113 protein-coding genes, 1 tRNA gene, 1 other RNA gene, 1 pseudogene and 2 riboswitches (1 of these 118 running past the window's edge) are annotated in these 115,343 nt (G+C 44.0%); of the genes and pseudogenes, 87 read left to right on the top strand and 29 right to left on the bottom strand.

The genetic code is table 11. The features are described 5' to 3' along the window. The 4 genes and pseudogenes from FKZ59_RS02010 to FKZ59_RS02025 form a co-directional block, all read right to left on the bottom strand. A pseudogene (locus FKZ59_RS02010) lies at positions 1 to 176 on the bottom strand (hypothetical protein); the annotation flags it as partial. A 34-nt stretch (positions 177 to 210) separates the two neighbouring features. Continuing rightward, positions 211 to 681, bottom strand: coding sequence for a transposase family protein (locus FKZ59_RS02015; protein ID WP_081162459.1), 471 nt, complete (start codon positions 679 to 681; stop codon positions 211 to 213). 24 nt (positions 682 to 705) lie between these two features. Next, the gene (locus tag FKZ59_RS02020) at positions 706 to 975 is read right to left on the bottom strand and encodes a hypothetical protein (protein WP_141601073.1); all 270 of its coding nucleotides are present in this window, start codon (positions 973 to 975) and stop codon (positions 706 to 708) included. Between the two features lie 3 nt (positions 976 to 978). Further along, the gene (locus tag FKZ59_RS02025; RefSeq protein ID WP_141601074.1) at positions 979 to 1,158 is read right to left on the bottom strand and encodes a hypothetical protein; all 180 of its coding nucleotides are present in this window, start codon (positions 1,156 to 1,158) and stop codon (positions 979 to 981) included. 287 nt (positions 1,159 to 1,445) lie between these two features. On the opposite strand from FKZ59_RS02025, the gene FKZ59_RS14605 reads away from it, so the two are divergent. The 4 genes from FKZ59_RS14605 (at position 1,446) to FKZ59_RS02045 (ending at position 5,074) form a co-directional block, all read left to right on the top strand. Then, positions 1,446 to 1,943, top strand: a complete 498-nt coding sequence (locus FKZ59_RS14605; RefSeq protein ID WP_181733138.1) for a hypothetical protein — start codon at positions 1,446 to 1,448, stop codon at positions 1,941 to 1,943. A gap of 168 nt (positions 1,944 to 2,111) precedes the next feature. Next, positions 2,112 to 2,609, top strand: coding sequence for a DinB family protein (locus FKZ59_RS02035; RefSeq protein WP_141601075.1), 498 nt, complete (start codon positions 2,112 to 2,114; stop codon positions 2,607 to 2,609). Between the two features lie 211 nt (positions 2,610 to 2,820). Continuing rightward, entirely contained in the window at positions 2,821 to 3,570 is a 750-nt protein-coding gene (locus FKZ59_RS02040) for a hypothetical protein (RefSeq protein ID WP_141601076.1), read from the top strand. A 148-nt stretch (positions 3,571 to 3,718) separates the two neighbouring features. After that, positions 3,719 to 5,074: an IS1096 element passenger TnpR family protein gene (locus FKZ59_RS02045; RefSeq protein ID WP_141601077.1), complete on the top strand. Its 1,356-nt coding sequence runs from the start codon at positions 3,719 to 3,721 to the stop codon at positions 5,072 to 5,074. A 64-nt stretch (positions 5,075 to 5,138) separates the two neighbouring features. Here FKZ59_RS02045 and FKZ59_RS02050 read toward each other — a convergent pair whose 3' ends face one another. Beyond that, complete coding sequence (locus FKZ59_RS02050) at positions 5,139 to 5,918, bottom strand: DUF4097 family beta strand repeat-containing protein (RefSeq protein WP_141601078.1); 780 nt, start codon at positions 5,916 to 5,918, stop codon at positions 5,139 to 5,141. Positions 5,919 to 6,151: 233 nt separating this feature from the next. Next, positions 6,152 to 7,768 (bottom strand): multicopper oxidase family protein, encoded by a 1,617-nt coding sequence (locus FKZ59_RS02055; RefSeq protein WP_141601079.1) that lies wholly within the window; start codon positions 7,766 to 7,768, stop codon positions 6,152 to 6,154. Between the two features lie 105 nt (positions 7,769 to 7,873). Between FKZ59_RS02055 and FKZ59_RS14610 the strand changes: the two genes are divergently transcribed. The 9 genes from FKZ59_RS14610 to FKZ59_RS02095 all read left to right on the top strand — a co-directional run bounded on the left by FKZ59_RS14610 (position 7,874) and on the right by FKZ59_RS02095 (position 16,719). Then, entirely contained in the window at positions 7,874 to 8,035 is a 162-nt protein-coding gene (locus tag FKZ59_RS14610) for a hypothetical protein (protein WP_181733139.1), read from the top strand. A 229-nt stretch (positions 8,036 to 8,264) separates the two neighbouring features. After that, entirely contained in the window at positions 8,265 to 9,605 is a 1,341-nt protein-coding gene (locus FKZ59_RS02060; RefSeq protein ID WP_141601080.1) for an LLM class flavin-dependent oxidoreductase, read from the top strand. 28 nt (positions 9,606 to 9,633) lie between these two features. Continuing rightward, the gene (locus FKZ59_RS02065; RefSeq protein WP_141601081.1) at positions 9,634 to 10,983 is read left to right on the top strand and encodes an LLM class flavin-dependent oxidoreductase; all 1,350 of its coding nucleotides are present in this window, start codon (positions 9,634 to 9,636) and stop codon (positions 10,981 to 10,983) included. A gap of 299 nt (positions 10,984 to 11,282) precedes the next feature. After that, positions 11,283 to 12,083 carry an ABC transporter ATP-binding protein gene (locus tag FKZ59_RS02070; RefSeq protein WP_141601082.1) on the top strand — a complete coding sequence of 267 codons (801 nt, stop codon included), beginning with the start codon at positions 11,283 to 11,285 and terminating at the stop codon, positions 12,081 to 12,083. Positions 12,084 to 12,098: 15 nt separating this feature from the next. Then, the gene (locus FKZ59_RS02075) at positions 12,099 to 12,917 is read left to right on the top strand and encodes an ABC transporter permease (protein ID WP_141601083.1); all 819 of its coding nucleotides are present in this window, start codon (positions 12,099 to 12,101) and stop codon (positions 12,915 to 12,917) included. Positions 12,918 to 12,976: 59 nt separating this feature from the next. After that, positions 12,977 to 13,996 (top strand): ABC transporter substrate-binding protein, encoded by a 1,020-nt coding sequence (locus tag FKZ59_RS02080; protein ID WP_141601084.1) that lies wholly within the window; start codon positions 12,977 to 12,979, stop codon positions 13,994 to 13,996. A 43-nt stretch (positions 13,997 to 14,039) separates the two neighbouring features. Next, positions 14,040 to 15,380, top strand: coding sequence for an LLM class flavin-dependent oxidoreductase (locus FKZ59_RS02085; RefSeq protein WP_141601085.1), 1,341 nt, complete (start codon positions 14,040 to 14,042; stop codon positions 15,378 to 15,380). Between the two features lie 110 nt (positions 15,381 to 15,490). After that, positions 15,491 to 16,213 (top strand): MFS transporter, encoded by a 723-nt coding sequence (locus FKZ59_RS02090; protein ID WP_141601086.1) that lies wholly within the window; start codon positions 15,491 to 15,493, stop codon positions 16,211 to 16,213. A 29-nt stretch (positions 16,214 to 16,242) separates the two neighbouring features. Further along, positions 16,243 to 16,719: an MFS transporter gene (locus FKZ59_RS02095; RefSeq protein ID WP_181733140.1), complete on the top strand. Its 477-nt coding sequence runs from the start codon at positions 16,243 to 16,245 to the stop codon at positions 16,717 to 16,719. 115 nt (positions 16,720 to 16,834) lie between these two features. Here the strand turns inward: FKZ59_RS02095 and FKZ59_RS02100 are convergent, their stop codons facing one another. Then, positions 16,835 to 17,152, bottom strand: coding sequence for a thioredoxin family protein (locus FKZ59_RS02100; protein ID WP_141601088.1), 318 nt, complete (start codon positions 17,150 to 17,152; stop codon positions 16,835 to 16,837). A 257-nt stretch (positions 17,153 to 17,409) separates the two neighbouring features. Here FKZ59_RS02100 and FKZ59_RS02105 point away from each other — a divergent pair, with 257 nt between their 5' ends. The 5 genes from FKZ59_RS02105 (at position 17,410) to FKZ59_RS02125 (ending at position 22,036) form a co-directional block, all read left to right on the top strand. Beyond that, complete coding sequence (locus tag FKZ59_RS02105; protein WP_141601257.1) at positions 17,410 to 18,411, top strand: M23 family metallopeptidase; 1,002 nt, start codon at positions 17,410 to 17,412, stop codon at positions 18,409 to 18,411. A 108-nt stretch (positions 18,412 to 18,519) separates the two neighbouring features. Then, a riboswitch (TPP riboswitch) is annotated at positions 18,520 to 18,622 on the top strand. 108 nt (positions 18,623 to 18,730) lie between these two features. Further along, the gene (gene tenA / locus FKZ59_RS02110; protein ID WP_141601089.1) at positions 18,731 to 19,417 is read left to right on the top strand and encodes a thiaminase II; all 687 of its coding nucleotides are present in this window, start codon (positions 18,731 to 18,733) and stop codon (positions 19,415 to 19,417) included. 32 nt (positions 19,418 to 19,449) lie between these two features. Continuing rightward, a complete protein-coding gene (gene tenI, locus FKZ59_RS02115) occupies positions 19,450 to 20,256 on the top strand; it encodes a thiazole tautomerase TenI (protein WP_181733141.1) in 807 nt (268 codons plus the stop codon). Between the two features lie 2 nt (positions 20,257 to 20,258). Next, a complete protein-coding gene (locus tag FKZ59_RS02120) occupies positions 20,259 to 21,026 on the top strand; it encodes a thiazole synthase (protein WP_141601090.1) in 768 nt (255 codons plus the stop codon). Continuing rightward, positions 21,023 to 22,036 (top strand): ThiF family adenylyltransferase, encoded by a 1,014-nt coding sequence (locus tag FKZ59_RS02125; protein ID WP_141601091.1) that lies wholly within the window; start codon positions 21,023 to 21,025, stop codon positions 22,034 to 22,036. Before FKZ59_RS02120 ends, FKZ59_RS02125 begins: the two co-directional genes overlap by 4 nt. A 98-nt stretch (positions 22,037 to 22,134) precedes the next feature. On the opposite strand, the gene ssrS is transcribed toward FKZ59_RS02125, so the two are convergent. Together ssrS and FKZ59_RS02135 are read right to left on the bottom strand one after the other, a co-directional pair. After that, positions 22,135 to 22,321: non-coding RNA, 6S RNA (gene ssrS / locus FKZ59_RS02130), on the bottom strand. Between the two features lie 124 nt (positions 22,322 to 22,445). Continuing rightward, the gene (locus tag FKZ59_RS02135) at positions 22,446 to 23,096 is read right to left on the bottom strand and encodes a YfbR-like 5'-deoxynucleotidase (protein ID WP_181733156.1); all 651 of its coding nucleotides are present in this window, start codon (positions 23,094 to 23,096) and stop codon (positions 22,446 to 22,448) included. A gap of 180 nt (positions 23,097 to 23,276) precedes the next feature. Between FKZ59_RS02135 and FKZ59_RS02140 the strand changes: the two genes are divergently transcribed. The 8 genes from FKZ59_RS02140 (at position 23,277) to FKZ59_RS02175 (ending at position 31,649) form a co-directional block, all read left to right on the top strand. After that, the gene (locus tag FKZ59_RS02140; RefSeq protein WP_141601259.1) at positions 23,277 to 23,717 is read left to right on the top strand and encodes a DUF2269 family protein; all 441 of its coding nucleotides are present in this window, start codon (positions 23,277 to 23,279) and stop codon (positions 23,715 to 23,717) included. Positions 23,718 to 23,998: 281 nt separating this feature from the next. Next, the gene (locus FKZ59_RS02145) at positions 23,999 to 24,574 is read left to right on the top strand and encodes a superoxide dismutase family protein (RefSeq protein WP_141601092.1); all 576 of its coding nucleotides are present in this window, start codon (positions 23,999 to 24,001) and stop codon (positions 24,572 to 24,574) included. A 291-nt stretch (positions 24,575 to 24,865) separates the two neighbouring features. After that, the gene (locus FKZ59_RS02150; RefSeq protein WP_408057419.1) at positions 24,866 to 25,849 is read left to right on the top strand and encodes a TAXI family TRAP transporter solute-binding subunit; all 984 of its coding nucleotides are present in this window, start codon (positions 24,866 to 24,868) and stop codon (positions 25,847 to 25,849) included. Positions 25,850 to 25,916: 67 nt separating this feature from the next. Beyond that, positions 25,917 to 26,456, top strand: coding sequence for a DUF1850 domain-containing protein (locus FKZ59_RS02155; protein WP_141601093.1), 540 nt, complete (start codon positions 25,917 to 25,919; stop codon positions 26,454 to 26,456). After that, a complete protein-coding gene (locus tag FKZ59_RS02160) occupies positions 26,416 to 28,425 on the top strand; it encodes a TRAP transporter permease (RefSeq protein ID WP_246045780.1) in 2,010 nt (669 codons plus the stop codon). Before FKZ59_RS02155 ends, FKZ59_RS02160 begins: the two co-directional genes overlap by 41 nt. 248 nt (positions 28,426 to 28,673) lie before the next feature. Next, positions 28,674 to 29,789 carry a M20 peptidase aminoacylase family protein gene (locus FKZ59_RS02165; protein ID WP_141601094.1) on the top strand — a complete coding sequence of 372 codons (1,116 nt, stop codon included), beginning with the start codon at positions 28,674 to 28,676 and terminating at the stop codon, positions 29,787 to 29,789. Positions 29,790 to 29,808: 19 nt separating this feature from the next. Then, positions 29,809 to 30,924, top strand: coding sequence for a mandelate racemase/muconate lactonizing enzyme family protein (locus tag FKZ59_RS02170; protein ID WP_141601095.1), 1,116 nt, complete (start codon positions 29,809 to 29,811; stop codon positions 30,922 to 30,924). A gap of 20 nt (positions 30,925 to 30,944) precedes the next feature. Continuing rightward, the gene (locus FKZ59_RS02175; RefSeq protein WP_141601096.1) at positions 30,945 to 31,649 is read left to right on the top strand and encodes a GNAT family protein; all 705 of its coding nucleotides are present in this window, start codon (positions 30,945 to 30,947) and stop codon (positions 31,647 to 31,649) included. 109 nt (positions 31,650 to 31,758) lie between these two features. Here FKZ59_RS02175 and FKZ59_RS02180 read toward each other — a convergent pair whose 3' ends face one another. The 4 genes from FKZ59_RS02180 to nfsA form a co-directional block, all read right to left on the bottom strand. Continuing rightward, positions 31,759 to 32,625: a YitT family protein gene (locus FKZ59_RS02180; RefSeq protein WP_141601262.1), complete on the bottom strand. Its 867-nt coding sequence runs from the start codon at positions 32,623 to 32,625 to the stop codon at positions 31,759 to 31,761. A gap of 191 nt (positions 32,626 to 32,816) precedes the next feature. Then, the gene (locus FKZ59_RS02185) at positions 32,817 to 33,524 is read right to left on the bottom strand and encodes a Fe-S oxidoreductase (RefSeq protein WP_141601097.1); all 708 of its coding nucleotides are present in this window, start codon (positions 33,522 to 33,524) and stop codon (positions 32,817 to 32,819) included. 109 nt (positions 33,525 to 33,633) lie between these two features. Next, positions 33,634 to 34,863 (bottom strand): peptidase T, encoded by a 1,230-nt coding sequence (pepT, locus tag FKZ59_RS02190; protein ID WP_141601098.1) that lies wholly within the window; start codon positions 34,861 to 34,863, stop codon positions 33,634 to 33,636. Between the two features lie 327 nt (positions 34,864 to 35,190). After that, positions 35,191 to 35,925, bottom strand: coding sequence for an oxygen-insensitive NADPH nitroreductase (gene nfsA, locus FKZ59_RS02195; protein ID WP_141601099.1), 735 nt, complete (start codon positions 35,923 to 35,925; stop codon positions 35,191 to 35,193). A gap of 315 nt (positions 35,926 to 36,240) precedes the next feature. On the opposite strand from nfsA, the gene FKZ59_RS02200 reads away from it, so the two are divergent. Continuing rightward, positions 36,241 to 37,899 carry an amidohydrolase gene (locus FKZ59_RS02200; protein ID WP_181733142.1) on the top strand — a complete coding sequence of 553 codons (1,659 nt, stop codon included), beginning with the start codon at positions 36,241 to 36,243 and terminating at the stop codon, positions 37,897 to 37,899. A 52-nt stretch (positions 37,900 to 37,951) separates the two neighbouring features. Here FKZ59_RS02200 and FKZ59_RS02205 read toward each other — a convergent pair whose 3' ends face one another. Beyond that, complete coding sequence (locus FKZ59_RS02205) at positions 37,952 to 38,596, bottom strand: glycerol-3-phosphate acyltransferase (protein WP_141601101.1); 645 nt, start codon at positions 38,594 to 38,596, stop codon at positions 37,952 to 37,954. Between the two features lie 146 nt (positions 38,597 to 38,742). Further along, a riboswitch (SAM riboswitch) is annotated at positions 38,743 to 38,846 on the top strand. A gap of 110 nt (positions 38,847 to 38,956) precedes the next feature. Between FKZ59_RS02205 and FKZ59_RS02210 the strand changes: the two genes are divergently transcribed. Continuing rightward, a complete protein-coding gene (locus tag FKZ59_RS02210; RefSeq protein WP_141601102.1) occupies positions 38,957 to 40,255 on the top strand; it encodes an O-acetylhomoserine aminocarboxypropyltransferase/cysteine synthase family protein in 1,299 nt (432 codons plus the stop codon). A gap of 73 nt (positions 40,256 to 40,328) precedes the next feature. Here the strand turns inward: FKZ59_RS02210 and FKZ59_RS02215 are convergent, their stop codons facing one another. Continuing rightward, entirely contained in the window at positions 40,329 to 40,583 is a 255-nt protein-coding gene (locus FKZ59_RS02215; protein ID WP_141601103.1) for a hypothetical protein, read from the bottom strand. Positions 40,584 to 40,941: 358 nt separating this feature from the next. On the opposite strand from FKZ59_RS02215, the gene FKZ59_RS02220 reads away from it, so the two are divergent. Together FKZ59_RS02220 and FKZ59_RS02225 are read left to right on the top strand one after the other, a co-directional pair. Beyond that, entirely contained in the window at positions 40,942 to 41,331 is a 390-nt protein-coding gene (locus tag FKZ59_RS02220) for a hypothetical protein (protein ID WP_141601104.1), read from the top strand. 274 nt (positions 41,332 to 41,605) lie between these two features. Next, a complete protein-coding gene (locus tag FKZ59_RS02225; protein WP_141601105.1) occupies positions 41,606 to 42,592 on the top strand; it encodes a homoserine dehydrogenase in 987 nt (328 codons plus the stop codon). A 228-nt stretch (positions 42,593 to 42,820) separates the two neighbouring features. On the opposite strand, the gene FKZ59_RS02230 is transcribed toward FKZ59_RS02225, so the two are convergent. Beyond that, a complete protein-coding gene (locus tag FKZ59_RS02230) occupies positions 42,821 to 43,051 on the bottom strand; it encodes a DNA-binding protein (RefSeq protein ID WP_141601106.1) in 231 nt (76 codons plus the stop codon). 196 nt (positions 43,052 to 43,247) lie between these two features. On the opposite strand from FKZ59_RS02230, the gene FKZ59_RS02235 reads away from it, so the two are divergent. The 5 genes from FKZ59_RS02235 to FKZ59_RS02250 all read left to right on the top strand — a co-directional run bounded on the left by FKZ59_RS02235 (position 43,248) and on the right by FKZ59_RS02250 (position 48,355). Then, entirely contained in the window at positions 43,248 to 44,138 is an 891-nt protein-coding gene (locus tag FKZ59_RS02235; RefSeq protein WP_141601107.1) for a DMT family transporter, read from the top strand. Positions 44,139 to 44,267: 129 nt separating this feature from the next. Then, a complete protein-coding gene (locus FKZ59_RS02240; RefSeq protein ID WP_141601108.1) occupies positions 44,268 to 44,963 on the top strand; it encodes a response regulator transcription factor in 696 nt (231 codons plus the stop codon). Then, the gene (locus tag FKZ59_RS14615) at positions 44,941 to 45,096 is read left to right on the top strand and encodes a hypothetical protein (RefSeq protein WP_181733143.1); all 156 of its coding nucleotides are present in this window, start codon (positions 44,941 to 44,943) and stop codon (positions 45,094 to 45,096) included. Before FKZ59_RS02240 ends, FKZ59_RS14615 begins: the two co-directional genes overlap by 23 nt. 15 nt (positions 45,097 to 45,111) lie before the next feature. After that, positions 45,112 to 47,328: a sensor histidine kinase gene (locus FKZ59_RS02245; protein WP_141601109.1), complete on the top strand. Its 2,217-nt coding sequence runs from the start codon at positions 45,112 to 45,114 to the stop codon at positions 47,326 to 47,328. 196 nt (positions 47,329 to 47,524) lie between these two features. Further along, complete coding sequence (locus FKZ59_RS02250; protein ID WP_141601110.1) at positions 47,525 to 48,355, top strand: undecaprenyl-diphosphate phosphatase; 831 nt, start codon at positions 47,525 to 47,527, stop codon at positions 48,353 to 48,355. Between the two features lie 30 nt (positions 48,356 to 48,385). Here the strand turns inward: FKZ59_RS02250 and FKZ59_RS15070 are convergent, their stop codons facing one another. From FKZ59_RS15070 to FKZ59_RS02260, 3 genes are all read right to left on the bottom strand, one after another. Then, complete coding sequence (locus tag FKZ59_RS15070; RefSeq protein WP_281279177.1) at positions 48,386 to 48,514, bottom strand: hypothetical protein; 129 nt, start codon at positions 48,512 to 48,514, stop codon at positions 48,386 to 48,388. Then, positions 48,511 to 48,912, bottom strand: coding sequence for an acyl-CoA thioesterase (locus FKZ59_RS02255; protein WP_281279178.1), 402 nt, complete (start codon positions 48,910 to 48,912; stop codon positions 48,511 to 48,513). The genes FKZ59_RS15070 and FKZ59_RS02255 overlap by 4 nt, the downstream gene beginning before the upstream one ends. 230 nt (positions 48,913 to 49,142) lie before the next feature. Then, positions 49,143 to 49,940: a TIGR00266 family protein gene (locus tag FKZ59_RS02260; RefSeq protein WP_141601111.1), complete on the bottom strand. Its 798-nt coding sequence runs from the start codon at positions 49,938 to 49,940 to the stop codon at positions 49,143 to 49,145. Between the two features lie 171 nt (positions 49,941 to 50,111). Here FKZ59_RS02260 and FKZ59_RS02265 point away from each other — a divergent pair, with 171 nt between their 5' ends. Together FKZ59_RS02265 and FKZ59_RS02270 are read left to right on the top strand one after the other, a co-directional pair. Further along, entirely contained in the window at positions 50,112 to 51,587 is a 1,476-nt protein-coding gene (locus FKZ59_RS02265) for an aldehyde dehydrogenase family protein (protein WP_141601112.1), read from the top strand. Between the two features lie 25 nt (positions 51,588 to 51,612). Continuing rightward, positions 51,613 to 52,782, top strand: coding sequence for a saccharopine dehydrogenase family protein (locus FKZ59_RS02270; RefSeq protein WP_141601113.1), 1,170 nt, complete (start codon positions 51,613 to 51,615; stop codon positions 52,780 to 52,782). Positions 52,783 to 53,413: 631 nt separating this feature from the next. Here the strand turns inward: FKZ59_RS02270 and FKZ59_RS02275 are convergent. Beyond that, a complete protein-coding gene (locus FKZ59_RS02275) occupies positions 53,414 to 54,814 on the bottom strand; it encodes a polysaccharide deacetylase family protein (RefSeq protein ID WP_141601114.1) in 1,401 nt (466 codons plus the stop codon). 116 nt (positions 54,815 to 54,930) lie between these two features. Here FKZ59_RS02275 and FKZ59_RS02280 point away from each other — a divergent pair, with 116 nt between their 5' ends. Next, positions 54,931 to 55,680, top strand: a complete 750-nt coding sequence (locus FKZ59_RS02280; RefSeq protein ID WP_141601115.1) for a threonine/serine exporter family protein — start codon at positions 54,931 to 54,933, stop codon at positions 55,678 to 55,680. A 12-nt stretch (positions 55,681 to 55,692) separates the two neighbouring features. Then, positions 55,693 to 56,172 (top strand): threonine/serine exporter family protein, encoded by a 480-nt coding sequence (locus FKZ59_RS02285; RefSeq protein ID WP_141601116.1) that lies wholly within the window; start codon positions 55,693 to 55,695, stop codon positions 56,170 to 56,172. Positions 56,173 to 56,207: 35 nt separating this feature from the next. Here the strand turns inward: FKZ59_RS02285 and FKZ59_RS02290 are convergent, their stop codons facing one another. Continuing rightward, entirely contained in the window at positions 56,208 to 58,220 is a 2,013-nt protein-coding gene (locus FKZ59_RS02290) for a GGDEF domain-containing phosphodiesterase (RefSeq protein ID WP_141601117.1), read from the bottom strand. Positions 58,221 to 58,405: 185 nt separating this feature from the next. On the opposite strand from FKZ59_RS02290, the gene FKZ59_RS02295 reads away from it, so the two are divergent. The 8 genes from FKZ59_RS02295 (at position 58,406) to FKZ59_RS02330 (ending at position 68,301) form a co-directional block, all read left to right on the top strand. Continuing rightward, complete coding sequence (locus FKZ59_RS02295) at positions 58,406 to 59,320, top strand: DMT family transporter (protein WP_141601118.1); 915 nt, start codon at positions 58,406 to 58,408, stop codon at positions 59,318 to 59,320. A 68-nt stretch (positions 59,321 to 59,388) separates the two neighbouring features. Then, complete coding sequence (locus FKZ59_RS02300) at positions 59,389 to 61,122, top strand: ABC transporter ATP-binding protein (protein WP_141601119.1); 1,734 nt, start codon at positions 59,389 to 59,391, stop codon at positions 61,120 to 61,122. Next, entirely contained in the window at positions 61,122 to 62,954 is a 1,833-nt protein-coding gene (locus tag FKZ59_RS02305) for an ABC transporter ATP-binding protein (protein ID WP_141601120.1), read from the top strand. Before FKZ59_RS02300 ends, FKZ59_RS02305 begins: the two co-directional genes overlap by 1 nt. A 162-nt stretch (positions 62,955 to 63,116) precedes the next feature. Next, positions 63,117 to 63,995: a GNAT family N-acetyltransferase gene (locus FKZ59_RS02310; protein WP_141601121.1), complete on the top strand. Its 879-nt coding sequence runs from the start codon at positions 63,117 to 63,119 to the stop codon at positions 63,993 to 63,995. A 356-nt stretch (positions 63,996 to 64,351) separates the two neighbouring features. Further along, positions 64,352 to 65,263 carry a 1,4-dihydroxy-2-naphthoate polyprenyltransferase gene (locus tag FKZ59_RS02315; protein ID WP_141601122.1) on the top strand — a complete coding sequence of 304 codons (912 nt, stop codon included), beginning with the start codon at positions 64,352 to 64,354 and terminating at the stop codon, positions 65,261 to 65,263. Positions 65,264 to 65,761: 498 nt separating this feature from the next. Continuing rightward, positions 65,762 to 66,775 carry a methionine ABC transporter ATP-binding protein gene (locus FKZ59_RS02320; protein WP_141601123.1) on the top strand — a complete coding sequence of 338 codons (1,014 nt, stop codon included), beginning with the start codon at positions 65,762 to 65,764 and terminating at the stop codon, positions 66,773 to 66,775. Beyond that, the gene (locus FKZ59_RS02325; protein ID WP_141601124.1) at positions 66,765 to 67,439 is read left to right on the top strand and encodes a methionine ABC transporter permease; all 675 of its coding nucleotides are present in this window, start codon (positions 66,765 to 66,767) and stop codon (positions 67,437 to 67,439) included. The genes FKZ59_RS02320 and FKZ59_RS02325 overlap by 11 nt, the downstream gene beginning before the upstream one ends. A gap of 13 nt (positions 67,440 to 67,452) precedes the next feature. Beyond that, positions 67,453 to 68,301 (top strand): MetQ/NlpA family ABC transporter substrate-binding protein, encoded by an 849-nt coding sequence (locus tag FKZ59_RS02330; protein WP_141601125.1) that lies wholly within the window; start codon positions 67,453 to 67,455, stop codon positions 68,299 to 68,301. A gap of 142 nt (positions 68,302 to 68,443) precedes the next feature. Here the strand turns inward: FKZ59_RS02330 and FKZ59_RS02335 are convergent, their stop codons facing one another. Both FKZ59_RS02335 and FKZ59_RS02340 read right to left on the bottom strand, forming a co-directional pair. After that, positions 68,444 to 69,382 (bottom strand): aldo/keto reductase, encoded by a 939-nt coding sequence (locus tag FKZ59_RS02335; RefSeq protein WP_141601126.1) that lies wholly within the window; start codon positions 69,380 to 69,382, stop codon positions 68,444 to 68,446. 741 nt (positions 69,383 to 70,123) lie between these two features. After that, a complete protein-coding gene (locus tag FKZ59_RS02340; RefSeq protein ID WP_141601127.1) occupies positions 70,124 to 70,954 on the bottom strand; it encodes a S1C family serine protease in 831 nt (276 codons plus the stop codon). A 227-nt stretch (positions 70,955 to 71,181) separates the two neighbouring features. Here FKZ59_RS02340 and FKZ59_RS02345 point away from each other — a divergent pair, with 227 nt between their 5' ends. The 9 genes from FKZ59_RS02345 to FKZ59_RS02385 all read left to right on the top strand — a co-directional run bounded on the left by FKZ59_RS02345 (position 71,182) and on the right by FKZ59_RS02385 (position 78,638). Beyond that, entirely contained in the window at positions 71,182 to 72,873 is a 1,692-nt protein-coding gene (locus FKZ59_RS02345; protein WP_141601128.1) for an FAD-dependent oxidoreductase, read from the top strand. 196 nt (positions 72,874 to 73,069) lie between these two features. Next, positions 73,070 to 73,408, top strand: coding sequence for a DMT family transporter (locus FKZ59_RS02350; protein WP_141601129.1), 339 nt, complete (start codon positions 73,070 to 73,072; stop codon positions 73,406 to 73,408). Next, entirely contained in the window at positions 73,408 to 73,725 is a 318-nt protein-coding gene (locus FKZ59_RS02355; protein ID WP_141601130.1) for a DMT family transporter, read from the top strand. Before FKZ59_RS02350 ends, FKZ59_RS02355 begins: the two co-directional genes overlap by 1 nt. A 39-nt stretch (positions 73,726 to 73,764) precedes the next feature. Continuing rightward, on the top strand, positions 73,765 to 74,340 hold the full coding sequence (thpR, locus tag FKZ59_RS02360; protein ID WP_141601131.1) for an RNA 2',3'-cyclic phosphodiesterase: 576 nt from the start codon (positions 73,765 to 73,767) through the stop codon (positions 74,338 to 74,340). Positions 74,341 to 74,660: 320 nt separating this feature from the next. Further along, the gene (locus FKZ59_RS02365) at positions 74,661 to 74,915 is read left to right on the top strand and encodes a metal-sensitive transcriptional regulator (RefSeq protein WP_141601132.1); all 255 of its coding nucleotides are present in this window, start codon (positions 74,661 to 74,663) and stop codon (positions 74,913 to 74,915) included. A gap of 77 nt (positions 74,916 to 74,992) precedes the next feature. Next, on the top strand, positions 74,993 to 75,337 hold the full coding sequence (locus FKZ59_RS02370) for a rhodanese-like domain-containing protein (RefSeq protein WP_141601133.1): 345 nt from the start codon (positions 74,993 to 74,995) through the stop codon (positions 75,335 to 75,337). 24 nt (positions 75,338 to 75,361) lie between these two features. Next, the gene (locus tag FKZ59_RS02375) at positions 75,362 to 75,658 is read left to right on the top strand and encodes a rhodanese-like domain-containing protein (protein WP_141601134.1); all 297 of its coding nucleotides are present in this window, start codon (positions 75,362 to 75,364) and stop codon (positions 75,656 to 75,658) included. Between the two features lie 485 nt (positions 75,659 to 76,143). Next, complete coding sequence (locus FKZ59_RS02380; RefSeq protein ID WP_408057426.1) at positions 76,144 to 76,503, top strand: ArsR/SmtB family transcription factor; 360 nt, start codon at positions 76,144 to 76,146, stop codon at positions 76,501 to 76,503. Further along, positions 76,500 to 78,638, top strand: coding sequence for a heavy metal translocating P-type ATPase (locus FKZ59_RS02385; RefSeq protein WP_141601136.1), 2,139 nt, complete (start codon positions 76,500 to 76,502; stop codon positions 78,636 to 78,638). The genes FKZ59_RS02380 and FKZ59_RS02385 overlap by 4 nt, the downstream gene beginning before the upstream one ends. 37 nt (positions 78,639 to 78,675) lie before the next feature. On the opposite strand, the gene FKZ59_RS02390 is transcribed toward FKZ59_RS02385, so the two are convergent. After that, a complete protein-coding gene (locus tag FKZ59_RS02390; protein ID WP_141601137.1) occupies positions 78,676 to 79,227 on the bottom strand; it encodes a hypothetical protein in 552 nt (183 codons plus the stop codon). Positions 79,228 to 79,316: 89 nt separating this feature from the next. Here FKZ59_RS02390 and FKZ59_RS02395 point away from each other — a divergent pair, with 89 nt between their 5' ends. Further along, complete coding sequence (locus FKZ59_RS02395) at positions 79,317 to 79,892, top strand: TetR/AcrR family transcriptional regulator (protein WP_141601138.1); 576 nt, start codon at positions 79,317 to 79,319, stop codon at positions 79,890 to 79,892. Positions 79,893 to 80,021: 129 nt separating this feature from the next. Continuing rightward, positions 80,022 to 80,753, top strand: coding sequence for a glycerophosphodiester phosphodiesterase (locus tag FKZ59_RS02400; RefSeq protein WP_141601139.1), 732 nt, complete (start codon positions 80,022 to 80,024; stop codon positions 80,751 to 80,753). 180 nt (positions 80,754 to 80,933) lie between these two features. Here the strand turns inward: FKZ59_RS02400 and FKZ59_RS02405 are convergent, their stop codons facing one another. Then, positions 80,934 to 81,962, bottom strand: coding sequence for a DUF2804 domain-containing protein (locus FKZ59_RS02405; protein ID WP_141601140.1), 1,029 nt, complete (start codon positions 81,960 to 81,962; stop codon positions 80,934 to 80,936). A 179-nt stretch (positions 81,963 to 82,141) separates the two neighbouring features. On the opposite strand from FKZ59_RS02405, the gene FKZ59_RS02410 reads away from it, so the two are divergent. The 5 genes from FKZ59_RS02410 (at position 82,142) to FKZ59_RS14830 (ending at position 85,696) form a co-directional block, all read left to right on the top strand. Then, positions 82,142 to 82,702, top strand: coding sequence for an amidase domain-containing protein (locus tag FKZ59_RS02410; protein WP_246045782.1), 561 nt, complete (start codon positions 82,142 to 82,144; stop codon positions 82,700 to 82,702). A gap of 161 nt (positions 82,703 to 82,863) precedes the next feature. Next, the gene (locus FKZ59_RS02415) at positions 82,864 to 83,460 is read left to right on the top strand and encodes a nitroreductase family protein (protein ID WP_141601141.1); all 597 of its coding nucleotides are present in this window, start codon (positions 82,864 to 82,866) and stop codon (positions 83,458 to 83,460) included. Between the two features lie 81 nt (positions 83,461 to 83,541). Next, entirely contained in the window at positions 83,542 to 84,420 is an 879-nt protein-coding gene (locus FKZ59_RS02420) for a fructosamine kinase family protein (protein ID WP_408057427.1), read from the top strand. Between the two features lie 33 nt (positions 84,421 to 84,453). Continuing rightward, complete coding sequence (locus FKZ59_RS02425) at positions 84,454 to 85,086, top strand: GyrI-like domain-containing protein (RefSeq protein ID WP_141601143.1); 633 nt, start codon at positions 84,454 to 84,456, stop codon at positions 85,084 to 85,086. Between the two features lie 250 nt (positions 85,087 to 85,336). Further along, positions 85,337 to 85,696, top strand: a complete 360-nt coding sequence (locus tag FKZ59_RS14830; RefSeq protein WP_220125027.1) for a methyltransferase family protein — start codon at positions 85,337 to 85,339, stop codon at positions 85,694 to 85,696. Positions 85,697 to 85,777: 81 nt separating this feature from the next. Here FKZ59_RS14830 and FKZ59_RS02435 read toward each other — a convergent pair whose 3' ends face one another. Continuing rightward, positions 85,778 to 86,674: an Rpn family recombination-promoting nuclease/putative transposase gene (locus FKZ59_RS02435; protein ID WP_141601144.1), complete on the bottom strand. Its 897-nt coding sequence runs from the start codon at positions 86,672 to 86,674 to the stop codon at positions 85,778 to 85,780. A 266-nt stretch (positions 86,675 to 86,940) separates the two neighbouring features. Between FKZ59_RS02435 and FKZ59_RS02440 the strand changes: the two genes are divergently transcribed. From FKZ59_RS02440 to FKZ59_RS02475, 8 genes are all read left to right on the top strand, one after another. After that, entirely contained in the window at positions 86,941 to 88,467 is a 1,527-nt protein-coding gene (locus tag FKZ59_RS02440; protein ID WP_141601145.1) for a CoA-acylating methylmalonate-semialdehyde dehydrogenase, read from the top strand. A gap of 209 nt (positions 88,468 to 88,676) precedes the next feature. Next, complete coding sequence (locus FKZ59_RS02445; RefSeq protein WP_141601146.1) at positions 88,677 to 89,306, top strand: ECF transporter S component; 630 nt, start codon at positions 88,677 to 88,679, stop codon at positions 89,304 to 89,306. A 517-nt stretch (positions 89,307 to 89,823) separates the two neighbouring features. Beyond that, positions 89,824 to 91,458, top strand: coding sequence for a gamma-glutamyltransferase (gene ggt / locus FKZ59_RS02450; RefSeq protein ID WP_141601147.1), 1,635 nt, complete (start codon positions 89,824 to 89,826; stop codon positions 91,456 to 91,458). A 335-nt stretch (positions 91,459 to 91,793) separates the two neighbouring features. After that, entirely contained in the window at positions 91,794 to 92,348 is a 555-nt protein-coding gene (locus tag FKZ59_RS02455) for a chromate transporter (protein ID WP_141601148.1), read from the top strand. Continuing rightward, positions 92,345 to 92,872, top strand: a complete 528-nt coding sequence (locus tag FKZ59_RS02460; protein ID WP_141601149.1) for a chromate transporter — start codon at positions 92,345 to 92,347, stop codon at positions 92,870 to 92,872. Before FKZ59_RS02455 ends, FKZ59_RS02460 begins: the two co-directional genes overlap by 4 nt. A 281-nt stretch (positions 92,873 to 93,153) precedes the next feature. Beyond that, complete coding sequence (locus tag FKZ59_RS02465; protein WP_141601150.1) at positions 93,154 to 94,620, top strand: GGDEF domain-containing protein; 1,467 nt, start codon at positions 93,154 to 93,156, stop codon at positions 94,618 to 94,620. Between the two features lie 299 nt (positions 94,621 to 94,919). Further along, entirely contained in the window at positions 94,920 to 95,459 is a 540-nt protein-coding gene (locus FKZ59_RS02470) for an acyl-CoA thioesterase (protein ID WP_141601151.1), read from the top strand. 228 nt (positions 95,460 to 95,687) lie between these two features. Further along, entirely contained in the window at positions 95,688 to 96,254 is a 567-nt protein-coding gene (locus tag FKZ59_RS02475) for an NUDIX hydrolase (RefSeq protein ID WP_141601152.1), read from the top strand. Positions 96,255 to 96,313: 59 nt separating this feature from the next. Here FKZ59_RS02475 and FKZ59_RS02480 read toward each other — a convergent pair. Continuing rightward, positions 96,314 to 96,386: transfer RNA gene (locus tag FKZ59_RS02480), tRNA-Ala, on the bottom strand. 227 nt (positions 96,387 to 96,613) lie between these two features. Here FKZ59_RS02480 and FKZ59_RS02485 point away from each other — a divergent pair. The 16 genes from FKZ59_RS02485 to FKZ59_RS02560 all read left to right on the top strand — a co-directional run bounded on the left by FKZ59_RS02485 (position 96,614) and on the right by FKZ59_RS02560 (position 109,069). Then, entirely contained in the window at positions 96,614 to 96,793 is a 180-nt protein-coding gene (locus FKZ59_RS02485) for a hypothetical protein (protein WP_141601153.1), read from the top strand. A 470-nt stretch (positions 96,794 to 97,263) separates the two neighbouring features. Continuing rightward, on the top strand, positions 97,264 to 98,781 hold the full coding sequence (locus FKZ59_RS02490; protein ID WP_141601154.1) for a succinate CoA transferase: 1,518 nt from the start codon (positions 97,264 to 97,266) through the stop codon (positions 98,779 to 98,781). A gap of 124 nt (positions 98,782 to 98,905) precedes the next feature. Further along, positions 98,906 to 99,847, top strand: a complete 942-nt coding sequence (locus FKZ59_RS02495) for a tetratricopeptide repeat protein (protein ID WP_141601155.1) — start codon at positions 98,906 to 98,908, stop codon at positions 99,845 to 99,847. Between the two features lie 47 nt (positions 99,848 to 99,894). After that, positions 99,895 to 100,404, top strand: coding sequence for a YfiT family bacillithiol transferase (locus FKZ59_RS02500; protein WP_141601156.1), 510 nt, complete (start codon positions 99,895 to 99,897; stop codon positions 100,402 to 100,404). Between the two features lie 375 nt (positions 100,405 to 100,779). Then, positions 100,780 to 101,037 carry a hypothetical protein gene (locus tag FKZ59_RS02505; RefSeq protein ID WP_141601157.1) on the top strand — a complete coding sequence of 86 codons (258 nt, stop codon included), beginning with the start codon at positions 100,780 to 100,782 and terminating at the stop codon, positions 101,035 to 101,037. A 282-nt stretch (positions 101,038 to 101,319) separates the two neighbouring features. Continuing rightward, entirely contained in the window at positions 101,320 to 101,637 is a 318-nt protein-coding gene (locus FKZ59_RS02510; RefSeq protein ID WP_141601158.1) for a PadR family transcriptional regulator, read from the top strand. Then, positions 101,634 to 102,164: a DUF2812 domain-containing protein gene (locus FKZ59_RS02515; RefSeq protein WP_141601159.1), complete on the top strand. Its 531-nt coding sequence runs from the start codon at positions 101,634 to 101,636 to the stop codon at positions 102,162 to 102,164. Before FKZ59_RS02510 ends, FKZ59_RS02515 begins: the two co-directional genes overlap by 4 nt. Positions 102,165 to 102,284: 120 nt before the next feature. Beyond that, positions 102,285 to 102,464: a hypothetical protein gene (locus FKZ59_RS02520; protein WP_141601160.1), complete on the top strand. Its 180-nt coding sequence runs from the start codon at positions 102,285 to 102,287 to the stop codon at positions 102,462 to 102,464. A gap of 13 nt (positions 102,465 to 102,477) precedes the next feature. Beyond that, positions 102,478 to 102,756 carry a hypothetical protein gene (locus FKZ59_RS02525; RefSeq protein ID WP_141601161.1) on the top strand — a complete coding sequence of 93 codons (279 nt, stop codon included), beginning with the start codon at positions 102,478 to 102,480 and terminating at the stop codon, positions 102,754 to 102,756. Positions 102,757 to 103,012: 256 nt separating this feature from the next. After that, on the top strand, positions 103,013 to 103,462 hold the full coding sequence (locus tag FKZ59_RS02530) for an NUDIX hydrolase (RefSeq protein WP_141601162.1): 450 nt from the start codon (positions 103,013 to 103,015) through the stop codon (positions 103,460 to 103,462). A 255-nt stretch (positions 103,463 to 103,717) separates the two neighbouring features. Continuing rightward, complete coding sequence (locus tag FKZ59_RS02535; protein WP_141601163.1) at positions 103,718 to 103,900, top strand: hypothetical protein; 183 nt, start codon at positions 103,718 to 103,720, stop codon at positions 103,898 to 103,900. Beyond that, complete coding sequence (locus tag FKZ59_RS02540; RefSeq protein WP_181733144.1) at positions 103,875 to 104,522, top strand: sigma-70 family RNA polymerase sigma factor; 648 nt, start codon at positions 103,875 to 103,877, stop codon at positions 104,520 to 104,522. The genes FKZ59_RS02535 and FKZ59_RS02540 overlap by 26 nt, the downstream gene beginning before the upstream one ends. 142 nt (positions 104,523 to 104,664) lie before the next feature. Further along, positions 104,665 to 106,632, top strand: coding sequence for an MrcB family domain-containing protein (locus FKZ59_RS02545; RefSeq protein WP_246045783.1), 1,968 nt, complete (start codon positions 104,665 to 104,667; stop codon positions 106,630 to 106,632). Further along, positions 106,604 to 107,569, top strand: a complete 966-nt coding sequence (locus FKZ59_RS02550; RefSeq protein ID WP_181733145.1) for a DUF2357 domain-containing protein — start codon at positions 106,604 to 106,606, stop codon at positions 107,567 to 107,569. The genes FKZ59_RS02545 and FKZ59_RS02550 overlap by 29 nt, the downstream gene beginning before the upstream one ends. Next, positions 107,472 to 107,753, top strand: a complete 282-nt coding sequence (locus FKZ59_RS15185; protein ID WP_141601166.1) for a DUF2357 domain-containing protein — start codon at positions 107,472 to 107,474, stop codon at positions 107,751 to 107,753. The genes FKZ59_RS02550 and FKZ59_RS15185 overlap by 98 nt, the downstream gene beginning before the upstream one ends. Continuing rightward, positions 107,717 to 109,069 carry a DUF2357 domain-containing protein gene (locus tag FKZ59_RS02560; protein WP_141601167.1) on the top strand — a complete coding sequence of 451 codons (1,353 nt, stop codon included), beginning with the start codon at positions 107,717 to 107,719 and terminating at the stop codon, positions 109,067 to 109,069. The genes FKZ59_RS15185 and FKZ59_RS02560 overlap by 37 nt, the downstream gene beginning before the upstream one ends. Before the next feature lie 28 nt (positions 109,070 to 109,097). Here the strand turns inward: FKZ59_RS02560 and dptH are convergent, their stop codons facing one another. Continuing rightward, a complete protein-coding gene (gene dptH, locus FKZ59_RS14880) occupies positions 109,098 to 114,338 on the bottom strand; it encodes a DNA phosphorothioation-dependent restriction protein DptH (RefSeq protein ID WP_246045785.1) in 5,241 nt (1,746 codons plus the stop codon). After that, on the bottom strand, positions 114,319 to 115,343 hold the 3' portion of the coding sequence (gene dptG, locus FKZ59_RS02570) for a DNA phosphorothioation-dependent restriction protein DptG (RefSeq protein WP_141601168.1). The gene runs 340 nt beyond the window's last position; the window shows 1,025 of its 1,365 coding nt (coding positions 341-1,365); its start codon lies off the right edge, out of view; it ends in the stop codon at positions 114,319 to 114,321. Before dptG ends, dptH begins: the two co-directional genes overlap by 20 nt.

The raw sequence follows: 115,343 nt of genomic DNA on the forward strand, positions 1-115,343 counted from the left end.
TCATATACATGAAGGATGGAAGGGTTGGCATTCGTAATCCCCTGACGAAATCCTGTAAACCCATCCCTGCTCATCACTTGTACATGAGAATATGATTTCAGCCATTCGGTTAGTGTTTGTGGCAGCCGATCAGGCAAAAGCGCAACAGGATGATGATTGTCTAAATTGCAAATGATGGTTCCATACGTATGTCCTTTTCGAAAAGCGAAATCATCGACTCCGAGGAAAGGGAGACACCTCTACAGGAATAGAGGTTTTCCGAATGATGGTTAACAATGTATCATGGCTGACAGGAAGATGGACGGATTGCGCCACCTTTTGTGCAGAGAGACAGCTGGTAGAAAAAGCAATTTGCCGCAAGATGTGTTCTGCCCGAAGGGTACGGCGGCCATGCGGTGCCAGCCAATCATAACGCTCTGTAAATACTTTAACGGGACAAACAGGAGAATCACAAAACCATTTTCGAGAAATAAGCAGAAGAGAAACAGGCTGATCGGCGATAGGAAGATCTTGAATCACACGTGTATACCGACTATGCGGGCGGGAGGAAATATGATGACAGGCAGGACAGGGAGAAGACTCACGGATGCTTTTTACCGTTAAACGCAAACTATTACCGACATCAGATATATCCAGCAGTTCGATAGTTGGACTGAGAGGAGACCAGGAAAGATGAGCCATCGTCATACACTCCTTTTCTTTTTATTATATCAGTGTAGTTAATAGAAAGTCACTTCCCCAAATTAGCGTAAGAACCATTTCTTTTTGGAATCGTTGGCGCAATTTTTTGGAATTCCGATGTTTCGATTTTAGACGTTTAAGGACATATTTTTTTCCGGACCGCTTTTCTATTAGCAAATAGGTAATACCGTAAGCTCCAGCTCCCATCACTTCTTTGACGGCATAATTTGTATGTTCATCTATAAATTGTTTGAATAAGTGATGGGTTTTGTTTTCGATTAAATCCCGAATCATATATTAGCTGCTGAAGAAGCTTTTCGAACTGAAGAAGTGAGCGGAACGGAAAAAAGCGCTTCTTCTATGTCCCCTTTTGTAATAATGGTGTCCGTAATAATTATGTTTTTTGACGTAACGATGATAGTTGGAAGAAGAAATGCGTTTTCCGCCCAGCAAATATTTAAAAAATTTTCCGATCATCCTCGACTTCCTCCTTAACGAAGACGTATATATAATAAGTACGAATGAAAGGGAAATAAGTTTCGTAATAAAATTAAATATTGGTAATATTAACAATTCTTTATAAAATCTATTCTGAAGAATATCCCTTTAAGAAAGGGTTCATTTTTGGTATAATACCTACTAAACTAACTGTTTAACTAGGTTTTAATTTCCCACTTTTCTTTATGAATCAGCATAGGTGCCTACGCAGTAACCGATGAATGGCATACATTGAAGATAGTTTGAAGAATAAGGGGGAAGAAAAAGTGTATCCTTTTTACAATGAAAATCAAGACGGCTTTGAGCGTTTTGATGATGCAACTCGCAGAGGATTCGGAAGAACACAGCCGCCAAGTTTTCCTGGAGGATTTCCGGGCGTTCCGGGGGGAGGTCCAGGTTTTCCGGGGGGACTTCCAGGCGTACCGGGAGGAGGGCCGGGTTTTCCTGGAGGATTTCCGGGCTCGCCGGGCATGCCGCCTATTGGGGGCCAAATGACGCCGCCTGCAGCTCCACCGCCAAGCTTTACCCCTCAACTCAGTACCTTCCAAGGAACAGCGGAATTTTCCCGCCGCGGCGGTGGCCGTGGAATCGGTAGATGTTTCTTCCGAAATACATTTATTTGGTTGACAAACGGGAATAGCTTTTGGTTCTATCCGATGTTTGCCTTTGGAAATTCCATTTTCGGTTTCCGTTGGAGAGGCAACCGGGGCTGGGTATATGAAGTGTTGAACCGCCATCGAATTGCATTTTTCCAATGCTACTGATCTCCGCTGATTGTTTTGATAAGGGGTTTGTTGAAGCGGAGGAGTTCCCTCAATAACGCTCGGAACAGATGCCCCTTATCAAGGTTTTACATAATTTTAATTGTTCCAATGGTTCTTTTTTTTAATTTATAAGAATAATCATTAGAAAGAAAAAGGAGGGTAGGCGGAGTGGAAAAAATACAGCAAACGAGAGAGAAGGTATTGAACAGCGTATGCTTCTTGTCGGATGAACAATTAAACGAAGTTCCGGAAAAGGGGAAATGGTCGATTGCCCAGGTGTTGGAACACCTATATTTAATGGAAATGAATACAGTAGACGGAATTTTGGAAACGCTATCAAAAGATGAATACAATCCTGTTGAAGAAAAACCCCTTCATCACATATTGGACAGGACAGTGAAGCGTGTTGCGCCGGATGATCTGACACCTTCCGGAGAGTTTCAAACTCTTGAAGAGCTGAAACGGAAATTGAGCAAGTCGAGAGAAGCGTTATTGAAAAGCATTGAAGGGGTAAGCGAAGAAGAATTGGAAAATAAATCCTTCATCCATAGAAGGTACGGGCTGCTATCGATTCGCCAGTGGGTTTCATTGATCGGCTATCATGAAGAGCGGCATCTGCAACAAATTGAAGAAATCAAAGAATCCTTGTTGAAAAAGGCTAAATGAAAAAACACCTTCGATTATTGCAAAAAGGCATAATCGAAGGTGTTTTAATTTATTCCAAATCATAAAGTCGAATTTTGATATACTAAACTTCTCTTTTAATCATACAATCTTTTGAATAATTTTTCTTTAACACAAATATATATACTATAAAGTTGTGTCTATTTTGTTACAAAAAAGATTTTTTTGGAGAAGGGAAAGGGGAGAGTCCAAGGTGTCCATTGTTGCCATGGGGTCGGCAATTTTTGTCATGTTCATTCTTTCTCAAGCATTTTTATATATGCAGGAAAAAAGAAAAGAAAAATCCAGGGAGTATAAAGAGATTGCACAAAATTACATCTTGCCCTATTTGAATGAAGTGTTTTTATTTATTGACTTAAAAACGGATGTCCGAAATGAAACGGGCGTGCCGATGATTACAATAAGCCCGGATGAAATCATTACAAACTTGCAGATAAGGATTCGCTATGGAGATGCGAAAATCATGAATGCCCTTTACCGGTACTTCAATGCGGCAGCGTATTTCGAGGGACGTGGAGAAGCAAAAAATTTAGCGACTTACGATGTATTTTTCCGTTATTTGGAACATGCCTATAATTCGATTGAAAAAAGTGAATTTAAAGATGATCAATTGCTGGATGACGTATTGAAATGCCAAAAGATTTATGGCATGGCTTTTGTGCTGACGATGATCCTGGGAAATGATGAGGCATTGAAGGTCCTTTCATACAGATGGCTTTGGAGCGAAAACTTCTTAAACAAAATCTCAATATATCTGTTGGAAGATTTAATAAATAACTACAATAAAGCAACAATGGAAGAACATAAGCTGCTGGAATTTTTGAGAATATTAAAGAAAGATTTTCACATGTCCCCTGAGATTGACAGATTCCAGGAGCTGAAAAATTACTTGGAAGAGGCGTTTTTTATAGTGGAAAAGAGATGGCTGAACTACAGTAGCTAAGATCTTAGCTACCTTTTTTATTCATATTTTTCTTTTATTTTCATATAAGAAATGGGAGAGATTCTATTTTTGCGAGGGCATTTATATATAATATAATAGTCAATTGTCAGCGAATCAGTTCGATTATAGTAGAAAGTAAGGTGAAACGATGAAAGCTTATATCTTGAAACTATCATTTAAAGGAATTCAACCGGAAGTATGGAGACGGGTGATTATACCGGCTGGAGCAACTTTTAATCGGCTACACGAAACCATTCAATATGTAACCAACTTTAAAAGTTATCTGGAACCGTACCATTCATTTTGCTTTCCGTTGGAGGACGCCATTATAACGAATAGTGAAGAGTTGATCGGGCAAAAGGAAGTAGACGGCAAAAAAGTGAAACGGCCGACCCGCATAAAAATTGACCAATATATAGAGGAAACCGGCGAAATGATTTATCAATACGATTTTGGGGACCAATGGGAGATTGCGATTACCTTGGAGGATACGGTAGACGATTATTACTTTGGTTATCCCACTTTGCTGGACGGCGGTGGGATGGCGCCGCCGGAAGATGTCGGAGGACCAGCCGGCTATATGAAGTTTCTGGAAATCATCCATGAACCGACCCACCCGCAATATACTTCAAGCAGGGAATGGGCAGAATCGATGGGGTATAAACCATTAAACATGGACCAAATCAATGCACTACTAAAAAATGTGAAATTTAAAAAGACCGAGTGGGAACATATCCATCATGAAAACTATATCGTCATATCCGATAAATATCGCGGGTCTGAAGTAATCGATCCCGAACAAGTGACGAATAAAGATTTGATTTTCGATTATATTGTAAGCTGTACGAACTTGTATGGTATTGTTCCGTATTATAAAGTCATTCAAATTTATAATTTGCAAAACAAGCCAAAAATTACGAACAAGGATCTGCTGGCCATTGCAACTGATTCGCGCTACAAAAAACAATTGGAAGAATCCAATGTCGTTATTAAACTGGATCGCTTTGTCCACAAATCCCTTGAAGAGAGCAAGGCTACGGAAAAATTGGAGCAGTATGTTATCGGCAAGCCTTTCTATATTCCTGAAAAAGAGGAATTGCTCAAGTATAAAGATGAATTTTATTATGAAAAAACGAAATATCACCGGGAACTGGCAAGATTATTGGAAAAAATTGAACGGACTGAAAACAGGCCGGTTCAGGAAATGATCGACGAACTCGTATGGAAAATGAGAATAAAGAATTACCAATTCAATATTACGATGAAAGAGTTTTTGAACCTATTCGCCTTTGAAGATATGAATCAGGTAAACGAAGTAACAAGAATGATTTTTACCGTCGCAAATACAACAAGGCTTTGGGATAATCGGGGATATACGCCGAAGGAATTGGCGGATCTTTCAAAACCGAAGCAAACCAAAATTGTGGCGGGGGCAAAAATCGGGCGCAACGATCCCTGCCATTGCGGAAGCGGAAAAAAATATAAAAAATGTTGCGGGCGATAAGAAGAGCAGAGGCGGCATTCTCGGTCCATGTCTCTCATGGATTGGTTGCCGCCTTGTTTTTTTGCTATTTGATTTCTATTGTTCCGCTGGATACATCCAGGTGGATGTCATATTTTCCTGAACCATAAGTTCCGCGCAAACGATCTTTTTCCGCTACTTCATTTTTCAGAGGGAAATGATTTTTGATTGTGCCGCTCGATGTTTTTCCATCAATGTTGAAGCTGCTGTCTTTTGGCAAATCAAGGGCGACTCTTCCTGAATTTACTTCCGCCTCAATGTCACCGGCTAATTGATCAAGCTGAATGGAGACGTTTCCTGAAGCAACCTCGATATCCAGTTCGCCTGTAAAATGCTTGATATCGATATCTCCTGAAGCGACATCCAACGAAGTGGATTTTGTATGAAGGGAGCCGATGTTAATGTCGCCGGAGCCGACTTCCATTTCCAATGAATTAAGAACCGTGTCATCAGACAATTGAAAGTCAATATTTCCGGAAGCCACTTCCAATTTTAAATCGCGGTCATATTTTTCAGGAATGGTAACAATAAGTTTTGTCCCCCTTCCAAAATTCAACAAAGAAAACCATTGGCGGTGATACTCGATTTCAATTGTATTCCCTTTCTTTGAAAGGGAGACATTTCCTTTCCCTTTTAATTCCGCTTCCACATAGTCCTGGTTTTTGGAAATGATCGTTGTATCCACACCTTTCGTGTCCAGCTTGATGGAATCTATTTCATTTGTTACTTCTGCACGGTGTTCTTGGGACAGGAACCAATTCGGGACATTGAAAAATAAACTGATAAGCAACAATAAGATGACGATGGCTAAAACGGTTTTTTTCATGGGAGCCTCCTAGAATTTTTTTGTCTAACAACATATTAGACAAAAAATGGAGGGACAACAACATTCTGCAGATTTATTTCATTCTAAGACCTGAGAAGTAGGGAAATAAATTTGGGAATAAAAAATTAGAAGAAGCAAAAAAAAAGATGATTTGGGGAAAAGTAGATTTTTTGCAAAAGTATGTCGATCAGGAGCCGCTTTTGTCATTTGCAAAAGCAGACATAATTTTAGTTTTAATGTCTTTGGGATTTGTCATGTTCTTGAGGGTGATGGGCGGATACTGCATCCACCACTTTGATCGGCCGCATCATATCATGGTCTTCGTGTTCGAGCAAGTGGCAATGCCAGATATAATTTCCCGCATGTTCTTTCCAATGCATGATGACTCTTGTAACCATTCCGCTTGGCGCTCTCACTGTATCTTTCCAGCCCTTTTCGAAATCAAGCGGAGGCTCCGGATCGCCTGTAAATTCCAGAATTTCCCCGTTGCTGTTTTGATACACATCCACATTAAACGGCCTGCGATCGAGAATTTGAAACTGGATCAGATGAATGTGTATCGGATGGGGAATCGGGGTTGCATTGATGAATTCCCAGATCTCGATGCTGTCCAAAGCCGGCTTCTCGGTGCAAGGCTCATGGAACATTTTGTTGTCGAGCATCATCATGATTCTGCCGTATTGGTCTGTACCTACGGATAGTGGCAATTTGCGGACGGTTTGGGCGTGATGTTCATGCAAATCCATGGATTCCGCAAGTTTTGCCGGAATTTCGCTTGTATCTTCCCCCTTTAAAGGTTTGATTACGCGGAACAACATAATGTCCCTTTTCGGGTCGGTTTCATCCAACAACGCATTGATCAATTTGATGTTTTCCTTTTTAAATTTGGAGAAATCGACAATTACATCAACCCGTTCCGCCGGCATCAGATCGATGGACGGAACTTCCACAGGAGCAGTTAAAAAACCTCCATCCGTACCGATCAGATGGAACGGGGCTCCATTATCAAGCTGAATTCTATAAGTGGAACCGTTGGAACCGTTTAAAATACGGAACCGGTATTTTCTCGGTTCGACATCCAAATACGGCCAAACTTTGCCGTTGACAACCATGAAATCCCCGTTAAAAAATGGGACAATTGTTGGGATAAATGGTGCAGGGATTGGGAACGGGGCATTTTCCGGCGGACGGTCCGGATAAAACAGAGAACCGTCTTCATTGAACGATTTGTCCTGGATAAGAAGAGGATACTCATAATCCCCCTTTGGCAAATTCAACCTGTCTTCCAAAGCATCCCGAATAAGATAAAATCCTGTCAGCCCTGCATAAACATTGAGCCTAGTCATGGCCATTGTGTGATCGTGATACCAAAGGGTGGCTGCCGGCTGGTGGTTTGTATATTTGTGCACCTTTCTTCTGAATTTTGGGCCGGTATATTCATAATTTTGTGTATACCATGCTTCCGGGTGCCCGTCGCTTTCCCAATCGACATGGGCTCCATGCACGTGTACGACGGAACGGACTTCCGGCGAGTCTCCCACACCGTGCAGCGAACGGTCGACAGGAAGAAAATGTTTTTTCGGAAGCCTATTTACATATTTCACGTAAATCGTTTTATCTTTTCTTGCTTCAATGGTCGGCCCCGGATAAAGGCCGTCATAGCCCCAGATTTTTGTAAGGGGAAAGTCCCGGTGGAACCGATGGAGCGATTCTTTCATGACAATTTCAAAATAAGAATTGGACGGATAGTCGGGGTGGGGCTTTGGTTTGGCGACTGAAGGTTTTTTTAATGCCGTTACAAATTTCGGCACCGTTGAAGGGTCTTTCGGATTTACCTTCGTTTTTGCCATTTTTCACATCCTTTGAGCATATTTTAATAATTATCTTATTCATTGGGGCCGCCATATGTTTCAATGGAAATGGATTAATACGGAATCATCGGAAGGAGGGTGGAATTGGATATTAATAGAAAAAATGGATTGATGATAGAAATTTTCTATAATGAAATTGCCGGAATCGGGATTGACAGAGTGATCGGATTTCATTATCCTTATTCTCAAAATAAAACAAAAACATTCTGGCCGACTAAACCACTAGAGGCTCCTTTATCTTATTAAGATGAGGGAGCCTCTTGTTTTTTTGAAGAAAGTGGAGGGGGGCGGGAAAAAGAAAAATTCTTTTTTTGAATCATTTCCATACGGAAAGGTCAACGATGGGGAACACCCTTGTGAAATTTTTCGCATTTAAACATAGTAAATAGGTTTGTATAAACGGGATTATATTTTTTGCAAATCCCATACCTAGCACAATCTTTAAATACTACTAAATAGATTGGAGTTGTTGTATATGTCGAAAAGACAATTGAGACTTGGGGCCTTCTTAATGCTTCCAGGCCATCATGTGGCAGCATGGCGATATCCAAATGTAAAGAAGGAAAATTTATTGAACTTTGAATTTGCGAAGCAGCAGGCGCTGACCGCCGAGCGCGGCAAGTTCGATATGGTGTTTTTGGCGGATGGGCCGACAGCCGGTTACCGGTCCCACGCTTTTGAACAGCATTCAACGATTCGTTTTGAACCGTTCACCTTATTGTCTGGCCTTGCCGCGGTGACTTCCAAAATCGGGTTGGTCGGCACCGTATCCACCACTTACAACGAACCGTTCAACGTGGCCCGCAAATTCGCTTCATTGGACCATTTGAGCGGCGGCCGGGCCGGATGGAATGTTGTGACAAGCCATGGAATCGAGGCCGCCAACAACTTCGGCTACAAGGAAGAACCGTTGCATGCGGAACGCTATGAACGGGCTGAAGAATTCGTGGATGTGGCGAAAAAGTTGTGGGACAGCTGGGAAGATGACGCCATTGTCTTTGATCAGGAACACGCAAAATTTGCGGACAAGGAAAAGGTGCATGAAATCCGCCATGAAGGCAAATGGTTCAGCGTGACGGGGCCGTTGAACATCGCCCGCCCGGTGCAAGGCTATCCGGTCATTGTGCAGGCGGGATCTTCCGAAGCGGGGAAGGAACTGGCCGCCCGGACTGCAGAGGTGATTTTCACGGCATGGCAGACACTGGAAGAAGCGCAGGCGTTTTACAGGGATGTGAAGAGCCGCATGGACAAATACGGACGCCATCCGGATGAGCTGAAAATCATGCCGGGCGTCTATCCGATTGTCGGCAGAACCATCGAGGAAGCGGAGGCAAAACGCCGGAAGCTTTTGGATTTGATTCCGGAATCATTGGGGGTATCTTTATTGTCCCAGCAGTTGGGAGTGGATTTGAGCGGCTACCCGGTGGACGGACCGCTGCCGGAGCTGCCGGATGTATCCGAAATCAATGGCATTAAGAGTCGTTCCCAATTAGTAAGGGATTTGGCGGAACGCGAGAACCTGACCATCCGCCAGTTGTACCAACGCATTGCCGGAGCCCGCGGCCACCGCGAGATCATCGGCACGCCGGAACAAATCGCCGACCAATTGCAGGAATGGTTCGAGAATGAAGCGGCGGACGGCTTTAATATCATGCCGCCGACATACCCGGACGGCCTGGACGACTTTGTGGAGTTGGTGATTCCGGAGCTGCAAAGAAGGGGCCTTTTCAGAACGGAATACGAGGGCTCCACATTGCGCGAACATTTAGGTTTGGAAAGACCTGCCAATCAGTTTGCGAAGAAAACATTAGTATAAAAAATCTTGATTAAGGAGTGTATTGGATATGACAAAAAGACAGTTGGCATTAGGAGCATTTATCAATTTACCTGGCCACCATGTGGCGAGCTGGAGACATCCGGAAACAGAAGTGCGCAAGATCACAAATCTATCCTATTTAAAAGAGATTGCGAAAATTGCAGAAAACGCAAAGTTTGATAACTTGTTCTTTGCCGATGTATTCGGTCAGCCGATTTTGGAAAATGCCCATTCCGGTTTAAAACTGGATCCGGTAGTGATCATTTCCGCTTTGGCGGCGGTGACGAAAAATATCGGTTTAACGGCCACTTTGACAACATCCTATAACGACCCGTTCCATGTGGCCCGCAAATTTGCGGCGATCGACCATTTATCAAATGGGCGCGCGGCCTGGAACATCGTAACATCAGCGAATGAACGGGAGGCGCTCCTGTTCGGCCGCGATGAACATTATGCCCATGCGGAGCGCTATGAACGCGCGGAAGAATTTGTGGAGGTAGTGAAAAAATTATGGTTCTCCATTGATGAAGAGGCGCTGGTAATCGATAAGGAAAGCGGACGTTACTACGATATTGATAAAGTGACGGAAGTGAACCATGAAGGAAAGTACTTTAAAGTAAAAGGAACATTGGATGCCCCTTCCACACCGCAAGGACATCCGGTGCTAGTGCAGGCAGGCTCTTCGGAGGCAGGAAAGGAATTGGCGGCCAAACATGGCGAAGTCGTGTTCACCGCATGGCAAACATTGGAGGATGCCCAAAAGTTCTACAGGGATTTGAAAGGCCGATTGGCGAAATACGGACGCGAGCCGGAAGATTTAAAAATCATGCCCGGGGCTTTCATCATTGTGGCGAAAACGGAAGAAGAAGCGAAAGCAAAACATGAACAGTTGAACAACTATATTACGCCTGAAGTGGGATTGGCCTATTTATCCAGATATGTGGGCTTTGATTTATCGGGCTACGATTTTGATGGTCCAATTCCGGATTTCGAAGGGCAACAACGGGATCATACAGATCCGAATATCCGTTCCAATATCGTCAAAGGAATTGTAGAAAGAAAAGGATTAAAAACATTGCGGGAATTATATAACAATATCGCCGGAGCCCGCGGTCACCGCGAGATTGTCGGCACGCCGGAGCAGGTGGCGGACCAGTTGCAGGAATGGTTTGAAAACGAAGCGGCGGACGGGTTCAATATCATGGCGCCGACTTTCCCTCAAGGATTGGTCGATATAGTGGAACTTGTCATTCCGGAATTGCAGCGCCGGGGAATCTTTAAAACAGAATATAAAGGTTCAACATTGCGGGAAAATCTCGGATTGAAACGGCCTGTAAATCCGTTTATCAAACAAAAAATTGGGACAGTAAATGTGTGATTAATCCCTATTATACAAAGATGATTTGTATTATATAAAGTTTAAGAACGGTGAGTTTTAAAAGGGATTCGGAAGCCGACTTAACCAAAGGAGGCTCCTTTATCGACATGAATAAGATAAAGGGGCCTCCTAAAGAAGATAGGAAAAACTTGATTCTCCCATGCTGTTTGGAATAACTGATGGACGCCTTCAAGGGAAATGGATAGAAGCTTCAAGGAGAATCAGGGGGTAAACGGCAAACATTTTGCACTATAAACATAGTAAATATATTATTTTAATCATATTTAAGGAGGCAAGCGATGGAGAAGATCAAATTCGAAAGAGTAACAAAAAAATTTTTGATCCGGGATGACCAGAAAAAAGGCGCATTGCGTGAATTTACGGCCATTCAGGACATTGATTTTTCCGTAAAAGAGGGAGAGTTCATCACATTGGTTGGGCCGAGCGGATGCGGGAAGTCCACGCTGCTGGATCTGTTGATGGGGCTTTCCAGGCCGACGAAAGGCCGGATTCTGATCGACGGCCGGGAAATTGACGGGCCGGGGCTGGACCGGGGAATCGTGTTCCAGCAGTATGCGCTGTTTCCATGGAAAACCGCCCGGGGCAATATCGAGTTCGGCCTGGAAGCGAAAGGGATTCCGAAAAGCGAATGGAAAGAGCGGGCGGATCATTATTTGGATCTGGTCGGATTGAAGAAGTTTGCCGACCGGTATCCCCATGAGCTGTCCGGGGGCATGAAGCAGCGGGTGGCCATCGCGAGAAGCCTGGCCTTTAATCCGGAGGTGCTGGTGATGGATGAACCGTTTGCTGCCCTGGATGCGCAAACGCGGGAGACGCTGCAGGCGGAATTGCTGCGCATCTGGGAGAAGACGGGAAAGACGATCCTGTTTGTGACCCACGGCATTGATGAAGCGGTGTATCTCGGCCAGCGGGTCGTGGTACTGACGGCCAATCCCGGCACGGTCAAAAAAATCGTCGATATTCCGCTGAAGAACTGGCTGGAGGATGCGGATATCAAATCAAATCCAAAATTTGTGGAAGCCCGGCATGAAGTGTGGAGCTTACTGCACGAATCGGAATTTATCGGGGCGAATATTTAAAGGAGGGACTGCAAAATGGTATCCATTAAAAAATCTGTTGGGTATATCAAGAAGAGTAAGCTGCACAAGCAAGATTCACAATTACATTTCTTAACGAAACTCTTTAAATCTTCGATTGTAATCATTCTGTTTCTGTTCATTTGGGAATTTGCACCAAAGTTAGGAATCGTAGAAGCGACATTCTTACCTCCTTTTTCGGATGTGGTCAACGCATGGTGGGAATTAATTAAGTCCGGGGAATTGTGGTTTCATTTTAAATCAAGCATTTTGCGATCATTATTCGGCTTTTTATTGGCTTTGGCCATAGCAATTCCTTTAGGTTTAATTATTGGCTGGTATCCGTTAATGCGGGATTTGTTGACACCGATACTGGAATTATTCCGCAATACCGCAGCGTTAGCTTTGCTTCCAGTGTTTATTTTGATTCTAGGTATTGGAGAGCTTTCAAAGGTCTCAATTATTTTATTCGCTTGTACTTGGCCGGTGCTATTGAATACAATTTCTGCAGTAAAAAATGTGGATCCCTTATTGATAAAATCAGCGCGTTCAATGAATATTTCTTCGATTAAGCTGTTTTATAAAGTGATTTTACCTGCTTCTGTACCGACAATTTTTACCGGAGTCCGGATGGCAGGAACAGGTGCCATTTTGGTTCTTATCGCTGCTGAAATGGTAGGGGCGAAAGCTGGCCTGGGTTATTTTATCACATATACCCAATATAATTTTTTAATTCCTGAGATGTATGCGGGGATTCTCACAATTTCAATATTAGGACTGATCATTAACTACGGACTTTCGAGCATAGAAAACTATTTTTCAAGATGGAAACAGTAACAATTTTCGCTTAAAAATACTAAAATAATAGGTTTACTAAATAAAAGGTGGTTATTTAAATGAAAAAATTATTCTCATTATTGTTTATTGCTTCAATTCTGCTTATTTTAACTGCATGCGGCGAAAGCAAAGAGGATACCCAAAAAAGTGTTTCAGCTGAAAACAAGCAAGATACAGTATTGGAATATCAAAGTACCGCCGGGGCTGTTTCGTTTGCGGAATTAGCATACGCATTGGGATATCTTGGTGATATAAAGCTTGAAAAAGTAGGAGATTATAAGGGAGGCCCTGAAAGCATCCAACTAACGGCTACCGGGGAAACGGACTTTGGCAGCAGCTTTAATGGCGCAATTGCAAAATCGAGAGCTCAAGGGGTAAAAATAAAGTCGGTCATTTCCTATTATGGCAGCGATAAAGATACGTATCTGGGCTACTATACATTGGAAACTTCAAATATTAAAGAAGCGAAAGATCTGATTGGCAAAAAAGTGGGTGTAAACATTTTAGGGGCACATGCTGAAATTGCTTTAAAGCAATACTTGAAAGACAACGGTCTGTCAGAGGATGAAATTCAAAAAGTAGAATTGGTTGTAATCCCGACAAGCAGTGCCGAACAAATTTTACGTTCGGGGCAAGTTGATGTGATTGCCCTCAGCGGGATTGCACGTGATAAAGCAGTAGAAAATGGAGGATTAAGATTGCTCTTTAAAGACACCGATTTATTTGGCGAGTTTGTAGCAGGCACATACTTCTTCTCTGATAAGTATATAGAAGAAAACCCGGATACAGTGAGAACGTTTGTAGAAGGTGTAGCGAAGGCAATTGAATGGGCAAGAACAACTCCTCGCGAAGAAGTCATTGCAAAGATGGAAGAAATTATCAAAGCACGTCCGGGGAATGAAACTACAGAAAATGTTAAATATTGGAAAAGTACAGGGATTGCCAGTGAAGGTGGCATCATTTTGGAAAAAGATTTCCAAGTATGGATTGAATGGTTAGAAAATAACGGTGTAATCAAAGAAGGGCAAGTGAAAGCGAAGGACATATACACTAATGAATTTAATCCATACTCTAAATAATTTTTTATTTTAAATACAACTAAATCAATGGGAGTGATTGGGTATGGCGAAAAAACAATTAAAACTGGGGGCATTTTTGATGCTTCCGGGCCATCATGCCGTGGCATGGAGATATCCGGCGGCCAAGGCCGAAAACGTACTGAACTTTGAATTTGCGAAGCAGCAGGCGCTGACCGCCGAGCGCGGCAAGTTCGATATGGTGTTTTTGGCGGATGGTGTATCGGCAAGATATCGATCCAAGGGTTTTGAACATGAACATACCGCTTATTTTGAACCGTTCACCTTATTGTCGGGCCTTGCCGCGGTGACTTCCAAAATCGGATTGGTCGGCACCGTATCCACCACTTACAACGAACCGTTCAACGTGGCCCGCAAATTCGCTTCATTGGACCATTTGAGCGGCGGCCGGGCCGGATGGAATGTTGTGACAAGTTACGGAATAGAAGCTGCCAATAATTTTGGGTACAAAGAAGAACCGGTGCATGCCGATCGCTACGAACGGGCGGAGGAGTTCGTGGATGTGGCGAAAAAGTTGTGGGACAGCTGGGAAGATGACGCCATTGTCTTTGATCAGGAACACGCAAAATTTGCGGACAAGGAAAAGGTGCATGAAATCCGCCATGAAGGCAAATGGTTCAGCGTGACGGGGCCGTTGAACATCGCCCGCCCGGTGCAAGGCTATCCGGTCATTGTGCAGGCGGGATCTTCCGAAGCGGGGAAGGAACTGGCCGCCCGGACTGCAGAGGTGATTTTCACGGCATGGCAGACACTGGAAGAAGCGCAGGCGTTTTACAGGGATGTGAAGAGCCGCATGGACAAATACGGACGCCATCCGGATGAGCTGAAAATCATGCCGGGCGTCTATCCGATTGTCGGCAGAACCATCGAGGAAGCGGAGGCAAAACGCCGGAAGCTTTTGGATTTGATTCCGGAATCATTGGGGGTATCTTTATTGTCCCAGCAGTTGGGAGTGGATTTGAGCGGCTACCCGGTGGACGGACCGCTGCCGGAGCTGCCGGATGTATCCGAAATCAATGGCATTAAGAGTCGTTCCCAATTAGTAAGGGATTTGGCGGAACGCGAGAACCTGACCATCCGCCAGTTGTACCAACGCATTGCCGGAGCCCGCGGCCACCGCGAGATCATCGGCACGCCGGAACAAATCGCCGACCAATTGCAGGAATGGTTCGAGAATGAAGCGGCGGACGGCTTTAATATCATGCCGCCGACATACCCGGACGGCCTGGACGACTTTGTGGAGTTGGTGATTCCGGAGCTGCAAAGAAGGGGCCTTTTCAGAACGGAATACGAGGGCTCCACATTGCGCGAACATTTAGGTTTGAAAAGACCTGCCAATCAGTTTGTAAAAAAATCATTCGTTTAAAAATTGGCACTAAAAGAGTATGGAAAATTTGATCGTCCTTTTTTCAAATTTATATGCGATTTAAATTCAGCCCGAGAAAAAGTTCTTAATTGCAATAGAGGTGTAGAAGCTTGGAAGAGAATCTCTGGACAAAGGATTTCATCATTACATCCTTTGTGAATTTTCTGCTGACCATCATGAATTTCTTGTTCATGGTAACGATGGCCAATTTTTCTGTTGAAACATACGGAGTAAAAGTGAGTACGGCAGGTTTGTCAGCGAGCATTTTCGTTCTTGGATGCCTTTTTGGTAGGGTATTAGTAGGAAAACTGATAGGGAGATTTGGCATATTCCGTGTACTAAATGCCGGGCTGCTCGGAGCGGTGATGTTTTCATTGAGTTACTTTTTCGTCGCTTGCAAGCCATCTGACGTCGTTAGCGATTTTCATGTGATGTTTTCATTGAGTTACTTTTTCGTCAAAGGCGTGGAAACGCTGCTTTTAACCCGCATTTTCCATGGTTTTATGCTGGGTCTGGCAAGCACCGCTTTAAGCACCATTTGTGTTCAAATTGTACCTTCTTCCAGAAAAGGGGAAGGAATCAGTTATTATGGCTTGAGCAATGTGCTAGGGGCAGCCATCGGGCCGTTTCTGGGCATGCTGTTCATTGACTTAAACAATGGATTTCGATGGCTGTTTACTACGAATGTTGTGACAGTCATCGTCTGTTTAATCATTATTCACTTGGCCCGCATACAGCTTCCTCCTGCAAATCAGCCGGATCACGAAAAGGAAGCAAAGGTTTTCAACATTTCCGATTATATCGATAAACAGCGATTCCAATCTCTCTGCTGATGTTGGCGATCGGGTTCGGCTTTTCGAGCGTGACCTCCTATTTGACCCTTTATGGAAAAGAAACGGGATTGATGGAGGCCGCAAGCTATTTCTTTCTAATACATTCCATCAGCGTCATTTGTTCAAGACCTTTTACAGGGAAAGTAATCGATTCACGCGGAGCCAATATCGTAGTGTATCCTTGCATATTATTATTTGCGACGGGCATGTTCATTTATAGCCGGTCTACGGCCACTTGGATGGTTCTTTTGGCGGCAGCCTGCATGGGACTGGGGTTCGGCAATTTTAATTCAGCCGCCCAAATGATTGCGGTGAAAAATGCGGAGCCATCCCGTTTGGGACATGCAACCGCAACCTACTTTATGTTTTTGGATTTAGGATTCGGCTTGGGTCCATATATTTTGGGCCATATTATCGAAGGTGTCGGCTTCCGTTTGCTTTATTTGTTGGCATCCTGCATTGCATTGATTTGTATGCCGGTCTATTATAATGGTTTATGGGAATAAAGAAAAGCAGGCATATATGATGAAGAATTAACGAAAGTACTGATTTCGTTCAGAATTCAAAAACGGAACCCCCTTATCGCTGAATTCGATAGGGGGTCTGACAATAATGCCGGAATTAAACGCTTAATCCTTCGATAAAGTTTTCGATTTCTTCCTGTGTTTTGCGGTCACGGCTGACAAAACGGCCGATTTCTTCGCCTTTGTGGTAGGCGATGAAACTCGGAATTCCAAAAACATCAAGTTCACCGCATAAATCGATAAATTGATCGCGGTCTACCAAAATAAAGGCATATTGGGAATATTTTTCCTCGATTGCCGGAAGGAATGGTTTAATAAAAATACAGTCTTTGCACCAATCGGCAGAAAACACAAATATTACACGCTCTTCGTTTTTTAGTTCGCTGAATTGTTCGATGGATTCAAGTGTTTGCATCTATTATTCCCCCAAATGTATGTTATCTATTAATAAAAGGTATAATATCACAACATTTGCTATAAAACAAACTGCATTACTCTGATTATAATGCTCCCTTTTCTTGCAGAGAACGGTTGACGCAAAAAAGGGCTCTTGATGACAAACGTGCTTAACAACTAATGTTAAGCACGTTTTTTAGGTGCCGTGAAAATTTTACAAGTTGAAAAGGACACATGCTTTGAAATTTTCGGGATATTCTAATGGAAGAAAGGAGGATGGGCGTGATTCGAAAAATTTTTCTCTCCTTAAGTTTAGCGGTTGCATGTTCATTGTTCTTTCCTGTTTTTGCAAATGCAAACGAAAATAAGGAAGATGTTTACAAAGAAAGAATGGATTTGTATAAAAGCTATGAAACTCCATTTGTTCCGTGGCATCGTTTGGCTGCAATCGACCAATATGAACGAAATATTCAAGAAGTGCGAAAGGATATACCAAAGAGGGAAAGCGTCATCGCCATCCAGTTTTCCCATGAATTTTGGGCAGGCGAGTTCAACCCCAATATCGAGGATACCGCGCCATTTACGATTCAATATTTTGGAGGCAATGGCCTTGACGGAAATGGCGATGGCAAGGCGGACAGAAATGACGACCAGGATATCCTTTTTACGATGGCCAGCTATTTAAATAAATTTGGGCCGTCGGAAGAAGATTTTAAAACGGCTTTGTGGGAATATTACAAAGATGAAAAGATTATCAATCAAATTATGACCATTGATAAGCTTTATAAACATTTCAATACCATTCGGCTGGACAAACATATTTTTCCGATTCCCGTCCGCGGGTACAACTACAGCTACAAAGGTACTTGGGGCGCCAGCCGCGGCTGGGGCGGAAGAAGAATCCACGAAGGAACGGATATATTTGCGGGATACGGAACGCCGGTTTTATCCACCTCATATGGAGTGGTGGAAGTAATGGGCTGGAATCAATTTGGAGGCTGGAGAGTCGGCATCCGGGATAATCACAACACATACCACTATTATGCCCATTTGGCCTATTTCAATAAAGGGCTGAAGGTGGGCGATATCGTAGAACCGGGAACGGTTCTCGGCGGTGTCGGAAGCTCGGGATACGGCAAAGAGGGGACAAGCGGCAAATTCCCGCCCCATTTGCACTATGGCATGTATAAGTTCAATGGGCGGACGGAATGGGCTTTTGATCCATATCCTCATCTCTTGCAATGGGAAAAACAGACAAAAAAACAGCAAAAATCATAAGGTTGCCTTAGCCAAAACGCTGGGGCAACTTTTTTAATTTCAATGTTAGGTATTGAAAATTTTCTCGGTTTATGCAACAATGAGGGTAAATCAAATTTAATAAAAGCATTACACCACTAGGGGTGCTATGGATTAGCTGAGAGAGGCGATGCCTCAACCCTTTGAACCTGAACTAGGTAATGCTAGCGAAGGGAAGTGGTTTTAGGGACTCGTGTGTCTATAAGTGTGTTTTTTCTGAAAATGGAATTCGAGTTTTAAAGCCACTTCTTTTATGAAGTGGCTTTTTTTATTTATTTTATCATGGGATGGGGGAAGTGCGATGAAGTTTACGGATCGTATATTTGAAAAGTACCAATCCGTTTGGAGAAAAAACCATGAACATCCTTTTGTGAAAGAGTTGGGGGCAGGCACTTTGGACCCCGGCAAATTCCGTTTTTACATGATTCAGGACTATCTATATTTAATTGAATATTCCAAATTGTTCGCTTTAGGCGCGGTGAAAGCGACAAATCTTGAAGTCATGACCATCTTCGCCAATTTGCTTTATTATACGATGAATGGGGAAATGGAGCTGCATAGAAACTATGCCAGCCGCTTCGGCATTACAGAAAGGGAACTGGAAGAAGCGGAACCGTCTCCGGTGACCCTTGCCTACACCCACTATATGCTGGCTGTAGCCCAAAACGGTTCCCTTGCAGAATTGGTGGCCGCCCATTTCGCCTGCGCATGGAGCTATTGGGAAATTGGCTGCGAGCTTGCGAAAATTGAGGGGGCAAAAGAGCATGAATTGTATGGTGACTGGATCAAAACATACAGTTCGGAAGAGTTTGGCCAGTCTGCGCAATGGAACTTCGATTTGCTGAATGAGCTGGCGGAAGGAAAGCCGGAATCTGAGCTTCTGAGATTGGAGGATATTTTTCTGAATACGACCCGTTTTGAATATATGTTCTGGGATATGGCCTACCGTAAACAAATGTGGCCGATGGATGAACAGGTAAGCGTGTAAGGCCCGAATTTTGATGGAAGGAAGGCATTGCATTGGAACTTCATGCCATTACAGACGGGAAAAAAACAAATGAGGAACTGAAAGAAATCATCGTTTCAATCTCCGGGATTGTTGATTACATTCACATACGCGAAAAACAAAAATCCCCCGCAGAATTGATGGTTCTAATAGAAGAACTCATTCATGCAGGGGTGGCCAAAGAAAGGCTGGTCATCAATGACAGGCTTGATGTCGCACTGCTTGCAGGAATTCCAAATATCCATCTTCCTGCAAACGGTCTTCCTGCCGTTAAAGTGAAAACCGCCTATCCCCACATGAGGGTGGGGGTCAGCACCCATTCGCCGGAAGAAGCGAAAGCGGCCGAAGAAGCGGGGGCAGATTACTGCATCTTTGGCCATATATTTGAAACGGACAGCAAAAAAGGACTGGCAGGAAGAGGGCTGGATGCCCTAGGAGAAGTTGTGGAAAAAGTAAAGATTCCGGTGATCGCCATTGGCGGAATTACGCCGGCGAACGCCAAAAAAGTGCTGGAGAAAAAAGCGCGCGGCATTGCGGTAATGTCCCATATTTTTTCGTCGAATCAGCCCAAGGAAGCGGCCGCCCTGTTAAAAAAGGACTTTGAAGGAGGAGCGAGGTTGCAGCTTTACATTAATGGCCAGAAGACGGAAGTGGAAGACCATGTCCAAAATGTGGAGGATTTATTGAACTTTTTCAAATTGCAGGACCGCATCGTCGTTGTGGAGCAAAACGGCGAAATTGTGCTGAAAGAACAATACGGCAATCAGCCGGTGAATGAAGGAGATAAAATTGAGATTGTCCATTTTGTGGGAGGGGGATAATGATGTTAAAAATTGCAGACAAAGTTTTTAAATCAAGATTGTTGCTGGGTACAGGGAAATTTCCGAATTTTGAGATTCAAAAGGAAGCGGTGGAAGCTTCCGGAGCCGAAATATTGACGTTCGCCGTAAGAAGAATGAACATTTACGAACCATCCCAGCCCAATTTCTTGGAAATGCTGGATCTTTCAAAATATACTCTGCTTCCAAATACAGCAGGGGCAAAAACGGCGGAAGAAGCGGTAAGAATAGCGAAACTTGCAAAAGCTTCCGGACTTTGCGATATGGTGAAAGTGGAAGTGATCGGCGATGACAAAACCCTTCTTCCGGACCCGATTGAAACATTGAGGGCGTCAGAGATGCTGTTGAAGGAAGGCTTCATTGTTCTGCCATATACTTCTGATGATGTGGTCTTGGCCAAAAAACTGGAGGAATTGGGGGTTCACGCCATTATGCCCGGCGCTTCCCCAATCGGTTCCGGACAGGGGATTGTCAATCCGTTGAACCTTTCGCTCATCATCGAACAGTCGAAAATTCCGGTTATTGTCGATGCGGGCATCGGTTCCCCTGCCGATTGTGCGATTGCAATGGAATTGGGGGCGGACGGCATTTTATTGAATTCCGCAGTGTCAGGCGCAAAAGATCCGGTAAAAATGGCAAAAGCCATGAAATTGGCGATTGAAGCAGGAAGACTCGGCTATGAAGCGGGAAGAATTCCGAAAAAACGCTATGCGGTCGCTTCGAGTCCGGCGGAAGGGATGCTCACATCATAATGGAACGGTATTCGCGGCAGCTTTTGTTTTCTCCCATTGGCGAGGAAGGGCAGAAAAAGTTGTTGAAAAGCCATGTGCTGATCGTCGGGGCGGGAGCGTTGGGTTGCGCGAATGCCGAGATGTTGGCCCGGGCCGGCATCGGCAAAATCACCATCATTGACCGGGATTACGTCGATTGGACGAATCTCGGCCGGCAGCAGCTTTATACGGAAGAAGACGCAAAAAATAAGCTGCCAAAAGCCGTTGCGGCCCAGAAACATTTGCAAACCATCAATTCCGCTATACAAATCGAAGGGATTGTAGGGGATTTTTCGATTGAGATGGAAGACGTTGTAAAGGATGTCGACCTCATCATTGATGGAACGGATAATTTCGAGACAAGGTTTTTCATCAATGATGTGGCGATGAAGCACGGCATTCCGTGGATACACGGGGCTGTTGTGAAAAGTTATGGGCTGACCGTTTCCATCGTCCCGAAACAAACACCGTGCTACCATTGCCTGCTGCAAGTGATTCCTTCCGATGGCATGACATGTGATACGGTCGGTGTCATCGGACCGGCGGTGCAAATGGTGGCTTCGTATCAGTCCGCGGAAGCGTTGAAATATCTGGCATCCGGTGAAGTTTCCAAACAGTTGGTTTCCTTCGATGTATGGAAAAGGGAACATTCCATCATAGATGTGTCATCGTTAAAAAAGCAAGATTGCCCTTCATGCGGCGACAATCCCTCATATCCATATTTGACAAAGGAAACGGGGTTGAAAACAGCGGTATTATGCGGGAGAAATACGGTGCAAATCCGTCCGCAGCAGAAACAGCAGATCTCCTTTGAACAGATTTCCAAAAGGCTTAAACCCATTGTGGAAGACTTAAAGGCGAATCCATATTTAATTTCATTCCAGGCAGAAGATGTACAAATTGTCCTCTTTCAAGATGGGAGGGCATTGATCCACGGGACAAAAGAAAAAGAAAAGGCAAAGATACTGTATCAGAGATATGTAGGTGCATAGAAGAAGACAGTTGTTTAAGGGTACGAGCGGAGAACAAATTCTCCGCTTTTTATCATTCCAAAATAAAGAGCCCTCCCTTAAAGGAGGGCCGCATTTCAATGTAAGCTGCCTTGCCGGAATATTAGAGTTTTAAAACCACAACTCCACCAGGTGGGTGTCCGCAGAAGATTTCCTGTATATCGTCAGTCCATGTGGATGACGCCCGCCATTCCATCTTCGATCTAGAACTCCCTATTTCAGTTCAAAGGTTAAAACTTAATATGTCAACGAACAACGCAGCTTAATGTAATGGTAAAGGAATATGTAATCGTATTCAAGTAAGTATCTTTTTAATAAAAAGTCAAATGTTTAATATGGAAAAACAGAAGAATTTTGAGCAAAATAAAAAGTCTCGATTGGATCCGTTATGTCAGTCTTGAGGCTTAATTTTATCCAAAATTTCATTTGTCAATTTGGCGACATCGATTTGAGTATCTTCTTTCATCACATCCTTCAAAATGACATTCCGGAAATAATGGACACTTACCTTCAAAGGCATTTGAAGGAGATTCGTCAATGCCTGCTGATACATAATGATGAATTCTTTGTCCGTATTGCCCCGCTTCAGCTCGGCAAAGGATTCATAAAATTGGTCAAGTTTATCGGCAAATTCCAAAAGTCGGCCTTCCAGCGTCCCATCTTTTCCTTCTTTCATCCGCTTGAAAAAGATTTCCTGAAATTCCGGTGGAATCTCTTCCTTAATGAATTTTTCCATCATTTTTTCTTCTACATGGGCAAGCATTTGCTTCAATTCTTCGCTTGCATGTTTGACCGGCGTCTTAATGTCGCCGATGAACACTTCCGCAAAATCATGGTTAATTGTTTTTTCATAAAGGGATTTCCAATTCACTTTAGCGCCGTGCATTTCTTCAAGGGTTCCAAAGAATAGGGCGTATTGGGCCACTTTCCAGGAATGGGCGGCTACATTATGTTCTTCAAATTTAAATCGCCCCGGGGCGCGGAAAATGCGCTCCAAGTCATTTAAGCTTGTAAAAAATCGATGGATTCCGATTGTCAACACTCCTATCATGATGATTAATTCATTACATCATAGTTTACCCATCAGGCAGCCTTTTAAACTGCAAGCAAAAAAAGCGGGGGAAACGGGCAATCTATAGACAAGAAGATTGTCACTGAATTTATAAAAAAAGGTATATAAGATACATGTTATACTTAGAAACAAGAAGAGGAAATGGATGTGATGGATATGCTGCATACGATTTTTTTATTCATTCATGTTTTAAGTGCGGTCGTCTCAATAGGCCCTTTGGTGACATTAATTCCAATAACGAAGAAAATGGAGGAAGCCGATGAAAAAGAAATGGCCGGGTATGTGAATTCCTTTAAATTGGCCATCGATGTCGTAAAGCATGCCGGCCATGTCCTTGTGATTTCCGGAGCAATTCTCGTCATCATCACCGGATGGACATGGAAAGATTCCTGGATTGTTCTCACCCTTGCCGTCATGTTTCTGTCCATTGTATTTTTGGCAAAAGCTTTCAAACCGACTTTGCAAACTTTCGGAACAAGCGGGTTTCAAAAGGAAGATTTTATTGTGAAGTTGCGGAAGGCCGCCTGGAAATATATCATATTGCTGTTGATCATGCTATGGCTGATGGTAGCCAAGCCAATGCTATGGTAAAAAATGAATTTTGAAGAGATTGTAATATTATTCATATGATAAAATATAAGAAATGGTACTTACCATTTTGTTGATATTACGTGTTTACGGCGAAGGGAATTTTCATGCACTTCAAAAGCGGGTTGAGAAAACGGTCAGTTTTCCAATCCGCTTTTTATTTTTCGCGAAACGATGGAAAACAGTTCTCGTTTTGGATTCAATTTCATTGATTTACTATCATTTAAAATTTATGAATATTTTTCCAAAAAATTGACGAAACTTCTGGTAAAGGAGGTTCGAGCATGGAAAAATTTAAAATAGGTTATTTATCCTTGTGCATGCTTCTCATATTTTTGGGAGGATGCGGCTGGTTTGGAGCGCAGAACAAGGATGCGGAACAAATCCCGACAAATGCGGAACCTGCATTGACGGCAAAAGCCGATATGATTGATACAAAAGGAAAGGAAGTGGGCACGGTTGAGTTTACCGAAACTTCGGAAGGTGTAAGAATTCATGTAAAAATGGAAAATGTGCCGAAAGGGGAACACGGTTTCCATATTCATGAAGTGGGGAAATGTGAAAAACCGGGCTTTGAATCAGCGGGAAGCCATTTTAATCCTTTGGACAGAGAGCACGGTTTTGAAAATCCAAGGGGCTTTCATGCGGGAGATTTGCCTAACATAGCCCCGAATGAGGATGGAAAGGTCGATGTGGTGTTCCTCGTCAAAAATATTACGCTGCAAAAAGACAGAGAAAATTCATTGTTTGATGAAGATGGAAGCTCCGTAGTTTTACATGAAAAACCGGATGATTATAAAACCGATCCATCGGGCGAGTCCGGCGCCCGTATTGCCTGCGGAGTCATAGAATCAAATTAATATCATTTTTCAGGGTTGCCGTTTCATCCGAAAGGCAACCCGAAATTTTTTTGCAAAATGAAGAGTGAAAGAATAGTTTTTTGGAAATTTATTAAAAAAACATTGTATTATAACAGAGGTTAATCGGGTTGAAATGAAAAGGATTGATAAAAATTCTATTTAAATAAAATAATATTCTCTTTAAAACTCTATTATTCTATTAAAATATTTGACATAATCAAAATGTAATAGTTACAATTGTACTGTATTAAGACATTTGTTTTGGTTACACAAAGAGGAGGGAGTTTTATTTTGAAAAGGAAAAAAATTTTATTTTTTACTTTTATTAGCATTATGTTGCTGATGCTGCTTGGTGCGTGCGGAGGTAATGAAAGCTCCAGCGACGGTTCAACAGAGGGGGATCAAAATAAATCAGCCGATATTAAATTTTTGAGCTTGGTAACCGGTAGTACACAAGGTACTTATTATGCATTGGGAGGTACTTTTGCGGAATTGATTACAAGCGAAACGGGCATTAAAACGACTGCCGAAGTTTCACAAGCCTCCACTGCAAACATCAATGCTTTGAAAGCGGGCGATGCTGAAATCGCTTTCGTGCAAACGGACATTGCTTATTATGCAAAAAACGGCCAATTAATGTTTGAAGGGGAACCGATGGAAGATCTGGTGGCAATCGGCGCTCTTTATCCGGAAACAGTGCAGCTGGTCACAACTGCAAAATCGGGCATTAAATCTTTTGAAGATTTAAAAGGTAAAAAAGTTTCGGTAGGAGCTCCGGGTTCAGGCACTTATGCAAACGCGGAACAATTGCTGGAAGTGCACGGTTTAACTATGGACGACATTCAGCCTCAGAACTTGGACTTTGGTGAATCCGTGGACAGCCTGCAAACAGGACAAATTGATGCGGCATTCATTACTGCCGGCTATCCGACAGCCGCTGTGGAATCATTGGGTGCACAGGCGGATGTGGTGATTATTCCGGTAGATCCTGAAAAAGCGAAAGCATTGATCGAAAAATACCCATATTATACAGAAGATGTGATTCCGAAAGGCACTTACGGCCTATCTGAAGATGTGCCGACTGTTTCGGTGCTTGCAATGCTTGCGGTGAAAAAAGATTTGCCTGATGAAGTGGCATACGGAATTGCAAAAGCCATCTATGAAAATACAGACAAAATCGGCCACGCCAAAGCGGCATTCATTAAGAAAGAAACCGCTTTAGACGGTATTGGCATTGACGTGCATCCCGGCGCGAAAAAATATTTCGAAGAGTAATTGATGAGCGTGGTGAAGGGCTTGAAGGCGGATGCTTCTTCAGGCCCTTTATATATGGGGCGGTAAGATGAGAATAATAGTGACTCTGATTGTTATATCTGCTGTTTTTGCCATATTCTTATTTATGCCTGTTTTTCCGTCCATTTCTTTTACCGAAACAAAAACGGAACGACCATCGATGTACTACATAAATTTAGGTGAAGATAGAATTTTTCAAATACGTTTCATCCATTCGATTCATCTAACGGATGTTTTGGAAACATATGAAGTCGTCGATGGCAAAATCAAAATGGTTTCGATGGAGTATGAAGACGTGGCTGTCGGGATGCCGGCTCATGCGGAAGAAGGGCAAACATTGTTATATGAGGATGGTATTTATAAGCTTTATACAAATAGGATAGTGGAAAATTTTGTTCTCTATGTTGGAGATATCAATATGGATTTGGTGTTTTACTACGGCGGCAGGGAATATGATTTGAAGAAAATTCTTCAGCGGGGAAGTTCTTACACCGTCGAAATCCGAAGCGTCTCCCTTTATGACAAAATGAAAGGAGTGCGAATGGAATATGAAAGCCGTGGAAATGAGGAATCAAGACAAGCTGAATGAAGAACAGCTGGCACAAGAGCTGTTGGAAAAATTCGATACGGAATCAAACTTTAGACAATTGGGAGGAATAATGAAATGGGTTGTGTACTGCATACTTCTCGCCTTTTCATTATTCCAATTATATACTGCCATTTTTGGCGCTTTTACTGCATATATTCAGCGAAGCATCCATCTCGGATTTGCGCTGACCATCATCTTTTTGCTGTTTCCGCCCAGAAAAAAAGGGTTGAAAACAAGAATCGCTTTCTATGATTATATTTTGGCCCTTATAGCGGCAATTTGCGGCATCTATTGGACGCTTAACTATGAAAGGCTTGTTACTAGTTTAGGAACAATCAATCAGTTGGATTTTATCGTTGGCGGATTGGTGATCCTGCTGGTTTTGGAAGCCGCGAGAAGAACGGTAGGATTGCCGATTGTGGTGATTGCAATACTCTTTTTATTGTATGCCATCTTTGGCCCCTACATGCCGAATTTTTTGGCCCATCGCGGACAATCATTGGAACAGCTTGTCAATTTGATGTATTTTTCTACAGACGGGATTTTGGGTACGCCAATCAGCGTATCGGCGACTTATATCTTTGCCTTCTTATTGTTCGGAGCTTTTTTAGTAAAGACCGGCGTAGGGGAGTATTTTAACGACCTGGCCATCTCTGTTGCCGGCAAGCTTGTAGGGGGACCGGCCAAAGTGGCGGTATTTTCGTCCGCTTTGCAAGGGACGATTTCCGGCAGCTCCGTGGCAAATGTCGTTACTTCCGGTGTTTATACGATTCCTATGATGAAAAGGCTCGGATATAAAAGGGAATTCGCCGGCGCCGTTGAAGCGGCCGCTTCCACCGGAGGGCAGATCATGCCGCCAATCATGGGGGCAGCGGCATTCTTGATGGTCGAATTTATCGGCCGTGGCGTAACGTATTGGGATATTGCGAAATCCGCGGCCATTCCTGCAATTTTATATTTCACCGGAATCTGGATTATGACCCATTTTGAAGCAAAAAAATTGGGTCTTCGTGGGTTGACGGATGAAGAATTGCCAAATCGCAAAGAAGTATTTAAAAAATTATATTTGCTGACACCGCTTGTTTTGATCATCATTATCATGATGATAGGGATTCCTGTGATTCATGCGGCATTGTATGGAATTCTCGCATGCATTGTCGTGGGCTTTCTAAATAAGGACGTAAAGTTTGGTTTGAGAGAAATTATTGACGCCTTGGCCGACGGGGCGAGAACAGCGCTGGGAGTGGCTGCCGCAACAGCCTGTGCCGGCATAATTGTGGGGGTTGTGGTGAAAACAGGACTCGGTTTAAGCCTGGCAAGCGGTTTGGTGGAAATTGCCGGAGGAAATGTTTTATTAACCTTATTCCTCGTCATGATTGCTTCTTTAATTTTAGGGATGGGCGCTCCAACGACTGCAAACTATATCATTACTTCAACCATAGCAGCCCCTGCAATCGTCGCTTTGCTTGCACCCGATGTTCCGTTATCAGCGGTGCCGGTTGTAACAATATTATCTGCCCATTTCTTCGTATTCTATTTTGGTATTATTGCAGATATCACGCCGCCAGTGGCACTGGCAGCCTTTACAGCGACGGCCATTTCCGGAGGGGAACCGATTAAGACAGGAATTCATTCTGCAAAATTGGCCATTGCGGCCTTTATCATTCCTTACATGATTATTTTCTCGCCGCAGCTGCTCATGATTGATGTAACAGTCATGGAAGTGCTTTGGGTGCTGCTTACAGCCATTATGGGCATGATTGCGATCGGTGCAGGGGTCATCGGATTCTGGTACCGCCGCATTAATTGGATTGAGAGGATCATCCTGATTGTTGCAGGGCTCCTTATGGTTTATCCGGAGTCACTTTCGGACATCATCGGTTTAGCCATTTTCGGGATCATGTTTGCCATTCAATGGTTTACGAAAAATAAAGGGGAACATAAAATGGAAATGGCCAAGAACCGATAAATTTCATCCGCCTCGATATGAGGCGGTTTTTTTTTATAAAACGTAAGATTTTAATTGTTCAAGGAAAAGGGGAAGAAGTAGGCATAAAATCATAAATGCATAATATAAAATAAATAAATTTTTGAACAAAAAGTGTTCGAATGATTATTGTATGTGTGAAGTATTTGTTAAGGTGTGGGCGAAAGCAATTAATAAATAGTCAGACTTTTTGTATAATAGAGTAAGCAAAAGTATAGAGGTGCAAGGATATGGGTCAGGTAAAAACGTATGAAGAGGTCATATTTAGTTGGTTCGATCTTTTTCATAGTTGTCCGGAAGTAAGCTGGAAAGAATACCAAACAACCAATAAAATAGCAGCCATTTTGGATGAATTGAAAGTACCGTACAAACGTTTCAATGATATGACGGGACTGGTTGCCGAAATTGGAAATGGGGACGAAGTGGTCGCCGTCAGAGCGGATATTGACGCCCTTTGGCAGGAAGTCGACGGGGAAATGAGGGCCAACCATTCCTGTGGACATGACGCAAATATATCGATGGTGTTGGGCGCCTTGCTCAGAATCAAAGATTACCCGTTAAAGAAACGGGTCCGGTTCATTTTCCAACCGGCAGAAGAAGTCGGCGGAGGAGCCATTGAGATGGTAAAGCGCGGAATTGTGGATGATGTGTCTTATCTCTTTGGCATCCATTTGAGGCCGATTGAGGAGCTTCCTTTCGGCAAAGTATCCCCTGCCGTTCACCATGGAGCAGCGCTGTTCCTGCAAGGGGAAGTCCGGGGGGTAGATGCCCACGGAGCAAGGCCGCATCAGGGCAAAAATGCCATTGATGTCATTGTTGCCATACAGCAAATGTTGAAAAGCATTTATTTGAATCCTTTTGAGCCCCACAGCGTGAAATTGACAAAAGTCGTGGCGGATGGAGGCAGCGTAAATATCATTCCGGGAAATGCCACTTTTTCTATAGATATTCGCGCGCAAAAAAACAGAGTAATAGATGCGATTCAATTTCAAGTAGAACACGGCCTTCGAAATATCAGCAAACTGTTTGAAACCGATATTGTCTGGGATTGGTATGATAAGACACCAGGGGCGGAAGTTTCGGAAGAAGCGAAGAAAATTGCCGAAAAAGCCATCATGGATACAGTTGGCGAAGGCTTCCTGGCCGATCCGGTGCAAACGCCGGGCAGCGACGACTTCCATTTCTATACGGTTTCCAAACCTGAATTGAAAGCGACGATGATTGGCATCGGGGCGGATTTGAAGCCGGGCCTTCATCATCCTCATATGACATTCAACAAAGATGCGCTGATTATTGGCGCGAAAGTTTTGGCTAAAACATTATTCAATGCGACAGAATATAAATAACAGAAGGAAGTAGGCATCCATGAACATACAGAAGATAGAAATTTTTTCGGTTGATTTCCCGCTTGTCAAACCGTTTATTGTAAGTTACGGTACGTTCCCGGTAATGCCATCGATTATCGTAAAATTGACAACTTCCGAAGGTTTTATTGGATGGGGGGAAAGCGTGCCGGACGAACATGTGACAGGGGAAACAATTGAATCCACTTTTCATGTACTCAAACATTCTTTGGCACCTGCTATGCTGAATGAAAACCCTTTTCATATAGAAAAAATCCACGACAAAATGGACCGCATTGTAAAAGGTGTGCCGAGTGCAAAAGCGGCCATCGATATTGCCTGTTTTGACGTGACGGGAAAAAAACTCGGCGTCCCGGTTTACCAATTGATTGGCGGAAGGTTTCACAAGAAGTTCCCTGTTACCCATGTCTTAAGCATAGATGAACCTGAAAAAATGGCAGAGGAAGCGGATCAGAAAGTGAAAGAAGGATATCGTTCCTTCAAAATGAAAGTCGGTACCGATGTGGAAAGTGATGTCGAAAGAATTAAAGCCGTAAGACAGCGTGTTGGAGAGCATGTTGCAATCCGCATCGATGTCAACCAAGGATGGGTCAATAGTTCAAATACATTGAGAGCAGTGCGCAAGCTGGAATCCCTTGGAATTGATTGGCTTGAACAGCCGGTTCGCGCGGAGGATATAGATGCAATGGCGGAAGTGAAATCGAAATCCGCTATTCCGATCATGATTGACGAAGGGCTTTGCTCTGTAAGGGATATGCGTGAAGTCATCGCCAAAAAAGCGGCGGATAAAGCCAACATTAAGCTGATGAAATGCGGCGGCATTTATCCGGCTGTAAAGCTTATAGCGATGGCAGAGATGGGCGGCATTGAGTGCCAAATCGGTTCGATGGTGGAATCCTCGATTGCATCGGCTGCAGGCTTTCATGTGGCTTTTTCGAAAAAAAATGTGAAAAGTGTCGAACTGACGGGTCCTCTTAAATTTAAAACAGATATCGGCGATTTGAAAAAAAGCTACAATATCCCTTTTATCGAGCTGAATGAAAAGGCGGGATTAGGGGTTGAAGTGAATGAAGCCGTATTGTCCGAATTAACGGTTGATTCTTGCGTGATTGAATAATAAAGTAGGTGGCTATTATAATGAGTGAAATCATTGAACAAGGCGTTTTAAGAGATATTCCTTATCATGTCAAAAAGCTGAAGGTTGATGATCTGCCCCAAATTTTGGATCTCCAACGGACGGTCGTTGATGCACTCCCCCATAAAGATATATTGGAGCCCCTCTCCGCTGAGGAATTCGAATATATTTTAAAGGGCAATGGAATCGTCATCGGCGTTTTTGTCGGTGATCGGCTGATCGCCTTTCGCGCCCTCCTCATCCCTGAAATTGATGACCAGCACCTTGGAAAAGATATAGGATTAAATGAGGAAGATTTAAAGCGGGTCATTTATCAGGAAATTTCCAACGTGCATCCTGAATTTCGCGGACATGGATTGCAAAAGAAAATGGCCAAAATCATCATGAAACTAATTGATGACTCGGAATTCGATTATGTCATGGCAACGGTGATGCCTTATAATATACCGAGCATAAAAGATAAGCTTCATCAGGGCATGCATATCGCGGCGTTGAAGGAAAAATACGGGGGGAAATTACGGTATATTTTTGTCAAACCGTTGCGCAAAAAACTAAAGTTGAAAAAAGAAGCCGTGCTTATTCCAATGGGTGACATTGAAGGGCAGAAGAATCTATTACATAACGGATACATCGGTGTTGCCATCAAGCACCAATGCGATGATTGGTATGTCGAATATAGAAAAGTTGAGGCAGAAGACTTGGGGTAAACCAAGTCTTTTTTATTTCATTTTTACTGGGAAGGAAAGAAGGAAGCAGATAAGGGCCTATATTTCCCAAACTAAAAAACAACAAGCCAAGGGACTTGTTGTTTTGGTTCTAGTGGATATTTCTTTTCTTGAAGCTGCCGCCGCGGACTTCCGCAATATCATCAAATGTGATGAAGGCATCCGGATCCTTTTGGCGCACAATCGATCTTAATTTGCTTTCCTCCATCCGGTTGATGACGCAATAGATGATTTCGACCGGTTCATTGGCATAGCCGCCGATTCCATTTAAATAAGTGACGCTTCGGCCTAACCGGTGGATAATGGCTTGTCCGATTTCTCTGGAATGTTTGCTGATGATGGTAACGGACTTTGCATCTTCAAGACCGTTTTCAATAATGCTGATGACTTTTGAAGCAATGTAGTAAGCGATCGCTGAAGAAAGGGCCCCTTCAATGCCGAATACGAAACCTACAAAAATGAAGATAAATACATTGATGACCAAGATGATTTCCCCTGTTGAAAAAGGCACTTTTCTGCTGATTAACACAGCCAGCATGTCCGTGCCGTCCAAGGCGCCGCCGTTGCGCAATGCCAGCCCCATGCCAATCCCGAGCAATATTCCGCCTGAAATGGTAACCAACAAAGAATCATCATGGATAATCGTAGGGATATGATGCATTAAAGAAGTGGCAACCGATAGTGTTGCAATCCCGATGATGGAGTTGATGGCAAATGTTTTTCCGACTAATTTGTAGCCGAGGTAAATGAACGGGATGTTTAAGACTGCCAAGAAAAGACCTAATGGGAGCGGGGTAAGGATAGAGAGCATAATAGAGATACCGGTAATTCCACCGTCCGAAACGTTGTTCGGAATTAAGACGGCTTCCAATCCATAAGCGGCAATGAATGCACCGATGACAATAAAGATGATGCTAACAATTCTACTTAGAAGAGTAGGTTCCTGATTTTCATGCATATATAAACGTTCCAATCCTTTCTTCACAGAATGCTTTTTTATTTTATCAAAAAATAAAATCTCTTGCATCAGCAAGTTCTCATAAATTTTTGTTGAATTAAGAATTAATAATGCAAAAAAAAGAAAAAGATTTCCAAAACTCATCGGAGTGACGGCTCTTACATCACCCGTGAGCAGGAAATCCCTTCGAGTTATTTCATTGGACAATAAGCGCATGCCGCAAGTCCGGGAATGTCTTTTGAAAAGCAGCAGCTTTTCCGAACCGGTTTGTTAACGAGGTCCAACGGGCTTTTTCCGTTGGTATATTGATAGAACCAGGATTTGTTTGAGAAACGCTGCCAAACTTTCGAATCTTCCAGAATTTCAATATCTTCAAAAGCCCGGTCTGCCAAAAGCGGATTTTGAAGCAACTCATAATAATTCCATAACATGTATCCAAAAATGTTCTCCCAAAGGGTCAGCGGGGAGATGGTTGTCGTTTCCCGGAGCTGCATGATCACTTGGTGGGCCTGATACAGGATTTTTGAAATCACATATTCTCTTTCTTTCTCATCTACATAGCGGAAATCGGTCGGCGTAATGTATGTGCCGAGTGTATCGATTCCATATTCATGAACAAGAAAATACCGCACGTCTTCCAATTTGCCGTCCCAAATTTCGTCATATGCAGCGAGAAAATAAAATTGGGCGGCGACAAACATCCCGTAGCGCCGGCCGAAATGGGAAACCGCTGCCGCTTCTGTCCCCGCTTTTGTAATCTCCATCATAAGTTTCAGAAAATCTTTAAGAAAAAATTCCTTATGTACATTTTCCAATGTAAATAAAGGCGTTTTCGGCTCTTCTGTATAAATGCTGTAAGAATTTAAAAAGGCCAGTTGTTCATAAGTCAAGGCAGGCATTGTATCACCCCAGAGTTCATGTTTTATCGTTTTGGGAAAGGTTCCATGACGCAGGAACGATTCTATGCCAAGAAAAAACTTGCGAAGCGTTACTGCTTCGCAAGAATTTTTATTTTGCCTCCTCTTCAAAAAGTCTGACGATTTCAATGATGACTTTTGCGGCAAGTTCCATTGTTTCCGCGGATACAAATTCAAACTTGCCGTGCATGTTTTCGCCCCCGGCAAAAATATTCGGCGTCGGCAACCCCATATAGGACAGCTGTGATCCGTCCGTTCCTCCTCGGATCGGCTCAATGACCGGTTGAATATTTAAATTTTCCATGGCCCGTTTGGCAATTTCGACAATTTCTTTCACCGGCTCAATCTTTTCGCGCATGTTGTAATATTGGTCTTCCAATTCGACAACAATCGCGTTTTCGCCGTATTCTTCTTTGATCCGTTGTTCCACCATCCGGAAATATTCCTTTTTCGCCTCAAATTTGTTCCGGTCATGGTCGCGGATAATGTAGGAGAGGGTTGCTTCTTCTACCGTTCCATTGAAATTCATCAAGTGGATAAACCCTTCATATCCTTCCGTTTTTTCAGGCACGGCATCTTGCGGCATGTAATTATGGAATTTGATTGCCATTGTGATGGCATTGACCATTTTGCCTTTGGCGGATCCGGGATGGACGCTTACTCCGCGGGTTTTCACTTTCGCCAGAGCGGCATTGAAGCTTTCGTATTGCAGTTCCCCAAGAGGGCCGCCGTCCATCGTGTAGGCAAAATCGGCTCCAAATGCTTTCACGTCAAATTTATGGGGCCCCCGGCCGATTTCTTCATCAGGGGTAAAGGCCACCCGGATTTTTCCGTGCTTGATTTCAGGATGCTCCACTAAATATTCCATGGCGGTCATGATTTCCGCGATGCCCGCTTTGTCATCCGCCCCAAGAAGCGTCGTGCCGTCGGTCGTAATCAATGTTTGTCCCACATAATTTTTTAAATTTGGGAATTGCTTAGGAGACAGAACGACTTCCTCATTGAGTTGAATATCGCCGCCATCATAATTGTCGATGCGCTTTGGCCGGGCGTTCGCACCCGTAAAGTCCGGGGAAGTATCGACATGGGCCAAAAAGCCGATGGTTGGCACTTGCTTGTCCGTGTTGGCAGGCAATGTGGCGAACAGATTCCCGTTTTGATCCAACGTGATTTCCGTCATTCCAATTTCAGCCAGTTCCTCTTTCAAAACATTCAGCAAGTCCCATTGCTTTTTTGTGGAAGGGGTGGAGGAGCTTTCCGGATCGGACTGGGTATCAATTTTGGCGTATCGAATCAATCGTTCAATCACTTTTTCTTTCATGACGAGGCCTCCTTCAACTTTACTGCCCCCATTGTATCATTTTTCCTTTTTTCTGATGAGGGAAATGCTGCGGAAATTGTAGAATATATCAAACTGTCTGCATTTTTCCATAAATCGATACAGGCCATTTTCGCTTCTGTCCCGGTTCATAGGCCGAAATTGCAAAAAAACCCTGGGAATTCCTGTTGGAAATCCAGGGGAAGGCAAGGGATTGTATTGCATGTAAAAATGTTTTTGATCAATCTTTTCCCTAAAAAGCTGTAACCCCTATTAGGGGAAATGAATCCGCCTAATAGGGGAAGAAACATTTTTAATAGACAACAAACTTTATTTCCAAGTGAATCCTTTGGAAGCCAAGAATTCTTTGATGAACGGACGGCGATGTTCCTTGAGGAAATCGGCCATTTGTTTCGTCCAGTTGGAAACTTTCTGATTGGAGCTTCTGGAAGCATAGTATTTTTCCATGATGGCATCGTATTCATCCAGAAGCGCGTCGTATTTATCGGCGTCATATTCGTTTTCATGCAAAATGGCTTTTACCGGAAGTCTAGGTTTTGTTTCGTTTCGTTTCGTCGGTTTGCCGACCGTCATCGCAAAGAGCGGGAAGACGTGATCAGGCAAATTGAATAGTTCGCTGATTTCTTTCGGATTGTTTCTTGCTCCTCCGATATAACAGATGCCGTATCCTTCCGCTTCTGCGGCCACCACGAAGTTTTGCGCAAAAATTGCCGCATCGACAACGCCGACCAACAAATTCTCCGCCGTATCTACAACGATGTCGACACCATGTTTTTTTCCGGCAGCTTCCAAACGTTTAAAATCGACGCAAAACAGCAAAGCGGCTCCTGCCGTTTGGAATTGGAATTCGTTTTTGGAAAGCTCTCCAAGTTTTTGCTTCTTTTCTTCATCCGTCACCAAAATGACGCTGTAAGCTTGCACAAAATGGGAAGAAGCGGCCATTTGCGCCGTTTGGATCAAGTCGATGATTTTTTCTTTCGGAATTTCTTCACCTGTATATTTCCGGACTGAAGTATGGCTGCGCAACAATTCTTTTACGCTCAATTTTTACACCCCTTTTATGTACTGGTTTTCATTGAGAAACCGCTTGATTAAGCGGCGTTTTTCTCCTTAAGGCTATCATATTATATTCTATTAAAAATGGCAAAAATTTGAATTATTAATGGTGGTGATGAAGATGAATCCAAAACGGCGGGGTCAGGATGGAAAATATTATTTGGCTTTATTTTACCAAGAAAGAGGGCGGCTGCATTTTCCGGTCATTGAATAATTCTTGAACTTATGAGATGCATGGATTTCTCAAAGATGAAAATCCTATATTGAAATAATAAATTTGGTATGCCGGAAGCGGGGGTATATATGAAAAGATACATCTTCGCTATCCTCTCCATAGCATTGTTGGCAACCGTCCCCTTTAGGACGGCCGCTGATCATGAAATTGTCCAGGCGGATTTGGTAATTGAAAATATAAGAGTTTTCACTGCCGATAAGGCCGATGAGAAAGTGGAAGCGATTGCGGTGAAAAAAGGGAAGTTCGTTTATGTGGGGGACCGGGATGGCGTGCAGGCATTTAAAGGGCCAAAAACAAAAGTGCTGCTTTTGGACGGCCAGTTGCTTTTGCCTGGATTTATTGACGGCCACAACTATGCCTATTTAAAGGCGGACGAATTGTTTTCGCTGGACTTAAGCGAGTATTCAACCTTTGAGCAATATAAAAAGGCCATTTTATCGTATCGGGCGAAACATCCCCGGTTGAAGCAAGTGCGTGCGTTCGGCTGGAATCAAGATGTAACGGCGGAAGCAAGCCACAAGAGTGGGCAAACGCCAAGGAAACTGATTGATCAGCTTGTACCAGATATCCCTTTTATCGCATTTTCGAATGACCGGGATGAATTGTGGGTCAATTCCAAAGCATTGGAATTTTCCGTTCTAAATAAAAATGCGGATAGAGCGGAAGAAATCAACAGGACAGAAACGGGCGAGGCATCGGGAATCGTCCGCGGGAAAGCCATGGACATAGTGGTCCAAGCTTTGCCGCAGCCGGACTTTACGGTAGAACAATATAAAAAAGCGCTGCGGGCATTCCAGAAAGAAGCGGCCGCCAATGGTATTACAGCCGCATTCGTCCCCTTCCGATACAACTCGGAAAATTTGTTGCAAGCCTTTGACGAGCTGGATCGGGAAAATCAATTGACCCTAACGTACGAGTTGGGGTTGTATGTGGATCCGGACAAGGGGCCGGAACAGATCGAAATATTAAAAAAGTGGAGGGAAACCTATCAAGGGAGACATTACAGTATCCAAACGGCAAAGATTTATAGTACGCGAAATGCCTTTGAAGAAAGTTTTGCCTGGGACGAAGACAAGTTCCGAAACGTGTTGGAGCTGTTGGAGCGGGAGGGATTCCGGATTCATGTGCAGGCAATGGGCGGATTGGATGAAATTTTTGAAGGGTTTGAATACATCAGGGCGCGAAACGGGAAAAGCAATTTTCGGCACACGGTTTCCCATATGTCTTTTGTTACCAGGGAGGATTTGGCGGCATTCAGGAAACTTCGACTCATTCCATCCGTAAAACCCTCCGCCTTGTATGACACAATGGGTGTCAACGAAGAGGCGGAAGCATTAAAGAATTTAAACCGGATGAAGAGTTATTTTGCAAGGGGATTGCCGGTTTCATCCTCAAGCGATTATCCTTTTGGCCCGATGAATCCGCTGTATGGAATTGAAACGGGAATCACAAGGCTTCATCCGGAAGACGGCAATGACTTAAAACCTTTATGGCCAAAAGAAAAGGCCACATTGAGGCAAATGCTTCGAAGCTATACGGTCTATGCGGCAAGGCAAATCGGAAAGGAAGAATTGATCGGAAAAATCCAGATAGGCAAACAAGCGGACTTTGTGATATTGGACAAAAATTTATTTAATATAGCTCCAAGTGAAATTAGCGAAGCGAAAGTCGTTTTAACATATTTCAAAGGGAAAGAGGTATATCGTGATGGAGCACAAATTGATTAAAGCAAAGAATCTCCGCAGGTGCGAACGAAAAACACCTTTGGAAGATTCTTTTTTATGAACCGTTGGAGTTCCGCTTTTTGAAAGCTGAGCGGATTGTAGGTTCTGTGCCGTCTTTCAGCCGTTGAATATTTTCCGAATGTAAAATCAATGCAATCACAAACAGGAAAGCCAAAATGACGAACGGCCAAATGGAAGGCTCAAACAACAAAGCGGAAAGGGCAAAAACAAGATATAAAACGAGCACGCCGTAAAGCAAATAATTGGTGATGAAAGAGACAAGGACAAGGGCAAGCACCGAAAGGAGTCCAAACTTCCAATTGATTGCAAGGAAAATGCCGATGAGGGAAGCTGTTCCTTTTCCGCCCCGGAATTTCATATGAATGGGAAAATTATGGCCGAGAATCACTGCCGCACCTGTCAAATAAAGCAAAATTGAAATTTGTTCCGTCCCAAAGGAAGTGTAGTGGGTTAAAAGATGCCTCGCCAGCAGAACGGCCAAAACCCCTTTTCCAATATCAACAAGCCCGACAAGGATTCCGTATTTCCATCCAAGGGTAAGGGTGGCGTTGGAAGCTCCTGCATTGCCGTATCCGCTTTCTTTCAGATTCACGCCGGAAAGATATTGGGCAAAATTGGATCCATGGATGCATCCGATGAAGTATCCGGACACAAGACAGCCGATCAATGCATTAATCATCTTAGTTGGGCTCCTTTTATAGAAAAATCGGTTTTCATCTATTATACTCAACTAAATGAAAAATAGTTTAAAAATTTTAAAAAATAGTTGACAGAGTACCATACTATGTTTTATAGTTATTCCAACGATGGAAAATTAAATCATGACTCTTATCAAGAGAGGCGGAGGGAATAGGCCCAAAGATGCCCGGCAACCTGCAAGAAATTGCAAAGGTGCTAAATCCTACAGACTTATGTCTGAAAGATAAGAGGAGGAAATGTACGTGTACAGCGCCCTCTTCTTATGCGAAGAGGGCTTTTGTTTTATCTTCTGTGCCTTCTCGAACGATTTCCATCAAATCTACATTTAGGAGGAAATATCATGTCCGAATTCAAGCCTGAAACATTGTTACTTCACGGAGGTCAGCAACCTGATCCTGTTACAGGTGCAATCGCAGTTCCAATCTATCGCACAACGGCTTATGCTTTCAAAAACACGGAACATGCACGCAGACTATTCGCTCTTGAAGAGCCGGGGAATATTTATTCCCGCATCATGAACCCGACAGTCGATGTGTTTGAAAAACGTGTGGCATTGCTAGAAGGTGGCTCTGCAGCTGTTGCTCTATCTTCCGGTCAGGCGGCAGTTGCCTTCTCCATTTTAAATATCGCCAATGCGGGAGATGAAATTGTCTCTGCTGGATCATTGTATGGCGGAACATATAACTTATTTGCTAACACATTACCTCGTTGGGGCATTACAACAACATTTGTAGATGAAAGAGATCCGGAAAACTTCCGCAAAGCAATTACGGACAAAACAAAAGCAATCTATGCAGAAGTAGTAGGAAATCCTAGCTTAAATATTTTAGATATTGAAGCAGTAGCAGCAATTGCCCATGAACATGGCATTCCATTAATCATCGACAATACGTTCCCATCACCATATGGATGCAATCCAATTGATTTTGGAGCAGATGTTGTTATCCATTCAGCAACAAAATGGATTGGCGGCCACGGTACAACAATCGGTGGCGTTGTGGTAGATGCAGGAAAATTCGACTGGACACAAGGTCGATTCCCTGGTTTCACAGAGCCTGACCACACTTATCACGGCATCCGTTACGGCATCGATACAGCAGGCGCAGCTTTTGCAACAAAATTGCGCGTTCAATTATTGCGCGACTTGGGTCCAACTTTAGGTCCAGATGCGGCGTTCAGCTTCCTTCAAGGATTGGAAACTCTTCACCTCCGCTATCCAAGACATAGTGAAAATGCGGAAAAAGTAGTGGCGTTTTTGAAAAACCACCCATACGTGGAATACGTGAATTATCCTGGAGATGAATCATTCCCATCTCACAACCTTGCGAAAAAATATTTGAAAAACGGCTACGGTTCAATGGTGACATTTGGAATCAAAGGCGGACGCGATGCAGGCCGTGTAGTGATTGACAATGTGAAATTGTTCTCTCACGTGGCAAACGTCGGAGATGCAAGATCTTTGATCATTCATCCGGCTTCAACTACTCACCAACAATTGTCTCCTGAAGAATTGAAAATCGCCGGTGTAGGAGAAGAGCTCATCCGCTTATCCATCGGTTTGGAAAATGCTGATGACATTATCGCAGATTTAGACCAAGCTTTGGCAAAAGCCGCAGCAGAATTTGGCGTAAAAGCTTAAAGGATCATTTATCGCTCCCTCTCTTTGCATAGATGGAACAATATTCATTTGAAAAAAAGCTGTCCTGTTTTATTCAGGCAACGGAGCTCTTTCTCAGCAGATGAAAGACGGAGGGTTCCCGGCTCATTTGTCGCATGGAACCGAAATGGATATCGCGAGAAAAGCTGCCCATTTTCAGTGAATAGCCTGATTCCGGATTGCCGCCCATTCGCGGCATTCCGGAAGCCAACATCAAAAGCCGAAAGCCGCCCATTCGCGGCCGATTAAGAAAGACAAGATTATAAAGTTGCCCATTTGCAACGATTGAAAGATCAATGGTGCTGCCCATCCGCAGCTTCTCAGTTCTAATATAATAAGCGACGCCCCTTAATTGCCGGAAACATCGAACATCCGATCACTTTGCTTTATGATTGGTGGGAGCTGTATTCCCATTTGAATACAAATTCCATCCATTAAAGTGCTGACCTGTCATTTGGAAGAGATGATTGTTTTCATAGAATGACACCCCATCCTTTTTATATATACAAAACCTAGTAATTTAATTAGATTACTTGATATTTAAAGCGGAATCGTGTATATTATGAATAAGAGAATGATTTAATTCCATCGTTTTGATGATCCCCCCTATACTATAAGGAAAGCCTTTTACGGGCTTTCCTCCTTAACATATAAAGGAGCTGGTTCTCATGAAAAAGGTCTACAGCGCCCAAAATTTTGCGGCTTATATCATATATGAGTTAAACGAAACGAATACTTTTGTGAATGCAAAAGCGCTGCAGCATTTGCTGGCTGTGGTGAAGCAGCGCTGGGAAAGCGTTTTTGGATATAGTCCGTATAGAGAGAAAACGTATTCTTTATTGACGCACGGATATGTCGTGAAAGAAGTGCATGATGAATATAAAGAATATGGAGAGCGACTGATTACAGAGCCTGCAAAAGAATGGTACCTCAAATATGGAGATTTTCAATTGATCCGAAGACCTTATGCAGTTCCTGCCTTTTCAACGGAAGAAGAACAATTGATGAGAAAAATTTTAAATCAATATAGAAACGGATTATGGATGAATGCATCATAAGCAAGTGACTGGTCAGTACAAAAAGTACTGGCTTTTTTTTATTACAAAAATAATGAATTTTGCTATATTATTATAATTGCATGACCTTCTGAAGAAAACAAATGTCCATCTTGGGTAGAATTCCCTTGTGTTCCTACGAAATATACGTTAAAATTTCTGTATGTTTCAAAAATTATTGATTTTTTCATCTGCTGAAAAGAGCGTTTGTGTACGATACACTCGCTGACCAAAATAGCGAAATTTTGATTGAAAGAAAGATGGAGGCGAAAAGATAATGGCAACAATCAAGGCGGCCATCTTAGGATTTGGCACGGTCGGTCAAGGCATTTACCATATATTAAACGAAAAAAGAGAAGATTTGCGAAAAAAATTGGGCGTTGAATTGGAAGTTGCAAAAATATTGGTCCGTGATACATCCAAAGAGCGCGTTCCCGGAACACGGCATCTATTGACGGATAATATTGAGGATTGTTTGTCGGTAAAAGGATTGCAAGTGGTGTTCGAAGCGATTGTAGGCGAGGAGCCTGCATACACATATTTGAAAAAAGCGATTATGAACAAATGCCATGTCATCACTGCAAACAAAGTGATGTTTGCCAAATACGGACTTGAGCTGCAGGAGCTGGCGAAACAACATGGCGTGTTTGTCGGATATGAAGCCACTGTTGCGGGCGGAGTGCCGGTAATCAAAACAATGAAAAATCTATTACTTGTCAACGATATTTCAAAAATTCAAGGGATATTAAACGGTACTTGCAATTACATTTTAACGAAAATGCGCGCAGAAGGATGGTCTTTCGACGAAGCATTGAAAGAGGCGCAGGCGCTTGGATATGCAGAAGCGGACCCTTATATGGATATTTCCGGCCAAGACGCTTTCAAAAAGCTGATGGTGTTATCGGCTTTGGCGTTTGGCGAGCAGCCGAACTGGGATGAAGTGAAAGTGGTCGGAATCGAGGATATTACGCCTGAGCAAGTGAGAAAGGCAAAAGAAAAGGGGCTTCGTTATCGCCACGTGGCAGAAGTGGAAAAATTGCCGGATGGCACAATTTTTGCCCAAGTTGGACCAATGCTTGTAAGCAAAGAACATCCATTGTATCCGATTGATGATGTATTTAATGCGGTGACAATGGAAACCAACTATATCGGAACATTGACATTGGTTGGTCCGGGTGCCGGAATGTATCCGACCGCCAGTGTGATGGTGGAAGACTATGCAGAAATTATCGGCAAACGTGCGGGTTTTGTCGTAACGATATAATCGTTTGTGCTTCTTGAAGGACTTTCTTTTTCCGTTTTCAAGAAGCGTTTTTTCTATAATGGAATTGGCCCGGATCTGGAATGGATGAGGTTGTTCCTGTCCAAAGCGATCAAGATTTGAAGATTGCAAGAAAGCGCTATGCCAAGGTACATGGCTGCATTCAATGAAGGCGCCATGTGTCATTGGCATAGTGCTTTTATTTTTTCATCAGCGGAATGAAAAAGGCTTCTAGTCTTCGTCTTTCACATCCAAGTCTTCAGGTATGGGGGTATTTTGCCAATATTCCATTTCTTCCTTCAACCGTTTCAATTGTTCGTGGTAAGTGTCGAATTGGGCGCTGTTGATGAGGAATTGTTCACCATCATGAACGGCTTTGATGCGCCCTTCATAAATGTAGCGCAGGACCATTTCTTCCGGCATGGAAATGTCTTTTGCTGTTTCGCTCACTGTTTTATACATGTTGATGACCCGCCTTTCATTTAGGATTTGTGGTATTACTGCAATCGGCAAAGGAAGGACAGTGGCATCCCGCTTTTCAATTTTACATTATTATGATACGAAGAGAAGAGAGTATTAACCGCCATCCAAAAAGATGCCAGATTTGAGGAATTATGGTAGCATTACGGTAATCGCATTTTTAACGGGAGGATTTGCAATGAATCTGCTGCCTTATATATTTGTGTTGCTTGCAGGGATTTTGTGGGGGACGACGGGGACAACCCAAACATTTTTGCAGGAAGGCATCTCGCCGATTGCCGTGGCGGGTGTCCGTTCGGCAATCGGAGGAGGTATATTGCTCATTGCGGTCCTCGTCATGAGAAGAATCCATTTCAAAAAATGGTCGTGGAGATGGACGATTTTGGCGGCTTTGGCAATAGCCCTGTTCCAATGTTTATTTTTTACGTCCATCCGTTTCGCGGGAGTTGCCGTCGGAACGGTCGTCACCATTGGAAGTTCACCGGTGTTTTCGGGAATAATGGAGTGGGTGATCTTCAAACGCCGTCCTGACCGGGTCTGGGGAATGGCGACATTGCTTGCCATTATCGGATGCATACTGCTGTTTGCGAACCGGGGGGAAACGGAGGTCCATCCTTTCGGAATCTTGCTTGCATTATGCGCGGGGATGATGTTCGCTCTTTATACCAATTTCAGCAAGCGATTGACGGAAAGGGAGGAGACATTGCCAAGCGTGGCGATGACCTTTACGTTATGCGCCCTGTTCTTATTGCCTTTTTCCGGGGATGGGGTTTCCTGGGTGTTTGAAGGGCAGAATTTTTGGCCAATGCTTTTTATGGGGATTGTTTCGACAAGTATGGCATACATATTTTATTTGACGGGTCTTGAAAAAATCAGCTCTTCTTCCGCGGTGACATTGTCATTGGCAGAGCCTCTGACGGCTGCGCTTTTGGGCGTCTTTTTGGTTGGGGAATATTTAAGTCCGATTAGCTGGATTGGCGTGATACTGCTTCTCGGAGGCATCATCGTGTTGACGTTTGGAAGCGGGAAGGCGGCAAAGAAAACGGAAAAGGCAAGTTCGCTGGAATGAGGCTGCTCAGGATGTTTACTTTAAGCGGTTTTCAATTCTTATTAAGAAAATCTTAAGATTTTCCTTCGCCATTTGGTAAGAATCATCCACTATGATAAAACTGTAAGGAAAAGAGATGAGGTGGTGCGAATGGATTTGACCGTGCTTGTCACAGACGATGATCAGGACATTCGTGACGGCATCGAAATCTATTTAAAAAATGAAGGATACAAAGTGTTGAAGGCAAAGGACGGAAAAGAAGCCCTCGATCTTCTTTCCAGACATGAAGTGCATTTGATTATTCTTGATATCATGATGCCGAATATGGACGGCATCCAGGCGACATTCAAAATCCGGGAGGAACGGAACATCCCCATCATCATGCTGAGTGCGAAGGCGGAAGATACAGACAAAATACATGGCCTTTCCATCGGTGCGGATGACTATATTACAAAACCTTTCCACCCATTGGAGCTTATGGCCCGGGTGAAATCTCAGCTCAGACGATATACGCAATTGGGTACATACAATGGAGGGGCTTCAAATACAAAAATTGAAGTGAATGGCCTGTCCATCGACAGGGAAGCGAAAGAAGTGCGTGTCAACGGGGAAGCGGTGAAGCTTACGCCAATTGAATATAAAATTACCGAACTGCTCTTGACGAATGCCGGACGCGTCTTCTCCATACAAGAAATCTATGAGAGGGTTTGGAACGAAGAAGCGTACAATGCGGAAAACATTGTGCCGGTGCACATCCGGAAAATCCGCGAAAAAATTGAGGCGGATCCGAAAAATCCAAGATATTTAAAGGTTGTGTGGGGAATTGGATACAAAATTGAAAAATAAGCTGGAAAACGGTTTGATGGGAATCAGCTTCATCGCATCCATCATCGGCATGATTTTTATTATCCGTTTCGCCATCCGTTTTTTGGCAAGCGAATGGAATACAATCATCACATTTTTTGTAAAAGTCTTTTGAGAAGGGGGAATTCGCATGGAAAATAAAATGAAACTCCTCCTCTCTCTTTTTCTTATTTCGTGGATCCTTTTTTCGCTGTATTTGCTGATTTCCTACGGTCCCCGATATGCAGGCAAGTCTTATTTCGATTCCGTGGGGTTTGAAGAAAATCTGGAACGCTTTAAAAACGGGCTGGAACGCTACGTTTTGGAACCCTTTGATGCGGAAGAGGCGAAAAAGCACATTTCTGTCACTCAGAAAGAAATCGAGCATCACCGCTATTATTACGGGTCCTTGACGGATCAGATTGAAGATATCAAATCCCAATATCAGGAACGGATTGACGGGGCCGCAAACGACGAGGAACTGCAAAAACTTTTGATTGAGGAACGGGACCAAAAAATTGAGGACATCCGGAAAAATTTTAGCGATGACCGTCACGTCGAAGAAAAAGTGCGCAAACAAAAGGAAGAAATCATCGACAAATATGCCGCTTTGGAAAAAGAAGGGGAAAAATCCTTTTTGGAAGAGTTCAATTATTTCGCCTATCATCTGCAAAATGTGGAGACGGGCGAAACGTTCCAATCGGGCGATGTGGATGCAGAAGCGGTATTTACGGAGAGTTTTGGTGACAAGGGCACCTATTTAGTCGTAAACGGCGCAAGAACGATCGATCCGGATGGGAATGAGGCCAATGGTATGTTTGAATATGACCATACATTAATGGATCCCGAAATCCGCATCCCGGGGCAAGTATCCCGCTACGAAGGAATAATTGCCATTCCGAAAACGATGATGAATAATGCTTATTTTCAAGAAGACTTTCAAAATTTTAATATTACGAAAATGATTTTATATGTTATTTGGGCCATCGCCATCTTCGCTTTGGCCGGGCTGTTGACGGTCGCCAAGCCTTCTTTGGGGGCGTTTTCCGGCCCAATCCGCCTGAAGGAATACTTCTTGAAGCTGCCGATCGATCTTCGCATCGGGACCACATTGATGGCCATCCTGTTCATGTCGTTATCGTTTGATGCTGCCGGCAATATTTTCCCGTTCCCTTTTTATGCGGATATTGGTTGGCTGCAATACGGAATTGAACTGGTTTTCAAATTTTTATTCATCTTTATTTTTACAAGCTTAAGCATATTGGGCACTTATTGGACCTGGGAAAGCGCGAACACCGAAGAAAAGATGAAGGAAGAATGGAGAAATTCCTTTCTGTACCGTTTATCCGACGGCATACAGGACTTATTCCTGGAACGGCCCATCGGCATACAGGCCATCGTGGTTTTGTCCATTGTATTTCTTGCCGGGTTCGGTTTTGCGGTCCTCTTTATGGAACCGACATTGATCTTGGTTTATGCTCCGTTGCTCCTTTTTATTGGATTGCCTGCCATTACGCTCTTTTTGAAAAATGCGGGATATTTGAACCGCATCATGAAGCAGACGGAGGAGATGGCGGAAGGGCGTTTGACGGCGGAGGTAGAGGTGAAAGGAAAATCGCCATTGGCCAAACATGCCCGGCATTTGAACGAACTGCAGGAAGGTGTCCGGAAATCTATGATGGAGCAGGCGAAAAGCGAGCGGCTGAAAACGGAATTGATTACCAATGTCAGCCATGATTTGCGCACGCCGCTCACTTCCATCATTACGTATACGGATTTATTGAAAAATCCTGAGATTACGGAGGAAGAACGGAAACGGTATATTGACATATTGGAGAATAAATCGCAGCGTCTAAAAACCCTCATCGAAGATTTGTTTGAAGTATCGAAGATGTCCAGCGGAAATGTGGAATTGAAAAGGGAGCGGATTGATTTGACCCAATTGTTGCAACAGGCGGTTGGGGAACACAAAGAAGATTTTGAACAGGCGAATTTGGATCTTCGGGTTACCCTTCCGGATGAGCCGCTTTACGCATATGTGGACGGCCAGAAGTGGTGGCGGATGATCGATAATTTAATCGTCAATGCGCTGAAATACTCGCTGAGTGGCACAAGGGTCTATGTGTCATTGAAAAAAGCCGGTTCCGCTGCGGAATTTACGGTGAAAAACATAGCGAACTATGAATTGGGAGACAATGTGGAGGAGTTGACGGAGCGGTTCAAGCGCGCGGATGAGTCGCGCCATACGGAAGGTTCGGGATTGGGGCTGGCCATCGCCCAATCGATCGTGGAACTGCACCATGGAAAATTGGAAATCGGCGTTGATGGAGATTTATTTAAAGTCGTTGTGACGGTGGCAGCGGAATGATTCTGGGTTGCGGAGGATTGTCCGCAACCTTTTTGTTTTTGGATGGCATACTTTCATAAAATAATAAATAGCTTATAGAGTGCAAGAGATTATTTTTGAAACCAAAAAGCCCATGAAACGTTTTGAAGGTGATGGACAATTTTGAAACTATCGTGTATCGTAAATTGAGTGAAAAAGAGTGTAAGGGGAAATATGTATGGAATTCATTGATTTGCTGAAAGCGCTCATCCTCGGTTTTGTCGAAGGGATGACGGAATTTGCTCCGGTTTCATCGACAGGACATATGATTATTGTCGATGATTTGTGGTTAAAGACGACCGAGTTTTTGGGGCAGGGATCCGCCAATACTTTTAAAGTGGTGATTCAGCTCGGTTCCATTTTGGCGGTCGTTGTCGTCATGTGGAAACGCATGTTGAGCCTTGTGGGTTTATACAAAATCGATGGACAAGAATATTCGAAAAGGTTTAATTTGCTTCATGTATTTGTAGGGATTCTTCCCGCCGGAGTGTTCGGATTTTTATTCGAAGATTATATCGATAACCATTTGTTCAGAACGGAAACGGTAATCTTCGGGCTGGTAGTAGGGGCATTATGGATGATTTTTGCCGACAAATTTGGACCGAAACGGCCGACTGTGACAACGTTGGACAAACTATCTTACGGTAAAGCTTTCAAAATCGGATTGATCCAGTGCCTATCCTTATGGCCGGGATTTTCCCGCTCCGGCGCGACCATCGCCGGCGGGGTGGTCATGGGGCTTGACCATAAAACGGCCTCCGATTTTACGTTTATTATGGCCGTACCGATTATGGCGGGTGCAAGCGGATTGTCTTTGGTGAAAAACTGGGATCAAATCAACCCGGATCATGTTTGGTTTTACGTTGTAGGATTTATCAGCGCCTTTATCTTTGCGTTAATTGCCATTAAATTCTTCCTGAAATTAATTTCACGCATTAAGCTCGTGCCGTTTGCGCTTTACCGGTTGGTGCTGGCGGCGGTATTGCTGATTGTGCTGTTCGTGTTTTGATAACGGCCTTCATCAGCATTTACAAATCGCTTAAGTCAAATAAAAAGGAGCAGTTGCCCCAACGGCTGCTCCTTTTCCTTTTTCGGGAAGATTCGCCTGTGCTGTATTTAATTGATCTGCCTCATTGACAATTCCGGTTTGGACTAAAAAGGTGTTCATTTTTTCCTCTCCTCTGCGATGGCGGCACGCAATTGCTCAGGTATGCGCGCTACTTTTTTCTTTTTTAAATCAAAAAAGCAGCCCCTCTGTTTTCCTTTGCAATGTACCGTGTCCCCGACAATGATTTCAAACGCCATTTCCCAGCTGGAATTCCCCATCTTCTCCAGCCGGCATCGTCCAATCGGCCGGTCAAAAATCGTCAGCGGCAAAAGATAATCAACCTCGGTGTGCATTAAGATCGGTGAAATATCCGATTTCATCATTTCTCTCAGCGGATAAGTGGCATTCAGGAATTCCATCCGCAAATCTTCAAACCAGCGGACGTAGACGATATTGCTGACAATGCCCATCGCATCGATATCATAAGCCTGAACCGGCAGTTTTTTCTCAATCAGCAACGTGACACCCCCTCAAATACTCGTTGGCCACAGAACATAAATAACACCGGGGAAATGGCCGGTCAATATTTACTGCTTACAGAATGGATAGTAAGGCAACGGTGTTGCCCAGGCGGAATGTTTCGTCCTGTTTTCGGAAAAAAATTCCACAATCGGCCGATTGCGGAATTTTGTAAAAATGTTGTGTAAAGGAACCGGGTGCGACAGGCAAAGAACCGGTTGCCTCCAACTTAATCATTGAATAAATTGAACAATCCTCCGATGCCGCCTTCACCTGTGTCCCTGCCTCCTCCCCCTTTGGAAACAGGGGCGGCTGCGAATACGCGGCTTGCAAGACGGGAGAATGGCAATGATTGAATCCACACAGTGCCCGGACCTCTTAAAGTCGCGAAGAAGATACCTTCTCCACCAAACAGCGCCGTTTTGATGCCGCCAACCGCTTCAATGCTATAGTCCACTTCCGAAGTCATGGCGACAAAGCAGCCTGTATCTACCCGAATGACTTCGCCAGGCAACAAGTCTTTTTTGTGAATGGCGCCCCCGGCATGTATGAACGCCATGCCATCTCCTTCAAGTTTTTGCATGATGAATCCTTCTCCGCCGAAGAACCCGACGGATATTTTGCGCTGGAATTCTACGCCGACAGAAACACCTTTGGCGGCAGCCAAAAAGGCATCCTTTTGACAGATGATTTTTCCATTATATTGGCTTAGATCCATAGGGATGATTTTTCCAGGGTAAGGCGCAGCAAAATATACCCGTTTTTTTCCTGCTCCTACATTGGTAAAGGTCGTCATAAACAAACTTTCCCCGGTAAGCAGACGTTTTCCGGCGCCCATCAATTTCCCCATGAGTCCTCCGCTGCTTTTGGAGGATCCATCGCCGAAAATCGTTTCCATCTTTATGCCATCATCCATCATCATTAAATTTCCCGCTTCTGCGATGACCGTTTCGTTCGGATCCAGTTCGACCTCGACGTACTGCATATCATCGCCGTAAAGTTTGTAATCAATTTCGTGATTATTCATGTCGTTTCCTCCTTTTGCATTTACTTAAATATATACGACATCCGCCGACGCATGTCCTTGTGAACATTTTATAATTCTATTATTTTGTGAATTCCCGAGAAAAAAAGGGAATTAACGAGAAAATGTTGAATAAGTATAACAATAATACATTCATAATATAAGGAGGGTGCTATGGAATTAAAAAACTATATCAATGGCCGATGGATTGATCAGGATTTGGAAAAAGCGGCGGTCATCAATCCTGCAACCGGCGAGGAATTGGCAAAGGTCCCTCTTTCAACCGAAAATGAAGTGGACGAAGCGGTACGTTCGGCAAAACAGGCGCAGAAAAAATGGGCACTCGTTCCGGCTCCAAAACGGGCGGAATATTTATATGAAATCGGCAATAAGCTGAAGGAAAAGAAAGAGTATCTTGCTGAAATCCTCACAAAAGAAATGGGAAAGGTGATTGAAGAAGCGCGGGGCGAAGTGCAGGAAGGCATTGATATGGCTTTTTATATGGCTGGAGAGGGCAGACGGTTATTTGGCGAAACGACACCTTCCGAATTGCCGAATAAGTTCGCCATGAGCGTCAGAAGCCCTGTAGGGGTTGTCGGCATCATTACACCGTGGAATTTCCCCATTGCCATCGCTTCGTGGAAGTCGTTTCCGGCCATCGTTGCGGGCAACGCAGTGGTGTGGAAACCTTCCGTAGAAACCCCTCTTATGGCATACGAATTAGGAAAAATCATCGAAGAAGTGGGGCTGCCGGAAGGTGTTTTTAATATTGTTTTCGGAACGGGTCAGGTTGTTGGAACGGCGCTCATTGAACATCCGGATGTAAAAGTGATTTCTTTCACAGGCTCCAATGAAACGGGACGCAAAGTGGCAGAGTTGGGCGGCCGGCATTTAAAAAAGGTTTCCCTTGAAATGGGAGGAAAAAATGCCGTCATTGTCATGGATGATGCGGATTTAAATTTGGCGGTGGAAGGAATTGTTTGGAGCGCTTTTGGAACGACAGGCCAAAGATGCACCGCTTGCAGCCGGGTCATTGTCCATAAAGACGTAAAAAGCGAGCTGGAGGAGAGGCTTGTTGCTGCCGTAAGCAATTTAACAATCGGCAATGGCCTAGATCCAAATGTGAAAGTGGGGCCGGTGATCAACAGGGCGGCATTGGAAAAAATTTATCACTATGTCCAAGTTGGCAAAAAGGAAGGAGCAAAGCTGTTAACGGGTGGAGAAATCATTACGACCCCTCCTTTTGATCGGGGCTTCTACTTCGAGCCTACCATTTTTACCGATGTGAAGCCCGATATGATGATTGCCCAAGAGGAAATTTTTGGACCGGTGCTCAGCATCATCGAAGTGGAAAGTTTGGAAGAAGCAATCGAAGTAAATAATAGTGTAAAGTATGGATTATCCAGCTCCATTTTCTCGCAGGATGTCAATCGGATATTCCAGGCGCAGCGGGATTTGGATACGGGGATTGTATACGTGAATGCAGGAACGATAGGGGCTGAAATCCACTTGCCGTTCGGAGGAACAAAGGGGACAGGAAACGGCCATCGGGATTCCGGCCAGGCATCGTTGGATGTTTTTACCGAATGGAAAAGTATATATGTGGATTACAGCGGCAAACTTCAGCGGGCACAAATTGATACAAACTGATTATTAAGTAAAGGGGATGTTTGGCATGAAAGTAGTAGTGTTAGGTGCAGGACTAATGGGGAAAGAAGTAGCGCGGGATTTAGACAACAGCGATAAAGTGGAAAAAGTATTTTTGGCGGATTTGGATTTGGCAATTGCGACTGAATTTATACAGGAAGCAAATTTGCAAAAAACGGAAGCGGTGCAATGCGATGCGGAGAACGAGGAGCAATTGCGCGAAGTGATTGCCAAAGGCGATGTGTGCGTAAATGCGCTGTTTTACAAATATAATGAACAGGTGGCAAAAGCGGCCATTGATGTAGGCGTACATGCCGTTGATTTAGGCGGACATATCGGAAATATCACGGAAAACGTGCTGAAACTTCATGAACAGGCAAAGGAAAAAAATGTGACGATTATCCCGGATTTAGGTTTGGCCCCGGGAATGATTAATATTTTAGTGGGTTACGGTGCATCGAAATTGGATAAAGTAGATTCCATCCAGCTGTATGTGGGAGGCATTCCTGTCAAGCCGGAACCTCCTTTGAATTACACGCGCGTGTTTTCGCTTGAAGGGGTTTTCGATCATTATACGCAGCCTTCAAAAATAATCAGGGATGGACAATTGGTGGAAGTGGATTCTTTGTCCGGATTAGAGCCGATTTATTTTGAGCAGTTCGGAACACTGGAAGCATTCTATACTTCCGGCGGAACCTCCACACTCTACAAAACATTTCCGAATGTCAAAACCCTTGAATATAAGACGGTCCGTTATAAAGGGCATGCGGAACAATTCCGGCTTCTGAGGGAATTGGGATTCTTCGATCAGGATAATGTGGTCGAAGTGGACGGAGTGAAAGTGAAAGTGCGCGATGTCGTCCGGGAAGCGTTAAAGAAAAAATTATACTTGGGCAAAAAACAGGACGCTGTTGTCCTTCGCGCAATCATTGTCGGAGAAAAATCCGGAGAACAAGTCACTTATGAATACGAAACGATTATAAAACGGGAGGAAGACTCGGATGTCACGGCGATGGCGAAAGCGACTGCCGGTACCGTGGCTTCCGTGGCAATCATGATTGGCGATGGTACAATTTCAAAACGAGGAGTGTATCCGCCGGAAACGATTGTTCCTGGGAAAGAATATATTGAAAAAATGAATAAACGCGGCGTTGTAATTAAAGAAACATCCCACCGCTCATCCATTGTGAAATGGTGATGCTTGAGAGATGCCGCGATGCAAAAACGTGAAGTGTCAGACTTCACGTTTTTTATTCTTTAAACGGAAAGGCAGTTATCGGACATATATTAAAAGGGGTCCATTTGCACTGGGGAGAGGTGCAAGTGCACAAGAGGGCTCCATCTGAGATGAAGGAAGCGTAAGCGCCCAAGTTGAGGGGATATCTACCCAAGAAGGAAGCGTAAGTGCCCAAGTTGAGGCGAAATCTGCCCAAGAATGGAGCATAAGCGCCCAAGTTGAGGGGATATCTGCCCAAGAAGGAAGCACAAGCGCCCGAGCTGGGGCTTCATTTGCCCAAGAAGGAAGCACAAGCGCCCAAGATGGGGTGTATTCTGCCCAAGAAGGGAACATAAGAGCCCGAGCTGAGGCTTCATCCGCCCAAGAAGGAAATGCAAGAGTCCAAGAAGGAAACATAAGAGCCTGAGCCGGGTTTTTTTGTACAAGCGCCGCTCCATTAGGCGTGTGGGTTTATATCCGCACAAGTGCGCGTTCCAAAAGCGCAAGAGATCTATCAGTACAAAGGCATCTCCGCAGCACAAACCGAATGCGCTTCCAGAAAGCGGAGCAAATAAAAATCCCCCTGCTCCCATTGGCAAGGGGGATTCATTTTTTATCTGTTATTTTTCGCCAATATTTCGCTTACTGTTACACATTCATAACCTTCCTGCTCCAGATATGTCAGTACACTTTCGAGGCCGTCAGCAGTGGACTGATGAATATCATGCATCAGGATGATGGCGCCGTCATGCAGTTTGGCTTGAACAAACGGCAATAATTTATTTGGGTCACGATATTTCCAGTCGTACGTATCGATAGTCCACAGAACGACAGGGATTTCAACCACACTTTCCACCATCCGGTTCGTTGCCCCATAAGGAGGTCTGAACACCGTCGGATATTCCCCGGTTACATCGTGTATCACCTTGCTTGTATGATCGATTTGCCAAGCTGTCTGGGATGTGGTTTGTTTAGTTAAAACGGGATGGTTATATGAATGGTTGCCAATTTCATGTCCGCGGTTCAGAACTTCAAGCGCGATGTCCCGGTTTTTCTCCACCTGTTTTCCAAGCATGAAGAACGTAGCCTTTGCGTTGTGTTTTTCGAGTATATCCAGAATCTGTTTTGTTACTTGCGGATGTGGCCCGTCATCAAAAGTTAACGCGACTTTCTTTTTCGGAGTCAAAATCGTTACTTTGCTTGCTTCCCCGTTTTGGAAATCAGTTGCCAATATCGGATTCAAGAAAGATGTAGGGATGTTGATTACTGCCGAGCCCGCAAGTTCCTGGGCAACTTCCCCCTGGTTAAAATAAAATGCGATGGAGTCATTCATAATGGCAAACCGGTTTAAATCATCCCAATCGGATAATGCGTCATCAAGTTTTTCTTCCAACAAATCTTTGCCGTAAGTTTTTTTCAGTTCGGAACGCAAATAGTTTGCGAGCAAATGGAAATATTCAGTATTCTGATTGAGCAATGCGCCGGATTCGACGATGTCCCCGGTATCTTTATGAAAAACGATCGTTTTGAAGGATTCATGAGAGGAATCTTGATCCAATGATAATCGTTTTTTCAAGACGATTGAGTAATATTGCCGGTTCCAATCATAAATATCCGTTGAAATGTTTAAATCGCCGCTCGCATGATTGTTGCCCGCTTTGTGCATTTCAACTAATGTATTGATATAATCGTTCTTAACTTGTTCTATGTATTGATTAATTATTCCATTCACCTGATTGAAAGGTGTTTTTGGATATTCCAAAGAATATGATATTAATTTATTTGCAGATGTTTCCGAAATTAATGGAATATCAGCAAACGCTGTGCTTCTTTCTTCAATAAGAGAGGAAGTTTCCACAGGATATTTGGTCGTAGCCGAAACGGTCGGCTGTTGAAACTTAAAATGTCCTGTCATGAAAGTTGTTATGATAATCATTGTTGTTAAAGTAATAATAGAGCCTATTAAAAGAGAATCTATCCATGCACCACGTTTTGATTTGCGGCGTCGTTTCATAATTGGCAACCCCTCTCGTAGACATCTTTCTTGAAAAGTTTTTTCAGCCGATTAGAAAGCTTGAGATTTGCCATCCCGTTCGGTATGATGGCAAGGAAGAAAAGGAGAATGAGACTATGACAAACGAAAAGAAGGATGAATTGGCGCTTGATTGTCTGCTGCTCGCGGGACAAATTATGATGGAAAGCGGTGCTGAGACATACCGTGTCGAGGATACGATGCTCAGAATGGCGCGCTCCCAAAATTTAGATGCCCAAAGTTATGTGACGCCAACGGGAATCATTCTTTCTTTAGGAGAAAAACAAAAAACCAAAATCATCTCTATTTCCAGCAGGATTACAGACTTGTATAAAATTGCCAAGGTAAATGAAGTTTCGAGGAAACTTACACTTAAAATAATAACATTAGATGAAGCCTATGACGAGCTGAGATTTATACAAAAAACTAATTATTTTTTGCCAATTTGGTTACAAATTTTTATGTCCGCGGTATCAAGCGCATGTTTTTTAATTTTGTTTAGAGGAAATTGGACCGATATGCCTGCCGCTTTTTTGGCGGGCGGAGCGGGCTACTTGGCGCTTCTTTTGATGCAACATTTAACGAAAGTGAAATTTTTCTCCGAGTTTTTCGCTTCTTTTGTCGTGGCCCTGGTTGCATTTTTAGCCGTAACATCCGGTTATGGGAATGAACTTGATAAAATCATTATTAGCGGTGTGATGCCGCTTGTTCCGGGAATTTTGATCACCAATGCCGTCCGCGATCTGATGGCCGGCCATTTGACGGCCGGTATTGCGAAAGGCACGGAAGCCTTTTTAACAGCCTTCGCCATTGGTTCAGGCGTAGCGATTGTCGTGGCAATTCATTAAGGAGAAATGATTATGGAATATTTGGTTCAATTAGTCTTTAGTTTTCTCGCAACGGCAAGTCTTTGTGTCATTTTCAACGCACCCGTTAAGGCCATTCCCTATTGCGGATTAGTCGGTGCGGCTGGATGGATGATCTATTATATCGCTTTGGAAGAGCAATTGGCGGAGGTCATCGCCGCTTTTTTAGGAGCCTTTTTTGTAGCAGTTTGCGCCCAAGGGTATGCAAGAAGGCTGAAAACACCGATGATTGTGTTTATTGTTTCAGGCATCATTCCTTTAGTCCCTGGAGGCCTGGCATACAATACGATGCGCTATTTTGTGGAGCAGAATTATACGTTGGGACTGGAAACCGGAATCCGAGCGTTTTTAATTTCCGGAGCCATTGCCATGGGAATTGTATTTTCTGAAGTCATCTTCCAATTATTTGTAAAATTTATGACGAAAGGAAGGACTTCCATGCAATCATTTATTCGAAACAAAAGAAGATTATAAAAGCTGCTCAAGAATGTGAGCAGCCTTTTTTTGGTTTAAGAGGAGATCAGTTGAGGGATTTTTTCGGCCGTGACCGGTTTGCTAATGAAAAATCCCTGGATGGCGTCACATCCATACTGTTTCAATAGTTGTTTTTGTTCTTCCGTTTCGACGCCTTCCGCAATGACTGTCAAATTCATGGATTTTCCGAAATGGACGATGCCGTTGATTAAACGTTGGGTTTTTTCCGATTGGGTAAGGGAACGTATATACATTTGGTCGATTTTCAATGTTTGAATCGGCAAAAGCTGCATGTACCGGAAAGATGCATATCCAGTGCCGAAGTCGTCCAAAACAAAGGTGATGCCTTCCTCTTCCAATGTACGCATTTGTTGAATGATTGATGTTTCCGCTTCGGCTTCCAATGCAAATTTTTCCGTAATTTCGATTTGGATGAGATGGGCAGGGCAGCCGGTTTTCATCAATGTTTCCAATATGAATTTCGCCATGTTTTTATCCCTGAATTCCCTTACCGATAAGTTGATGCCCACTTTCATTTCGATGCCTTGCTGCTGCCACGCAACCGCCTGGCGACATGCTTCTTCAATGATAAAAGAACCGATCTGGTTAATTAATCCTGTTTCTTCGGCGATTGGAATCAGCTCGTCCGGACTCACCACGCCGATCTCCTTGTCATCCCAACGGACAAGCGCTTCCACCGCATCAATTTTGCCGGTTTTTAAATCCGCTTGCGGTTGATACAATACTTTCAAATGATGCTGGTCCAGGGCAGTCAACAACCGCTTTTCAATAATCGATTTGCGGTTCAATTTTTTATGGTCGGCTTCCGAAAGGGATAAAATGTTATCCCCGCCGGCTTTGCGGACCTGGGCAATCGTTTCAAGGGAAGCGTTCATCAATTGGATGAAGTTTGATTGGTCTTGCGGGGAGCGGGTGATTCCTCCGCTCACTGTAATCGGCATTGCCCGATTGCCGATGTAGATCGGATTTTGTTTTAAATAAGTCAAAAATCCCTGGATAAACCATTCGCCAAGAGGCGTAATGACAACGAAATCGCTTTCGTTGATGCGGGCAAGCACACTGTCCTGGAAATAAATTTTTAAGCGCTTGGAAAATTCCAAAATAAAGTTGTTTTCAATTTCAACGTTATGAAGTTCTTTCAATGTATAGAATTTATCGATGCTTAAATAAACGAAGTAGAAATGTTGCTGCTCGGCGATCATTTCTTTTACAATTTCTTCTAGGCGGTGGACATTCATTAAACCGGTCTCTGTATCGACATAAGCGATTTTTTCCAGCTTTTGTTGCAATTCTTTTTCATGTGTAATATCTTGCTCAATCAAAATAAAACGATACTGCTGTTCATTGTGGGAATAAGTGGGGATGGCCGTCAAATGCACCCAATAGGTTTCGCCGGTCTTCTTTATTTTTTGGACATCCCCCTGCCAAATTTTTCCATTGTTTATGGAGTTCCAAATCGTATCGGCGATTTGCCGGCTTTCCTCGTTCTCAGGAAACATCTGCCAGAAATTTTTTCTTAATACCCGTTTTGGCGTCCATTTGCTTGTTTTTAAAAATAATGGATTGCAATTGATAATGAAGCCCTCATGGTCCAACGTAATCATCATAAAAGTTGAAAAAAGGCCGTTTTTTAAATCGTACAGTTCTTGTTCCGATTCTCCAAGAATGGAAAATCGCTCTTCCGGAAGGCAATAAAAAGCGATGCATGGTTCATTGTTAATCATGCATGGGATGATGATTAAATCCGCTTTGCTAAGTGTTTCATTTTTGTGCGTTAATTGTATATGATTGATTCGAAAACATTCCTGAGCATCCAATATGCGCTTCCATGTATTTTCGGATAAAGTAGATAATAATTGTTCCTTTAATGATCCCGGAGTTTGAAAATCCTGTATAGCATAACCGAAATACTGTTCACATATGGAATTCCAGATGGCAACTTGACCGTCTTGATTTAATGCAAAAGATGGAAAAGGAGCCTTCAAAAGCAAATTTTCTTCATAACTTTGCAATATATCAACATTCATGCTATTTTCTTCTCCTTGCGAATCGTTATTTTATACCATGTTCATTATAAATAATTTAAAGGAAATCGTCACCATAGTAAGTCCATCGTTTTTACAGAAAAATGCGATAACACTACTAATTACCTATTTTGATAGAAAAAAATTACATTCAAACATTTTGTTTAAATAAAAGGAAGTACCACGTTATGAAACATTTAAAGGGAATCAGTTTCATCGTTCTCGGTGCAATGCTTTGGGGAACGACAGGTCCATTGACGGAATGGGTTTTGAAAACCACGGGCATGACGGTGGGCTTTTTGCTCACTTTAAGGCTGCTCGCAGCAGGGATTTCCATTTTGGCTTTTTTGCAAATGACAAAAAAACCGATATTCGATCTTTGGAAGACGAAATATTGGAGCCGCCAGATTGTGGTTTACAGCATACTTGGCATGCTGGGGCTGCAATATTCTTTTACGACGACAATCCATGTGAGCAATGCGGTGTTTGCGACGTTATTGCAGTTTTTGGGACCGATATTTATCGTTGCCTATACGTCCTTGAAAGTCCGGATGTGGCCTCCCGGATACCAGGTGCTGGGGATTATCGGTACGCTGCTGGGCCTGTTTTTATTGTTGACAAATGCCAGATTTGAAGGGCTGTTAGTGGGCGGCGAAGCGCTCTTTTGGGGGTTCATATTAGGGATTACTTTTGCCATATATACTTTGTATCCCGCACGGCTGATGGCCGAATGGGGAGTGCTGCTTGTCGTCGGGTGGGGAATGTTGGTCGGCGGCATTGTATTGGGGATTGCCACATTCATTTGGAAAAGCAAGGAATGGCTTCTGCTTTTGGATTTCAAAATATTTTTGATTATGGCCGCTATCATATTCTTCAGTACCTTAGCCTTTGTTTTGTTCTTAAGCAGCATGAAATACATCAGTCCCGTTTTAACGAGCGTTTTGTCGACAATGGAGCCGTTGACGACCATGGTCATTTCATGGATGGTTTTTTCCACTTCCTTCGGTTTTTGGCAAATCATCGGAATTGTTTTGATGTTGACGAGTGTAACCTGGATTTCCGTGGCGAGTGAAAAAGCGGAAAATACAATAAAGGGGAAATGACTACATATTATAGATATTAATTATTTTATCCGTTTAGGGAGTAGAGTGTAAAAGATTGGGGTGGGTTTGTGAAAGCCGTTTTAAGTTATTTGAAGCCATATAAATGGTTTGCCATCATCGCGCTGGGCTTCATGCTGGTGGAGCTTGCCGCAGAATTGGTGCAGCCGTTGATCATTGCAAAAATTATCGATAATGGAGTCGTTTCGAAAGATTTCCATGTCATCTCCACGTGGGGATGTGCACTGATCGGGATTGCGCTGGTCTCTTTTTCAAGCGGAATTGCCAATACATATTTTTCATCCCATGCGGCGCAAAGTTTCGCTTTTGAATTGCGCAACGCCTTATTCAGCAAAATCCAATCTTTTTCCATGGCGACGTTTTTGAAATATCCGGCATCAGGACTGATTACAAGGCTTACGAACGATGTGCAGCAAGTCCAGAGCGTATTGTTCATGAGTTTGCGCATTATGCTGAGGGCGCCGTTGTCGGTGGTATTGAGCCTTATGATGGCGTTCTTCGTCAATGCAAAGATGGCGACGATTTTATTGATTGGGACGCCAATCCTTGCCGCCCTTTTATTATTGATCGTAAAGAAAGGGACGCGGCTCTTTGGACAAGTGCAAAGCAGTCTGGACAGGCTGAACCGAACGTTGCAGGAAAGTTTGCAGGCGATTTATTTGGTGAAGGCTTTTATGAGAAATTCCTATGAAATGGATAAGTTTCATCGGGTTGCGGAAGATTTGAAAATGGATACAATGAAAGCCCTCCGAATCATGGAACTGATGATGCCTTCCATGGCGTTTGTGTTGAATGTCAGCCTTCTGTTTGTCATCTGGTATGGCGCGCGCGAGGTGGGCATGAATCAGGCGCAGGTAGGGGAATTGGTGGCAGTGGTCAACTATGCGCTGCGGATTACAGGATATTTCGGAATGTTTGCCTTTATTTTGAACGGATTTTCCCGCGCCAAGGCTTCCAGTGAACGGATGGCCGAAATCCTGGTGGTGGAAGAGGGGCTGGAGAAGGATGTCGCACGGTCCCGGAAGGCGGAAGCGATGCCGGAAGACAAGGGTGCATTGCGTTTTGAAAAGGTTTCATTTGTTTATCCGAATACAACGAAGCCGGTGCTTCAGGATATTTCATTTGAAGTGAAAAAGGGTGAAAAACTGGCGATTATGGGGGCGACCGGCTCGGGGAAATCGACATTGCTCAGCTTGATTCCCCGTTTTTATGAACCGACGCGAGGGGAGATTTTTGTCGGCGGAAGGAACATCCGGGAGTGGCCGTTGAAAGAATTGCGCGGCATGATCGGCTATGTTCCCCAGAAGTCGCTTTTGTTTACCGGTTCGATCGAAGACAATGTGAAGTGGGGAAAACCGGATGCGGCGCACGATGAAGTGGTTGTTGCCGCGAAAATGGCGCAAATCCATGACACGATTGTCCAGTTTCCTGAACAGTATAAAACGAAAGTCGGGCAGAAGGGCGTCAATTTATCCGGCGGTCAAAAACAAAGATTATCCATTGCAAGGGCATTGATCCGGAAACCGCAAATTTTGATTTTGGACGACAGTACAAGCGCCCTGGATGTAAAAACGGAAGCGGCGCTGTGGGATGCGTTGAAGGGGACGGATGCGACAATGCTCGTTGTGACGCAAAAAATCCATACAGCCAAAGAGGCGGACCGCATTTTGTTGTTGGAGGAAGGAAAGATGGCCGCAATGGGAACCCACGAAGAACTGATGAAAAATAGCGGTCTTTATAGGCAAATCGCCCGGACCCAGGAGGAGAAGGTAGGTGAGGAGTGATGGAATTCATTAAAAAACCATTCGGATACGAACCGGTTTTGACAAAGGAAGACTTGCGCACCGCTGGAAAAAAGAAAGGTCCCCGGGCGGGCGATTGGAAAAGGACGCTTCTTTCCATTTGGCAATTGGTGGATGAACAAAGGGGACTGTTGATTACCGTTTTTTTGATGGTCATCATCAGTTCCGTTGCAGGGCTGTTGGGTCCCTTTTTGATCGGCCGCATGATTGATGAATTTGTGATTCCGAAAGAATTCCAACGGATGCCGCCATTCATCGCCCTCCTGATCGGAGTTTACATCGTCTATGCAGTGACCTTGTTTTTGCAGAATTACTGGATGGTCGGCATCGCACAAACGGTTGTTTATAAAATGAGAACGGGCGCATTCGGCCATTTGCTGAAACTGCCGATTTCTTATTTTGATAAAAGTCAGCACGGGCAAATCATGAGCCGGTTGACGAATGATATTGATACGGTGAGCACGACCCTGAACTCGTCGTTTATTCAAGTATTTTCAAGTATATTGACCCTGGCCGGCACCATTATGGTCATGCTTTATTTAAGCCCGATATTGACACTCATTACGATGATCGTCATCCCGCTCATGTTTACGGCGATGCGGTGGATTACGAAGCGAACGGGAAAACTGTTCAAAGCGCAGCAGGCGGTTCTCGGAGATTTGAACGGAATGATTGAAGAAACCATTTCCGGTCAAAGTATAGTAAAAGCTTTTTCCCGGGAGGAACATGTGAAGCGGGAGTTTTATGAAAAAAGCAGACAGCTGCGCAACGTCGGATTTTGGGCGCTCGTTTATTCCGGCTATATTCCGAAAGTCTTCAACTTTTTGAACAACGTGAGCTTTGCCATTATCGCCGGAATCGGAGGCATTTTTGCCTACCAGGGATGGGTGACAATCGGAACCATTGTGGTTTTTGCGGAATATGCCCGCCAATTTACCCGTCCGTTGAACGAATTGGCCAACCAAATCAATACCGTATTATCCGCCATTGCAGGAGCGGAGAGGGTATTTGCCATCATGGACGAGAAAGTGGAAGAAGATGAAGGGGAGCTGCCCGCAAATTATCAAATCCGAGGAGAAGTGGAGTTTCGGAACGTTTCTTTCAAATATGAATCGGAAGATAAAACCGATACGGTGCAGAATCTGAATTTCCATGTACAGCCAGGACAGACGGTGGCGCTTGTCGGACCGACGGGCGCGGGCAAGACCACGACCATGATGCTGATTGCCCGCTTTTATGATGCAAATCAGGGGGAAGTACTGATTGACGGCATCAACATCCGGGACTATAAACGGGAAACGCTGAGAAGGCAAATGGCATTCGTGCTGCAGGATCCTTTCCTGTTTGAGGCCACTGTCCGCGAAAACATCCGTTACGGCAGGCTCGATGCGACCGATGAAGAAGTGGTGGAAGCGGCGAAAAAGGCCAATGCCCATGATTTTATAATGAAGCTGCCCTATGGATATGATACGGTGTTGAAAGCCGATGGAAGTGAAATATCCCAGGGCCAGAAGCAATTATTGGCGATTGCAAGGGCATTTGTCGCCAATCCGGCGATTTTATTATTGGATGAGGCGACGAGCAGCATCGATACGGTGACGGAAATGAAAATCCAGGAAGCTCTGGAAGAACTGATGAAAGGCCGGACAAGTTTTGTCATTGCGCATAGGTTGAACACAGTCCGTCATGCGGATCTTGTGCTGGTGCTGAAGGAGGGGAGAATCGCGGAAGCCGGTTCCCAGCAGGAATTGATTAAAAAGAATGGCATTTACGCGAATATGTTAAAGCAATCCAAAGGAGCCGCCCCGCTGTAGGGACGGCTCTTATGACTTGAAAGCATGGGTGATCATTGCCGAAACTATTTGATGGAAAAGGTGTTTAACGTAATTTATGGGAATGGGGGGAAGTTTCTTGCGGCATGCGTTGCCTTTGTCTAAAATGTTAAAAGGACTAGAAAAAGAACGGGGTATTGAATCATGAACATAGCTTTTATGACCGTGTCTTTACCTATCGATGAAGAAACTTTTCAGGAAATCCAACAATTGTCGCAATTTGTGAAAGAAATAGACCGATGCGCATATGCCAAAGCATTGAATCTTTCACTGTTAAAAAAAGCGTTCAGCAGGGGGTTCTGCATTCTTGCATACGATGAAAACACGAACGCATTGGTCGCCTGTATAACAGCGGTGGATAAAATCGGTTTGGATACATATGAATGGTCAATGCTCGTCGATCCGATGTACAGGGATGCGGGAATCGATGAAACATTCCTCAGCCTTTTATCGAAAGCCTTCAAAGAGAGGCGGGCAATGGGGGAATTGGTGGCGCTTCATGCAAATGATTTGTACGGAAGAAAAATCCTAAAAAAATATGGATATACATACAGCTTTTCAGAGTCGACCTTTGAAGCGGAAGCCGAAATGGCGGAGATGCATCATTCTGCATACATAAGACCCTTTAATGAATTGACGGATTTAGAGCCGCTCATTGAAATTTATCGGGAAGCTTTTGGCGATTTAAGGGAAGAATCGTTGGAATTAATCGCTTTGAACAAGAACGGCCCGGGCAGGGTGATCTGGGTGGCCGAAATGGATGGGGAAGTGGCCGGAACCATCACGACTGTTCAAGAGGAATTGAATCAATGGATTACTTCCTTGGCGGTACATCCGCGGCACCGGAGAAAGGGAATTGCAAACGCTTTATTACATTGGGCAAAAGATTTTGCATATCGCAGCAGTATAAAACGGGTATTGCTGGATGTGGAGATGGAAAATGAAGAAGCATTATCCGTTTATCAAAAGGCTGGATTCCATATGTCGAACCAGCTTGATTTTTATGTGTATGGAGAATATTGATCCGTGAAATGCATGGTTCAAAAAGAGCGGATGGCGGACATCCGCTCTTTTTTTATGGAACGGCAGGATTGGGCTGAGAGAGCCGTACGCCGTACTTTTGTGAGGCTGGAGCGGCCGCTTGGGATGAAGAGTTGCCGGCTTGTATAGAGAGTTCTATCTGTACGGAAAGGGGCACCGCTTGTATTGAAAAAAGATTCCCCTTTGCCAAAAGAGCGGCTCCTTGTGCGGATAAACCTTTCACTTCCCAAAAACCCTTCGGATAATTTGTTTATTACTTCAGCAAATTGGCCAAGGAATTTTGCTATAATGTTTTCGGATAAAGATATGAAACTTTTCGGTAAAGGATGAAGCCGTTTATGGAAAAGGAAAAAGAAATCTCATCGTTGAAGCTGATGTGGCAAATGACGCGCCCGCATACGTTGACAGCGACCTTTGCGCCGGTCATTCTGGGAACGGTGATGGCGCTATATGATGCAGAAATCAATTGGCTGATGTTTTTGGCGATGATGGTGGCGTGCCTGACACTTCAAATCGCGACGAACTTATTCAATGAATACTATGATTTCAAGCGCGGGCTGGATACGGAAGAATCGGTGGGGATTGGCGGAGGAATCGTCCGCCACGGTTTGAAACCGGGAAATGTGCTGGCCGCGGCAATTCTTTTATACGTGTTGGCGGGGATCATCGGATTGTACATTTGCGCCAATTCCAGCTGGTGGCTGGTGGCAGTCGGCGCGTTTGGCATGGCGGTCGGCTATTTGTATACGGGCGGTCCGCTGCCGATTGCCTATACCCCGTTCGGTGAGCTGTTTGCGGGCGCTTTGATGGGGACGGCTTTTGTGCTCATCGCTTATTTCATCCAGACAGGGGAGATTACACCTCTTGCGGTGCTGCTATCCATTCCATCGGGGATTTTGGTCGGCGGCATCAATATGTCCAATAATATCCGGGATATCGAGGAAGACAAAAGAGGGGGCAGAAAAACGCTGGCAATCCTGATCGGCAGAAAGAATGCCGTACGGTTGCTGGCGGCGGCTTTTGCCGTTTCCTATCTTTGGATTATCGGATTAGTGGTTTCCGAAAGCATCAGCCCTTGGGCTTTGCTGGTGCTCTTAAGCATGAAAAAGCCGGTCGATGCCATCCAAGGATTCCAAAAGGGGGAGAAAGAGCCCCAATTTATGAGGGTTGCCATGAAATCCACCGCCATGACGAACACGGTTTTCGTTTTTCTTTTATCGGCCGGATTATTGTTCGGATATATCTTTTGAATAAAATCGCTTCCTATTGGGGGCGATTTTTTTAATAAATTTCTATTTGCAGAATTTATAATGAATATGTTAGTAAGGAAACAGTGACCATTAAGATTAATAGTTCCCAATCAAATGGAAGCGAAATTCCACTGTTACATGAGAGGCAAGAATGAATGGAACGATCAAGGCGGGTATGGAAACCGATGCATCTTTAATGAACTTTTTATTATCAAACAATAGGTATTCCCCTTTTTTTATTTAACAGAACTTATTGGAGGAATCTATTTATTGATGAGTAATTTTTAAAATTCTTAAAATCAAGACTATAATAATATTGACAAAATAAAAATTGGTTAGTAGTATCTAAATTATCAAAAATCTCAAATATTATCAGTGGATATAATATATGTTCCTTCAGTTGATGAAGGGTATTTTTATTGAATAAATTCCTAGTAAAACCATAAAAATATTTATTATACCTATTTTACTTTAGTATAGTCCAAAAGAGGGAGCTTTATGATCGAAATTCAGAATGTAACAAAGGAATATGATACAAAGAATGGCACTGTTGTTGGGGTGGACAATGTATCTTTGACCATACGGGAAGGAGAAATTTTCGGGATCGTCGGTTATTCAGGGGCAGGGAAAAGTTCCTTGCTCCGGTGCATCAATCTGCTGGAACGTCCAACAAAGGGAACGATTAAGGTGGATGGGGTGGATTTGACGAAATTAAAAGGAGAATCATTGCGTCGGGCAAGACTTAAAATTGGCATGATTTTTCAACATTTCTACCTCATCAGCCAAAAAACCGTTTTTGAAAATGTCGCTTTCGCTTTAAAAGCGGCAAAGGTTCCGAAAGATCAAATCAAACCGAGAGTGGAAGAACTGCTGGAAATGGTGGGGTTATCTGATAAAAAGGATGTTTATCCTGCGCAACTCAGTGGCGGCCAAAAACAAAGGGTGGCCATCGCCCGGGCTCTTGCCAATAATCCAACGGTACTGTTATGTGATGAGGCCACTTCTGCCCTCGATCCTAAGACAACCAAATCCATTTTAAAATTGTTGAAAAAAATCAATAAAGAATTGAACATTACAATCGTTTTGATCACCCATGAAATGGACGTCGTAAAAGAAATTTGCGATCGGATGGCGGTCATGGAGAAGGGAAGAATCATTGAAGAGGGCCGCGTTTATGATATTTTCGCAAGTCCGAAAGAGCAACTCACAAAAGAGTTTATCTCCAGCGTTATTTCTTATGATATTCCAGAAGCCATTCTTCTAGAATGCACCGGAACGATCGTGAAAGTGACTTTCAAAGGGAAAGTGGCTGGAGAGGGTGTCATTTCGGATACGCTAAAAGTACACCAAGTAGACGGCAACTTCCTACATGGATCCATTGAATATATTCAAGATGAACCACTGGGCATTTTTATAATGGAGTTAAAAGGGGAAAAACAGGAAATTGAAAAAGCCTTAAGATATATCGAAAACCGTGCCGCTCAAGTGGAGGTGATCAATTATGGAATTTGATATTAATCATCTAATCGAGCTGATTCCGGAAATCAATACCGCTTTTTTTCAAACCATCTATATGATTTCCATCGCTTTAGTTGTTGCTGTATTGATCGGGCTTCCTGTCGGGGTAATCCTTTATATCACGGATAAAGGGTTATTTATGGAAAATAAGTTTATACATAACATTCTTGGGTTTATCGTTAATTTGATTCGTTCGATACCATTCCTCATTTTGCTTGTAGCGTTAATTCCATTTACAAATTTTCTTGTAGGAACAACCATTGGGCCTACAGCTGCCAGCGTTTCATTGTCGGTGGCTGCCATTCCATTTTTTGCAAGAATTGTAGAGAGTGCCTTGAGGGAAATTGATAAAGGGGTGATTGAAGCGGCCATAGCATCGGGAGCAACCCCTTGGATGATTATTTGGCATGTATTATTGTTGGAGTCCCGTTCAGGCATTATCTCTGGTATAACACTCACATTAATCAGTTTAATTGGATTTTCTGCTATGGCGGGTACTGTCGGAGGAGGCGGTATCGGCGACTTGGCCATTCGGTTTGGATATTACCGATATGACGATACGATTATGATCACAACCGTACTTATTCTAATCATCCTTGTTCAAGTAATCCAATTTGCCGGTGATTTTATCGCCAAATTAGTTGATAAAAGAAAATAAAAAGAAAGGAAGAATGATTGTGAAAAAGTTTTTAGCAACATTTTTAGTCTTTTTAGTTGCGGTACTTCTTGTTGCATGCAACAGTAATTCAAGTGAAAAAAGTAAAGCAGATTCAACTTCATCAGAATCAAAAGAAATTAAAATTGGTACAACAGCAGGTCCATACAGCGATATGGTGAAGAAAGCGATTAAACCTGGCTTGGAGAAAAAGGGATATAAAGTTGAAATCGTGGAATTCAGCGACTATATCCAACCAAATAAAGCATTAAATGCGGGATCCATTCAGGCCAACCTATTCCAGCACACCATTTATCTAGAAAACTTTGAAAAAGAAAATAATATGGATTTGACAGCTTTAATTACGGTGCCAACTGCGCCAATGGGCATCTACTCAAACAAATATAAATCTTTGGATGAAGTGGAAGACGGGGCTACAATCACAATTCCAAACGACCCTACAAATGCTGCCCGCGCATTCAATACACTTCAAGATGAAGGGCTTATTAAAATTGATCCGAATGCAGATCCACTAAAAGTGTCTGAAAAAGACATCATTGAAAATCCTAAAAACTTGAAATTCCAGCCATTAGAAGCAGGGCAATTGCCACGATCTTTGGATAGTGCCGATTTGGCAGCTGTACCGGGCAACTATGCGTTGGCAGCCAATATGAACTTGTTGGATGCGTTGGCGTTGGAAAACATGCTTGATCAATACCGCAATGTAGTGGCTGTGAAAGCGGATGATGAAGATTCCCAACTTGCCAAAGATTTGATAGAAGTTGTCCAATCCGAAGAATTTGAAAAAGTAATTGATGCAGAGTTCGAAGGTTTTGGAAAACCTGAATGGATGAAAAACAGATAATTAATTTATGCATGCAGTCCCTTCGCTTTGAATGGGAGCTGCTTTTTCCGTTTCAAAAGGAAGCCGAACGGAGTTCTAGTTGCATACGGAAGAATCAAAAAAGCGGATGGGAAACCTCCATCCGCTTTTTTTAAACCTTAATCTAATCGTTTTTAAATAATTCATCAATTTCCTGAATCTCTTCCTTGCTCAAAGCAACATCGGCCGTTTTTAAGTTGTTCAGCACTTGCTTCGCATGTTTTGCGCCCGGAATAATGGCGGTCACGGCTTCCTGCGCCAAATACCAGGCGAGAACGACATTGGCTACTTCCACATTTCTGGCTTTGGCGATTGGACGCAGCCGGTCCACTTTTTCGACAACTTTGTCATAGGTCTCTTTTTGGAAAAACGGAGATTTTTTCCGGTATTCGGGAATTTCGGTGTCTTTCGTATATTTTCCCGTAAGCAGGCCGGAAGCCAACGGAAAATAAGGGATGAAGGCGATTTGGTGTTCCAAGGTGTACGGGAACAGCTCTTTTTCGGCCTCCCGATGGATCAGGTTGTAGTGCCCCTGAACGACATCCACATAGCCGTCCTTATTGGCTTCTTTCAATTGTTCCATGGAAAAATTGGATACCCCGATGGCCCGGATTTTGCCTTCATCCTTTATTTCTTTCAATGCGCCGATTGCTTCATCCTTCGGGGTATGTTCATCCGGAAAATGGATGTAGAGTAGATCGATGTAGTCCGTTTTTAAGCGGCGCAGACTTTTTTCAACCTCTTCTTTTAAGAAAGCGGGGGAATTGTCGTTTACCCGCTGTCCGTTTACGAGTTTGGGCCCCACTTTTGTGGCGATGATCAATTCATTCCGTTTTCCCAGTTCCTCGATGACTTCCCCGATCAGCTCCTCCGAACGTCCCAATCCATACCAATAGGCCGTATCAATGAAGTTGATGCCATGCTCGACGGCAACCCGTACCAGTTCTTTCCCTTCTTCTTCATCCAGATCCGGATGAATATTGTGCCCTCCGATGGCATTGGCGCCCAATCCGATCGGGTTTACATAGAGATCCGATTTCCCCAGTCGTACGCGTTTCTCCATCATTTTGCCCCCTTTTTTTAAATAACTTTACTAAAATACAAAAAATTTACAAGTATTTAGAACCGGAGAATATTTCCGGATTAAAATAAAAAGAAGATCATGTCGACAGGACGATGCCAAAACACCATTTGTCGAACGGATTGCAGCTTTTTGTAAATCAATAAATCGCATAAAAAAAGAACATACTGTTTCCGGGAATGATAAGACATTTTTATTGTAAACCGAGTTCACAAAATCCTTTTCATGAAAAGGGCTTTTTGTAAAAATTTGTCCTTGACTTTAATATTTTTGGAGCATAATGAAAGGTTTCGCAATATCAGCAGGAAAACATGCTTGGGTCAAGTTTTTCTGCCTATGGACATACTATGATATCGTAAACTTGGTTCACAAAATAAATATAGTGAAGAAATGGTTGTGTCGAAAAGGATAGAACAGGATTATTGTTTTGGAAGAAAAGTAAAATCAACAAGTTAATTGAAGGGGAAGGTAAAATCAATAAAAGAAAACGGTGAGTTTATCACATCTATTAATGTAAACCGGGTTTACGTTGTTATTCGTTTAATAAAAGGATTTGTCGAACATCGCAAAGGAAATGGATGTTATACTTTTATAGCAAAAAATCAGGTATTCAATAGGCTTTATCGAAAGGCGGCCATTGATTTTTTTATATTGATATATCTTGTTTGTCGCATTTTACCGTTCAAAGGATGGTGACGGTTTCACGAATGCCCATTTGTCGAATTATCTTTCCGGAAATGTGCCGAGGCGACCCAAGCGTTCCTGCAAGGATTCAACCGGGATAAACAATCCCACTTGCCCGTATCGGTCATGATCATATGTAGCGAAGATGATTCCGATCACTTTTCCTTCCCCGTTAATGACAGGGCTTCCGCTGTTTCCCCGATAGACAGGAGCATCCATCATATAGACCGGTTCTTCCCAATCGGAAAGCAAAATGGGCTCCAGCACTTTGCCTTCATTGGCAATGCCTGTGAAGGAAAGCGGGTTTCCGATAAAGTAGACCGGGTCCTTTTGCGGATATTGGCAACTATCATCAAGTGTTAAAAATGGCAGACCATTTCCGTCCACCTTCAGCAAAGCCAGGTCCACCTCGGGATAAGAGGCGACAATTTCCCCCTTATACAAGCCATCCTCGGGAAAAATGACCGTAATGGAAAGGGCATCATCCGCAACGTGTTCATTGGTGACGATCAGGCCGTCTTCAGAAACGGAGAAGCCCGTACCTTTTCTGTCTTCCGTCGTTATTTGGACGACCGCTTTCTTGTAAGTCCGGATCTCTTCCTGTGAGGAGAGCTTGGCGGAAGTTTTCAGAAATTCAATGGCCGGTATGGAATAAATTTCAAAAATTGCTCCAAAGGTGCTGAAAGCCAAAGTAATGGCCATCAGCCAGGCCAGGATTTTGAAGCGGCGGGGTTTTCGATCGGGTTCCTCTCCCGTTGGCCGTTGTTCCCGTTCTTTTTCCAGCGCTTCCTTTTGCGCCTCTAAAACGAGTTCAATGAGTTCTTCTTCGCCGATTTGTTTTTCCCGCCCATCTTTTTTCTCTTCTGTCATCCAACCACTCCTTCAGGGCAAATTCATTTGCCCGGACGGCTTATTTATCGTTAAGTCCATTCTCCAGGAAAAGAAATGTTGACAAAATACCTATAGGGGTATATATTATGTTTAAATAAAAAATCATTTTGAAAAAGCTTGTTTGTTGAAACGAAGATAATTAAAGTTTTCAAAAAGTTTTTTAATAACTATTACCTTTAAGGGTATAGAAAGCAGGAGTGGTGTGGATGAAAAAAGTGTTGATCGTTGGCGGAGTCGCCGGGGGGGCAACAGCCGCGGCGAGAATTCGCCGTTTGGATGAACAAGCGCAAATCATCATGTTTGAAAGGGGTCCCCATGTTTCCTTTTCCAACTGCGCCTTGCCCTATTATTTGGGCGGACTTGTAAAATCAAAAGAAAAATTATTATTGATGACACCGGAAAGCTTTCAAACCAAATACAACATCGATGCGCGGGTCAATCAGGAAGTCATTCGGATCCACCGCGATGAAAAAAAGGTGGAAGTGAAAAATCTGGAGACAAATGAAGTGTATGAAGAGAGCTATGACGTTTTAATCCTTTCGCCGGGGGCTAATCCGGTCGTTCCGCCTTTCGAAGGAGTGGATCTGCCGCATGTATTTACGGTGCGCAATGTGGTGGATATTGACCGGTTGCACCAGTTTGTGTCCGGATTCAATGTGGAAAGGGTCGCGGTCATCGGCGGCGGGTTCATAGGCGTGGAAGTGGCCGAGAATTTGAAAGAAGCCGGAAAAGAAGTGGCTTTAGTGGAATATGCCCCGCAAATCATGGCGCCGTTTGATGAAGATATGGCGCAGATTCTCCATAAAGAGATGCTGGATCATGGAGTCGAATTGATTGTCGGAGATGGGCTGAAAAAAATTACAGAAACGCATATCGAATTAAACTCCGGCAAACAGGTGGAAGCGCAGGCGGTCGTGCTGGCAATCGGAGTGAAGCCGGAAGTCAAACTCGCGAAAGAGGCGGGGCTTGAAATCGGCGAATTGGGCGGCATCAAGGTCAATGCCAATTACCAAACATCCGACCCGTCCATTTATGCCGTCGGGGATGCCATTGAGGTATACCACCGGTTGACACGCAAACCTGCAAGACTCGCCTTGGCGGGCCCGGCCGTGAGACAGGCGAGGGCGGCGGCGGACCATATTTATGGGCATAAACAAGAAAATAAAGGGGTTATCGGCTCTTCTGTCGTCAAAATTTTCGGCCTGAACTGCGCCGTGACGGGGCTGAATGAAAGGGCGGCAAAAGAGGCCGGCATTCCATACGACAGCGTCTACATTATCGCGCCGGATAAAGTGGGAATCATGCCAAACAGCAATCCGCTCCATTTCAAATTGATTTTTGAAGTGCCGACGGGCCGGATCCTCGGTGCTCAGGCGATTGGAAAAGGCAATGCCGATAAAAGGATTGATGTCATCGCCACGTTGATTACAATGGGCGGTACGCTGGAAGATTTGAAAGAACTCGAATTAACGTATTCGCCGATTTATGGAACGGCGCGGGATGTCGTGAATATTGCGGCCCTTGTCGGATTAAATGTTCTGCATGGAGACTACAAACAGGTGCACGTATCCGAAGTGCGCAGCCTCGTGGAACAAGGGGCGACGTTCATTGATGTCCGCGAAAAAAATGAGTTTGAAAGAGGGCATCTGGTGAACGCCATCAACATCCCGTTAAGCGAATTGCGCCAGCGGTTGGAGGAAATACCACGCGACAAGCCGGTTTATGTGCATTGCCGTTCCGGTCAGCGGAGCTACAATGCAGTGAAAATCCTGCAGCATTCAGGATATGCAAATGTCTACAACGTCTCCGGCTCCTTCCTGGGCATTTGTTTATATGAATACTTCAAGGACGTCACAACGGGAAGGGAAAAAATCGTCACAGAATACAATTTTAAATAATTCGTCAAATGAACCGTATTAAACCGCTTACAGTTGAAACTTCTCCTCCGATATGGCACAATGATATACACCCGAACATCGGAAACGTTTTCTAAGGTTCGAAAGAAAACGTCGCAGATTGCGTTCACGGAAGGACAAAAGCCCGGGAGATTGAGATTATGCATCTCTTGGGCTTTTTTTGCATGGAGGAATGAAGATGGATAGACATTGGCTGTCAGTGTACGCCGCTGCATTATTTGAAGTGTTATGGGTGGTCGGGCTTGCCCATGCGGAAGGTTTCCTTGGGTGGACAGGGACGTTTGTTGCCATTATCCTGAGCAACCTTCTGCTTCTTCGCGCCTCCCGGTTCTTGCCCGCAGGAACGGTGTATTCCGTCTTTGTCGGGTTGGGGAGCATAGGTGCGGTCTTGAGCGAAATGGTATTTTTCGGCGAGCCTATTCAGCTGTTGAAACTGATATGTATTTTGATCATCGTCGCAGGCGTCATCGGGCTGAAGCTGTCGACGGATGAAGAGGCAAGGAAGGGGCTGGAGTAATGGCGTGGGGAGCGCTGATTGTGGCAGGATTGTTTGAAACGTTGGTGGTGGCATCGATGAACCAGTTCGCCAGACGTCGGAGCTGGAAGCCGGTTGCGCTATTTGCGGGAAGTTTTGCGGGAAGCCTGGCTTTGCTCCATTTTGCGATGCGGACGGTTTCGATAGGGACGGCATATGCCGTGTGGACGGGAATCGGGGTTGTCGGAGGAACTCTGGTCGGAATAATTTTTTATCATGAATCGGGAAATTGGAAAAGAATATTATGCATTTTTGCCATTCTCATAGCAACAATTGGATTAAAATTGATAGAGGGGTAAATACTAAGGTCGATTTAGAATAGGATTAGGGGGATCGGATTGACAAGGCATCATTATTTTTTTGCGGTGAAATTGCCGAAGGAGACAAAGGAATTTTTATATGAATGGATTCAAACAAGAAAAGAAGGGTTTCCGTTTGCCCGTTGGGTGCATCCGGAAGATTACCACATCACCCTCGCCTTTCTGGGGTTTGCAGAGAAACCGAAGCTTGAGCGGGTGATGGAAAAGCTGAAGCCCATTTTGGAAAAAGAAGCTTCGTTCACCCTCACGTTGAATTCCTTGGGCGTTTTCGGACCGAAAAAAGAGCCGCGAATTTTTTGGGCGGATGTGGAACCGTCGGAACAGCTTTTTGCGATACAAAAAGAGGTTTTCGAGCAGTGTGTGGAAACGGGGTTCGAATTGGATAAAAAGCCTTTCCGTCCGCATATTACGCTGGCGAGAAAGTGGGACAGCCTGAATGCTTTTGACACCAAAACCTTGGTCCCGATCCGGGAGGAAGATGGAAAAACTTTTTCCTTTAACGTAAAGGAAATCGTCCTTTATGAAACCCATCTAAAACAAACGCCGAAATATTACGAATATGCAACGTTTCCATTGGCGGTTCCGGGAGGATGAAGACATGCATAAGCCGGCTCCGGATTTAATACGATAGGAATAAGAAATGCGGAAGGGCGGCTAATAAATTGAGACAAGCATTCATCTACTTTATTCTTTTGTTTATCCTTGCTTACTTTTTTATCTACGAAGGGGAACCGTTGCAGTCGGTTCAATTTTCCATCATCCTGTCCGGGATAGCATTATGGATTCGAAGATGAGAATGTGGGGATTGGAAGCGATTCGTTTTTTGAATCGCATTTTTCCATGGTTGACAACATACCTACATGGGTATAAACTGATATTTGGAGGCAGTAGCATTAGAAAGAAGGGATGCATCATTGAAATACGACACAAAAACGAAAAACCGCGTGAAACGGATTGAGGGGCAGATCCGCGGCATTTTGCGAATGATGGAAGAGGAAAAGGACTGCAAAGAGGTAATCACGCAACTGAGTGCGGTGCGTTCCGCCGTGGACCGGACAATCGGGGTGATTGTCAGCAACAATCTGATCGAATGCATGAAGAAGAGCGAATCCGAAGAATTGGACGAATTGGTGCAGGAAGCGATCGATTTGATTGTAAAAAGCCGTTGACGGTAAATAGCTGTTCAGGCAGCTATTTATTTATGATAAAAAATATACCTGTATAGGTATTTGTGGGGGGTGAAGCGATGGAATGGATTGTGCTGGTGGTCATTGTGGCGCTGTTCTTAGTATGGCGGTTGAAGCCTGCTGCAAATGTCAATACGATTTCTGCAAGCGAATTGAAGAAGATGCTGAATGACAAAAACAAAGTGTTTATCGATGTAAGGACACCGGCCGAATACAAAGCGAACCACATTCCGCAATTTCAAAACTTGCCTTTGGGATCGGATTTTTCAAAACTGCCGAAAGACAAGGAAATCGTCGTCATATGCCAAAGCGGCATGAGGAGCGGCCAGGCCTGCAGGCAATTAAAAAAGCTGGGGTATGAGCGGGTCACAAATGTGCGCGGCGGCATGAACGCATGGAGATAAAATCATGAAGGAGGATATTTTGGCATGAAAGAAATTACACCGAAAGAAGTGCAGCAACGTTTGGAAGCGGGGGAGGCATTGAATATTATCGATGTCCGTGAAGTGCATGAATATGCGAGCGGGCACATCCCCGGAGCGGTCAATATTCCGTTGGGATTGCTTCCGGTCCGCATGAATGAGTTATCCAAAGATATACCGTATATTGTCGTTTGCCTGGCGGGGGGACGCAGCGCCCAGGCGACGGAGCTGCTGGACCGGAACGGATTTGACGCGACGAACATGTCAGGCGGCATGAGCGCATGGGAAGGGAAAGTGGAATAGGGTAAAAACCGGCGACTTTTAGAAACAAGGCTGTTCTATCTTTTAGAACAGCTTTTTTTATTGTAAAATTTTTCATATAAATGAAAGAGGTCCCATAATAATACGCGAAGGAGATAAGAATATGTTGATCGATTTATTGAATGGGTTAGCGCTATTTTTTTATTGGACTTGGTTTATATGGCCTTTTGTTTTCGTGTTTTCCCTTGTTTATTCCATCGCCAGTTTTGTAAAAGATGATCGGGCTTCCTCAATACCGGTGTTTATAGCGGGTTTTTCCCTATTGGTTATGTTGTCGCCGATGATTTCCTTGACTGAATGAGGGGTACAAATGGAATTGTTCCGTGCATCACATGGGGATGCGCGGTTTTTTGTGCAGGGAAACTTGCAAACATTCAAACTTCTATTTGAATGTATGACAATCATGTTTTATACTAATATTCAAACATAGATTTGAATGTAAGCGGGTGAAGGTATTGGCAGAAGAAATCGGCGTTTGCGAAACGACGTTCGTGAATGAAGAAAAAGTGGCGAGGGTCCGGCAAAAACTTGCCCGGCAGCATCCTTTGGAAGTGGCAAAAATCTTTAAAGCCCTTGCGGATGAGACAAGAATAAAAATCGCCTATGCGCTGGCGGTGGAAGACGAGCTGTGCGTATGCGACGCGGCCAACATCATCAATGTATCCACCGCAGCCGCCTCCCACCATCTGCGGTTGTTAAAAAACTTCGGGCTTGCAAAAGTTAGAAAAGAAGGGAAATTCGTTTATTATTCGCTGACGGATGAGTGCGTGAAGCAACTGATCGAAATCGCCTTCCGTCACCAGCAGGAAGCAGGTGGGAGTCGATGAGGGAAGTCAAGCGGACTTACCGGGTGGAAGGTTTCTCCTGTGCCAACTGCGCCGGGAAATTTGAGCGGAATGTAAAGGCGTTGCCGGGGGTAGTGGATGCGAAAGTCAATTTTGGCGCTTCCAAAATCACTGTCGTTGGACAGGCGAGCGTGGAAGAACTGGAAAAGGCGGGAGCCTTTGAGAACCTGAAAATCTATCCGGAAAGAAGAAGACAGGGAAAAGAAAGGACCGGGGACAGAAAGGAGAAGCAGGCTTCCTTTTTTGAAAAACATCAGACCTTATTATATTCAGGGCTTTTCCTCGTCCTTGGCGCCCTTTCCATTTACATCAACGGCGAAGACAATTTGGTGACTGTCCTGCTATTCATTTCTTCCATCGCAATCGGAGGCTTTCCTTTATTAAAAACAGGGCTTTCGAATTTGATTCATCTTGATTTTGATATGCGGACGCTGATGACCATCGCCATCATCGGCGCGACCATCATCGGGGAATGGGCGGAAGCGGCGGTGGTGGTGATTTTGTTCGCCATCAGCGAAGCCCTTGAACGATATTCGATGGACAAGGCGAGGAAGTCGATCCAATCCCTGATGGAAATTGCGCCGAATGAAGCTTTGATTTTCCGTGATGGAAAAGAGGTGGCCGTTCCTGTTGAAGAGGTCGAAATCGGGGATGTCATGATTGTCAAGCCGGGACAAAAAATTGCAATGGATGGCGTTGTTGTAAAGGGTGCCTCTTCCGTCAACGAAGCCGCCATCACCGGGGAATCAATCCCTGCGTCAAAACAGCCGGGCGATGAGGTATTTGCAGGAACGCTGAATGAAGAAGGGCACTTGGAAGTACGGGTGACAAAATATGCGGAAGATACGATGATCTCCAAAATCATTGAACTGGTGGAAGAAGCCCAGGCGGAACGGGCCCCGGCCCAGGCGTTCGTTGACAAGTTCGCGAAATATTATACACCGGCCATTATAATGATTGCGTTTCTTACAGCGGTAGTACCGCCTCTATTTTTCGATGGCGTCTGGCTTGATTGGATATACCAGGGATTGTCGGTATTGGTGGTAGGATGTCCGTGCGCCCTTGTCATTTCCACGCCGATTTCCATCGTTTCGGCCATCGGTTCCGCGGCGAAAAAAGGAGTGCTGATCAAGGGAGGCGCATATTTGGAAGAATTGGGTTCCATAAAAGCCATCGCCTTTGATAAGACCGGCACACTGACAAAAGGGGAGCCGGCCATTACGGATTTCGTAATGTATACAGATCGGCTTACTGAAAAAGAAGCGCTTGCGGTCGCCTGCGCATTGGAAAAGATGTCGAACCATCCGCTTGCACGGGCGTTTGAGAAAAAGGCGGGCGAACTTGGAGTGGAAGTCTCAAAAGAGGATGTCGGGGACTTTTCGTCCATCACTGGCAAAGGAATCCAGGGGAAAATCGGGGAAACTACTTATTATATAGGCAGTCCTCTGTTGTTCATTGATTTATCTGTGGACTTTTCCGAAGAGGTTAAAAGAAAAGCGGCGGAGCTCCAAAATGAGGGGAAAACCGTGATGCTGTTCGGAACGCAGGAAAAGGTTTATGCCATCTTTGCGGTTCTTGACGAAGTGCGCGGCTCAACTAAAAATGTGCTGCAAAAGCTTCATGAAATGGGCATTCAAAAGACGGTGATGCTTACGGGGGACCACTCAAAAACGGCGGCAGCCGTCGGGAAAGCGGTCGGCATCTCGGAAGTGAAGGCGGAGCTGATGCCGGAAGAGAAGCTGGAGCAAATCAAACAATTAAGAAATGATTTTGGGAAAGTGGCAATGGTAGGGGACGGGGTGAACGACGCCCCGGCTTTGGCGGCAGCCACGGTAGGAATTGCCATGGGCGGCGCGGGGACGGACACCGCTCTGGAAACGGCCGATGTTGCGCTGATGGCGGATGATTTGGGAAAACTCCCTTACACAATCCGGCTCAGCAGGAAAACGCTGGCCGTGATTAAAACGAACATCGCCTTTGCTTTGGGTGTAAAGCTTCTTGCCTTGCTTCTTGTGGTACCCGGATGGCTGACTTTATGGATTGCCGTTTTCTCGGATATGGGAGCGACGCTGCTGGTTACATTGAACAGCATGCGTTTGTTGAGCGTAAAAGAATAAAAAAATCCATCAGCAGGGAAATCTTGCTGATGGATTTTTATTTTGAAGGACAATTATCCGTTTTGCTCTCTCTTTTCGGAAAAATTACATAGGAAAAGCTGATGAGAAAGTCGATCAAGAGCACCAACGTCCATCCGCTCAAAACGCGCAATAGCGGGAACGTTTTTTCGCCGATGCCGACATAAAGAATCATAGCGCCAAGCAGAAGACAGCCGATGAGATACGCGATCAGATGGCGGCCCCACATTTTCATTTCATAAACGGCCTTTGCTCTTCCAAACAATTCCCTATGTTGTAAAGGTTTTTGCAATATCCGGCTTTGGAATTTGCGGTCCGCCCAGGCAATCATCGATTTTCCGAAAGCGATGGACACCCCGATGTAGACGGCTGCCAGGCCATGGGCGAAACTTGCCGGTGCACCGCTTTTCAAATCGGCGGCGGTGAGCACAAGCAATGCAAAATCGATGACCGGCGTGAGAATGAAGAAGAAAAGGCTTAGCCGGTTCCTCTTCAATATATATCGGGAGTATAGTCCCGAAATGATTACAATCCAGAAAGCGATTTCGGCGGCTATAATCCAAAACAGCATCTCATCACCCTTTTTTAATACGAATGTATTAAAATAATACTACAATTTTTTATTTAATACAACTGTATTAAAAATGTTATAATGAAAACATGCCGAAAATCGTAAATCATGAGGAAAGAAGAAAAATCATCGCAAAAGCGACATGGAATGTCATTGCGAGGGAAGGGCTGGGAGGCGCTTCCGTCCGTTCCATAGCAAAGGAGGCGAATCTTTCACTGGGGGCTATGCGTCATTATTTTCAGACGCAGGACGAACTGCTGGAGTTTGCCATGAAGCTCGTAGAAGAACAAGTTACGGAACGGATCATGGAGCACCTCAAAAGCCCGCTCCCGCCAAAAGAGCAAGTGCTCAATATTTTGATGGAGCTGGTGACGCCGGAAGACAAAAAAGTCGAAATGCAGGTATGGCTGGAGTATGTCCTCTATAAAATCCGCAATAACGAGCTGCATAAGGAATCGGTCCATGAAACGATCACCGGGATTTTGACCCGTCTTCAAAAAGCGGGCCTTTTGAAAGAGGATATTAAATTGGAAGAGGAAATTGTGTACTTGCATGCGTTGATTGATGGACTTGCTTTACATATTTTAATGGGGCTGGTTCCGATTGAAAGGGGCCGCATACGCTATTTATTGAAAAAAGAATTGGACCGCATCTTTGCGGAATAGTTGCAGGCATCTTGCGGCGGAGATGGGCTGCGCGGCTTATGGAAACGTTCTGCGCGGACCGGTCGAACCACAAACAGAAAAGGTCATATTGTCCATTTTATGGAATTGTTCATCGAAGGGAGTTATATCATGCAAATTTTTGCCCATCGTGGCTATTCATCCAAGTATCCGGAGAATACGATGGCCGCATTCAAAGCGGCTGCCAAACTGGACATTACCGGAGTGGAGCTGGATGTCCACTTGACGAAGGACCGGGAAGTGGTGGTGATCCACGACGAAAAAATCAACCGCACGTCTAATGGGAAGGGCTACGTCAAAGACATGACGCTGAAAGAACTGCGCAAGTTTGATTTCGGTTCCTGGTTCCATCCAAAATTCTTGGGCGAAAAAATCCCGACATTGGCGGAAGTGCTGGATCTGTTCAAAGGGACCCGCCATCTGATCAATATCGAACTGAAGTCCGACAAATTCGTCTATGCGGGACTTGAAGAGTTGGTTCTGAAGGAAGTCGAAAATGCCGGATTGAAGGACCGGGTCATTTTTTCCTCCTTCGACCATGAGGCGGTGAAGCGGATGGCCGGCTTGGCTCCGGAGATTGAAAACGCCCCGATCTTCCCATACAGCATTCTGAACATGAAGTGGTACCGGACTTTATTTCCTGCAAAGGCTCTGCATGTCGCGTATAGGGCGGTGGCCCGGCGTCCGGTGTTGGAGGCCATCAGGGAGGGGATCCCCGTCCGTGTATATACCATCAATAAAAAAGAGCAAGTGGACGTATTGCGGAACTTGGGAGTGGAAGGGATTTTTACGGATTGTCCGGAAGAAATAAAGGGGATGCTTAAACAGGCTGCATTGAGATAGGGAAATGGGAAAACCTTTTCCCTTTTTCGATACAAAAAAGCTCTGTAAAGAAGAGGCAGGTATATTAACAAAAAGCGGCAAATGTTGATTTTCGCAACATTTGCCGCTTTTGTGGAACATAATTTATACTTGCTTTTATGCGCCTTTCTACAAAGCCAGTCTCAATTGAATCCATTTCCTTTACCATTTGGCGATGTGCTCCTCAATGCAGCCCAGCATTTGTTGGATGACAAGGGTGCTGCCGTCATCCAGTTTGACTCTTCCGTTATAATAGCCGACGAGCTGATGCATTTCCGATTGGACAAGCTTCAAGTCGGTTTTTACCGTTCTTTCGAAAAATGGATGGAACGTAAGCATGACGGTGTCTGAAAATTTTGTCGTAATGTACCAGGGCTTTTTGAAATTGGAACGGTCATATTCAAAGATGACGTCCTCATGGATTTTTGTCATTTTTCCATCGACGAATACGGCATTCTCCGTCATACCGGTGCCATCCGTCCATTTGCCCCCCAGATTAAGTCCCACCCGCCTGTTGCGGATCCGCTGGGAGGCATTTGCCCTGTTCCACGCCACTTCCCTCGGCCATACGCCTCTTCCGAAATCCAATACACTGAAGCATTCTTCCTCATGAAATTCGAAACGTTTGTTTCCAAGTTTGACAAACCCTTTTGTGGGCAAGGTATGATGTCTGGCGGTGAATTGGAACGTTTGCCGGTTCCACGGAACGACCACATTCAGCGATTCATCCCCGGCAGGATGCAAAATGATTAAATTGACATTGAGAGGCTCATTGTCGAAGTTGCCGCAATTGACTGCCAACAGCGTCTGATTTTGTATATGCGAGATATTGACATTGATTTCGCTGCTTGCAAAACGGATGGGGTCCAGTACACGCGTCGGCATTTTCACCCGCTTTACCACACCCAACGGAATCGTTACGTTCTTTTCGATAAAACGCTGGGTTTCATACTCGAGAAAACAGATGGAACAGGAAATGGCATAGTCGAAGTGGGAAATTGTGGCCGAAAATAAAATATCTTCTCCGTAACAGCACCAATAATTCCACTTCTTTTTTCGCATAAAATGGCCGGATAAATTGCATTCGATAATGGGCTTTCTGGCATAACCAATGGCCGCCGGATTCAAATTTCCCTTTTGGTCGCACAAACGAGTCCACTCATGAATTTCCCTTTCAGCATGCTGCACCAATGCCAACATCCTCCGATTCATCATCCAAAAACATTTTCACATTCTCCATTTTATGAATTTCAAAACTTTAAGATTAAGTTGCTAACTTTGTTGGTTATTATTGTATCAGAATTTTACAATTTTTTCTTAAAAGAGACACACCGAACTTTCAGAAGTTCAGATTATAGCGAACCATTCATATGATGAAGAAAAAAGGAGGTAGACCAATAGCGATTCGTTACGATCGGGAAGCAGCTGTCCGCTATGCAGAGACCTGGTGGAATTCCTTTAATCCGAATTATCCTGTTTTCTCGGTGGATTGTACGAATTTTGTTTCCCAGGCGCTAAGGGCGGGAGGGGCGCCGATGACAGGCTATCCGGACCGCGGCAAAGGCTGGTGGATCACGGATGGCTGGAAAGCCGGGGCAAGAGGGTACCATTATCCCCGGGAGACATGGAGCTACAGTTGGGCGGTTTCCCATAGTTTAAGATGGTATCTGGAAGGCGCAAAAACAGGGCTTACGGCAAAACGGGTCTATTCGCCATCGGAATTGGAACCGGGAGATGTCATTTTTTATGATTTTCAAGGAAATGGCGTCATCGATCATAGCGTGATCGTGACAAGCGTCTTTGACGGCATTCCATACGTTCACGCCCATACCGGGCCAAGCGCCAATCGCCATTACGATTATTCGGATTCCTATGCATATACGCCAAATATACAATATTATTTCTATAAAATTGATGACATTTTCTATTGACGTTGTCCTATCGGCACTCAAAAGAAAAGTTCAGATTCATATATAATGATAATAAAAGTCAGAATAATGGATATTCAAATTCCGCATATTTTATGATAAGGTTGATTGGAGATATATAAGCAAATTGTCCAACTTCACTTTTTAAGGAGAGTAATGTTTGAATGAATGAACAAGCACTAACGGTAAGAGAAGCGATAGTGGGAAGACGTTCGATTAAAAAGTTCAACGGCCAACCTGTCGATCGGGAAGATTTGTTTAACATAATAGATGATGCCGTTTGGGCGCCGAACCATCAAAACCGTGAACCATGGCGCCTGATTGTGGCATGCGGCAAAGAACTGAAAAAACTCCATGAATTGCTGCGGGACACGACGATTCCGGATTGGAGAACCCTTTCGGAAGATGAAGTCGAAAAACGCATGCAAAAGTTCACGACGCCGGGTGCTTATGTGTTTGTCATCGTTCCGGAAGACCCTCGCCAAAAAGAACGGTTGGAAGACTTTGCGGCGGCATGTGCATTGATTCAAAACATGATGCTTCTCGCATGGGATTATGGCATCGGCACATGCTGGAAAACACCTGAATTTTTGGATAATCCGGCTTTCCGGGAAAAACTGGGCGTAAAACCTGGCGAACGCATTGTCGGCATGGTGCAATTCGGATACTTCGACGAACTTCCGAAAGGCAAGGAACGAAAAAAATCTGATGAAATTGTCACAATTTTTGGTTCAGATCAAGAGGAAAATGATGAGGATTAACAGAAATAATAAGCACGGAAATCTGCGCCTCCGAATGATGTAGCATACTGTCATTTGGGGGTGCAAATTTTTATCCGACGGATGAAGGTGGTTTCGGTGAATCAATTGGTTGCAAAAGGATTGCGCAAAATCTCTCCCGAAGAAAGGGTGGAGGCAATTCATCCGGTTTCCGGAGGAGATATCAACCAGGCCTATTATGTGCGGACGAATGAACAGGAATATTTCGTCAAGCTGAACCGGCAGATGAAACTCGGCTTTTTCAAGTTTGAAGAGCGGGGCCTGAAACTGATCCGGGCGACGAATACCATCGATGTGCCGGATGTTCTCGGATGCCTGGAAGCCGACGGAATCCCCATGCTTTGGCTGGAATGGATTGAAGGGGAACGGACGAATGAAACGGACCGGTTATTGGGTGAAAGACTTGCAGCCCTCCATCTTGCCGATGCGGAAGGCTATGGACTGGATGGGGAATGCTATATTGGAAAGCTGCCGCAAGAGAGCCGATTGATGGACGATTGGGTGGAATATTACCGCGATTTCCGTTTAGCCGGGCAATGGAAGCGGGGAAAGGCGAACGGGAGAATCGGACAAGCCCGGGAGAAGAGGCTGGTGAAATTGATGGAAAGGCTGGATGAATGGATTCCACGGACTCCGAAATCCAGTTTGCTGCACGGCGATTTGTGGGGAGGAAACTGGATGCCGGGCCCGGGAGGAAATCCGTACTTGATCGATCCGGCCGTCCTGTTTGGCGACCGCGAAATGGATCTGGCCTTTACGGAGCTGTTCGGAGGCTTTTCCCGCCGTTTTTACGAAGCGTATGAATCGGTCTTCCCGCTTCCGCCGGAATACGAAGACCGCAAAGAATTGTATCAGCTGTATTATTTATTGGTGCATTTGAATTTGTTCGGGGAGTCCTATGGTCCGGCCGTGGACAGGATTTTGAGGAAATATGCAGGTTAGAATAAAATATTACTTCGGAAAAGAGTGGTGACAATGGGAAAATTTGAATGGAGAAAGCAGTTGAAGGAGCTTTACTTGCCCGGCACAGATCCGGTAACCATCGATGTGCCGCCGATGAAATATTTTACGATTGACGGCAAGGGCAATCCGAACGGACAGCCGTTCCAGGAGCATTTCGAAACGCTTTACGCTTTATCCTATGCAATCCGGATGATGCCGAAAAAGGGGATGACGCCGGAAGGGTATTATGAATATACGGTGTTCCCGTTGGAAGGGCATTGGGATCTGGATGAAGAAGGAAGAAAAAAGGATTATCTCGACAAAAAAAACCATCTCGTCTATAAATTGATGATCCGGCAGCCGGATTTTGTGACGGAAGAGCTGTTCCAATATGCCCTGGATGCGGTGAAGAAGAAAAAGCCGGATTTGGATGCGGACCAAGTTCATTTCGAAACGATTACGGAAGGACTATGTGTGCAGGCAATGCATCTCGGCAGTTACGACGATGAATGGAAAACCTTTGAACGGATGGAAGCGTACTGCGCGGAAAACCATTTGAAACGGGCAGAGAAAACCCATAAAGAAATCTATATTTCCGACCCGAGAAAAACGGCGCCGGAAAAATTAAAAACAGTGTTGAGGTTTAAAGTGGAGAAGATTGAGTAGGCGCCGAACTGGTCCCCTTATGGCCCAAAAGAAGGTGGTGCTTTCGTGCAGGGGTATATTGCGATTTTCACATTGCTTACATTGATTGTATTGGTTGTGATCCGCGCGAGAATGCTTGGGGAAAAAAGGAATCAAAGCAATCCGGTTTGGAGAGCTGGATAAGAGGGATTTCCTGATACCTCCATTTGCGTTATTGTATTTTTATATTGTTTTTTCTGAAGTATTCGATTTGCCGAAATTAGGAACCTGATTGTTTGATAACGGGATTGTCGCCTGGATTGGCGCCGCATTATGCATGCTGGGTTTAATGTTATTCGTGTGGAGCCTGATTTCGTTCGGGGAAAGTTTCAGAGTCGGAATTGACGAAGAAAAACCCGGCAAACTTGTTACAACAGGAGCGTTTGCGATTAGCCGCAACCCCATTTATACGGCCTTTGGAATGGTATTGGCCGGGATATTCCTGATTCTGCCCAACTTTATTTTATTGTTGTACACTTTTGCCGGATTCTGGCTTTTCAACCGCCAAGTGAAACTGGAAGAAGCATCATTGAGAAAAATCTATGGAAAAGAGTACGAAGAGTACTGCAAAAAAGTCAGCAGGTATTTATGAGATTGCAGATTCGGGCATGGCAGGTCAATCATGGACTGCCATGCCCGTTTGATTTTTGGTTCAAAGGAGCCGGACTTCCGATTACCTCAGTTCTTGGATTTCCTTCAGGGATAGACCGGTAATCTTTGAAATGTATTGAATGTCCATCTGTTCCTCAAGCATTTTTTTCGCGATTTCCATTTGCTGTTTTTTCGCTCCTTTTTGAAAGGCTTCATCTTCCCGCCGCTTTGCATTCCGCACATCCACTTCCTCTTCAAGCGTCCGCTTCAGACGTTTTTCATAGACGGCCATCTTCTTCTCCGATTGGCTTAGCGTACGCCATCGATGCAATGCCTCCCGAATATGGTCATCCCTGAAAGAGATTAAATCCAGCTCTTTATATATGTCATGGTATACCTTGCCATTGCGATGGTCGACGATTGCAAGCAGCAATAGCCATCTTGCCTTCGGGTCGCTCCAAGGGTCGGCTCTTTTCGCTTCAAAGTCCCGGATTAATTTTGGGAATTCGATAAAGTGCAATTCGAAGACATCGCGGAGGAAGTCGCCGGCATGCTGCTCCCCCAACAGGTAAACCGTGTGAAAGCTTTCCGTCTGGCTGAATAATTCATAGCTCAAAAAGTTGATGCAAATGACCGGATGTAAATCGTTGTCGTTTTGTTCCGCATAGGATTTCGATGCGTAATAAAGGGAGCGTTTCACGATATCGAAACGGTTCAAAAAGTTGATCAATATATGCAGTTTTTTGCCATCTTTTGCCACGCCGATCAAATGAACGGGTTCCGCCGGATTGTTTTCGTCCAAGGAATCGGATGGCATGGAGATGCGTTGAATTTTTTGCTCCGGTTCCCGGTTCAGAATTTCATTTAAAAAGGTGGGCGCCAAGCTGGGATGTTGTTTCCCGGCGATTACCATTTGGAAGGCGGCATCAATTTTCAGATCCATCCATTGTTGAAGTTCTGCTTTTCTATTGTTGTCCAAGCCGATCACCCTGTCAGGATTTTTCTAACACTACTTTATCGTTTATGGATGGACGCTATGACAACGGAGCGGGACAAAAAGGGGAGGGTCCATGAAAGATTCCCCATTTTAAATCCATATATTCTGATAAGTTAGGTTGATATTTATCTATGATATTTCCATCTTCTTCTATTTTCCATTTCATTTATGCTGAAAAGACGGAAACAGCTGGACAGCGATGGATGGAAATGTTAATGTAATAAAAAATTTTTCAAGGGGTGTATGGTATGACAGTGGAACAAAAAATACGCGAATTGCACCATTTTATTAACGGTGCATTGGTGCCCGGCACCAGCGGGCGCTATTCGCATGTCTACAATCCTTGCACAGGGGAAGTGATTGCACGGGTGCCTCTTGCAACGAGGGAGGAGGTCCGGCAGGCAATCGAATCGGCAAAAAACGCTTTCCCGAAATGGAAGTCGCTGTCAGGGGGGAAACGTTCTGAAATTGTGCAGCGGTTCCGACAATTGGTGAAAGAAAACCAGGATGAATTAATAGAAATCATTTGCGAGGAAAGCGGAAAAACGAGGGGGGACGCACGGGGGGAAATCCAGCGCGGTCTGGAATCCGTCGATTTGGCGATCAACGCGCCGCACATGATCAAAGGGGAATATTCGGTAAATGTCGGCGGCGAAATCAACATGTTTTCCAGAAAAGATCCGCTTGGCGTGGTGGCCGCCATTTCGCCGTTCAATTTTCCGGTGATGGTGCCCCTTGCCCAAACGAGCATGGCAGTGGCAACAGGGAATGCCGTGATTTTAAAACCTTCCGAAAAAGTGCCGATTTCGGCGCTGTACATTTCAAAACTATGGAAAGAAGCCGGGCTGCCGGATGGAGTATGGACCGTCATCAACGGGGACAAGGAGGCTGTTGATGAACTGCTTGAAAACGAAGAGGTGAAAGCCGTCCACTTCGTCGGTTCTACCCGTGTGGCAGAGTATGTTTATCAAACCGGCACGAAATTCAATAAGCGTGTGGCGGCCCTCGGCGGAGGCAAAAACTTCATGATTGTCATGCCGGATACGGACCTGGACCAGGCCGCGAACGCCTTTATCGGAGCGGCTTATGGGGCGGCTTCCCAGCGTTGCATGGCGCTGTCCGGCGTCATTCCGGTGGGGAAAGAAACAGGAGACAAATTGGTCGCGATTTTAAAGGATAAAATCGGGAAGCTGAAAGTGGGTCCGTATACGGATGATGAAACGGATTTTGGACCGGTCATTTCAAAAGAATCGAAAGAAGCGATTCTCGGCTATATCGAACGGGCTCTGGACGAGGGTGCAAAATTGGTGACGGACGGCCGGAATCCGGAGATAGCAAAGACCTCGAACGGGTTCTACCTCGGTCCAACTTTGTTGGATGAAGTGAAAACGGATATGGAAATTTTTAAAGAGGAAGTATTCGGCCCGGTCCGCATTGTGGTACGGGCGGATTCCCTGCAGGAGGCGATTGGCATCATCAACTCCCACGAACTCGGCAACGGCGTAACGATCTTTACCAATAACGGAGCCGCCGCCCGCAAGTTCCAGGATGAAATTGAAGTGGGCATGGTGGGAGTCAACGTGCCGATTCCGATTCCGGTGGGCTACCACAACTTTGCCGGCTGGAAACGCTCGAATTTCGGAACGGGCGTCATGTTCGGGCCGGAACAGGCGAATTTCTTCACGAAAAGAAAAACGATTTCCGAGAAATGGCTGGCAATCGGGGACGAAACCGAAGCGGCTTTCGCATTTCCGAGCGATGGCGGTTCAAAATGATGGATTTGCCGTGAACATGCCGGTGCCATCTATTGCATGAATAGGGCTGTCCGGATAGGGATTTTCCTTCCGGACGGCTTTTCGTTTTGGGACGGGTGGAACAAAATTTAGTAATGACAACTCCGGGCATTCGTGGGAAAATTTTATAGTAACGGCATCAATGCCATAACCGCTACACGGGAGCTTTGCTCCAAAAAAGGGGGATCGGAATGAAAATCAGGGAATTTACGTTAACAACCGTATTTTTGGCCATTATTTTATTATTTGCACTAACTCCAATAGGATTTATCCATTTAGGTGTCATCAAAGCAACCCTTATTCATATTCCAATCATTATTGCATCCATTCTATTGGGTCCCAGAATCGGGGCTTTTCTGGGGCTCGCCTTTGGAATATCCAGCATTGTCACAAATACCATGGCGCCGACCCTATTATCCTTTGCCTTCTCTCCGGCCATTCCGGTGCTGGGGACAAGCCACGGCAGCCCATGGGCGCTGTTTGTTGCCATCGTGCCAAGGGTGCTCGTCGGCATTCTCCCATATTATCTCTTCAAATTTTTCCAAAAAATATTGCCGAAGAGCTTCAATCAGAAATTGTCCTTATTTCTGACGGGCATGCTGACAACGGTTTTGCATACTTTTTTGGTGATGGGTTCCATTGCCGTGATATTCCATGATGCTTATGCGAAAGCGGTGAATGCGGACAGTCTGGCAGGCATTATGGTTGCCATTTTTATGGTGTTTTTGACAAATGGCATTGCGGAGGCGACGCTGGCCGCTTTTGCCGCTGCGCTGGTTGTGCCTCCGCTGTTGAAAGCTGTGAATAAGCCGGCGGGCTAATTGATTAAAAATTTCCCTGCAAGGCAAATCCGAGTGCTTCAGAAGAAGTTATTCAAATATTTTCAATGTTCATTGCGAATCACTTGAAAGTCGAAGAAAATCTATTAAAATATGTAATTGCGTGTGGTTATGAATGAAGGAATAGATAGGGAGAGGCCAGCCGTATGCAAACGGGCTGGCCTCTCCGTTTTTTTTATAGGAACTATAAAAAATGTAGAAATACAGATGAATTTTCGAATTATTTCCCGAGAAATGTCTTATTTTAGAAAGGAAATTTCCTTGATTGTCGAAGCATGGATCATCAAATCCGGGAAATTGGCTGATTTCAGGCGAGAATAAAAAACGCCATCCATGCAAGTTTCTTGCAATTTGTCGAAACGCTTGTCAGGTTTGAAATGAGGAATTTTCTCGCATCTTGCGGGGTTCCCGGCAATCGGCGGAACTTTCGAATTTCGCCATTACAGAATAAAATGGAACTGACAAGACGGGATGGGAAACGTAAAGGGGGAAATAAACAATGGTTCAATACAGAGCGACGACAATGGCCAGGAAAGGCATGGTGACTTCGCCGCATTATTTGGCATCCCAGGCTGGCCTTTACGTTTTAAAAGAAGGAGGGAATGCGATTGAAGCGGCCATTGCGATGGCCTCGACCATCGCGGTGGTGTATCCCCACATGAACGGCATCGGGGGAGATAATTTTTGGCTCATCTATAATGCGAAAAACGGGGAAATAAAGGCCATCAACGGAAGCGGCAAATCCGGAGAAAAAGCTTCCATAGAATTTTATCGGTCGCAAGGCTGCGAATCCATTCCTGCCCGGGGACCCCTTGCGGCGAATACGGTGCCGGGGGCAGTCCGCGGATGGGATACGGCCTACCGCTACGGCCAAGAGAAAATGGGGAGCACAAAATCTTGGGGCAATCTCCTCGAACAAGCGGTTCAATATGCAAAAGAAGGCTTCCCGGTGACGCCAAGCCAGCACCGCTGGACTAAAATCAATTTGGATGAAGAGGATTCCACCTTTCGGGCGCTGGGGCGTTTCGAAGAATTTGCCCGAATTTTCCTGAAGGACGGCAAACCTTATGAAGTGGGCGATATCTTCATCCAGGAAGATTTGGCCAACACGCTGGAACTGATTGCCCGGAATGGGGCGGACTATTATTATGACAGTGAGCTGACGGAACGAATGGTGGAAGATTTGCAAAAACACGGGGGCCTCCTGACAACGGATGATTTCAAGAATCATACAAGCGAACTGATGGAGCCCATTTCCGTTCCTTATCGGGACTGCATCGCCTACAATCTTCCGCCCAACACGCAGGGAATCGCGTCCCTGTCCATCCTGAACATATTAAACCACTTTAATATGGAGGAGATTGAGGAAGGCTCCGCAATGTATTATCACGTGTTGACGGAGGCCGTCAAACATGCTTTCCGGGACCGGGACAAATATTTGACGGATCCGGCATTCATCCACATTCCGGTCGGGGACTTGCTCAGCCCGGAACGGGGAGCGGCTTATGCGGAAAAAATCAGGAACCATTCGAATGCCGGAACATTGCCTGCAATGGATCCGAAAGGGGATACGGTATGGTTTGCGGCGGTGGATGAAGAAGGCAACGCGGTTTCCTGCATCCAGAGCATCTACCATGAATTCGGGTCGGCCTTCATCCCGGAAGGAACGGGGGTTTTGTTGCAAAACCGGGGATGCTTTTTTTCGCTTGATGAAAAGCATGTGAATTCACTGAAGCCGCGGAAACGATCCTTCCATACGCTCAATTCCGCCATGATGATGAAGAACGGGCGGCCTGTCCTTATATACGGAACAATGGGCGGCGAAGGACAGCCGCAGACGCAGGCCCTGCTTGCCACGCGCATCATTGATTACGGCATGAACGTGCAGGAAGCCATTGAGGCCCCGAGATTTCTTTACGGGCGCACCTGGGGGGCCGATTCCAATACGCTGAAAGTGGAAAGCCGCATTCCGGAAAAAGTGAGGAGAGAGTTGGAGCGGTACGGTCATGTTGTGGAAGCGGTGGAAGAGCTGACGGAATTGATGGGCCACGCCGGCGCGATTTATATTGATGAAAAAGGAGTCAAATATGGAGGAGCCGATCCACGCGGCGACGGGATGGCCCTCGGATATTGACAGACATGCCGATGACAGCTTCTCAAATTGGAACAGATTCAAAAAGACATTCCCTGCGCCTCTTGGCGGGAATGTTTTTTTGTTCACAAAAACTGAAATTTCTGCCAAAATAAAATTGATAAAATTTATAACAATACTTTTCTTTTAAAAAGAAAGGTTTTATTAAAGGTTTATGGTATACTAATTATCTGCCAAATAATGCAATATTCACCATATCTGGATGTTTTGTGCATGAAAAAACAGATTCTTTGCCGGACTTATATAAAGGAAAAGGCTTTGGACAGCGTTTATCATTGAATATGCAAATGCGGGATTGCGCGGAAAGGGGATGAATCATGGCAAGCCAGAAGGAAATCTTTGTTGCCTTTTTCCGTTCGGGCATATTGGGATTTGGCGGAGGGCCTTCCGCAATCCCTCTTGTCAAAAAAGAAGTGGTCGATACTTTTCAAATGATGACCGATGAAGAGTTCGCGGAAGTGCTGGCCATCGGCAACACCCTGCCAGGCCCCATCATCACAAAAATGGCCGGATACATCGGATATCGGACAGGCGGCTGGATTGGCCTCATCAACGCCCTGATCGCCTCCGTCCTTCCGACGGTCCTGTTGATGATTCTTTTCCTGGCTGCTCTTAAACAATTAAAAGATTTTGATTTCGTCAAAGGGATGACGAACGGGGTCGTTCCGGTTGTAACCGTCATGCTGGGGCTGCTCACTTGGGACTTCCTGAAAAAATCGAAGAAATCCCTGGGCTGGAAAGCGGGCGGATTCATTTTCGCCGCTTCGTTCGCCGGCATGTTCGTCATCGGACTTCATCCGGGCGTCATCATTGCCATACTGTTTCTTGCCGCATTGCTTCTGCCCGCAAAAAAAGAGGGGAAAGATGAATGATTTATTTGCAATTGTTTTGGGCATTTTTCTATCCCGGAATATTGGGTTATGGCGGAGGACCTGCTTCCATCCCGTTAATCGAGCATGAAGTCGTGGACAAATACGGCTGGATGACGACGGCGGAATTCAGCGAGGCATTGGCATTGGGGAATTCCTTGCCCGGCCCGATTGCGACCAAAATGGCGGGTTGCATCGGCTATGAAGTTGGAGGGATTTTTGGAGCGATGGTCGCCTTGTTTGCGACGGTGGGCCCATCCCTGTTGGCCATGCTGGTTTTGCTCAATATTTTGTATCGCTACCGCCAATCCCCAAGGGTAAAGCGCCTGTCGGGTTTTGTGCTTCCGGCGATTGCGGTGCTGCTTGCGGAAATGACTTTTGATTTTATGAAGACCTCCCTTGATATAATCGGATTGCTGGCGACGATGCTGCTCATTGCCGGGGCGTATGTCGCCCTCGAAAAGCTGAAAATCCACCCCGTCTTTGTGGTGATGACGGGTCTGGCAATTGGCGGAATTTTTCTTTAAATTTCGCCGGAATGGGGGCTGAATTGCCGGCATGGCCCCGAACGAATTTGATTTCTATTTTTTCCATTTAAAAGGTAAAAATAGTATAAATTAGAATTTTAATAGGGATAAAGTCGTGTCCCTCTATAAAAAATAGGTTTAAAGGGTAAAAAAATTATCTAATGGTTCCATTTCAAATGAAGTTTTCGTTGTATATAATTATAATCACACTGTTAAAAATATGACTTTATTATCGGAACAAAAAGATTGTGATAGAATTTCATCGGGTATGTGGTGGTTCAATGAATAATTTACGGGGCAAAATCATCGTGGGAATTGTTGTTTTTTCCATACTAAGCAGCGCGTTCATCGCAATCATCAATTATATCAAGCTGAGGGATCAGACGATCGAGGAAAACCGGTTGATATTTCATCGGATTGAAGGGACGATCAAAAATTCGATCGAAACGTTCGAAAAGGCCATGGGGCTGCTCGATTACAACACCGCGTCAGAAATGCATAATTATTCTTTGAGGCTGATTGAAAAATATAAAAAAAATCCCAATTTTGATGAATGGGATTTCGAAGAATTATATAAAGAAATCGGCATGCACATATACATCATCGACCAGGATAACGTCATCACCCACAGCAGTTTTCCGGAAGATATTGGATTGGATTTTGATGAATGCTGCAAGAAGCTGGCCTACTTATTGGATTACCGGAGAGATTCCGGGGAATTTTTCCACGAGGCCATGGATATAGAGCAGAAAACGGGGGAACTGAAAAAATACAGCTATATGGCCACCCCTGATAAAAAATATTTGATTGAATTGGGCTACTCGCTGAATGAAAACATTGTATTCGACACATTCAACTTTTTTCAAACGATCGATGAGCTGAAAAAATTGTACCCTTATATTTATGACATACATATTTTAAATATCGGCGGGTTGACGTTTGGGAAATCCGCATCAGACAGGAAACTGACGATGGAACAAAGGAAAGCCTTCGAAGCGGCTTTGGCATCAAAGGAAACAAAGGAAATTGAGGGCGAATGGAAAGGGAAACCGGCCACTTACCGCTATGTTTATTATGATTCGGCCTATGATGAAGATTTCGCGGAAAACAAAGTCATTGAAATCATTTACGACAAAAACGTTTGGAGCGAAAATCTCGGCCAATATAAAAAAATGTTCCTGATCCAGCTGTTCATTATTCTGAGCTTTGTTCTGGTGCTTTCCTTCGCCATTGCAAGACCGATGTATCTGGCTTACCATGACCGATTGACAGGGCTTTCCAACCGGTCCGCTTTCGATGAATTATTATCGACGGTCAAAGCGAAAAACGGAAAGAAGACGGCCTTCTTCATGATTGACCTGGACCATTTCAAAGAAGTGAATGACATCCGGGGGCATCATAAAGGAGACGCGCTGTTGAAACAAGTGGCGCACATCATCCACAGAACCATATCACGGAAAGGGGTGGTCTACCGCTACGGAGGGGACGAATTCGTGGTGGTGGTGAATTCGACGACGCCGGAAGAAGCGAAAGAATTGGCGCAAAGCATCATTGAAAAAATCAACGAATTTGTTAGAAAAAATGAGGATATCTATAATCTTGGCGTTTCGGCAAGCATCGGCATTTCTTTCTATCCGGACGACGGCGACGACAAAAACCTGCTTTGCAAGAAAGCGGACGCGGCTTTATATATGGCAAAGAAAAAAGGAAGAGGGCAATATTCCATCTTTCAATCCGAACAATCCTGAGAAAAGAAGACCACGATACGGAACGGGCGTCTGAAAACGGAAAGGCGCCCGGTTTTTTTATGGCGGAACCCGTTTGATCCAAGTAATAAAAAAGGCGTGTGCAGCATAAGATTTCTATTAATATTTTTTTATTTTGATTGACGGGTCCATGTCCATGGATTCGAAGAAATGAAAAAGCAGGGGATCAACAGGTTTTTCAAGCTCCGGATTGATATTGAACTTTTTTAAACAGAAGAGGATTTGGATTTTTTCCGCGCCCTCTATTATCCCATGCTTGCCAAAGAGAAGGAGGAGGACATATGGAAGCCAAATTTTGCAGCGAATCAAGGGTATTGCGTTCAAGCAGGGTTTTTCCCAACGACTTCAACAACCACAATACGATGTTTGGCGGACGTCTGCTGAGCGACATGGACCAGGTGGCTTCGATTTCCGCCGCAAAACATAGCCGGAGGGAATGCGTAACCGTTTCGGTGGATGCGGTTGAATTTTTGCATCCGATCAGGCCACAGGAAGCGGTCTGCTTCGAATCTTTTGTTACATGGACCAACCGGAGTTCCATGGAAATCTTCATCAAAGTGCATGCGGAAAACCTGCGCACAGGCGAATCCAAAATTGCGGCAATTGCCTATTTCACCTTTGTCGCCCTGGATGAAAACAAAAAACCGACCCCTGTGCCAAAGGTGATTCCGGAAACCGCGGAAGAGAAGTACCTGCATCAACAGGCGCAAATGCGCGCGGCGCTAAGGAAGCAAAAAATAGCCGTCAACAAGGAAATCGTTTCATACTTGAAGGAGCATAGCACATCTCCAAAAGTGATTATGGAGTACTCCAATAAATAAGCCGGAAAACGTTATGCCAGTGAGGGGATTTTCAGGAAAACTGAAGGCCGGGCGACAGGTCCGGCCTTTTCAATTGAGCGGCTGTGTGCCGCACTCCCGCCCGAAATGATGCGTCTTTAGAGTTCCGTCGTTTGAATTTCGGGCGGCTTTGCTCCTATACTTTTTGTATGAGGTATGAAATACATATTTCATCCATATCAAAATACATGGAATAAAGGAGCAACTCTCATGAATCTGCGGCAGCAAATCGAAAGCTTCGTGCCATATAATGCGCAGGAAGCAAAGGACAAAGAGCTCATCCTCCGCTATATGGACACATTCGACAATCTATTGACCCGCGACAATGAATTCGCCCATTTCACGGCTTCCGCCTGGATTGTCAACAAAGACCGCACAAAGGTGCTGATGATCTACCACAACATTTACCAGTCCTGGTCGTGGACAGGGGGGCATGCGGACGGGGATGCCGATTTGTTGAGGGTGGCCATCAGGGAAGCGAAAGAGGAAACCGGATTGAAGGAAGTCGTGCCCGTAATGGACGACATCTTTTCCATTGAAATTTTGGGGGTGGCCGCCCATGAGAAACACGGCCGGCATATCGCCACCCATGTGCATCTGAATGCGACCTTTTTGCTGGAAGCCGATGAAGGGGAAACGCTTTGCATCAAACCGGACGAAAACAGCGATATCAAGTGGTTTCCGTTGGATGAAGCGGTGGAGGCGAGCACGGAGCGGGATTTGCAGGTGGTTTACCGGAAGCTGAATGAAAAACTGCATTTATTGAAAGAAAAATGATGCGCGATGGAAAAACAAAAAGAACCGCATTGCAGGATGCGGTTCTTTTTGTTTTGCTATGGAGCATACCGGACTCGAACCGGCGACCTCTACGCTGCCAGCGTAGCGCACTCCCAGCTGTGCTAATGCCCCGTAATATCTCAATGTTTTGGCCAATACTTGAAACCGTTTGGCCTTCTTGCAAGCGGAAATTTAATATAGGACAGTCTGTCAGTATTTTATAGCAATACATTAGGATGTGTCAAGAATGCCGGCGCCAAGAAATAAGCAAAGACGCCTTGCAAGCATCAGCTTGAAGAAGGGAATCGCCTTTCGTTGCCGAAATATTGCAAGGAAAACTATTTGACAAGTGGTGTTGCATGAATCTGAAAAAACTGTCCGAAATGGCTAAAAAGCAAAATGACATCATAAGTGATGAAATGGCAAAGGAAATGGGATTTGCCCAAGAAGTTTTGGAAACGATCAAGCAGGTTGCCAACAATAAAGCGCTGTTTGGGGAAACGAAGGCGGCGAAAAAGCTTATATTGTGGCGGGATTAATAATCGCAAAAATAAAATAGTTTCTTCTTTAACTATTGCGCGCGTTTCCGCATTCTGCGGGAACGCCTCTTTTGTATGCCGATGGACGGTTGATTATCGGAAGCAGGGGGCCGTTTAATCAGTCTTTAAAGCCGCATATGCCTTTTAATTGCGTTCAGAAGATCCGGTCCTTTATTTTCCTTTCCACCGATCATTTCTGCCTTATCCCAAAGGATTACCGTATTTATTAAAAATAGGAGAAACGCATGAAAATCAATTATTTCTGTATAATGATAGTTTTTTTCTATTATAATCATAGAAATCTTTTATTAGACGAACTTGACATTCCTCTTTACAATTAGGCTTAAAGGGTTTGTATACTGTCAATAATCCTAATATAGATCCCAATCCTGGTTGAAAGAATTCCATTGCCTCTTTTTTCTAAATATTCTTGAATCGAAGAAAACCAAAATATACGAGGTGACTTGTTGATGGAAAAAATCATAAGCGAAAAAATCAGAAACAAAGCATTCTTGGACAAAATCGTATCTGCCGAAGAAGCGGCTTCCTGGATCCAGGACGGCATGAACCTCGGCATGAGCGGTTTCACATTGTTCGGTGAACCGAAGGAGTTCCCAAGAGCTTTGTCAGAACGCGGCAAAAAAGAAAAATTCAAAGTCAATGTTTATACAGGGGCTTCATTGGGACCTGCAGCCGACCAGGCAATGGCCGAAGCGGGAATCGTGAACTTGCGCGTTCCTTATCAGGCGAATCCGGTAATGCGCAAAAAAATCAATGACGGCGAAATGTATTATATTGACCAGCATTTGTCCCACATGGCGGAGGAAATCCGTAAAGGCACTTTAGGAAAAATCGATTATGCGATCATCGAAGCGGCCGCCATTACGGAGGATGGCCTGATCATTCCAACGGGTTCTGTCGGAAACTCTCCGATTTTTGTCGAAAAAGCCGAAAACGTTATCATTGAAGTGAACTTGACTGCGCCAAAGGCATATGAAGGCATTCATGACATTTACATTCAAAAGGATCAGGGAGAACGCGGCGAAATTCCGATTTACAACGTATCCGACCGCATTGGCGAAATCGGGATCCGTGTAGATCCTGACAAAGTAAGAGGCGTTATTTTGTCCGAACAGCCTGACATTCCTTCCCCATTGTTTGAGCCAAACGAAGAAACTCAGGCGATCGCCGACCATCTGATCGACTTCCTGAACAAAGAAGTGGAAGAGGGAAGATTGCCGATTTCATTGGCTCCATTACAATCAGGGGTAGGTTCCGTTGCCAACGCCGTTCTCAAAAACATGAAAGATGCCCAATTCAGAGATGTGGAAGTGCACTCCGAAGTATTGCAGGACGGAATCTTTGATTTGATTGACGCGGGCATTGTAAAATTCGCGACAGGAACAGCATTGTCCCTTTCCAAGAAACGCGTGGATTCCTTGGCTGAAGACTTGGAAAAATATAAAGACAAAATCATGTTCAGACCTCAGGAAATTTCCAACAATCCTGAAGTCATCCGCCGATTGGGCGTCATCTCATTCAACACTGCGCTGGAAGTGGACATCTACGGAAACGTCAACTCCACTCACGTGAGCGGAACTCACATCATGAACGGTATCGGCGGTTCCGGAGACTTTGCGCGCAACGCACGAATCACGATTTTCGTAACGCCTTCTTTGGCGAAAGGCGGAAAAATTTCGGCGATTGTGCCATTCGTATCCCATATCGACCATACTGAGCACGATGTGGATGTCATCATCACAGAACAAGGCTATGCGGATCTTCGCGGATTGCCTCCGGTGAAGAGAGCGGAAAAAATCATCGAAATCGCCCATCCGACGTACAGACCGCAATTGCGTGCATACTTTGAAGAAGCAAAAGCGAAAGTGGGCGGACAAACACCGCATATTCTCGAAAAAGCGTTCTCTTTCCACACAAATTTGAAAGAAAAAGGGACTATGCTTTTTGAAGAAGAAAAAGTAAAATAAGGTAAAGATGGAAAAGGGTTACGTATCAGACAACGTAACCCTTTTTATATCCAAAAAGAATCAATTCCAGATAAGAGGATGGAAGAATGTTGCGTTTGATCAAACATGATTTGGGGGGACTTAGTTGATCACGAATGAAAAAGCGATTGAGCTGTATGAGCGGAATGAGACGAGAAAATCCTTGGAACTGTTTCATCAGGCAGTGGAGGAGAGCAGAGATGTACAGTCCTTGAACAACCTGGCCTGGATGTACCTTTATGAGGAAGAAGATGTCGACCGGGCTTTCGAATTGATAAAGGAAGCGGTCGAAATGGATCCTGCATCATATTTTCCCTACAATATCCTGGGGGAAGTCTTCATCAAAAAGGAACTTTGGAAAGAAGCGGAAGCGGCATTGAAGAAATCCCTTTCCATACAACCATCCAAAGAAGCCATCAAAAATTTGGCTGCCGTTTATTACAAACTGGGAGAATTGGAATTGGCCGCCAAATACTACTTGCAGGCGGCGGAAAATTCGAACATTGCCATGTACAGCCACATCAAGTGCCTGGTTGACCTCGGCCGGACAAAGGAAGCGAAAGAAAAATTGGACCGTTTCCGAATCATCGACCATGATACGGATGACCATATAGGAGCGATTGAAATAGCGGATTTGTATCTCGACCTGGAATACTATGTCGAAGCGGTCCGCTGGTTCGAAAAAGGATACAATGTCTATACGTACAGCCCTTATTGGATTGGACGGTTCGCCTATGCTTTGTACAAGCTGGACCGCATTTCCCGGCTGGATGAAGTCATCCAGGAAGCGATGGAAAATACAAACAGGGCCATTGAGGAAATTTCCCAAGAAGAAGTGAGCGAAAACTGGACACAGGAACAAAAGAATGATGCCATCGACAACTACACAAAAGAGTACAACTATTATAGACAATTGAAAGGGCGGATTCTGTCGGGGTATGTGCCGAAACTGGAGTTCGAACCGCATTTTACGGGCGGATGTTACCTGTTCGGATGCAAGCGCCACGGGAATCCGGAGTATCAGGGGTACATCAGGCAGCGGAGATGACCAGATACAAGATACAGTCAGTTCAAAAAGTAAAGGGGATTAAGAAAATGGATGTCAGATATCCGATCGGGGAACTCCAAATCCCTGATCCCATTACATTGGAACAGGTGCAAGAATGGTTGAAGGACATTGAGACATTCCCAGCCCGGCTGAAGGAGGCGGTGGACGGGCTGAGCGGCGAGGATTTGGATAAAACGTACCGGGAAGGGGCATGGACGGTCCGGCAGCTCGTCCATCATATTGCGGATGCCCAGTTGAACATATATATCCGGATGAAATTGGCGCTGACGGAGGACAACCCGTCCATCCCGGCATTTGATGAAAACGTATGGGCGGTCTTGCCGGATGCCGGACTGCCGGTGGAAGCGTCCTTGAAAATCATTGAGGGTCTCAATGCGCGGATTGCCGCCTACGCGCGGACTTTGACGGAGGAACAGCTCCATCAAACATACCGCCATCAAATCAACGGCAACACCACAGTGGCGGCCGAGCTGGCAAAATGCCATTGGCACGAAGAACACCATCTGGCCCATATCCAAATCGCATTATCCAGATAAACGGGAATCCGGCCCGCCGAAAGATCGGCGGGCCGGGTTTTTGTTTGTGGATGAAAGGCATTAAGCGGCCGGAAGAATTTGGACATTTATAATGTTTTTTTATTATTGGCAAAAAAACTTCAAACAAGTCAAATTGAAGATAAAGTATAAGCAATATGTATTTGATTAGTCCATGATCATGTTGTAAAATTCACCGGGTTTACAAAATCAACATTTTTGTTTTGATGAAGGCATTTATTATCCCTGCAATGCAGGGCGTATGTCCGGCGGAGTAGGAGATGGTCCGATGCCATGAAATCATTCGATTTTAGAGTATAGTAAATTTCCTGGAATTGCCGTATATTTGAGGAAAAGGAAATTTAAGAGGGTGAAAATGTGGATTTAATGAAAATATTGATTGGGGCCATTTTTATCTTGTCAGGCTCGATTTTGCTGGGCTTGATCCATATGGGCATTACGTTCCATTCCGTGGGATATACGATCGACAATTTCTTTTATAACCTGTACTATACGAAAAACGTTTACCCCTATGTATTGGCAAATCTTCAATTGGTCATCGGCGTCATATTGATCATCCTGGGAATCCGAAGCGGCAGGAAGTCGCGGGCAGATGGGGAGGAAACGGAAGAATAAGCGGTTTACATTCGGGGAAGAAACGCCATTCCCGGAAGCAGGGAAAGCCTGGATGCCTTGCCGAATTGCGGAAAGGTACGGCTGATTGAAAAGAAAAGCGGAAAATGGAGCAGGGAGAATTTGAGCGGACTCAAATTCTCTTTTTTTGTTGTTTGAAACCGTATGCCCATTCCCCAGGCCGCAAATTTTCAAAAAATACATCAGGATGATTGCCAAATATATCGGGGTATGATATATTTATATCAACAGGCGATATATCGAATGACGATAGGTGGGATGAAAATGGACGACAAAGCGCCTCTGACCGAAGGGGTATATTATATCCTTTTGGCCCTTTACGAACCACGCCACGGATATGGAATCATGCAATACGTTTCCGAACTGAGCAAAGGAAGGGTGCACCTGGGGCCGGGCACGGTGTACGGAGCCATCAAGTCGCTTCTTAAGCGGAATTGGATCGCCCCTTTGCAAGGGGAAGGAAGGAAAAAGGAATACGTCATTACAGAGGAAGGAAAACGGGCGGTGGAAGCGGAAATCGCGCGGCTTTCGGAGCTGTATCATAACGGGCTGCTCATCACCGGGGGAGGGAATAAACAATGAAAAAGGTCAAATACCGCATTTTTCTGGATTACGACAAAGAAGAACGGTGGATCAACGACATGGCCGAAAAGGGATGGCACCTCGAGAAATTCGCGCCCGGCCGCTTTGTGTTCCGGAAAGGCGAGCCGGGGGCATACATTTACCGGCTTGAATTCGTCGGCAATCTGCCGAAAGAGGAGAAGGAAGAATATGTCGGGATTTTGGAGGACAGCGGCGCCTCCATTGTCCATGAATCGTTCGGCTGGATTTACGCGAAAAAGCCGGCGGATGGGGGACCATTTGAACTGTATACGGATGCCGGCTCGAAAATCGCCTATTATAACCGCATTTTAAACACGTTCCTGATTCTGTTTTTGGTGGCCATCGGCGGCGCGGGGTACAACTTCTCCCTCGCAAGGATGACGGACATCGAAGCGGTGCCGATCGCTTCAGGCGTTGTGTGCGCATTGTCCGCCTTCATCATCGGCGTGCAAATGATAAAAATCAGCAGAAAAAAGAAGAAGCTGCAGGAAAGCTTTTTTGAATGAAACGGCAGCCCCTTTCCATGACGGGAAGGGGTTTTTGGTTGTGCCGGCGTGGGACATCCCGGATTGCAAGTTCCGCCCCGATAAATGACGGGCAGACCGCAAATTCGCGGAAATTGCGGAATGGAAGTCCGGCCTATCCGGATGCAAGGGGCCGTGGCGGAGCGGGATGGAAAAGCGTTGCAAGCCGATGGGCATCGGGCCGGTGCAGAAGAAGGCGGGCAAATGCAACGGATTTATTACATTTTCTGCTGTTGTAAATGTATGGAAAATAAAGTATATTTGAGAAAAATGGATTTTTGAAGAAGGTGGAAACGTGGAACTATTGAAAGTGTTGCTGGGCGCATTTTTTGTGTTCACCGGCACGATGCTGTTCGGGCTTGTCCATATGTCGATTGCCATTCATGTACAAGGGTACAGGGTCGCCAATATTTTTGACAATCTGACCTGGACAGGCACATGGGCTCCGTTTATATTGAGCATTGTCCAAATGCTCGTCGGCGCCGTTTTGATTGCGATGGGGCTGAAAAGCGGAAAGGCGCAAGAGGAAACGGATGTGGACGAAGAGGCGGCATCGGAGGAAGGATGGGAATAAGGGGCTGAGCCGGCGAAGCGGAAGCGTTTCGAGATGGGAAATGCCGAAGCTGTGCCAGAATTAAGCGAAGAAGAAATCAAAAGTGCGGAGTTTTGCGATTCGCGTGGGCTGCGCGGGAAGGATGCCGATGCGGCCGGCTTCTGAATGAGGTTTCATTTAGGAAGACGGTGGAAAGCCGTTTGCAAAACTCTGTACTTTTTTGTTTGGGGAGTGCATGATAAGAGAAGGACAATTTTTGACGGGGCAGGGGAAGACAATGGAATACTATAAATTTTTGAGACAATATGTGGGAACAAAACCGCTCATTCTGCCGGGCTCGGTGGTGATCATCGGAAACGGTCGGGGAGAGGTGCTGTTGCAGAAGCGTCCGGAAGGCAGATGGGGCCTTCCAGGGGGACTCATGGAGCTCGGCGAGAGCTTTGAGGAAGTCGCCATCCGGGAAGTGCGGGAAGAGATCGGCCTGGAAATCCGCAACCTGAAACTCCTCCATGTTTTCTCCGGCAAGGAATTCTACACCAAAGCCCCGAACGGCGACGAATTCTACAGCGTCACGGCGGTCTTCTACACGGAGGATACGGAAGGCATCCTCGAATTCCAGCCCTCCGAAACCCTCGAAGTCCGCTTCTTCCCTCGAAATCGCCTGCCGGAAAACATGGTGGGGAGTCATCGGAGGTTTGTTGGGTTGGTGGAAAATTTTGATGGGTGAAACTACATCGTATTATTTTTAAGTAACTTTATTTCGATAATAAAAGTGGTTTAGAAGGGCTGAAACTTTTGCTCAGCCCTATATTTATGAATATTAAAATAAGAAGTAGATGCTATTTTTTGTTTTAAGTACCGTAATACTTTATGTGAAAGTAATGGTTAAAAATGATAAGATAATACTTTTAAAATTTGGAATTTTCTATAAAATTAACTGTATATGGGAGAAAAATAAACTCTATTGTGGGATGGGATGTAAATGCAAACATTTACCGCAATGGATTTTATTGAAGGACTAATTGAAAAATATAAAAAGAATGATCGTATAGACTTAAGTGGTATAAAGGAAGAAATGTTTATAAAATATAATATCGATTTATCTGAACAGGTATTAAAGGATTATTGGTGTTATAGCTTTGGCAAAGGCAATAGAAAGATATGAACTAGATCGGGGGGCTGCCTTTTCCACCTATGCAACTTATTGGGTTCGATCTACAATCAAAAATGCAGTTGCAAAGAATGGTTATACTGTTACATTACCTTGTCATATATATGAACTTACCGGAAAAATCATAGAAGCGGAATATGAATCAATTTCACTCTTTAATAGAAGTGATTATCAATGGGTTGCCAACAAGGTAGGGATTACTCTATTGACATATGTAGAAGTAAAGAAGATAGATTATAACTTTTTGGAACTTTTATTGCCAGATAAAATTGGAGTCAAAGAGGAAGAAAACTCATCAATTGATTTGGATGAAATTGATCCTGATAATCACCCTTATCTTCATAATTTCGATTTTTTCTATCCGGAAAGACGATTATTGCGAAAATCATTAATACAAATCTTGGATGAGTGTTTGAGTCAACTTTCTGATAGGGAGAGAAATATCATAAAACATAGATATGGGTGGCATGGCAAGCAACCAAAAACATTGGAAGAACTAAGTAAAATGTATGGTTTATCACGGGAAAGGATTAGACAAATTGAAAATAAAGGGTTACAGCAGTTACGTATAAAACTATTAATGAAAAGGTTAAAGTATGAAGATTTATTATTATAAGATAAGCTATTATATATTTGAATATTATAAAACACGGTATCTGTTTTAATAAATTATTTAATTTTATAAATTAAATTACTGGGTTATAATTTAACAAAATAATAATTATAGTTTTATTTTTTGGAAAATGGGTGTATTTTAAATGGATGCAAAATCAATGTGGGTAAACGAAATAATTCAATCTTTAATGGATCTAGGTGGCACTGGTACACTTAACGAAATTTATGAAAAAATAAAAGAACGAGGAAATATTAATTTAGATAAATATGAAGATTGGCAAGCACAAGTACGGAGAAATATTTATCAGCATTCAAGTGATGCTAAAGAAGGGATATTTAGAGGAAAGCCTGGAGATAGTAGCGATCTTTTCTATTCTGTAAAAGGAAAAGGAAGTGGAGTATGGGGGTTAAGAAATTATTTATCAGAAAATAATGAGTCTATAAGAATAGGTCTTATAAAAATAATGGATGAGTATTTAGTAGAGAAAACAAAACCTTTTAAAGAAAATCCATTAGGTAATTTTGTAAGACACCAGATTACTTCTGAATTCGAAAAATTACCATTTATAAGTGAAAAATATAAAGTTGATGGTTCAGTGGGGACAGGGAAATGGGCAGCTGTTCCTTGGATTGCGATAATGAATACGGAAATTACCACATCTACACAAAGTGGCTACTATATAGTTTATTTATTCAGTGAGGATATGAGAAAAGTATATTTAACTTTCGCCCAAGGAGTAACAAAAACTTCTAAGGTTGAAATGGAGAAAATAAAAAGAGAAATTAGAAGTTTATTGTCACCTAATACGCAATTTAAATACGAACCTAAAATCCAACTTGGTAAAGGTAATTTAGCGAAAAAATATGAAGATTCAGTTGCAATTTATATAGAATATGATAAAAATAATATTCCTTCTGATGAAGTACTTATTCAGGATCTATTTCAGATGGTGAGATTGTATGAAGACTTTGTAAAATTGAAAAAAGGAGAAAGTCAGATAAATAAAGATAATTTAGAGAATACCAATCAGGCTGATACAAATTTGAATTTAACAAATAATGAGGTTTTAGAACATATATACAAATTCATTGAAAGTAAAGGATTATTTTATAGTTATGAAAACATTGTTAATTTATATTTATCACTAAGAACTAAACCCTTTGTTATCATCTCCGGCATTTCTGGAACAGGAAAAACAAAAATTGTTCAACTTTTTGCGGAGGCGCTCGGTGCAACGGAAAGCAATGGCCAATTTCAATTGATTCCGGTACGCCCTGATTGGAGCGATAGTTCGGAATTATTAGGATACGAAGATATTAAGGGGGAATTTGTAAAGAAACCTTTTCTGAAGATGGTAGAACATGCCATAGAATATCCTGAATTGCCACATTTTGTTCTGCTTGATGAAATGAACTTGGCCCGGGTGGAGTACTATTTTAGTGATGTATTGAGTGTCATGGAAAGCCGCAAAAAGGATAAGGATGGAAACTATACTTCATCCCCGCTAATTCAATATAAAGATGAAAATGAAGCCGAAAGAACGTTAATATTTCCAGGGAATCTCTATGTAATTGGAACTGTTAACATGGATGAAACAACCCATACTTTCAGTAAAAAAGTGTTAGATCGCGCAAATACAATTGAATTTAATGATGTTGATTTAATGAATTTCGGTGCTTTTGAAAAAAATGACCATCCATTGGACCCGATTTGGGTTTCTAATAAAGTGTTAGAAGCAAAGTATATTTTTCTTAAGGATGTATTCGCAGAGCATGAGCCGCTTATCCGGAAAGTTTCTGAAATCATCAGCAGGATCAATGATTGTTTGAAGCCTATTTATGCCCAAGTTGGATATCGAGTGCGTGATGAGATTTGTTTCTACATGGTACATAATGCGGAAGCTGGAATGCTTCTTCCGGAAAATGAAGCGATGGATTTTTGCATCATGCAGAAAATTCTCCCGCGCATCAGCGGGACAGAGCATATAGTGCGCCATGTTTTAGAGAATTTGAAGGATGAACTTAGTCAGTATCCAAGATGTATTGCAAAACTTGAGGAAATGAAAAAGAGGTTGGATGAAAATGGCTTCACTTCCTTTTGGCTTACTTAGAAATGAACAGCTTGTTACCATCGAAACCGATGATCTTTATTTGTCCATATCAGGAGACCTTGATTTTGATCGTTATCTTCAAGAGAGTTATAAATCCTTTATCGATCAACATGAAACAATGTATTTTAGTTGCAACGATCTAAATTCAACTGTGAAAATTTATGATGTAACCAGTAGACAATTAGTCGAGCAGCGGCAGGATAAATGTTTTCTGCCGCTTTTCTTTGAAAATGGCAGATATTTAACACAGGTGAAGCCTAAAAGGGAAAATGCGAGAATTCAGTTTTTTCACGAATATGAGGGATTTCGGAAGGCCATCCGTCCGGTTTTAGATACTAATATTTTAAGCGGAATTCTTTATTTCCAAAATGAAGTAGGGTTCAGTAATTTTGAAATTCGAGATGAACAAGGTAACACGCTTTTATCTGTTGTGATGGAAGTATATCCGGCAAAATTGGATTATAAGAATGACTATCGAGCCATTATAAAAGAAATCAGCGAAATCCTTTATATTGCCTATGATTTTATTAAACGGACTTTTTTAAAAGGTTCTGCGAAAGTCTATCAAGAGCCGACAGGGACTGAATTTTACAGGCTGATTGAAAGACATTTTGATGATTATATGAAAGCGGTAAATTTTGTGGAACAGAAACCCCATCACCGATTGATCACCGTTTATGAAGAGGTTCGAGGAGATCGATTAAGAAAACAGGATACTGTTGGACGGGCTTATTTGAGAAAAAATGCAAAACTCCTTGAAGAAGTGAAAAAGGGGATAGCTTTAAATGGGAAACAATTAATGCCGATTAAAGGTCTCCTTATGAAAAAAATTCATACTTATGATACCCACGAAAACAAGATATATCAAAATTACATTGGAGCGTCTAAAGAGCCGCATCGAAAATTTATTGGAAGTGATTCAGAAGCCAAAGTTTGATATAGAACCTGATCAAGAAGTAATAAAACTTCTGAACAAAATGAAGAATCAAGTTTTAAAGAAACTGAAGACTCCTTTTTGGCAAAATATCGGCCGGTTGGATCGCCCGGTTATGAGCATGGTTTTGCAAATGGACGGAGGAACCAGGTGCGGCCCTCTTTTACAAACTCAATCCCGGTTATGAGCATGGTTTTGCAAATGGCCCCGGGTTACCGGGATGTCTATCAAATTTACGCAACTCTGTCTAAAGGGATTATTTTGAGTGGTGAGATTTATAAAATGTCCATTAAAGATATTGCAAAGCTTTATGAATATTGGACTTTTTTGAGATTGGGAAAAATCCTTCAAGAAAAATGTGATGAGATTGATCAAGATATTATAAAAACTACTAGTGATGGGTTGATTGTTAATCTTTCGGAACGCAGTGGAGCAACAAGAATATTCAAACATAAAACTACTGGCGAAATTATTAAGCTACAATATCAATACTCTACGGGAAAAAGTACAACGGTAAGGCAAATCCCTGATACGATGCTTATGATTGAAAAATTGGGCAGAGACTACGATTATATGTATATTTTTGACGCGAAATACCGTATCAATTTTGGCGCTGAAGAAAGCCCATGGGGACCGGGACCGATGGAAGATGATATCAACACAATGCATCGATATCGGGATGCCATTGTGGCTGAAAAAGAAGGAAGTTATGAACGGATTGCATTTGGCGCCTATGTTTTATTTCCGTGGAATGAAGAAGACAAATATAAGGAGCATCCATTATTTAAAAGTATTGGAAAAGTCAATATTGGCGGCCTTCCATTTTTGCCGAAAGCGACAGATTTAGTTGAAAGCCTTATTGATAATTTATTGAATAAAACGGCCGATGAACTGCAGGAAGAAGAGATATTGCCAATCGGAACGAAGGAGTTTTTGTATAAAGATGATTCGGAATATGTATTAGTTGTTCCCCTTGGGAATTCAAAGGAATTAACCGTTCGAATAATGGAAGAAAAGTTGCCAAAGCGGTGGAATAGAGCGAAGAAAATAGCTTTGTGCACTTCAAACGGCATCCATCATGAGAGTTTTATAAAGAACATTATCCGTGATGGAAAACATATTGTTTTTGAAGTTGAAAGCTGGCCGTCGCCATTGAATGAGATTAAATCTAATGGTTACACATTAGCGGAGCCCATTTTGATTAAAGAGCATCTTTATCATGGTGCATATACAATACCTGAACTTTTACTCGAAGATAATCTCCAGCGCCAGTTTTTGAAAATGTTAAAAGAGGTTGCTGGTCATGTAGATATTGGGTTGAGCACAAAAGCAGTTGCACAAAATACGAGAATTTCATTTTTTCAAGTAGGCAACCATATATTCCATTGGGGAAGCAAGTCGTTGTTTCATGAATATAATGGAAACATCATCAAGGAGATTTCATTAAAGGAATTAGAAGAAAATCTGTTTGAAATGTTTAAAGAGCTGGCAGCCAATATTTAGCTGCCAGCTCTTTTTATACAGAGTAAACTCATCTTTCCTCCAACGGATAAATATCCACAAGGTAAGGTCTTGGTGGCAACAGTTTTCCGTTTCTGTCTCGGACAGGGCCGTAGAAGATGCATTGGCCTTTCCGCAAGTTTTTCAGCTTGGATTCCCATTCTTTGCGTTCGGCGTTGTTTTGGGTCAGGTTCTCCGCGATGGTGGAGATTTCGTTCTCCATCGGGGCGAAGTACACTTTTACGGCCGCGTTTTGCAGGCGGCTGATGGCATCGCTCGAGAATCCGCCTTTCAGGAATTGGGTCGAGAACCATCCGGACCAGCCGAATTTCCGTCCTTCCACCAAAATTTTGGAGCTCGGCGCATCATTGCCGAAGTCGAGCCGTTGCGCTTCGTCCAGCACCACCGGGAACGGCAGGTTTTTGTTGCCGTGCTGCAATTTGTAGTACCACAAATCCCACAATACAAATTCCGTAATCATTTTTTGGACGTCCGGTGAGTAGCCTGTCAACTGGATAATGAACACTTTCCCTTTTTCCTTTTCTAAGAAGGACCAGTCGAAGTTTTTCTCGTAGTCGAACGGATTTTTGTCGATCAACAGATTCATTTGCGAAACGGCCGTCTTCGCAGGATTGGATCCGTCCTCCTCCAGCAGCTCCCGGAGCAGTTGCAGATTCATCTTTTCGTCGTATCGCGACATGCCTCTCATGACCGCCTGATAGATGGCATTGAGCTGTTGGATGCCGAGGGAAGGGTAGATGGATCCGATGACGTTCTTGATTCTTTCCGCCACATCCGAATCATCTTCCAGAATGACGATATCCTCGTCGAGGATTTTCTGGTTCCGTTTGAACGGATTGATTGGAAACTTTTTGGCCAGAACGATGAACTGTTCCAAATTGGCACCCAATTTGGCTTTGAATTCCTCTTCCAATTGGGACTTCTTGTATCCGTCCGTATAATCGATGACAATGCTGGAAATGCCGTGTTTCGCCAATTCCCAGAGCAGACATTGGATGAAGTAGGTTTTTCCTTGGCCGGACCGGCCTGTAATGGACAGGTGGCGGTTCGCAAGCTGCGGATTTCCGAATTCCCAATAGAGGGTCTGGTTTGAACCGGAAATCGCGCCGATTGGAATGCGAATCTCCGATAATGGCGACTTGGCGGCTGATTTCTTTGTTAATTCTTCATCGTTTGAAGAATTGTCGAGAATGTAGCTGTCGTTCTCCTTTTCTCCGACCAGCCCTATATGATGATCGGGCTCATCATATTTAAATGGCGGAGCTTCTTCGTTGGAAACCGGTTCTTTTTGTCCGTCATTGCCGCCGTTTTCCGGAATCCCAGACGCGTCCGACACAGATTCCATTTCATCCCTCACAAGCGGCTGAACGGCATTTTCCCTCAGACTTTCCTTTATTTGTTCAGGAGCATATTGGTTGTAGAGCAGCTTTTCCGGTATGAAATCCATGAAGCCGCTTAGCATTTTGTCCAAGATCTGCTGGTTGTCCATCACCAAGCCTGCATAGGCATCTTCTTCGATGAAGCTGAGTTTAAGGATGTTGTCCTCCAGTTCAGCGGAACGGAATCCGTAATCTTTTCTGAAGTTCAGTACGGCACCCTGGCCGATGTATTGTTCGAGATGCCGCGCGATCGTGAATCGGTCGTTCAACAATTTCACTTTCAGACTGTGGACCCGGTTGTATTTTTCATCGGACCATAAACCGTTTGAATGCAATTTTTTGGCGTTGGAAAGCAGGATTTGGGCAAAGAAATTCCGGAAGAATTTCTTTTTGAAGCTGTTTTCGCCCGGCTGATCGATCAACGCCTCTTTGAACAGTCGGCTCGTCTTTTCGATTTGGATATTCGCTTTTGCCGTCTGCAGATTGCCGATTTTGACTTCGACAGGATAAACATGCAGATACAATGCATCGTCAATTTCTTCGATGCCCATCAAAAGAATGTCATCGCTATGTTTGCCTTTCGAATTTAAATTTTTCGCGGAGAAAATGGCTTCCGATTTGTTGAGTTTCGTTGCGGATGCCACCCGCAAAATTTCTTCCAGTGAAATCGGAATCCAAATGATATTCGAATGGTGGAAGTAGCATTCCAAATATTTCATGGCGGCGATGATGCTGATTTTTTCCCTTGCGAAATGACCTTTGCTGCCGATGATTCTCAATAGCCATTCCCCGTTTATGGAATTGAAGGATTTGATTGCCAGATCGATATTCTCGTCGGATACTTTCACTTTTTCGGACAGATAATCCGCAATCACTTTTTTGTACTGTTTTGATTTATCGGTAACCGTGATGGCATCGTATGAATCGGAAGAAGTGTATTGGTCGTTGTAATGGATGACCAGAATGTCCGAACTTGACTGCTGGAAAAAGTCCAAGTCCACTCCCGGGTCGATGAAAGTGACCCAATGGGAAGCTTTATAAATCTTATTCAACAGCGATTTTCCTTCTGTCGAAGTGCTGAGTACGATTGATTTGTTTTTTGTGTAGGAATTCATTCCTTCATTTTGCATGTTGTAAGAAAGTTCATTGTAGCATGCAGCCAAGGTGATCAAATCGTTTTTCTCTTCCGGAGCGTTCATCAGGCCGAATCCGGAACGGTAGTCGGAATCGCTGGCGATCGATACCACCGACGAGATCATGCCGTTTAACGAGATGCCGGTTTCCAGTTTGTCGACCGGATGTGAAGCATCGATGTCCTGGGTCGGAATTTTATAGAATGATATATGGGCATAAGAGAAATCGGTATTCGGCGTAAGTTCCATTTTGTAATAATTGATGTGTTCCCTGATGATCCGCAGCACATCAACCGGATCAAAGTCTTTGGAGCTGAGGCTGATATCGAATTCCGTCTCCACTTTATCCGGCGTTTGAAGGGAAGAGAAGATTTCGAAATGGCTCGGGGAATCGATGTCCTCGCGGTACAAACCTACCTGTACCGGAATCATGCCGCCTGGGCCCCTGGATTCCAAATGCTTTTTCAGGAAATTGCAAATACCTTTGACGACTTCCCTGTCATTATGAATTTGAATAATGTTCAGGAACAACGGAGAATGGGAGCTTTCCAAAAATAGATAATCGAAGTGCTGGATAAACTGTTTCATCTTTTCTTCCACGACGTTCGCCAAATATTCGTTTGCCGATCCGACCGTCACCAATTTTTCCGGCTCGTATTCATGCCATTCCGGATATTTGGCGTTCATCGTCGGTCTGTATAGCGAATTTTTGTCCGAATAGATGAACGGCAGGAGGTTTCTCGGATGCAGTTTTTCAAGGATGGTACTGTCCAGTACTTCATCGCCGATCGTGTTTTCAAGGTTCAATTGATAGACCACATTCAATGGATGCAAAGGTGTGAGCCATATTTTTTCGTTTTTCTTGATTGTTCCGAGTTTAAAGATATTTTTTTGCGCGGTTGATAAAAGCGAATCTTCCTTGATGGACTGGATCGCTTCAATTACCGATGACACATAATTTTTTGCCAAAGTCTGCAATTCTTCATCCATATAAGCCAGGCTCGGCAGTCGATTATGGCCGGAGAAGTAGTCAAGGTATGCGCGGTAATGGTCCAATATTTCTGCAGGCAGGGCGGAATCCGCGACCTTTTCATCATCCGCAATGTAAAGATATTTGTTCTCCACCCATTCTTTCTCAAGCAGAAGGATGTTTTTAAAATCTTCGTGCGGATAATAGGTGGCCGTTCCTTGTTTCAATCTGTCATTTTCAAGATAAAAATGTTCGCGTTTTTCCCTTTTCAATTTCCATACTCTTCCGGCCGTAATCGGGTAGGATTTGATATCGGTATCTTTAAACTCGAATGTTAAGTATTTTCCGGCAACCGATAAATTAAATGTCAATGAATCGTCTTCCCAAGCGGAAGAATTTACGGAAATGATCAGCTTTTCGTTTGGATTTTTTTGGACCGTTTCATAAGGCTCTTTTATCTCATGCGGAATTTCTGTTTCGCCGGAGCCAATGGCTGTTTTCTCGTCTTCATATTTGAGCAATATATGCTGATCCGAACCCTTGATGACCACTTCATAGATGGATTCAATGCCTTCCAACTCTTTTTCGGGGAATGGCACGATGCAAAAATTGAATTCATAGCGGGATTGGCTGTCGCCATTATGTTTATATACGATTTTATAAAACGCGACTTCTTCGGAGCAGGGAAGGGTGACTTTTAATTTCTTCCCGCTGACACTGGCAAAAGGGGCGCTTTTTTTATCGATAAATTGTTTTTTCAGATAATCATCAAATTCAAATGTCATCTGGATAGCCGGATCTTTGTTTTCATTGAAGACGATGATATGTCTTTTGCGTTTGCCTGCCTTTGTTTCCAATTGCGGTTTTTCCCAATATGTAACATTTTTGTTCAGCTTTTTGGTTTCATCGCTTAGATATTGGAAGGAATGTTTTACATTGTCATAGGCATTGTTTACTTGGGCAAACTGTGTTTTGTACCAATCTTCTTTCTTCAGTGCCGGAATGATTTTTTCGTCAAAATATTTTTCGAGTTCAGTGTCCAACGTTTCATAATCATGGATTCTTTGGACCGTCTCAAACAGACGGTGGTTCTTGTCCAAACGCTCTTTGATTTCTGACGGTTTCAAATAGCAGTTCTTTCCAAGCTCCTTGTCCGGAAATAGATTGAGCGATTTGAAGTCTTCTTCGGCAACGATTCCTTTGTTGATCAGCGCGATGATATCCGCGTAATCCCAGATGGATGTTTGGATAACAAGATCTTCGAGCTTTCTATCCAAGTGGAATTTGATGATCTCTTTTTCGGAAACAGAAAGCGCATTGTTGAAGTCAAGTTCTTCTTTGATGAAATTGGTAATGCTTCTTACATTGAACGGCATCCCTTTTTGTTGAAGGTCTTTGCTTCCTCCGCTGATACTGTCCAGGGACAGATGGGAAATGCTGATCAATGCGGTATTTTTCCAATCGCCTTCCTGATCGCTTGCCAAATTCCGCAAAGTGACCAAAAAATCAGGTGTAATGCCATTGATTGTAGCGGCAATGACCACTTTGATTCCATCGATGTTCAATGCAAAGGTTTCATAAGGCGTTCCGTGTTCATGCTGGTAAATAAATTCCTCGGATATCGGAAGGCTCCTTAAAGCTTCATAAAATTCTTTTACATGTTGTTCATAATCGAATTGAAGATAGAAACGTTCTCCGCCTTCAAGCTTCTGGCCTTTTAAAAACTCTACAAGTTTGTTGGACATATATTCATAAAATTGGTTTAACATATTGTGCATCACCACTGTCGCTTCTTTTCTCGATTAAGTTTAGTTTGTTGAACAATTCGATGATTTCCTCTTGGGAATATCTGTCGAAAAATACCCCGCGTCTCTCAAATTCCTTGAACAATTGTTTTAAAGATATTTTTTCTTTTTTGACCGAAACGGCGGTCAATAAAATCAGGAAATCTTGCGAGACATTGAGCGTGTTCCCGAGAGACCCGCGGGATTTGATGAAATATAATTTTCCTATCTCATTGATTGCCAGAGCGTACCGATACCTTGTTTCCAAAGGCAATCCTTCGTTTAACTGATGTTGAAGCTGTCTTATGGCATCCTCCAAAGTGGACATTTTCCGGATTTCCTCGTTGTTCCCCAAAACGATTTCCGTGTATTCTTGTGTCCATGTGTAGATATCTTCCAATATTTGTGCTTGTTTTTCTTGGCCAAGTTCATTGAAGATAGCCTGCAATTCGAGATAGTTTTTATTTTCGGTGCCAAAAATAAAGTTCAAGTGTTCCAGGGTATTCACATGGGTCAACAATTTTCTGGCATTGGCAGTGATCTGTTTGTAACCCGTTGTCACAGCCCTTCTGCTGCGGTTTGTTTTTTCCCAGTCCAGATTATAATAAACCGGAGTGGGGTGATCCGGATCCATCTTTTCAAATTGATTGAGTTTCATTGTCATTTGAGTGATGGAATAGAAATAGTAGTAGGCAAAGAATAGATTAATGTGATTCATGAAAAATTCCCGGTTGGTTAACAGAATTTTTAAATCTTCCAGGAACAGTTCGCGGATGAACGGAAGGGCAGGCGAATACTTCCGTTTTATTTCCGATTTTTCCAAAGCCGGCAAATGCTCGATGATGAGGCGTGACAGAACGTGTTCCGAGCTGCTCACCGCAAAAAAATCACTGAGAATATCTTCGTTTTCTCCAATCAATGAATCATAAATATATTGGGCAATTTCGCTTTCCCCGACCGATTCTTTTGATTCGGAAAGGGGAATGTATT

The sequence above is a fragment of the Ureibacillus terrenus genome (assembly GCF_006569205.1).
Taxonomy (GTDB): domain Bacteria; phylum Bacillota; class Bacilli; order Bacillales_A; family Planococcaceae; genus Ureibacillus; species Ureibacillus terrenus.

Excerpts from the sequence above, each read along its gene's own strand:
- FKZ59_RS02015 (WP_081162459.1), bottom strand. The coding sequence starts at position 681 with ATGGCTCATCTTTCCTGGTCTCCTCTCAGTCCAACTATCGAACTGCTG.
- FKZ59_RS02020 (WP_141601073.1), bottom strand. The coding sequence starts at position 975 with ATGATTCGGGATTTAATCGAAAACAAAACCCATCACTTATTCAAACAA.
- FKZ59_RS02025 (WP_141601074.1), bottom strand. The coding sequence starts at position 1,158 with ATGATCGGAAAATTTTTTAAATATTTGCTGGGCGGAAAACGCATTTCT.
- FKZ59_RS02045 (WP_141601077.1), top strand. The coding sequence starts at position 3,719 with ATGAAAGCTTATATCTTGAAACTATCATTTAAAGGAATTCAACCGGAA.
- FKZ59_RS02050 (WP_141601078.1), bottom strand. The coding sequence starts at position 5,918 with ATGAAAAAAACCGTTTTAGCCATCGTCATCTTATTGTTGCTTATCAGT.
- FKZ59_RS02055 (WP_141601079.1), bottom strand. The coding sequence starts at position 7,768 with ATGGCAAAAACGAAGGTAAATCCGAAAGACCCTTCAACGGTGCCGAAA.
- FKZ59_RS02060 (WP_141601080.1), top strand. The coding sequence starts at position 8,265 with ATGTCGAAAAGACAATTGAGACTTGGGGCCTTCTTAATGCTTCCAGGC.
- FKZ59_RS02065 (WP_141601081.1), top strand. The coding sequence starts at position 9,634 with ATGACAAAAAGACAGTTGGCATTAGGAGCATTTATCAATTTACCTGGC.
- FKZ59_RS02070 (WP_141601082.1), top strand. The coding sequence starts at position 11,283 with ATGGAGAAGATCAAATTCGAAAGAGTAACAAAAAAATTTTTGATCCGG.
- FKZ59_RS02075 (WP_141601083.1), top strand. The coding sequence starts at position 12,099 with ATGGTATCCATTAAAAAATCTGTTGGGTATATCAAGAAGAGTAAGCTG.
- FKZ59_RS02080 (WP_141601084.1), top strand. The coding sequence starts at position 12,977 with ATGAAAAAATTATTCTCATTATTGTTTATTGCTTCAATTCTGCTTATT.
- FKZ59_RS02085 (WP_141601085.1), top strand. The coding sequence starts at position 14,040 with ATGGCGAAAAAACAATTAAAACTGGGGGCATTTTTGATGCTTCCGGGC.
- FKZ59_RS02100 (WP_141601088.1), bottom strand. The coding sequence starts at position 17,152 with ATGCAAACACTTGAATCCATCGAACAATTCAGCGAACTAAAAAACGAA.
- FKZ59_RS02105 (WP_141601257.1), top strand. The coding sequence starts at position 17,410 with ATGGGCGTGATTCGAAAAATTTTTCTCTCCTTAAGTTTAGCGGTTGCA.
- tenA (WP_141601089.1), top strand. The coding sequence starts at position 18,731 with ATGAAGTTTACGGATCGTATATTTGAAAAGTACCAATCCGTTTGGAGA.
- FKZ59_RS02120 (WP_141601090.1), top strand. The coding sequence starts at position 20,259 with ATGTTAAAAATTGCAGACAAAGTTTTTAAATCAAGATTGTTGCTGGGT.
- FKZ59_RS02140 (WP_141601259.1), top strand. The coding sequence starts at position 23,277 with ATGGATATGCTGCATACGATTTTTTTATTCATTCATGTTTTAAGTGCG.
- FKZ59_RS02145 (WP_141601092.1), top strand. The coding sequence starts at position 23,999 with ATGGAAAAATTTAAAATAGGTTATTTATCCTTGTGCATGCTTCTCATA.
- FKZ59_RS02155 (WP_141601093.1), top strand. The coding sequence starts at position 25,917 with ATGAGAATAATAGTGACTCTGATTGTTATATCTGCTGTTTTTGCCATA.
- FKZ59_RS02160 (WP_246045780.1), top strand. The coding sequence starts at position 26,416 with ATGAAAGCCGTGGAAATGAGGAATCAAGACAAGCTGAATGAAGAACAG.
- FKZ59_RS02165 (WP_141601094.1), top strand. The coding sequence starts at position 28,674 with ATGGGTCAGGTAAAAACGTATGAAGAGGTCATATTTAGTTGGTTCGAT.
- FKZ59_RS02170 (WP_141601095.1), top strand. The coding sequence starts at position 29,809 with ATGAACATACAGAAGATAGAAATTTTTTCGGTTGATTTCCCGCTTGTC.
- FKZ59_RS02175 (WP_141601096.1), top strand. The coding sequence starts at position 30,945 with ATGAGTGAAATCATTGAACAAGGCGTTTTAAGAGATATTCCTTATCAT.
- FKZ59_RS02180 (WP_141601262.1), bottom strand. The coding sequence starts at position 32,625 with ATGCATGAAAATCAGGAACCTACTCTTCTAAGTAGAATTGTTAGCATC.
- FKZ59_RS02185 (WP_141601097.1), bottom strand. The coding sequence starts at position 33,524 with ATGCCTGCCTTGACTTATGAACAACTGGCCTTTTTAAATTCTTACAGC.
- pepT (WP_141601098.1), bottom strand. The coding sequence starts at position 34,863 with ATGAAAGAAAAAGTGATTGAACGATTGATTCGATACGCCAAAATTGAT.
- FKZ59_RS02200 (WP_181733142.1), top strand. The coding sequence starts at position 36,241 with ATGAAAAGATACATCTTCGCTATCCTCTCCATAGCATTGTTGGCAACC.
- FKZ59_RS02205 (WP_141601101.1), bottom strand. The coding sequence starts at position 38,596 with ATGATTAATGCATTGATCGGCTGTCTTGTGTCCGGATACTTCATCGGA.
- FKZ59_RS02210 (WP_141601102.1), top strand. The coding sequence starts at position 38,957 with ATGTCCGAATTCAAGCCTGAAACATTGTTACTTCACGGAGGTCAGCAA.
- FKZ59_RS02215 (WP_141601103.1), bottom strand. The coding sequence starts at position 40,583 with ATGGGCAGCACCATTGATCTTTCAATCGTTGCAAATGGGCAACTTTAT.
- FKZ59_RS02220 (WP_141601104.1), top strand. The coding sequence starts at position 40,942 with ATGAAAAAGGTCTACAGCGCCCAAAATTTTGCGGCTTATATCATATAT.
- FKZ59_RS02225 (WP_141601105.1), top strand. The coding sequence starts at position 41,606 with ATGGCAACAATCAAGGCGGCCATCTTAGGATTTGGCACGGTCGGTCAA.
- FKZ59_RS02230 (WP_141601106.1), bottom strand. The coding sequence starts at position 43,051 with ATGTATAAAACAGTGAGCGAAACAGCAAAAGACATTTCCATGCCGGAA.
- FKZ59_RS02235 (WP_141601107.1), top strand. The coding sequence starts at position 43,248 with ATGAATCTGCTGCCTTATATATTTGTGTTGCTTGCAGGGATTTTGTGG.
- FKZ59_RS02240 (WP_141601108.1), top strand. The coding sequence starts at position 44,268 with ATGGATTTGACCGTGCTTGTCACAGACGATGATCAGGACATTCGTGAC.
- FKZ59_RS02245 (WP_141601109.1), top strand. The coding sequence starts at position 45,112 with ATGGAAAATAAAATGAAACTCCTCCTCTCTCTTTTTCTTATTTCGTGG.
- FKZ59_RS02250 (WP_141601110.1), top strand. The coding sequence starts at position 47,525 with ATGGAATTCATTGATTTGCTGAAAGCGCTCATCCTCGGTTTTGTCGAA.
- FKZ59_RS15070 (WP_281279177.1), bottom strand. The coding sequence starts at position 48,514 with ATGAACACCTTTTTAGTCCAAACCGGAATTGTCAATGAGGCAGATCAA.
- FKZ59_RS02260 (WP_141601111.1), bottom strand. The coding sequence starts at position 49,940 with ATGAATAATCACGAAATTGATTACAAACTTTACGGCGATGATATGCAG.
- FKZ59_RS02265 (WP_141601112.1), top strand. The coding sequence starts at position 50,112 with ATGGAATTAAAAAACTATATCAATGGCCGATGGATTGATCAGGATTTG.
- FKZ59_RS02270 (WP_141601113.1), top strand. The coding sequence starts at position 51,613 with ATGAAAGTAGTAGTGTTAGGTGCAGGACTAATGGGGAAAGAAGTAGCG.
- FKZ59_RS02275 (WP_141601114.1), bottom strand. The coding sequence starts at position 54,814 with ATGAAACGACGCCGCAAATCAAAACGTGGTGCATGGATAGATTCTCTT.
- FKZ59_RS02280 (WP_141601115.1), top strand. The coding sequence starts at position 54,931 with ATGACAAACGAAAAGAAGGATGAATTGGCGCTTGATTGTCTGCTGCTC.
- FKZ59_RS02285 (WP_141601116.1), top strand. The coding sequence starts at position 55,693 with ATGGAATATTTGGTTCAATTAGTCTTTAGTTTTCTCGCAACGGCAAGT.
- FKZ59_RS02290 (WP_141601117.1), bottom strand. The coding sequence starts at position 58,220 with ATGAATGTTGATATATTGCAAAGTTATGAAGAAAATTTGCTTTTGAAG.
- FKZ59_RS02295 (WP_141601118.1), top strand. The coding sequence starts at position 58,406 with ATGAAACATTTAAAGGGAATCAGTTTCATCGTTCTCGGTGCAATGCTT.
- FKZ59_RS02305 (WP_141601120.1), top strand. The coding sequence starts at position 61,122 with ATGGAATTCATTAAAAAACCATTCGGATACGAACCGGTTTTGACAAAG.
- FKZ59_RS02310 (WP_141601121.1), top strand. The coding sequence starts at position 63,117 with ATGAACATAGCTTTTATGACCGTGTCTTTACCTATCGATGAAGAAACT.
- FKZ59_RS02315 (WP_141601122.1), top strand. The coding sequence starts at position 64,352 with ATGGAAAAGGAAAAAGAAATCTCATCGTTGAAGCTGATGTGGCAAATG.
- FKZ59_RS02320 (WP_141601123.1), top strand. The coding sequence starts at position 65,762 with ATGATCGAAATTCAGAATGTAACAAAGGAATATGATACAAAGAATGGC.
- FKZ59_RS02325 (WP_141601124.1), top strand. The coding sequence starts at position 66,765 with ATGGAATTTGATATTAATCATCTAATCGAGCTGATTCCGGAAATCAAT.
- FKZ59_RS02330 (WP_141601125.1), top strand. The coding sequence starts at position 67,453 with ATGATTGTGAAAAAGTTTTTAGCAACATTTTTAGTCTTTTTAGTTGCG.
- FKZ59_RS02335 (WP_141601126.1), bottom strand. The coding sequence starts at position 69,382 with ATGGAGAAACGCGTACGACTGGGGAAATCGGATCTCTATGTAAACCCG.
- FKZ59_RS02340 (WP_141601127.1), bottom strand. The coding sequence starts at position 70,954 with ATGACAGAAGAGAAAAAAGATGGGCGGGAAAAACAAATCGGCGAAGAA.
- FKZ59_RS02345 (WP_141601128.1), top strand. The coding sequence starts at position 71,182 with ATGAAAAAAGTGTTGATCGTTGGCGGAGTCGCCGGGGGGGCAACAGCC.
- FKZ59_RS02350 (WP_141601129.1), top strand. The coding sequence starts at position 73,070 with ATGGATAGACATTGGCTGTCAGTGTACGCCGCTGCATTATTTGAAGTG.
- FKZ59_RS02355 (WP_141601130.1), top strand. The coding sequence starts at position 73,408 with ATGGCGTGGGGAGCGCTGATTGTGGCAGGATTGTTTGAAACGTTGGTG.
- FKZ59_RS02370 (WP_141601133.1), top strand. The coding sequence starts at position 74,993 with ATGGAATGGATTGTGCTGGTGGTCATTGTGGCGCTGTTCTTAGTATGG.
- FKZ59_RS02375 (WP_141601134.1), top strand. The coding sequence starts at position 75,362 with ATGAAAGAAATTACACCGAAAGAAGTGCAGCAACGTTTGGAAGCGGGG.
- FKZ59_RS02385 (WP_141601136.1), top strand. The coding sequence starts at position 76,500 with ATGAGGGAAGTCAAGCGGACTTACCGGGTGGAAGGTTTCTCCTGTGCC.
- FKZ59_RS02390 (WP_141601137.1), bottom strand. The coding sequence starts at position 79,227 with ATGCTGTTTTGGATTATAGCCGCCGAAATCGCTTTCTGGATTGTAATC.
- FKZ59_RS02395 (WP_141601138.1), top strand. The coding sequence starts at position 79,317 with ATGCCGAAAATCGTAAATCATGAGGAAAGAAGAAAAATCATCGCAAAA.
- FKZ59_RS02400 (WP_141601139.1), top strand. The coding sequence starts at position 80,022 with ATGCAAATTTTTGCCCATCGTGGCTATTCATCCAAGTATCCGGAGAAT.
- FKZ59_RS02410 (WP_246045782.1), top strand. The coding sequence starts at position 82,142 with ATGATGAAGAAAAAAGGAGGTAGACCAATAGCGATTCGTTACGATCGG.
- FKZ59_RS02415 (WP_141601141.1), top strand. The coding sequence starts at position 82,864 with ATGAATGAACAAGCACTAACGGTAAGAGAAGCGATAGTGGGAAGACGT.
- FKZ59_RS02420 (WP_408057427.1), top strand. The coding sequence starts at position 83,542 with ATGAAGGTGGTTTCGGTGAATCAATTGGTTGCAAAAGGATTGCGCAAA.
- FKZ59_RS02425 (WP_141601143.1), top strand. The coding sequence starts at position 84,454 with ATGGGAAAATTTGAATGGAGAAAGCAGTTGAAGGAGCTTTACTTGCCC.
- FKZ59_RS02440 (WP_141601145.1), top strand. The coding sequence starts at position 86,941 with ATGACAGTGGAACAAAAAATACGCGAATTGCACCATTTTATTAACGGT.
- FKZ59_RS02445 (WP_141601146.1), top strand. The coding sequence starts at position 88,677 with ATGAAAATCAGGGAATTTACGTTAACAACCGTATTTTTGGCCATTATT.
- ggt (WP_141601147.1), top strand. The coding sequence starts at position 89,824 with ATGGTTCAATACAGAGCGACGACAATGGCCAGGAAAGGCATGGTGACT.
- FKZ59_RS02455 (WP_141601148.1), top strand. The coding sequence starts at position 91,794 with ATGGCAAGCCAGAAGGAAATCTTTGTTGCCTTTTTCCGTTCGGGCATA.
- FKZ59_RS02460 (WP_141601149.1), top strand. The coding sequence starts at position 92,345 with ATGATTTATTTGCAATTGTTTTGGGCATTTTTCTATCCCGGAATATTG.
- FKZ59_RS02465 (WP_141601150.1), top strand. The coding sequence starts at position 93,154 with ATGAATAATTTACGGGGCAAAATCATCGTGGGAATTGTTGTTTTTTCC.
- FKZ59_RS02470 (WP_141601151.1), top strand. The coding sequence starts at position 94,920 with ATGGAAGCCAAATTTTGCAGCGAATCAAGGGTATTGCGTTCAAGCAGG.
- FKZ59_RS02475 (WP_141601152.1), top strand. The coding sequence starts at position 95,688 with ATGAATCTGCGGCAGCAAATCGAAAGCTTCGTGCCATATAATGCGCAG.
- FKZ59_RS02485 (WP_141601153.1), top strand. The coding sequence starts at position 96,614 with ATGAATCTGAAAAAACTGTCCGAAATGGCTAAAAAGCAAAATGACATC.
- FKZ59_RS02490 (WP_141601154.1), top strand. The coding sequence starts at position 97,264 with ATGGAAAAAATCATAAGCGAAAAAATCAGAAACAAAGCATTCTTGGAC.
- FKZ59_RS02500 (WP_141601156.1), top strand. The coding sequence starts at position 99,895 with ATGGATGTCAGATATCCGATCGGGGAACTCCAAATCCCTGATCCCATT.
- FKZ59_RS02510 (WP_141601158.1), top strand. The coding sequence starts at position 101,320 with ATGGACGACAAAGCGCCTCTGACCGAAGGGGTATATTATATCCTTTTG.
- FKZ59_RS02515 (WP_141601159.1), top strand. The coding sequence starts at position 101,634 with ATGAAAAAGGTCAAATACCGCATTTTTCTGGATTACGACAAAGAAGAA.
- FKZ59_RS02520 (WP_141601160.1), top strand. The coding sequence starts at position 102,285 with ATGGAAGTCCGGCCTATCCGGATGCAAGGGGCCGTGGCGGAGCGGGAT.
- FKZ59_RS02530 (WP_141601162.1), top strand. The coding sequence starts at position 103,013 with ATGGAATACTATAAATTTTTGAGACAATATGTGGGAACAAAACCGCTC.
- FKZ59_RS02535 (WP_141601163.1), top strand. The coding sequence starts at position 103,718 with ATGCAAACATTTACCGCAATGGATTTTATTGAAGGACTAATTGAAAAA.
- FKZ59_RS02545 (WP_246045783.1), top strand. The coding sequence starts at position 104,665 with ATGGATGCAAAATCAATGTGGGTAAACGAAATAATTCAATCTTTAATG.
- FKZ59_RS02550 (WP_181733145.1), top strand. The coding sequence starts at position 106,604 with ATGGCTTCACTTCCTTTTGGCTTACTTAGAAATGAACAGCTTGTTACC.
- FKZ59_RS15185 (WP_141601166.1), top strand. The coding sequence starts at position 107,472 with ATGATACCCACGAAAACAAGATATATCAAAATTACATTGGAGCGTCTA.
- dptH (WP_246045785.1), bottom strand. The coding sequence starts at position 114,338 with ATGTTAAACCAATTTTATGAATATATGTCCAACAAACTTGTAGAGTTT.